This window comes from Shewanella sp. DNRA4 (genome assembly GCF_012843185.1).
Lineage (GTDB): Bacteria > Pseudomonadota > Gammaproteobacteria > Enterobacterales > Shewanellaceae > Shewanella > Shewanella xiamenensis.
Genome location: NZ_JABAIP010000012.1, coordinates 1 through 115,343, shown reverse-complemented (window position 1 = coordinate 115,343; position 115,343 = coordinate 1). Strand labels below are relative to the sequence as shown.

The following is a 115,343-nucleotide window of genomic DNA, read 5'->3' as shown; positions in this document are numbered from 1 at the left end:
TGCACCTAGTGCACATGGCGCATAGACATCCACGTCTTGGGCATAGATATCCTGTGGAGCAACAACGATGGCGCCAAAGTCGGTAGCCACTTTATCCAGTGATGCTTGGTGAATATCGGTAACAATCAGCTGTGCACCTTCTTCATGCAAATGTTTACACAGGTAGTAACCGACATGGCCAACACCTTGAACGGCGACCTTAAGGCCTTTTAAGCTGTCTAAATCGAGTTTATGTTTAACTGCAGCCTTGATCCCTAAATAGGTGCCTAATGCTGTAAATGGCGATGGATCGCCACTCTTGCCTTCAAGGCCTGCCATGTAAGGTGTTTCTTGATGGGCAATCATGATATCAGCGGTCGTGGTGCCCACGTCTTCAGCAGAATAGTAACGTCCACCGAGGCTATTGATAAAACGGCCAAAGGCACGGAAAAGGGCTTCGCGATCAGGACGCTTAGGATCGGCAATAATCACAGACTTACCACCGCCCATGGTTAAACCGGCGAGGGCATTTTTGTAAGTCATACCACGGGAGAGGCGTAATACGTCTGTCAGGGCTTCATCATCGGATTGATAATTCCACATCCGGCATCCACCCACAGCTGGACCTAAGTTGGTGTTATGGATGGCAACAATGGCTTTTAAGCCACTTTCTTTATCATGACAGAATACGACCTGTTCATGTTCATCAAAGGATACATGATTAAATACAGCCACGTGAAGTTCTCCGCTATACACAATAAAACGTCGATGGAACGACTTCCCATCGACAGCTCGTTATATTTATTGCAGAACCATAGCATTTAGCGATACTCTCAACCATGCATAATGACCGAATAAATAGATTATTTGTGGCAATCTAGCTTTCCACTTTACGTAAACGTAAGCTTAGAGATGCGAAACCAGTTTTAACTGATGATATTCTCAGACATTAGTATGATTCGCGTGCTGTCCCAAGAATGAGAGCCGCGCTATAACAATAAGATAGGACGGAAGTATGACTGAACAAGCTGTCGATCAAGCTCAACCAACAATCTCTCCTGAAGAAATGGAGAAATTGCGCCAAGAGTGGGTCAGAACACAATTCCAAAAAGCGAACCGTTTTTTAGCGGAAAAAGGGGTTATCCCCAGCAAGGTTTTAGCCGATGAGAGCCGTTATCTTGCACCTTATTTAGCGATTTGGAAGATGGAATCCAAACGTCCTACGACCAAAACCTATTGGGTGATGTCAGGCGATTTACCATCGGATTTTGTGGATGTCAAAGTGGCTAAAACGGCGCGTGATGCGGTTCGTCATTTCTCGATGATGTGGCAAATGCAGGCTGAAAATTTGATCCGTTCAGGCGCAACCAGACGTGATGCAACCCAGGCAAAATTTGCCCAGTTATTAGTCTCCCGTGCAGAGAGTTTATATCGTATGCACAATGATGAAAAACTGTGGAATAGCTAGATTTCCTTGTGTTGAGTCATAAAACCAAAGGCACTCGATTGAGTGCCTTTGTTGTTTAAGTCTGTCTCAAGCGTTGTGTTCTACGTTGAGCATACCGACGGTTTCATTCCATATTAAAGGATTACGCTTCTTCATCACTTAAATAGTATAAACCTTGATTAATCAGTTCCAGCAATAGCTGTTGTACTTCATCATGTTCGCATAACGCGAGAGCTGTTTCGCAATCAAAGCTGACATGATCGCTTAACTGTACAAGCACCGCTTCGGGTGTATTGGGCAAATCATAGATTTCGCCATTAATGAATAAGCGCGAGTAAACATCATTCTCTAGACGTAGTACTTTTAAACCGCCAATGCGATTTACACCAGCGCCTTGTTCAAAGGCATCTTGCAGATCGTCGATGCTATAGGCTTCTTCGCCTTCACAAATATCTAATTCAAATCGGTTTTGGCTTAGCAGTTTACCTAGCACAACCTGATAACTCGCAGGATCTTGGGCAAGCTGGCTTAACAGCGACATAATGCCGAGTTGATGATCTTGGCTAATAATGCCCGGATTTGCTGGCTCGGATGCGGAGGTAAAACGCTGTTGACCCAAATTTTTGTCGAGTAAATAGTCGGCCACTTCGCTGACTAATTCTTGCTGACTGGGTGCGCGGTAACCAATCGAATAGCTCAAGGCTAAGGTTAAGGTTTCACCGCAGTGCGGGAATCCTGGTGGAATATAAAGCATATCGCCTTTCTCTAACACCATATCAATAATGGGATCAAAGTCTTCAACCAGAGGTGAATTAGGATTACCGCCACGACGTTGTTGTGGGGTGTTGTCACCTACGGTCCAGCGGCGCTGACCTTCGCCTTGAATAATAAACACATCGTAGTTGTCGATATGGGGACCGACACCGCCACTTGGAGTGGCAAATGACACCATCAAATCATCGAATCGCCAATCGGGGAGAAAACGAAAGGCCTCAACGAGGGGTTGTGAGTCGGGATACCAATGGTTAACCGCTTGCACCAATAATTGCCAGTGGGTTTCACCGTAATTGTCGTAATTCTCAAAGGGGCCTTGGATCACTTCCCAGTTATCTTTTTGGGTAACGACGATGCGCGAAGTGATTTCTTCTTCGCAGGCTAGGCCGGCCAGCTCATCGGCACTGATTGGATCTTCAAAGTGAGGAAAAGCGCCTTTGATGACCACAGGTTTTTGTTGCCAGTAATCCTTGAGGAATTGGGCAATATCGAGATTGAGTTTATACATAGTGTCAAAAAAGGCGACTACATCCTTAACAATGTAACCGCCTCAATCCTTATTTAGGCTAGATAATAAGCTAAGCATGTCAGCTTAGCGTTAAACGAAGCGTTAGCCGTAAACTGAACTTTAGTTAAGTTCGTCAACGAATGCTTCTGCACGGCCAATATAGTTGGCTGGCGTCATCTTCTTCAGCTCAGCCTTCACGTCTTCTGGCAGGGCTAAACCGTCGATAAATTCGGCAAGTTGCTTAGCGTCGATGCGTTTACCGCGTGTCAATTCTTTTAACTTCTCGTATGGCTTTTCAATACCATAGCGACGCATAACGGTTTGTACGGGCTCGGCCAATACTTCCCAGTTTTGATCGAGCTCGGCACGTAAATGCTCTTCATTCACTTGTAACTTGCTGATGCCTTTTAAGGTCGCTTGGTAAGCGATCAGCGAGTGGGCGATACCCACACCTAAGTTACGCAGTACGGTGGAATCGGTTAAGTCACGTTGCCATCTTGAAACGGGTAGTTTTGCGGCTAAATGTTGCATCAACGCATTGGCAATACCTAAGTTACCCTCAGAGTTTTCAAAGTCGATAGGGTTGACCTTGTGTGGCATGGTTGATGAGCCAATTTCACCGGCAATGGTACGTTGCTTGAAGTGACCTAAGGCAATATAACCCCAAACGTCACGGTCGAAATCGAGCAGAATAGTGTTGAAACGCGCAATCGCATCAAAGAGCTCTGCAATGTAATCATGCGGTTCGATTTGAGTGGTGTATGCGTTCCAGTGCAGGCCAAGGCTTGTCACAAAACGTTCAGACAGTGCATGCCAGTTCACTTCTGGGTATGCAGATATGTGCGCGTTGTAGTTACCTACGGCGCCGTTAATTTTCCCCATAATTTCAACAGCCGCGATTTGCTTGATTTGGCGCTCTAAACGCACGGCTACGTTAGCCATTTCCTTGCCTAAGGTTGAAGGCGAGGCTGGCTGACCATGGGTACGTGACATCAAAGGTACTGAGCGGTATTCAACGGCTAGTTTTTTGATGGCGCTAAGCAGTTCATTGCAATAAGGCAGTACCACTTGCTCGCGGGCTTCAGTTAACATTAAGCCATGGCTTAAGTTGTTGATATCTTCAGAAGTACAGGCGAAGTGAACAAATTCACCGACAGCGGCGAGTTCCGCGTTGTCTGCGATTTTTTCTTTGATAAAGTATTCAACTGCTTTCACGTCGTGGTTGGTGGTGCTTTCAATGGCTTTCACGCGAAGCGCATCTTGCTCACTGAAATTGTCTTTAATGGCATCGAGAAGCGCGATCGCTGACTCGCTTAATGGCGGCACTTCGGTGATTTCTGGGCAATCGGCGAGTAACTTTAACCAGTTGATTTCAACTTGAACACGGTACTTAGTAAGACCGAACTCGCTGAAAATCCCTCGCAATGACGCTGTTTTACTACCGTAACGGCCGTCTACCGGAGAGATAGCAGTTAGTGCGGAAAGATCCATGTGAAGCTCCTTGATGAAAACTTATTTTATTATAGGGTAAGACTTTTCTTAGCCGTGTCTAAGATGGCTTTACGGGCAAAGACTAAGTGTCGACGTTTGCCGCCTAGTTGTCGCCATAACACTGCGCTGCGCATGGCTGCAAGCAGCAAGGCGCGGATTTTTTGTTGTACTATTGGACGTTGCAGACACACAGGATTGCCTGAGATCTGAATCTTAGGTCCAAGATTACTGATAATGTCGCTATAAATACTGGCCAGATTGGCAATGACTTGTTCGTCGGTGATCGCAAAATGATGTAGCTGACGATTCACTTGATTGATGCGTTCGGCAAGCATAGCTAACCCGGTGTTTGAACGGGTTAATTTACGTTCAAGGGCTAAAATTCCCACCAGATAGCGAGTTATTTCCACATCTTTTTGACTGCTATCCCCCAGTTGATTTAACACCAATTGGTAGCCTTTGTGCAGGCCAGCCTTATCTTGGTAGACATCGGCGGGGGTTTCGGGATTAGTCACTAAAATGGTGTGTAAACTGGCAGCTAGCTCATCGGTGTCGCTTTCACCATGACGGGCTAAATACTGAACTTGTGCAATGGCCTGCAGTATTCCTGCGAAGGCCATAGTACGATCATGGAGCTGTTCGTTCACGGTTTATCCTCTGATCAGTTGATCGATAATTCCGCCACCGAGGCACACTTCGCCATCGTAAAATACCGCTGATTGGCCAGGCGTCACGGCGGCAACGGGCTCGTCAAACACCACTTTGAGCGTATTGTCATCAAGATAGGTGAGGGTGCAGGGGATATCCTGCTGGCGATAACGGGTTTTCACCACAATTTGACAGCCATCGGCGGGACCTTTGCGGTCGACCCAGTGTAGTTGATTGACAAACATGCCATTGGACATCAAGCGCGGGTGGTGGCCACCTTGGCCAACAACAAGCACGTTACGTTTGAGATCTTTATCCACCACGTACCATGGGTCATCATTGCTATTTTTCATGCCACCAATCCCCAGACCTTTACGTTGGCCTAAGGTGTGGTACATCAAACCTTGGTGCTTGCCAATGACTTCGCCTTCGGCGGTTTCGATGTTGCCAGGTTGCGCTGGTAAGTAATTACCTAAGAATTCAGTGAATTTACGTTCACCGATAAAGCAAATGCCGGTGCTGTCTTTCTTATCATGGGTAATAAATCCCATCTGTTTGGCGATTTCTCGCACTTCGTGTTTTTCGAGTTCACCAACCGGAAACAGGCTGCGTGCCACTTGTTCATGGCTTAAGGTGTATAGGAAGTAGCTTTGATCTTTATTATTGTCGACCCCACGCAGCATTTGCGTTGTGCCATCGGCATTGTCGCGGCGGCGCACATAGTGACCCATGGCGATGTAGTCGGCATCGAGAATATCGTCGGCAAACTCTAAAAAGGCCTTAAATTTGATTTCTTTGTTGCACATGATATCGGGATTGGGGGTACGCCCCGCTTTGTATTCGGCAAGAAAATACTCAAATACATTGTCCCAATATTCGGCAGCAAAGTTGACCGTGTGGAGTTTGATCCCAAGCTTATCGCAAACGGCTTGAGCATCTTTTAAATCTTCGGCGGCCGCGCAATACTCGTCGTTGTCATCTTCTTCCCAGTTCTTCATGAAAAGGCCTTCAACCTGATAGCCTTGCTGCATAAGCAAATAGGCTGAAACGGATGAATCAACACCGCCGGACATGCCGACAATGACTTTTTTTCCTGTATGAGTGGGTTCGATTGATGTCATAGATCCTAAAAACCATTGAGTATATGTGTTAGCGAGTCGTGGCTTGAACCATCGTCATTCGCGCATGACTCACTTTTAAATCTGCGTTTATTAGCTGCGTAGTTAGGGCAGGCTTATCGGTGATTCGTTTAGCATCTGAGATACATCAGCCCAACATCATTAAGTACCAGATGCATGATGCTAAAATACCCCAAATTTTTAACCAAAAAGCGCAGTTAAATGCCTTATCGAATCGCGCATTTACGCGGGGGCGTATTCTATCACGCCTTGTTGCTTGGGGCTATCTTTGACATCCCTACAGACGCTGACTATTGAGTAATTCGAGCGAATGAATTTGCTCTTGTTGCAACTGTTTGCGGTAATCGTTGAGGCAATCGAGCACTAATGGACTGCGCAGTTGATGAGCTTTAGCTGCGATCTGCTCAAAGCTCAACCAATGGGCGGCATAAATATCCGCATCCTGTGGCTTAGGTGTGAGTAGCGTATCGACTTGCACCAAAAAGGTAAAACGCACAAATGCGAGGTCCTGATTGGCGCTAAATTGATAAATCCCGACCAATCCCTGTGGCTTGAGTTGAAGGCCTGTTTCCTCAAAGACTTCGCGCTCACAGGCTTGGATAAGACTTTCATTTGCTTCCAAGTGTCCTGCTGGTTGATTAAAACGCTGCTCACCATCAATCCACTCTTCCACTAATAGATACTTGTCTTCGGTCGGGGCATGGATAATACAAGCAACTGTTACATTGGGTTTATATCTTGCTTTTACTGTCACAGTGATTACCTTTGAGTGACTTGATTAGGATATTGGATTGCTTGTTGGCGCAAGACTATTCGGTCTTTTGAGCCACCAGTATGCATTTATGCTCACCTGTCGCTAAATCATCTAGACTCCATTGGCCTATTTTATAGCGAATAAGTCTTAAGGTCGGAAAACCAATATGGGCCGTCATCCGCCGAACTTGGCGATTGCGTCCTTCGTGGATTTGAATTTCCAGCCAAGTGGTTGGGATGTTTTTTCGCTCACGGATTGGTGGATTACGCGGCCACACATTCGGCGTCGCCATGATGCTGACCTTCGCGGGCAGTGTCATACCATCTTTTAATTCAACCCCTTGGCGCAGTTTGGTTAAATCTGCTTCCGTGGGTTCCCCCTCTACTTGCACCCAATAGGTTTTAAAGGTTTTCTTTTTTGGCTCAGTCAGTTTGGCTTGGAGTTGACCGTCATTGGTTAACAGCAACAGTCCCTCGCTGTCGCGATCTAATCGCCCAGCAGCATAAACGCCCGGAATAGGGATGAAATCTTTTAATGTTTTACGGCCTTGCTCATCGGTAAATTGGCACAGAACATCGAAGGGCTTGTTAAATAAGACGATGATAGGCGCAGCTTGAGGCTTGACGCGTGGGGCCGATGGGCGTTTTTGAAGCCGTGTTTTGGCACTATTCTGTTGTGACCCTGTATCGCGCAGCGAACTTACCTTGGCAGATTTGGCGAAGGAGCTTGGTTTATTTCCTTTACTGCGGTTATCTGCCCTATGCTGCGGGTGCGTGGTGGATGCGTTCTGGCCGCGAGTGCGAGGCGTTGCTTGAGATGTTAGCGGGTTATTTTTGTTCATGCTGTAACTAATTGTTGTTCATACCGTGGCGAATAGTCGCTTAAGACAGTCTAGTCATTTTACGTCGTCGCCGATGATATGCGACTGAACCTATCCGTTAGCAGACGTCAGAAAGAAGACGTGTTATTTATCTGCACACAGTGTACTTGGCATTCGCCGTTAGTGGAATTTGAATATTATTGTGAATGCTCTATGATGTCGGCCTGAAAATGTGATCTAAGCCTAAATGTTTGTTAGGTATTAATGAGTCGATTTACCCACGTTGGCGAACGCAAAGAGGATGTTGCAGCGGGTTTATAGGTTTTATAGGGGCGTTTACGATTGCCTCGATAGAGAATTCCTTCGTGCCAATGTTTGTTCGTCATGATATAAAATTATTATAAAAATACTAAATTTTACAATAATGTAGGATGTAACATGAAAGATAACTCACCAACAATTATTTATACCGAAACCGATGAAGCGCCAGCACTGGCAACGCTTTCTCTGTTACCTATCATCAAGACCTTTACCAATGCGGCGGGTGTGGCGGTTGAAACCCGTGACATTTCTTTATCAGGCCGTGTGATTGCTAACTTCCCAGAAAAACTGACTGACGCGCAAAAGATTGGCGATCACTTAGCTGAGCTTGGCGATCTAGCGAATCAACCAGAAGCTAATATCATCAAGCTGCCTAATATCAGTGCGTCAATCCCACAGTTAAAAGCCTGTATTTTAGAGCTGCAACAGAAAGGTTATGACATTCCAAACTATCCTGACGAGCCAAAAACTGACGAAGAAAAGTCAATTAAAGCGCGTTACGACAAGATCAAGGGCAGTGCGGTAAACCCAGTCCTGCGTGAAGGTAACTCTGATCGCCGCGCGCCGCTATCAGTGAAAAACTTCGCGAAAAAGAACCCACACTCTATGGGTAAATGGGTGAAAGACTCTAAGTCACACGTTGCTCATATGAGCGAAGGTGATTTTTACGGTAGCGAGCAGTCAGTGACTTTGGCTAACGCAGACACGGTTAACATCGTTCTGGCACAAAAAGACGGTCAAGAAGTCGTCCTTAAATCAGGTCTGAAACTGCTCGCGGGTGAAATCATCGATGCGTCAGTGATGAGCAAAAAAGCCTTAGTCAGCTTCTTTGAGCGTGAAATTGCCAATGCCAAGGCTGAAAACGTGTTGTTATCGCTGCACCTTAAAGCCACCATGATGAAAGTATCCGATCCCATCATGTTTGGCCATGCAGTGAAAGTGTTCTTCAAACCGGTATTTGATAAACATGCAGCATTATTTGCTGAATTAGGCGTTGATGTGAACAACGGTTTTGGCGATGTATATGCGAAAATCGCCAGCTTACCTGCCGATGTACGTAGCCAAATTGAAGCCGATATCGCGGCGGTCTACGCTGAGCGTCCTGCGCTGGCGATGGTGGATTCTGACAAAGGCATCACCAACTTACACGTCCCAAGCGACATTATTATCGATGCTTCTATGCCAGCGGCTATTCGTTCATCTGGCCAAATGTGGGGTCCAGATGGCAAGTTGCACGATACTAAAGCGCTGATCCCAGACCGTTGCTACGCAGGTGTGTATCAAGAAACTATCGCTTTCTGTAAAGAACACGGTGCATTCGATCCAAGCACTATGGGCAGTGTGCCAAACGTGGGCCTGATGGCGCAAAAAGCCGAAGAATATGGCAGCCACGATAAAACCTTCGAAATCCCAGCTGATGGCGTAGTTAACGTGATTGATGCCAGTGGCAAAGTGTTAATGAGCCACAACGTCGAAGCGGGCGATATTTGGAGAATGTGCCAAGTTAAAGACGCGCCTATCCGTGACTGGGTCAAACTTGCCGTTCGCCGCGCACGTTTAAGCAATACTCCTGCGGTATTCTGGTTAGATGCAAATCGTGCCCACGATGCACAATTGATTGTTAAAGTGAAGCAATATCTGCCTGAGCATGACACCAGCGGTTTAGACATCAGCATTATGTCACCAGAAGAAGCGACTCGTTTCTCATTAGTGCGCATCAAAGAAGGTAAAGATACTATTTCTGTTACTGGTAACGTACTGCGTGACTATTTGACTGACTTGTTCCCAATTTTGGAACTGGGTACCAGTGCTAAGATGCTATCTATCGTGCCATTAATGAATGGTGGCGGCCTGTTCGAAACGGGTGCGGGCGGTAGTGCGCCTAAACACGTACAACAGGTTGAAAAAGAAGGTCACTTACGTTGGGACTCTCTAGGTGAATTCCTAGCATTAGCGGCTTCGTTAGAGCATTTAAGCCAAACTGTGGGTAACCCTAAAGCGCAAGTACTGGCGGATACCTTAGATCAAGCTATTGGTCAGTTCTTAGATAGCAACAAGTCGCCATCAAGACGCGTTGGAGAGCTGGATAACCGTGGTAGCCATTTCTATCTGGCGATGTACTGGGCACAAGCATTAGCCGCTCAAACCAAAGACGAGCAGTTACAAGCTCACTTTATTCCATTAGCGCACGCTTTAAGCGCCAATGAGCAAGTGATTGTGGCTGAACTCAACAATGCGCAAGGTGCACCAGTGGATTTAGGCGGTTACTATCGTTTAGACGCCGCAAAAGCTGAAAAAGCCATGCGCCCAAGCGAGACACTGAACAAGCTATTACTTGCTTAACGATTTATCGTTAACTTAGCATTAATACTGAAAAGGCCTGCATTGCAGGCCTTTTTATTGCACTAAATTTAGGAGTAAGTTGTAAATTAACCAGAGCGAGTTAACGTTTAGAGATGAAAATGTATTCGCTCCGATACACCTATGCTTACAAAATGAGACATGACGTGTAGTTATTCTACTCAAAATAAAAAGGCAGGGATAATCCCTGCCTTTTAGATCATTGGCCTCACCAAACGTTATTTTGTTGGTGAAATGGCTGAAGCGTGCATTCCTTTTGGACCTTGTTCTACTTCAAATTGAACTGGTTGGCCTGCTTTTAGAGTTCTATAGCCTTCCATTTCAATGGTAGAATAGTGTGCAAAAACGTCCTCGCCACCTTGATCAGGGCAAATAAACCCGAATCCTTTGGCGTTGTTGAACCATTTAACAGTTCCGCTTGCCATACTTCCACTTCCTTCTGTTGTCTACTTACCAGTAAGATAGTAAAACCTGTATAGACGGGAGTGTTTCACCGTCTGAGCTACAGAATGTAAGGAGTAAAAGCGGAAGTCAAGCTAAAATTAACAAAGAGGTAACAACTGATTAATTTGAAGATAGCAATTGGAAGAGGACAACACGAGAGGCTAGTATTAAAAAATGGGTAAGACAGGAAACATAGAGCACGTTGAAGAACGTGTGGAATCTGAGTTAATGCCACCTTCGATGTATAAGGTGGTCCTTAATAATGACGATTACACGCCAATGGATTTTGTGATAGAAGTGCTACAAATCTTCTTTCGCAAGAATGAGCAGGAAGCCACAGATATCATGTTGACTATTCATCACCAGGGAAAGGGTATCTGCGGGATTTTCCCCTACGGCATTGCAGAAACTAAGGTGATACAAGTAAATCAATTTGCAAGACAAAACCAACATCCGTTACTGTGTTCGTTAGAGAAGGCTTAACAGCGCTTACTCTGTTGTCAGTTGTTAATTTTGGGGGTGCTTATGCTGAACAAAGATCTGGAAGTCACCTTAAATCTGGCGTTTCAGCAAGCCAGAGAGGCTCGTCACGAGTATATGACGGTTGAACATCTGTTATTGGCTCTGATAGACAACCCTGCGGCTCAAGACGCGCTAATCGCCTGTGGAGCGAATTTAGATAAACTTAGAGATGAAGTAGCAAGCTTTATTCAACAAACCACCCCAATCATTGCGGATATGGATGATGATAAAGAAACCCAACCAACGCTCGGGTTTCAGCGGGTACTGCAACGCGCCGTTTTCCATGTGCAGTCCTCGGGCCGCAATGAAGTCACTGGTGCTAATGTGCTGGTGGCCATTTTTAGTGAGCAGGAATCCCAAGCTGTTTATCTGCTGCGCCGCAGCGATATCAGCCGATTAGATGTGGTGAATTTTATTTCCCATGGTTTTCCAAAAAATGAGGACAGCGACGCTCATCAAGATCAAGATCGTAGCGAAGAGCAAGCCGAGGCTAGCGAGGAACGTAGCATGTTGTCGCAGTTTGCGACCAACTTAAACCAGCTTGCAAAACAAGGTGTGATTGATCCGCTTATCGGTCGTGATCAAGAAATCGAGCGCGCCATCCAAACCTTATGTCGTCGCCGTAAAAACAATCCACTATTGGTCGGTGAGGCGGGCGTAGGTAAAACCGCGATCGCAGAAGGTTTGGCCTATCGTATCGTTAATCATCAAGTGCCAGAGGTGATGGCGCAGGCGACAGTGTATTCCCTCGATTTAGGCTCTCTACTTGCGGGCACTAAATACCGTGGCGATTTTGAAAAACGCTTTAAAAATTTACTAAAAGAGCTCAGTGCGGACAAACACGCCATTTTATTTATCGATGAAATCCACACCATTATTGGTGCTGGTGCCGCATCAGGTGGGGTGATGGATGCCTCCAATTTGCTTAAGCCCTTATTATCGAGTGGCAATTTACGTTGTATGGGCTCAACCACTTTCCAAGAATACCAAAGTATTTTTGAGAAAGACCGCGCATTGGCTCGTCGTTTCCAAAAGGTCGATATCAACGAACCTTCCGTGGCTGAAACCACTAAAATTCTGATGGGATTAAAGTCCAAGTACGAAGAATACCACGGTGTGCGTTACACCCAAGCAGCAATCAATAGTGCGGCAGTGCTGTCGGCTAAACATATTAATGACAGACACTTGCCCGATAAAGCTATTGATGTGATCGATGAGGCGGGTGCGCGCATGGCTATGTTGCCACAGAGCAAACGTAAAAAAACCATCGGTCAGGCCGAGATTGAAACCATTGTGGCGAAGATTGCTCGGATCCCAGAAAAATCAGTCTCCGCCAGCGACAAAGATTTACTGCGTAACCTTGAGCGCAATCTCAAGATGGTGGTCTTTGGTCAAGACAAGGCGATTGAATCCTTAAGCTCGGCGATTCGATTATCGCGCAGTGGTTTAGGTACAGATAAAAAACCTGTTGGTAGCTTTTTGTTTGCAGGCCCAACTGGGGTAGGTAAGACAGAAGTGACCAATCAGTTAGCTAGTTGCCTAGGAATGAAGCTAGTGCGTTTCGATATGTCGGAGTACATGGAAAGCCATACGGTTTCTCGTTTGATTGGGGCTCCTCCTGGATACGTAGGATACGACCAAGGTGGTTTACTCACCGATGCTGTAATTAAAAATCCCCATTGCGTGGTGTTGCTCGATGAAATCGAAAAGGCTCACCCCGATGTCTACAACCTGTTACTGCAGGTGATGGATCATGGCACCTTAACCGATAACAACGGTCGCAAGGCGGATTTTAGGCATGTCACCTTAGTGATGACGACAAACGCAGGTGTTCAGGAAACGATCCGTAAGTCTATTGGCTTTACTCAGCAGGATCATACCCAAGATGCCTTATCGGAAATCAATCGAGTATTCTCGCCAGAGTTCCGTAACCGCTTAGATTCCATCATTTGGTTCAACCATTTAGATATGACTATCATAGCCAAGGTGGTTGATAAATTCTTGGTGGAATTACAAGCACAACTTGATGCGAAACATGTGTTACTTGAAGTCAGTGATGAGGCCAGAACCCTACTCGCCGAGAAAGGCTATGATAAGAGCATGGGCGCACGGCCAATGGCCCGCGTGGTGACAGAGCTTATTAAACGTCCATTAGCGGATGCTATTCTCTTCGGTGAACTGGAACATGGTGGTGTTGCTCATGTTGATGCCAAAGACGGTGAAATCGTGATCCACACCGAACGCCACGAGAAAAGTACCACTAAGGCTTAATCTCTCGCGAAAACCCAATAAAAATGGCTGCAATTGCAGCCATTTTTCTAATCTCACGCCAACAAAAAAACCCGGCCTCGCCGGGTTTTTCAACTAAAGGGGAATATTAGCGTGCGCGGAAGACAATACGACCTTTGGTCAGATCATAAGGGGTCAACTGAACTGTTACTTTGTCACCAGTCAGGATCCGGATGTAGTTTTTGCGCATTTTGCCTGAAATGTGGGCTATCACCACATGACCATTTTCAAGCTCTACGCGAAACATTGTGTTTGGCAAGGTTTCAAGGATAGTGCCTTGCATTTCAATGTTATCTTCTTTCGCCATTAATTATTTATCCCATTAGCCTTCGAATATAAAAAACGGGCGTATCATGCCGCAAATTCACCTTGCTGTAAAGGGGATGTGCCTAGCAAACTTGGGAATACTCCCAGCCTTGGGGGGTTAAAATCTGATAAGGGCGGTATAAGCGTTTGTAGGACATTTTCCGATTTGCATCAATTTGATACCCCAGATAAAGAAAATCTTTACCCTGCATTTTAGCCAATCTGCACTGGAGTAAGATCAATAATACGCCAAGGGAGCGGCGTTCTTCATCGGGGTCAAAATAGCTGTAAATGGCTGACAAACTATTGGGCAGAGTGTCTGTCACTGCTACAGCCACAAGTCTATTGCCATCATAGACTTCAATAAACGTGGGGGGCAGCCAATGACAGAATAAAAATTGTTCATATTGGGTTTTGCTTGGCGGAAACATTGGGCCATCGAAGTGGCGCTCACGGATGTATTTTTCATACAGGGCATATTGAGCCTCGGTATGTTCTGAGGTGATGCGCCAAGTTAAATCACGGTTATGGGCTAGGGTGCGCTTTTGCCGTTTAGACGGTGTAAATTCTTTAATTGGTAACCGAATCGGCTGACAGGCATTGCAACGGGGGCAACGGGGTTTATAAATGGCGCTGCCACTGCGGCGAAAACCTATGGCGAGTAGCCGCTCAAATAGTATTGGGTCGAGGGTTTCCTCCTGAATGACTAACAGTTGCTCCTGCTGACCATCGAGGTAACTGCAGGGGAAAATGTGGCTGATCCCAATGGCGATTGGGGTGTTACTCGCGTTAGAGTTCAAGTGTGACCTCACTTGGTATCCAAGCTGCAGGATTGACCGTGTTATCCCTAAACTGGGTTAAGAGTTGTATAAAGTTCGCACGTTTAACGGGTTTTGCCCCTAAGCTCTCAAGGTGGGGATTCATTACCTGTGCATCGACAAGTTTAAAGTTCATTTTGATTAAATGTTGTTGCAACACCGCCATGGCCGCCTTTGACGCATTGGTTTCGCGGTGGAACATGGATTCACCACAAAACACTTGGCCAATGGCGAGACCATAAAGCCCACCGATTAATCGCTCACCGTGCCAAACTTCGATTGAGTGGGCATGGCCATTATGGTGTAGCTCACGGTAGGCCATTTGAATTTCATGGGTTATCCAAGTGCCAGCTTGTTTACGCCGAGGTTGAGCACAACCCGCCATCACATCGGTAAAGGCATGATTGATGGTATAGCGCCAAGGCTGTTTTTTTAAATATTTACGTAAACTTGTGCTGATATTCACTTGGCCTGGAATAAAAATGGCGCGGGGATCGGGTGACCACCATAAAATAGGATCCTCGGCGTTAAACCAAGGGAAAATGCCGTGATAATAGGCGGTCAACAAACGCTCTGGGCGTAGGTCACCACCTATCGCCAATAAGCCGTTTGGATCGGTGAGGGCGAGTTCGGGTGAAGGAAAAGCTTCAAATTCGTGATTCAGAAAAGACAGTGAGTTCACAATTGCGTATGATTCAGTAATAGACCCTTATACTAAGTTAGCGGAAATTCGGATATGTGGAAACCTACACTAGCGAGCTTTATGTTTATTTGTGCTTTAGTGATTTCTCCGGTGCAAGCAGGTTACGATCGTAATCAGGCGGTGCCGGTCGAAAAAGTCCTCTATGGCGATATTAACTCGGTACGCAATATCACCGAAACCCAATTGATTGAAGACAGAAACCAAGGTTGGAAAACTTTCGGTGGCGCATTAGCGGGTGGGGTGATTGGTCATCAATTTGGTGGCGGCTCAGGCCAAGATATCGCGACAGTGTTGGGGGCGTTGATTGGCGCTGGGGTTGGCAATCGTTATGGCAGTGGCACCACGGTGCAATCGCTCAAGCTCGTGGAGCTGATGATCTCTCAGGAAGACGGCACGCAAGTCATGGTGATCCAAGATTATGATCCTGGCATGGTGTTCAATGCGGGGGATAGGGTACGTGTGGTGTACCTGCAAGGTGGGGTTCGCGTTGATTTAGCCATGTAACTAAGCCATGCAACTAACGCGAGGAAATTAAGCCTAACTGCCAAACATTAATAAAGAACGTTAAACGGTGATGGAATGACAAGGACAGAACTAACCCAATATTTAGCCGATTTTTTGCGGATATCGGCCTTTAAAGATTACGCCCCCAATGGTTTGCAGGTTGAAGGTAAAGCAGATATCCGCACCATAGTGACAGGTGTGACTGCTTGCCAAGCGTTAATCGATGAAGCGATTCGCCTCAAAGCCGATGCGATTTTGGTTCACCATGGTTTTTTCTGGAAGAGTGAGCCTGAGGTGATCACTGGCATGAAGCAGCGCCGAATCAAAGCCTTACTCGCCCACGATATCAATCTGTTTGGTTATCACTTGCCCTTAGATGCCCATCCAATGTTAGGTAATAATGCGGTCTTAGGCCGCAAACTGGGGATCATTGATGCTGAAGCAGTAGAAGATGTGGCACAGGGATTAGTGTGGCGTGGAAAGCTCGATTTGCCCGTCAGTGCCAGTGAATTTGCCGCGACCTTAGACGAAGTGCTTGGCAGAGCGCCGCTGCATATAGGCGAGAGTTCGGATGAAATCCAATATTTAGCTTGGTGTACGGGCGGTGCGCAGGATTATATCGATGTTGCCGCGAGTCTCGGTGTGGATGCGTTTATCAGTGGCGAAGTGTCAGAGCGTACCTTCCATAGCGCCGTGGAGCAGGGAATTCACTATTATGCGGCGGGTCACCATGCGACCGAGCGTTTTGGTATTGAGGCGCTGGGGCGTCATCTCGCTCGCGAATTTAATTTGGTGCACCATTTTGTAGATATCGCTAACCCTGTTTAACAATCTTGCTTTATCGACATCTGGTAAATGAAAGGCGAGCCATGCTCGCCTTTGTCTTATGTAAATCAACCTTAAGTTCAAATCAGTCCTAAGTTTAAATAAGCCCTAGGGTCGACAGGATAAAAATGCCTAAGGTGCAGGTGAGCAGCGAGCAAACGGTGGTTAAGGCGATAATATTGGCCGCAAGCGTGGCATTTCCCCCCATGGCCCGCGCCATCACATAACTTGCGGCTGCCGTGGGCGCGGCGCTCATCAAAAACACCAAGGCAAGTTCAACTCCGCGATAGCCAAGTATCAAGGCGCCTAGGGTGATAAACAGTGGCGCAAAGATAAGTTTTAAGGCGGTCGAGAACCAAGTGGAATACTTTTCATGTTTGAGTGAACCAATATCCAGCGAACCGCCAGTGCACAGTAGCGCTAATGGCAGGGTCATATTGGCAAAGTATTGGCCCGCGTCGAGCACCATTTTCGGTAATGGAATGGAGAGAAAATAGAACAGCATGCCAAGGATAATGGCAATGATCAGCGGATTTTTAGTGATGGTTTTCACCATTACACTAAATGCGCTGCGACTCGACTCTTCCCCCCGCGGGCTTAAACAAATCACGGCTTGAATATTGTAGAGCAGCGTCATGGACGCCACATAAACGGCCGCTAAAGCAACGCCTGATTCACCATAGGCATTAGAGACATAGGCTAAGCCGATAATGGCGGTATTGGCCCTAAATCCCCCTTGAATGATGACGCCTTGATCCTTCGGCTCGGGGAAAAATCGTTTTGTCGTGTAGGTTGAGAGGATAAAAAACAGTAAGTTGGCGAGTAAGCCATAACCGATTAATGGCGCACTGGCGGCAAGATCGTGATGCGAGCTGATGATGCTGAGAAACAACAGCGCCGGCAGGGTGACATTAAAAACCAGTTTAGAAGCGACATCAATAAAGTGTTCATCAATGACTTGGGTGCGTTTAAGCATCACGCCTAAGGCTAACATTAAACAGATGGGACCGGTTATTGAAGCAGAAAACAACAGCTGCTCAATGATATTGCCCATAACTTCTCCTCGAAAATTCCATAGTGCGTTGTCGCTGAATCAGTGCGGCTTAGCCATAGCCGCGATAGTGTCGCACTGTCAGTCACTTGTCGAGGCCACATCAACTTACGCTCCCTGATAAAGCGTAAAGGAATGTGTGTTTAATAAATAAGGCCGCATTAAATGCGGCCTTATGTCTACTTACCTGTAACTTGACGGGTGCGTAGTGTCGATTACTTCACCCGCATACCAGGCTGTGCACCTTCATGGGGTTCTAAAATCCACAAATCGCTGCCACCAGGGCCTGCTGCCAAGACCATGCCTTCTGACATGCCAAAACGCATCTTACGTGGTGCAAGGTTGGCAACCATCACAGTCAGCTTGCCTTCGAGATCCTCAGGCGAATAGGCTGATTTAATGCCTGCAAATACCTGACGGGTTTCGCCGCCGATATCAAGTTGCAGTTTTAACAGTTTGTCGGCTTCGGCTACATGCTCGGCTTTAACGATACGCGCAATACGCAGATCGATTTTAGCGAAATCGTCATAGTTGATGGTATCGCTAATGGGATCGGTTGCTAATGGCCCTTTTGGTGCTTCTGGCTCGCTCGTGGCTTGCAAGTTTTCCTTAGAGTCGGCCACCATAGCTTCAACTTTGTCTAACTCAACACGTTGCATCATGGCTTTAAATGGCGCAATTTCATGGCTCGCCATATCTTGGCCTAAGCCATCCCACGTTAGGGTTTGCTGGAAGAAGGCTTCAACGTCTTGCGCTAAGCGTGGTAACACAGGTTTTAAGTACGTCACCAAAATGCGGAACAGGTTCAGCGCGTTTGAACACACTTGGTGCGCGGCTTCCTGTTGATCATCTTGCTTCACTAGCTGCCAAGGCGCTGCATCGGCGACAAAACCGTTGGCGATGTCCGCGAGTGCCATGATTTCACGCATCGCTTTACCGTATTCACGGGTCTCATAAAACTCAGCGATTTGTTCTTGTTTGGCTAAAAACGCCTCAGTTAGCGTGGTATCCGCAATTTTCGCGAGCTTGCCATCGAAGCGCTTAGTGATAAAACCTGCGGTGCGCGAGGCTAAGTTCACTAGCTTACCGACTAGATCTGAATTCACTCGCTGGGCGAAATCTTCCAGATTTAAATCTAAATCGTCGATACGGCTACTGAGTTTGGCCGCGTAGTAGTAGCGTAAATATTCAGGATCTAAGTGATCTAAATAGGTGCGGGCTTTAATAAAGGTGCCCTTAGATTTAGACATCTTAGCGCCGTTAACCGTTACATAACCGTGGGCATAGACGCTGTTTGGCTGGCGATAGCCCGATCCATGGAGCATCGCAGGCCAGAACAGACTGTGGAAATAAACGATATCTTTACCGATAAAATGGTAAACCTCGGCTTTAGAATCCTTCGCCCAAAATTCGTCAAAGCTTAGCTCTGGGCGTTTGTCACACAGGTTTTTGAATGAGCCCATGTAGCCGATAGGCGCATCTAACCAAACGTAGAAGTATTTGCCCGGTGCATCTGGGATCTCAAAACCGAAGTAAGGTGCATCGCGGGTGATGTCCCATTGCTGCAGACCCTGTTCGAACCATTCGTCAAGTTTGTTGGCCATTTCGGTTTGCAGTGCGCCGGAGCGAGTCCACTCTTTGAGCATGTCTTCGAAGGCGGGTAAGTCGAAGAAGAAGTGCTCAGTGTCCTTCATCACTGGCGTGGCACCCGATACCGCTGATTTTGGATTGATAAGCTCAGTCGGGCTGTAAGTTGCGCCGCAGGCATCACAGTTGTCGCCGTATTGATCGGGCGATTTACACTTAGGGCAGGTGCCTTTTACGAAGCGATCGGGCAGGAACATCGACTTCTCAGGGTCAAATAGCTGAGAAATGCTCTTGCTTTTGATATAGCCATTAGCGCGCAGTTTTAAGTAAATATCGCTCGCCAGCACGCGGTTTTCGTCACTGTGGGTGCTGTGATAATTATCGAAGGCGATATTAAAATCGGCGAAATCCTGCTGATGCTCTTTGTTGACTTGAGCAATCATTTCTTCAGGCGCCATACCTAATTGCTGCGCCTTGAGCATAATCGGTGTACCGTGGGCGTCATCGGCACAAATATAGTGGCACTCATGTCCACGAAGTTTTTGATAACGCGACCAGATATCCGTCTGGATGTATTCCAGCATGTGACCTAAATGAATCGGTCCGTTCGCGTAGGGAAGTGCGCTGGTCACGAGAATTTTACGTTGTGAAGTTGCCATCTTGTCTCAAATATCGTGGTGGGCCAAAAATAATGGTAGAGATACTAACCGATTACAGGATGATTTTCATCAAAACCTGAGTCGATTGGGTTAAATCTGCGCTAATGTTTTTGTCATTATCTGGTACACTTGGGCAAATTTATTGGTGGGGGTAATGCTTTTGTCTTCAACTCAAACTGATTATCGTTTAAGTGACGATCTTCTCGGGCCAGTTCTGGCCATTCTCGATGCATATATCGACCCGTATTTAGCGAAGGGTTTAGTGAGCGCAGGATGCGTTAATAAATTGGCGATTGAAGGTAAGCGTTTGCAGCTTGGCTTAGTCTATCCATACCCTTGTATGACTCAATACCGCGATACCGTGATGGCGCTGACCAACAAACTCGCTGTGCTGGATGCCATCGATGAGGTTGAGTGTGAAATCGATTTTCAACCTAAGGTGTATTCGGCGATTGCTTCTATCGCACCGATTGCCAATGTGAAGCAAGTGATTGCTGTCGCGTCCGGCAAAGGCGGTGTGGGTAAATCAACCACGGCGGTCAACCTTGCTTTAGCACTGGCCGCTGAGGGCGCACAGGTTGGTATTTTAGATGCCGATATTTATGGTCCTTCCGTCCCATTAATGCTTGGGATCCCAAACTTCAGGCCCGTTTCCCTCGATGGTAAACACATGAGCGCCGCCAGTGCCCATGGTATTGCTGCTCAGTCGATTGGATTTATGTTAAGTGGTGATGAAGCCGCAGTATGGCGTGGTCCTATGGCGGCGGGCGCGCTTGCGCAGCTGCTCAATGAAACCCAGTGGCCAGAGCTAGACTATTTAGTCGTCGATATGCCACCGGGCACGGGTGATATTCAATTAACTCTGTCGCAAAAAGTGCCAGTAAGTGGCGCGGTGATTGTGACAACGCCGCAGGATATCGCTCTCGCCGACGCCAAGAAAGGCATCACCATGTTCCAGAAAGTGAATATCCCCGTCCTCGGCATTGTTGAGAATATGAGTTTCCATTTATGTCCAGAGTGTGGCCATAAAGAACATCCCTTTGGTACGCACGGTGGCAGTAAAATGGCTGAGCGTTATCAAGTTCCACTGTTAGGCGCCTTACCGCTGCACATCAATATCCGTGAAGCCATGGATGTGGGTGCGCCGACGGTTGTGGCCGAGCCTGACAGTGAAGTGGCGGCACTTTATCGGGAAATTGCCCGTAAAGTGGGCGCTGAATTGGCACTTAAACAGAGCCAGAAAACAGTTTCTATTAGCGTATCAGATGACGAGTAAGGTTTAAGGGTATGAATTCTCAGCAGTGTGTCATTATTGCAATTGCTGGCGCGTCAGCATCGGGCAAGAGTTTAATTGCCAAGACGATTTTTGACGAACTTCGCCGCGATTTAGGCACAGATCAGATTGGGGTAATTAACGAAGACGCGTACTACCGCGATCAGAGTCATTTATCCATGGATGAGCGTGTGTTAACTAACTACGACCATCCCAAGGCGTTAGACCATCAGCTGCTATGCACGCACTTGCAGTTGCTAAAGTCTGGCGAAGCTGTTGATATCCCTTGCTATAGCTATACCGAACATACGCGTATGGCCGAAACCGTTAAAATGACCCCCAAAAAAGTGATCATTTTAGAAGGCATTCTGCTGTTAACAGACCCTAAATTACGTGAATTGATGGATGCGAGCGTGTTTATGGATACGCCGCTGGATATTTGCTTCCTGCGCCGTTTAACCCGCGATGTGGCCGAGCGTGGCCGTACGATGGAGTCAGTGATTTCACAGTACAAGAAGACAGTGCGTCCTATGTTCCTGCAATTTATTGAACCTTCAAAACAATACGCTGATATTATCGTGCCTCGCGGCGGTAAAAACCGTATCGCGACCGATATTTTGAAGACTCGTATTCAACATTTACTGGCAAAATAACGACTAAAACTCAGGGAGTAAAAGGCAAGATGCGCTTAACCGATATCGAAATTGAACAGGCCCTTGATAACGGCACTATCGTTATAGAACCTCGCCCAAGCATAGATGCGATTTCTGGCGTCAGTGTGGATGTGCGCTTAGGTGGGCAATTTCGCGTCTTTAAGGATCATACTGCGCCTTTTATCGACCTCAGTGGTCCGAGTATTGAAGTGCAGGCGGCGCTCGATCGGGTGATGAGCGAAATCATCGAAATCCCAGACGGCGAAGCCTTCTTCCTACACCCCGGTGAATTGGCGCTCGCCGTGACCTATGAAAGCGTGACACTGCCTGCCGATATCGTCGGTTGGCTCGATGGCCGCTCTTCACTGGCGCGTTTAGGCTTGATGGTGCACGTCACTGCGCACCGGATTGATCCGGGTTGGCAGGGTAAAATCGTGCTCGAGTTTTACAACAGCGGTAAGTTGCCTTTAGCGCTGCGCCCACGGATGACCATTGGTGCGTTAAACTTTGAACGTTTAAGTGGCCCAGTGGCGCGTCCGTATAACAAGCGCAAAAATGCCAAGTATAAAGATCAACAGGATGCGGTTGCTAGCCGTATCAGTCAGGACTAATACCCTTGATTTGGGTTAATGGGGTTTCACAGGCAAGCATTGTTCCTATGGACAGGGGACTTGCCTATGGTGATGGCCTCTTTGCTACGATGCGAAGTAGCGAGTGTGGTATTTTGTTTTTTGAGCAGCATGAAGCCCGTCTTACGGCTGGCGCTGCAAGACTTGGGTTTGACTGGCAAATGAGTTCAGCCCTTGCTGAGCAGCTCAATACACTTGCTGCACAGTACCCGCATCACTGTATTAAATTGATGATCACACGCGGTGTTGGGGGCAGAGGCTATGCCCCGCCTGAGCAGGTAAACGTTACGGAGATCGTTTCTGTTCATCCCATTCCTGCCCATTATGCTGCGTGGCAACAACAGGGGATTCGTCTTAAAACCTCCGCAGTCCAATTAGGTCATCAACCCTTATTGGCGGGGATAAAACACCTTAATCGCCTCGAGCAAGTGTTAATCAAATCCCACCCCTTACCACAGGGTTTTGATGATTGGTTAGTGCTGGATTGTAATGGGCTGGTGATTGAATCTTCGATGGCGAATATCTTTTTTGTTAAAGGCCATCGAGTGATTACCCCATCTTTGGCGCGCTGCGGCGTTGCGGGTGTCATGCGCGAGCAAGTGATGTTAGCCTTACTTGCACGGCAGATGAATATTGATTGTTTGCCCTTTGGCGCCGAGCGTTTAGTGGAGTTTGACTCGGCATTTATCACTAACAGCATCTTAGGCGTGGTGGATGTACTGGCGATCGATTCGCACAGTTTCAAGCCTTCTCCTTTGACTGCCGATCTTAGACACACACTTTCACTCTCACTATGAAAAAACTCATTCTGATCGCAAGCTCTACCTTATTGGCCTTGCTGACCTTAGCTTGCTTGGCGGGTTATTGGGGTTACCGTACGATTATTGATTACAGCCAAACGCCATTAGCGTTAACCGAAGCCAAAGAATTAACCATTGCTCGTGGTACGAGTGTGCACCAGTTGGCGCAGCAGTTAGAAACCGATGGCGTTATCCAAGACAAATGGAAACTCAAATGGTTACTTAGATTGCGTCCAGAGCTGGGCAAGATCCGCACTGGTCTGTACGAGATGTCACCCTCGCAGACGCTTGCCGACTTACTTAACGACTTAGTCAATGGCAAGGTGAAAACCTTTAGCCTGACCTTAGTCGAAGGCAAAACCATTGCCGAGTGGGAACAACAACTGGCAAGTGCGCCCCATTTACAACTGACCCCAGAGGTTTTTAGTGCCGTATTAATGGAGCAGGGGGACGATTCGGCGTTGCCCGAAGGTAAATTCTTCCCCGATACTTACCATTACACCGCTGACAGTGATGCCAAGGTACTGCTGACCCAAAGTTATAAAATGATGGAGCAAGAACTCGCCAAAGCCTGGGCAGAGCGTGTGCCCGGTTTACCGCTTAAATCACCTTACCAAATGCTGATCTTGGCATCGATTGTCGAAAAAGAAACTGGTCAAGCCTTTGAGCGTGATCAAATCGCCGGCGTCTTTATTAATCGACTGAATCTAGGCATGAAGCTGCAAACCGACCCCACGGTGATTTATGGCATGGGAGACAGATTTAAAGGCAATATCACCCGTAAAGATTTAGTCGAAGAGACACCGTTTAATACCTATCGGATTTTCGGCTTACCGCCAACACCGATTGCGGCACCGAGCAAGGCCTCATTACAGGCAGTGTCGAAACCCGCCAAGGTCAGTTATTTGTATTTTGTGTCGCGTAACGATGGTACCCATGTATTTTCGACCACTTTGGAAGAACATAACCGCGCCGTCGATATTTATCAGAGAAAGAAAAAATGACCCAAGCATCCGCCAAATTCATCGTTGTTGAAGGACTGGAAGGCGCCGGTAAATCGAGTGCGATTGCCCTTATTCGCGATTTTATTGAAAAGCACACCGGGCTTGCGCCTGTTTGCACCCGCGAGCCAGGCGGCACGCCGCTGGCCGAGCGCATTCGTGATTTAGTGAAAATTGCCGACCCAAACGATCCTTTATGTGATGAGTCTGAATGTTTATTGATCTATGCCGCCAGAGCCCAGCTCGTCGCCAATGTCATCAAACCTGCATTGGCCCAAGGCAAGTGGGTGTTGGGGGATAGACACAATCTGTCATCTTTAGCGTACCAAGGCGGTGGACGTGGCTTAATGCCTTTAGTCGAAGCCGTAAGTAACGCAACGCTCAAAGGGTTTAAACCCGATTTAACCCTCTATCTTGACCTTGACCCTAAGCTTGGGCTGCAACGAGCAGCAAAGCGGGGCGAACTTGATAGAATTGAGCAGCAAGCCATCGACTTTTTTGAACGGGCGCGCGCAACTTACCTCAAGCTTGCCAGCGAAGATGAGCGAATTGTCGTTATCGACGCCAGCCAAACCATGGCCGAAGTCCATAAAGATATTCTGGCCGTGTTACAGGCGATGGCATGGTAACGCAAAGCGGATTTGATGTATTAACCCTGCCTTGGCTCGATGCGCCAAGGCAGGCGTTTTTAACCCAGTTGCAAACTCAAAAAGTCCCTCACGCGCAACTCGTGGGTATCGATTCTGCCTATGGCGGTGAACTTTTGAGTGTATTTATGGCGCGCGCCGCCATGTGTTCACAACCCACTCCCGCGGGCGGGTGCGGTTTTTGTAAGTCCTGCCAGTTATTTGATGCGGGTAATCATCCTGATTTTTATCAAATCGAGGCCGATGGCCATCAAATTAAAGTCGATCAAATTCGTGAGCTTTGTAGCCGCTTAAGTGCGACTGCCCAGCAAAGTGGCCGCCGTGTAGCCATTATCCACCATAGCGAGCGTTTAAACTCAGCCTCTGCCAATGCGCTACTCAAGACGCTCGAAGAGCCGGGTAAAGACACCTTACTACTATTACATTCCGATACGCCCGCACGTTTAATGGCTACGATCAGTAGTCGTTGTCAGCGGCTTCCCTTTGTGACGCCGTCTAAAATGTTGATCAAAAACTGGTTAATTCAGCAATGTCAGATCCAAGAGGATGTGACTTGGTGCTTGAGTGTGGTCGGCGGTCCATTAAAGTTGGCCGAAAGTTTGCTATCCGACGGTACGCAACCCAGTCGTTATCAAACCTTGTTAGGGTTTCGCAAAGATTGGGTGCAAAGTTTGTCGTCGGGCCATCTGTGTGCTAGTTTGTTAACGATAAGTGAACAACAAATCATTGATGCTCTTAAGGTTTTATACTTACTCCTGAGACAAGTTTTATTGAAGTACGGCGACCAAGATGCGTTTGTGCAAGCGCAAATAGGGAACTTGGCGGCGAAAATCATGGGAATGTGTCATAGCTTAAGTGCAATGCCGAGTGTCAATTATTTAGGCTTGTGTCAAAGTTATGTCTTAGAATATAAAGAAATAACAAATAAGTAACATGCCATGGTCGATCTTGTCGTCAATTTTGATACCTTACATCAGCTTTACCGCGCCTATATGCCGTTTATCAAACCGGCAGGGCTGTTTGTCGCCACCGGGGAAACCCATTACCTCGGTGAGACCTTAACCATCGCCTATCGTTTACCCGGCGCGACCACCTCAAACGAATTTCGTGGCGTCGTTGTGTGGATCAATCCTTTGGGAGCATCGGGTGGACGTCCTGCTGGGATTGGTATCAAGATAGTCTCAGAGCCCGACAGCCATAAACACCATATTGAAAAACTATTATCCCGTGAACTCGCCTCTGGTGACTTAACCTGCACGATGTAATGCATAGAGTGGTCGGCTAGGGTCGACACTGAGTATTAAGTGCTGAGTGAAGCCTTAGCGAAATTTGACCTCGATCCCATCGCTGAGTATCCTTGTGCTCCTTTTTGTTTATCTGCTTGGACATTGTTGTGCTTATTGATTCACATTGCCATCTCGATCGCCTGAAAGCGGCTCCCGATCAACCCACCCTAGAATTCATCCTCGCCAACGCTAAGGCGCGCGGTGTCGACTATATGCTTTGTGTCAATGTGCGCCAGCAGGGATTTGAGTCGATGCGCGACAAGGTTGCAGGTTTCGAGCAGGTGTTTTTATCTTCGGGCGTGCATCCGCTGGATGTGAAAGACGGCCTCGATGTGGAGCAAATTCGCCGTTTTGCAATGGACCCCAAAGTGGTGGCCATTGGTGAAACTGGGTTAGATTATTTTTATGCCGATGAAACTAAAGCCCTGCAACAGCAATGTTTTGAGCAACAAATTGCCTTGGCGGTTGAAGTTGATAAGCCGCTGATTGTGCATACCCGTGATGCCCGTGAAGACACCATCAACATGCTTAAAGCGGGGCAGGCGGATAAAGTCGGTGGCGTGTTGCATTGCTTTACCGAAAACTGGGAAATGGCCAAGGCGGCGATTGACTTAGGTTTTTATATTTCCGTCTCAGGCATTGTAACCTTTAAAAATGCCGGTGAGTTAAGAACCGTGATCCGCAAAGTGCCGAAAGAGCGTTTATTGGTGGAAACCGATTCGCCTTATCTTGCGCCTATTCCACACCGTGGACAGGAAAATCAACCCGCCTATGTGCGTGATGTGGCCGAGTTTGTGGCAGAGCTGCGCGGAGAGCGTTACGAAGATCTTGCGCAGTATACCAGTGAGAACTTCTTTAACTTGTTTAAGGATGCGGCGCGCTTGATTGGGCGTTGATTTAGGTTTGCCCCTCTCTTGTGAGCACAATTTTGCTCATATTCGTTAAAACGCAAGCCCATAAAAAAAGGCCCAAAACGATTCTAGCTGTTTGGGCCTAGGGGAATGGCTCGTTGAAGAGCCGTGCGCTACAAACGAAAGTGCCATACAGAGCACTTTACAATAGACTCAGTGTAGTTGAGTTTAGTATGAGTAACACTTTCTCTGCCCCGTTTTTTAGGTTATTTCTCGCTAAAAAATCACCTATTTATAACCATTATGCCTGCGGTGGTAGCAATAACACTTTATCTTTCACTAAGTCTCTGGGCAGGTTGTTTTTTAATTTATTGCCTAAGTGTTTCGCCATGCCTAAAGGCGCGCCGCCATAACAGACAATCACTTCACCCTGAGCTTTGCCAGCCGTATCGAGGGGAATATCTCGTCCCATCAAATACTCTTTTGCCTGCTCATCGCTCACTTCTACGACTTTAGCGCCGTTTTTTGCCCCCGCTTTAAGCGCTTTACCCGCTAGAGCAATAATCGCCTCATGGCGCACTTTAAAGCCATGTTTACTGTGATCGGCAAGCTTAACCCCAATCCGCTGAAAGCGCATTTTACCAATAAAGTCTTTAAATTCATGGGGAAATAGCCAAAACTCATCGTCGCGCACCATAATGAGATCATCGGGCAGTTCGATACCCAGATCATCGGTAAAATAGGCTTGAATGGCTTTGGCTTGTTTGGCACTCGCCTCCGTAAAAGGGAAATTCTTTTGCAATTTCGGCTCAGGCTGTAGGCGTGGTACCGAACGGGTTTTAGTCAACTTCGCGACAAAAAAGCCTTCGCTGTCGTAAATCTGTGGCCAAACGTGCAAAAAGCCTTCTGGCGTAGTGGCTTTGTCAGCACCATCAAATAATTGGCTTAAGGACTCAAATTGCACTGCATTGCCATAGGTTTGCTGCAAATATTCACATACACCTTGGTTTTCGTGCCGATTAAGGGTGCAGGTTGAATAAACCAAACTGCCACCCGGTTTTAAGGCCAAAAATGCGGATTCGATTAAGGCTTTTTGGGTTTCGCTAATCGCAAGAACCTCATCGAGCGACCAAGATTTTAACGCGTCCGCATCTTTACGGACCGTGCCTTCACCGCCACAAGGCGCATCAATTAATACCGCATCAAAACTTTCATACAGATACTCACCAAATACTCGGCCATCGAAGTGGGTTAGAGCGCAGTGACTCACGCCCATGCGCAGCACATTGGCATGGAGTACTTTGACGCGGCTAGCGGAATATTCATTGGCAACCAATAAGCCTTGATTATTCATTAACGCTGCCATTTGCGTGGTTTTAGATCCAGGCGCCGAGGCTAAATCTAAGACACATTGCCAATCTGCATTCGGGGTAAATAACGCTGTAGGGGGCAGCATGGAGCTGGCTTCTTGGATATAGAACAATCCCTGAATATGCTCCAGGGCGTTGCCGAGCTGGTCTTCTTCATCATAGCTTATCCAGAAACCATCCTCACACCAGGGAATAGGCTCGAAGGTCCAACCTTTCGGCTGCATCAAACGCTTAAAATCTTCGCTGCTGATCTTTAAGGTGTTGACGCGAATTGAGCGACGTAGTGGTCTTGAACAGGCCGCAATAAAGTCATCCATTGACAGATGGGCGGGCAATTCTTGGGCAATTGTACTGATAAAATTTTGATTTAATTGAACCATAACGGAATTTGGCTGTGTATCAACTGCGGCAAGTATATCATAATCCCTTAGTGGGGCTGGGATTTTATCCCTCTACTATCGTTGGTTCAGATTTGCGTTAAATAAACAAAGCGACACGAATAAACAGTTTGAATAACAATAAGGAAGGGGCAGAGTGCTAAATCGGGTGTGGTTAGTGTTTTTCCTCACATCGCTGTTGGCGATGGCAATACAGCTTTTTAATGGGCATATCGAGGTGCTCGCCAACGCGGTTGAGGCCTTGTTTGCCAGCGCTAAACTCGCCGCTGAAATCGCCTTAGGCTTAGTGGGTGTGTTGTCCCTGTGGATGGGATTAATGCGAATTGGTGAAAAAGCCGGTGTTGTTGGGGCGATTGCCTTTGTATTTGAGCCACTGCTGCGCCGCTTAATGCCCGAAGTGCCCAAGGGGCATCCCGCATTTGGCAGTATGACGATGAACTTAACGGCCAACATTTTTGGATTGGATAATGCCGCTACTCCATTAGGTTTAAAGGCAATGCAGGATTTGCAGAGTCTTAATCCGGTCAAAACCGTTGCCACTAACGCACAAATTCTATTTTTAGTCCTCAATACCTCCTCGGTGACGTTAGTGCCTGTCACGGTGTTTTTATACCGTGCTCAGCAGGGCGCGGCGGCTCCGGCAGACATTTTTTTACCCATACTCCTCGCAACCTCTGCCTCGACATTAGCAGGGCTTCTGATTGTCGCCTTTGTGCAGCGCCTTTCACTACTCAATGCCGTGGTACTCGGATATGGCGCAGTGCTGCTGTCGGCATTAGTTGCCAGTGGTTTTTATTTGATGACCTTAACGGCAGACGCGATTGGCACTGTGTCGACCGCCTTGGGCAACGGGGTATTGCTACTGTTAGTCTTCAGTTTTGTGCTGGTGGCGGGCGTGCGAAAAGTAGCTATTTATGATGAGTTTATCGAAGGTGCCAAAGCGGGGTTTAACCAATCGATCCAACTGATCCCGTATCTGTTAGCCATGCTGCTGGCGATTGGTTTACTTAGGGCATCGGGCGCGTTGGATTACCTGCTGCAACTGATTGCGAGTTGCGTGAGTCTTTTCGGGTTTGATACTCGCTTCGTCGATGCAATGCCAACTGCATTAATGAAGCCTTTTAGCGGTTCGGGCGCGCGCGCGATGATGCTCGAAACCATGGCGCACCACGGAGTGGACTCCTTTGCGGGGCGCTTGGCGGCGATTTTCCAAGGCAGCACTGAAACGACTTTCTATGTGCTGGCTGTTTACTTTGGTTCAGTGGGTATTCGTCATGGGCGCCATGCGCTCGCCTGTGGTCTAACGGCGGATTTTGCAGGGATCAGTGCGGCTATTGCTGTCTGTTATTGGTTCTATGGCTAAGTATGAGATGGCGAAAGGCGCAATGCATAGCGATGCAGACAGTCACTTTAGCGGATAACAATCAGGCACATTAGAGTTTATCTAATGCGCCTGATTGTTAAATGATACTAAGCTTGCTGGACTGATTATCACGCAAAAACACGGGTTATAACTTAATCAGTGCACCATTACTTGCAATCTTGAATTCTATATTTTCTTTGAAATCAACCACCTTTGCGGGAAGGTTTCCCCCACTATCAAGCACCAACTCCATTAATGTCGAAGAAATATAATAATTAAGATCTTCTTTCTTAAAGAAGGTTTTAGCGACTAACTTGGGCTCCCCTGAATCATGCCGGATTACCGCCAAATGAGAAGCTGAATGGCGCTTAAACCCGGGAGGAATATAGATACTTTCTTGCTCACAATACTCTTGAATTAATTTTGAGTACTTTCCTTTCATGACTCACCTAAAATTAAAACAGTTCTTTCACTAATATTCCGTAATACAGGCCCTGAATGAGGGCCTTAGCAAAATGGATTTGCTACTGGGCTGGAGCCCATTCCTGCCATTCGCTCTGGGCTTTGTGTTGCAACGGGATCACAGTGCCTTGGTTTAAGCTATTACCTGCTTGCGTCGTTTCCTTAGTAGCGACATTAATGCCGCCCGCTAATAGGGTTTCGAGCGAACCGGCTTCAATTTGCGCACCAGAGAAAATACCTACATCGACCTTGATACCTGAGGCGTCCCAGAACTGGCTGCTCTGATTCACTAAGTGACTGTACTGGGGCTCAATGTGCGCTTGCATGAGTACACTGTTACCTTGAGACGATAGGCTATAACCATCGATTTGGCCGATTTTAATGCCACGGAAGAAGATAGGCGTGCCGACTTTCATCGAGCCAAGGTTGCTATCTTCTAAGGTAAACTTAAGCGCATCTTCGGCCACGTTGGCGTAGCTGCTCTCAACCAATTTGGCCTGGAATTGACTCGCCTTTTGCTTGCTCTTGCCCGGTAACACGCCAATATATGGCCCAGTGATTAAGGTTTCAGGGGCTTTAATGCCTGCTAAGGAGATTTGCGCCTCGACCATATGATACTCAGTATCACTGCGGCTGAAATGCTCGGCATAGTCGCCATAGAGATAGGCGGTGGCTGTAAGGGTGGTTAAATCGGTATTGAGCTTAACTTGCGTCACTTCACCCACCTGATGACCTTGGTAACGAATGGCGGCTTTTGCAGCCAATTTTGCCGAGGCGGGTAAGGTGAGTTTGATTGCTTGAGCCTGCGCTAAGGCGAGCTGTTTACTTTCGTATAGTTTAAGTGCCGCATTAGGCTCAGTCGTTGAACTGTCCAATAAACCTAAGCTGATACTGCCCTTTAACGCGCCTTGTAGTGGAGCAACGGCGACATCAATACCCGCAAGACTGGCGCTGACATCCACGGCACTGTTACGCCAAAAGACTTTAGGTTTTTGCACTAAGGGTTGGAACTGCTTATCAATAGCGATCTTAATCGCAAAGTCTTCGGTTTTACTCTGCCAGTTGACCGACTCCACGCTACCAATTTGCATTTTTTTATAGTAAATCGGAGATCCTTGACTAACATCGGCGCCATCAGCACTGATGAGAGTAAAGTATAAACGCTGTTGACGGACAAAGAATTGCTTAGCTTCATCCATTGAGCTAAAGAGTGGCAAACGCGCATTTGCCGCCAGCGGGGTATTACTGGTACCAGGGATCAGACTCACCGCGCCTTTAGTTAATGTCGCTAGATCGCGTGCTTTGACCGATACACCATCAAGAGACGCATCGACGTTCAACGCTGATTCGGGAACAAAATAGCTATCACTGCGGATTAAGCTGGCAAATTCAGGTTGCAGCTCGAGTAGATATTCAACGGCCGACAGATCTTTGGTTAATTTCACCTCGAGCACCTGACCGATAGGTAATTGCTTGTAACGCACTTCGGCACCAGCGGTTAAGCCCATGTTTTCGGCCGAGGTTATTGTTGCCTTAAGTTTTTTCGCTTGTAGCACATCAGGAGCTGAGGATTGCAAGGCAAAACTACTTGGCAGTGCCGAATTAGCATGGGTGCCGGGTAAAAAGTTAATCACGCTTCCTGTGAGTAAACGCTCGGGGTTTTTGATCCCAGAGAGCGAAATATCGGCGCCCTCAAGCCAAAACTGGCCGTCCCGAGTTAATAGGTTGGCGTATTCAGGCTCAAATTTTGCCACCGCAGTTACACCTGCAGCGGTGAGTTGCTTGCTTTGAACTGCACCAATGGTGATGCCGCGATATACAATGCGAGTGCCTTTATCAATAGCATTGCCATCACTCATGGTCAGACTGACTTCAATCCCGCCAAGAGCGCTGGTTTCTGAATCATAGAGGGCAAAACTGTCGCCATTTTGTGCCGCAGGCGCTTTTTCATCGGAACTGAAACTCACACCACCCGCAAGGATAGAAGCAAGGCTTTCAGTGTTAACTTTAATGCCCGCTAAACTAGCATCGACTTTAACGCCTGACACATTCCAAAAGTGAGAGTTTTTCTTCACTAAACGTGCATATTGCTCTTGGATAAAGGCGCTGATAATCACTCTAGCGTTGCCGTCTAAACGATAGCTGACCACGCTGCCCACAGGGATTTGACGGAAGAACACTGGCGAGCCCACATCTAATGAGCCGAGTTTATCGGCCGTCAGTTCAATCATTACCCCTTCGGAGCCAATTTGCATTGGTGGCGGTTGGCGTTCTGCCTCAAACAAGGTGGCGGCATTGCCTTTGCCTGGTTGGATTGCAATATAGTTGCCTGAAAACAGCGCATCCAGACCTTCAACGCCTGTGATGCTGGCCTTTGGGGTAACTAACCAGAAGAGGGTTTCTTTATTTAAGAAAGGCTTAGCGCGATAGTCCATCATCACCTTCACGTTAACGCCTTTAAGATCATCATCAATACCGATATCTTTTACCTTACCAACGGTTAAGCCTTGGTATTTGACTAAGGTTTTGCCCACGTCGATCCCAGTGGCACTGGGAAAGTGGATTTGAATTTCAATGCCCGATTCTTTGATGCTCTTAATACCCAGCCATGCGCCAAGCGCGAGCGCCACAATCGGGAGCAGCCAAATCGGCGAAAAGAGCTTTTTCTTCACAACTTTTGGCGATTCAATTTGTGTCATCTTGAGGTTCCAGTCGATCCCAGAGTAAACGAGTGTCTAAAACTTTTGCGGCAAGTTGCGTCAGTAAAATCACCAATGCAAATGCCGTGGCCGCGGGTGCAGGCTTTGCATCGAGTAATTGCCCCATATTCACCAGGGCAACGGTCAGCGAGATCACAAATAAATCGAGCATCGACCAGCGGCCAATCCACTCAATAACATGAAATCCCACCATAAGTTTTTGCTTCGAAATTGGCAGGTTGAAACTGATAGCACACAGATAAGTGGCTAAGCCGATAATCTTTACCCAAGGCACTAAAATACTGGCAATAAACACAATAATGGCGATGGGTAACATATCCGATTGGACTAAATGAACAATTCCGGAAAAGATCGTATCGTGACGTACCTTTCCCTGATTGGTGAGCACCGTAATGGGATAGAGGTTGGCTGGAACCAATAAAATGGCGGCAGTAATAAGCAGCGCCCAACTTTTTTGTAAGCTGTTGTAATCGCGGACCTGTAATTCTGACTCACAACGACTACAGTGGCTATCCTCACTGCTATTGAGTTGCCTACAAACGCGGCACAAACACAGGCCTAAATCCTTTCCTTGCTGCTTCATATCAGTGATGTTCCTGCATAAGAAGACCCCACATATGCTCAATATCGTATTCACGCTGTAAAAACAGGGTGACTAAAAAAAGCATGGTGAAGCAAAAGGTACCCATTCCAAAATAAATATCTGAAAAATCAGACAATTGAAATGATGAGACGAGGAAGCTAATCACATAAATCTCAAGCATCGTCAGCTGCGAAAGGAACCCCTGAAATGTGAGTAATTGTTTGAGACTATGGCGCCAAAATGGGCTTGCAAGCCCCCATTTTATAATCAAAATTTGCGCAAGAATCGATAGGATCAATAAACCTGGGCCAACCACTGCGGCAGCAAGTACGGCTAATCCCACCACCCAATAACCTTGTTCGAAGACGGCAAAAGCGCCTTGAAATACCGTTGTTGTGCGAATACTGCCCAGAAAATGGATTTCTAGTACAGGAAAAAAGTTAGCAGGAAAATAGAACACCAACGCGGTAATGCACAGTGCCAACATGCCATTTACTGAACAGTATGGAGTGTCATAAAGTGCGGTGTTGCAACGCGGACACAACGCTCTGACCCCAGTTGGGAGGGCTCGTTTCCGAATGGCCAAGTCGCAGGAACGACAGAGGATTACAGAGTTTTCTGCTGTATTGTCATGCATATAAAAATATTATATTAGCCCCAAAGCCACTGAGATTGAGCAAATAATCCGAAAACAACAAATTATAAGGTGAGATATCAAATTGATTGACCCATCTCCACAACATAAAGCGCAGTCATAATATCAGAATAATCAGAACACTTGCATCACTAGTTCACTTTATGTCATTCTGGTTACTGTATATAAAAACAGTGCGAGGGCGGTCATGGCAGTTATTACACAGTTTGTCGTGGTAAGAGAAGGGGTAGAAAAGATGACATTCACATCGAAAAAGGAGGCTGATGCCTACGATAAGATGCTCGACATCGCTGATAACCTCATTCCATTTATTCAGAAAGCGGAACTTGGGATTGATGAAAGTCTAACCGAACAGCTCGCATTCTATTTTGCTAACAATAAAGATGAGCTAACAAACTTGCTTAAAGGCGTGGTTCAAGTTAATAGTACGCCAACAAAACCAAACACAGCCAAAAAAGCGTCTAAGAAGGACGATGCTGCTGAATAATTTTTAGGAAGCATATGAAACCGCAATTTTATGAATCACTGAACCGTCAAGCGTTAGCGTTACTCGAAGGCGAAGATGATTTAGTGGCTGCCATGGCTAACTTTTCAGCCCTGCTTAATGACAACCTAACCGAACTAAACTGGGTAGGTTTTTACGTTATGCGCGGCGAACAGTTAGTATTAGGCCCATTCCAAGGTAAAGTGGCTTGTACCCGCATTCCGATGGGTAAAGGCGTGTGTGGCACTGCAGCACTGGCTAATCAAACTCAACGGGTTGCCGATGTGCATCAATTCGATGGACATATCGCCTGCGATGCGGCCAGTAATTCCGAAATTGTTATCCCTGTTCGCGCCAATGGTCAGGTGATTGCTGTACTGGATATTGATAGCCCTATTTTTGACCGCTTTGACGAAGAAGACCAAAAGGGCTTGGAATTATTGGTAAAAAGCTTCGAAAACTGCCTATTTGCTTAATTTGCGTACAATAACGCATAATTCATAGTCGCAATCGGTGGCGTGCGCCTTATAATAGCGCATGCCCTGATAAGGTTTGTTTGGGCATGGCCCGAATAAACCTGAGAGGTTTAGCCGTAAAAAATGGTTAACTGATATTTTTTAACTTTAGTTAACTCGGCGAGAATGTTAATTTGTACTTTGGCTCAATTGTGAGCTTAACCAAGATAAACGACACGTAAGAAGCTGATTTATATCACCTCGAATTCGATGTCCCTTTTTAACTGTGGAAGTAATGATGGAATCAACAGATAAGTTGACCGACACCAACGCAATTTTGGCGTATTTGTATGAAACATTTCCTTTGTGCTTTATTGCTGAAGGTGAAACTAAGCCATTAAAAATCGGATTGTTTCAAGATTTGGCTGAAAGGTTGGCTGATGATTCTAAAGTCAGTAAAACTCAATTGCGCGTGGCGTTAAGACGCTACACTAGCAGTTGGCGTTACCTCAAATCGGTAAAAGCTGGTGCCCAGCGTGTGGATCTTGATGGTCAACCTTGTGGCGAGCTAGAGCAAGAACATATCGATCATGCTCAAGCCATGTTGAAAGAAAGCCAAGAAAAAGCCAAAGCTAAGCGTGCTGCTCAAGCTGCCAAAGTGGCTCCGGCTGGCAAAGCTCCAGCGAAAAAGGCCCCTAAGAAAGTAGCTGTTCCTGCCCGCAAGACTGAGCGTCCTGCCAAAGTGGCTCCTAAGGCTGAACCTGCTGTTAACTTAGTCCAAGCGCAATTGACCGATTTAGCTAAGAAACAGCGTGTCAATGTTAAGTTAGGTATGACGCCAGTAGCCGGCGTGATCACTGACATTAACAAAGAAGACATTCATGTTCAGCTTGATAGCGGCTTAACGATAAAAGTGAAAGCAGAACATATTCTGCTGTAATCATTTAATCTAACGGAGTAACTTGTTGATGCGAAAACTCATTTTGGCTACATCCATCGCCACTGTTTTTGTCGGATTCTCGGCTTGGGCTGTGCCTCCTACGATTCAAATCAGCGAGTTACCCACTCTCAAGCAGGAAGCGCAGCATAAAGTGGCCAGTAAACGAGTGACAGATTTATACACTCGTTCGCATTACCATCGATTTGCGCTCGATGACGCGTTTTCTGCGCAGATTTTTGACCGCTATTTACAGCAACTTGATTACCGTCGCAATGTGCTGACCCAAGCCGATGTCGACAGTTTTAAGCCTTATATCAATCAGTTTGACGATATGCTGAGTTCAGGTGAACTCGACCCCGCCTACAAAATGTTTGATTTGGTTCAAAAACGTCGCTACGAAGGCTTTGTGTACGCGCTTTCTCTGCTCGATAAAGAAATGGATTTTACCGTTCCTGGTGATGCCTACGAGTACGATAGGGAAGATGTCGCTTGGCCAAAAGATCAAGCTGAAATCAATGAGCTTTGGCGTCAGCGAGTGAAATACGATGCGTTGAATCTCAAGCTTACTGGCAAAAAATGGCCTGAAATTGTTGAGATTCTGCAAAAACGTTATAACAACGCCATCAAACGTCTGACTCAGACCAATAGTGAAGATGTGTTCCAAGCGGTGATGAATGCATTTTCTCGCAGCATTGAGCCGCACACTAGCTATTTATCCCCCCGTAATGCTGAGCGTTTCCAAATGGAAATGAACTTGAGCCTAGAGGGGATTGGCGCGCAGTTACAGCTCGAAGATGATTACACTGTGATTAAGAGTTTAATCGCAGGTGGTCCTGCCGCTGGCAGTGAAAAACTGTCACCAGAAGATAAGATTGTTGGTGTTGGCCAAGAGGGCGGCGAGATCGTTGATGTTATCGGCTGGCGTTTAGACGATGTCGTTGAGCTCATCAAAGGTCCTAAGGGCAGTAAAGTCGTTTTGCAGATTTTACCGAAGAAAGGTGGCTCAAATGCTAAGCCGTTTAACGTCACTTTAGTACGTGACAAGATTCGCTTAGAAGACCGTGCCGCGACTTCTAAAATCATCGAACCTAAAGACGGTGAATACGCCAATCGTAAAGTCGGAGTTATCCAAATTCCTGGATTCTATATGAATTTATCCCAGGATGTGGAAAAGGAACTCGTTAAACTCAACGAAGCAAAAGTCGAAGGTGTCGTTATCGATTTACGTGGTAATGGCGGCGGTGCATTAACCGAAGCCGTGTTACTGACCGGACTCTTTATTGACATGGGCCCTGTGGTGCAAATCCGTGACGCCGATGGCCGTGTGTCAGCTCACCGCGATAACGATGGCAAGACTGCCTACGCAGGTCCGTTAACCGTGATGGTTGACCGTTACAGCGCATCAGCTTCTGAGATTTTTGCAGCAGCATTGCAGGACTATGATCGTGCGCTGATTGTTGGTGAATCCAGTTTCGGTAAAGGCACAGTGCAACAGCATAAGAGCCTAGGTCGCATCTACGATATGTACGAGAAACCTATTGGGCATGTGCAATACACCATTCAGAAGTTTTATCGCATTAACGGTGGTAGTACACAACTCAAAGGTGTGACACCGAATATTGCGTATCCAAGTGCGTTAGAGCCTGGTGAGTATGGTGAAGCTGAAGAGAAGAATGCTTTGCCTTGGGACAAAGTCCCGATGGCGCAATACGGTACGCTAAATGATATCACCCCTGAACTGGTGGCGAGTTTAGAGAAAAAGCACCTTGCCCGTATTCAAAACAGTGTTGAGTTTAACTATATCAATCAAGATATTGCTGACTTTAAAAAGCATCACAAAGAGAAAACAGTCTCCTTAGTGGAAAGTGAGCGTATTGCATCACGTGAAGCTGATGAGAAGAAAGTGCTCGATAGAACCAATGAGCGTCGCGTAGCCAATGGTTTAGCGCCAGTTAAATCTATGGAAGATATTAAAGATGATGTTGCTGCGCCAGATGCATTTTTAGATGAAACGGCTTATATCACTCTAGATATGGTGGATGCGAAAAAGCTAGCTAACGCTGGCACTAAATAGGCGGAAGTTACGTCTGTTTACCTTACCTTAAAACGCGCTTATGGCGCGTTTTTCTTATTTAAATCAGTGTTAAAGGGAACGAAATGACACAAGTTCAAGCAAAATACCTTAAAGACTACCAAGCTCCCCAGTTCACGATTGAATCCATCGACTTAGATGTTAATCTTAACGGTAAAAATACCGTTGTTAAGGCTATTAGCAAGGTTAAACGTAGCTCTTCCCACGCTAATCCTTTAGTGCTTGATGGTGAAGGATTAACCTTAGTCAGCGTGGCGATTGATGGTCAACAGGTAGCGTATCAAGTTGGTGAAGGGCAGTTGACAATCGAAACGACCCTAAATGAGTTTGAGCTGACCATCATCACCCAACTGGATCCTGAAGCCAACTCAAGCCTCGAAGGGCTTTATATGTCTGACGGTGCCTATTGCACCCAGTGTGAAGCTGAAGGCTTTAGACGTATCACTTACTTCCTCGACCGTCCTGACGTATTGGCTAAATATACTGTGCGTATTGAAGCCGACAAGCTGGCGTTCCCGTTCCTGCTCAGTAACGGCAACTTGATTGACAAAGGTGATCTCGATGGCGGACGCCATTATGTACGTTGGCAGGACCCTTTCCCCAAGCCGGCCTATCTTTTTGCCCTCGTGGCAGGTGATTTTGATCTGTTACAGGATGAGTTTATTACCCGCAGTCAGCGCAAAGTGGTGCTACAGGTTTTTGTTGATAAAGGGAATTTACATAAGGCGCACCATGCGATGACATCCCTTAAAAAGTCTATGGCTTGGGATGAGTCCCGTTTTGACCTTGAATACGATTTAGATATCTACATGATCGTTGCCGTCGACTTTTTCAATATGGGGGCGATGGAAAATAAAGGCTTAAATATCTTTAATACCAAATATGTCCTCGCCGATACTTTGACTGCGACTGATGAGGATTACCATGGTATTGAATCCGTTGTCGGCCATGAATATTTCCATAACTGGACGGGCAACCGTGTCACTTGCCGTGATTGGTTCCAATTAAGTCTCAAAGAAGGCTTAACGGTTTTTCGCGACCAAGAGTTTAGTTCGGATTTAGGTTCGCGCGCGGTAAATCGAATTCACGCCATTAAAGTCATCAAAAACCAGCAGTTCGCTGAAGACTCAGGCCCAATGGCACATCCAATTCGTCCAGAGTCCGTGATTGAGATGAATAACTTTTATACGGTGACAGTGTATAACAAGGGCGCCGAAGTTATTCGCATGATGCACACTTTGCTTGGTGAAGCCCGTTTCCAAGCGGGGATGAAGTTATACTTTAAACGCCACGATGGCCAAGCTGTGACCTGCGATGATTTTGTTGCGGCGATGGAAGATGCCAGTGGTATCGATTTAACCCAATTCCGCCTCTGGTATAGCCAAGCAGGTACGCCGGTAGTAACCGCAAGCGACAGTTTCGATGCTGCATCAGGGCGTTATCAGTTAACACTTAAACAGACTCTTACAGGCTGCACCTCGCCGCTGCATATTCCTTTTAGTCTGGAGCTGTTGGACGATAAGGGACTATCACTGGTCAACCAAGTGATCAGTTTTACTGACGCCGAACAAGTATTTACTTTTGAAGGACTCCGCCATAAACCTGTGGCGTCATTGCTGCAAGATTTCTCTGCGCCAGTTAAATTGCACTATCCCTTCGAAGTTGACCAACTTGTTCATTTGATGCGTTTTGCTTCGAGTGAAGTGGCGCGTTGGGAGGCATCCGTTACTCTCGTTAGCCAAGCAATTTGGCAAAATGTTGAACATTTACAGCAACATCAGACGATGACCTTAGATGAAAGAGTGAAGGATAGTTTTAAAGGGGCTTTACTCGATGAGAAACTCGATCAGGCATTAATGGCTGAGATTTTAGCGATTCCATCGGCTTCCGCTTTGATTGAGCAAACTGATACTGTTGACCTTGATGCGTTAGCGCTCGCGCGTGAATTTGTGCTCACCGAGCTTGCTGCTTACTGCGAAGATGAATTAACGGCACTTTATCGCTCATTGGTTAATTTGGATTGCACTAAAGCCCGCGCCCTTAAAAACCAATGTCTAAATTGGCTTAGCCGAGTTAGCAATGATGCCGAAACCTTTGTGGTAGAGCAGTTTGCTAAGGCTTGTAATATGACGGATTCGCTCGGCGCATTAACGGCAGCCAATGTTGGCTCTTTAACTTGCCGTGACCAGTTAATGGCTCAATTTGAGACGCGCTGGCGTGATACGCCGCTAGTGATGGATAAATGGTTTATGTTACAGGCGACTCATGATAGCGATGATGTGATTGATACATTACGTCAATTACAACAACACGCGAGTTTTAGCATGAGTAATCCCAATCGGGTACGTTCGCTTATTGGTAGTTTTGCCGCTGGGAATATTTATCAATTCCACCGCGCCGATGGCAGAGGTTATGAGTTTTTAACTGAGTGCCTTATTAACTTAAATCAGCTTAACCCACAAGTTGCCGCCAGAATGGTGACACCGCTGATCCAATTCAGTAAATTCGATGAAACACGTCAGCGTAAGATTAAGGCCTGTTTAACGCGTTTATTAGACTTACCTGGACTCTCTAAGGATTTATTCGAAAAAGTGTCCAAAGCGTTAGCGAAGCCGTCATTAACCTGAGCTCGAGATAAGCAGAGCCGCTGAATAGGCTCTTTTCGAGCCTCTCTGCGTTGCTCTGTCTCACCATCGCTCGCTATGGCATACGACAGAGCGCCTTGATATGCGCACAAATCTGCGCATTCAGCCAGATAATAGATTTTTCGTTTCAAAATAATCATTTATAGCATTGATTTAGTTTATTAAATTTAGGTTTTTCGACACTCGTTACCCCGAGTTCAGGTTAATTAGAGGAGGAGGGCAGCATTTTGCTGCCCTTATCAATATGGAATTGTATTTTAAGTTAACCCTTAGCTATCAAGATTTTTTACCTTACTATCAAGGGCTGGCCGATAAAGTTGAAGTGCGTGAACGTCAAGGGCGGATCCTTTGGATTAGCGGGCGACATTTTAGGCGTTTTTTAACTGAAAATGGTATTCATGGGCAGTTTAAACTCGTGCTCGATGATAAAGGTCAATTTGTGTCATTGGAGCGGTTATAGAAACAAATTGTTGATTTTACCTTAGAGTAATTACTTTAAACGGTCGACTAATTACAATTAATAAAATATGATAATTTCTTTGTGATTATGTTAATGAAATTTATGAGTTTTTACCTTGTTTTGCTTCAGCATTCCAATCTTCTGCTTTACTAATTTAAATCCCATCTTTGTACTCGATGACATAAATGTGTCTACGTGCTTAATTCTTTAGAAAATTTTCTCTAACTGTGCCTTGCTCATAGGGATTAATTGCTGTAACAATGATGTTACCTGTGAGCTAACAAGATGTTGGTTGTAATTCCTAAAACAAAGAATCCAGCAGGGTACGGAGAGCTAAAATGAAAATTGTTAAAAAAAGTTTTAACAAGTCGGCGCTTGCTTTGGGGGTGGCGTCGGCATTGAGTTTGTTGATGATATCGAATGTTAATGCGGTTGCGTTCGATTGGGGGGAGGTACAAGGCACGTTTGACTCAACGTGGACCGCGGGTGCCAGTTGGCGTGTCGGTGAGCGCGATTGGGATGGACAAATTGGTAAAGTTAACCAGCCACAATTTGATTGGTCGAATTATACTGCGTTTGGCAATACTAAATACACATCTGCTGAGATTTGGGCACAGCCAGGTTCCTATTCAAGCAATAACGATTTAAGTAATTTGCTTTATTCTCAGGGTGATACTACTTCTGAGATCGTTAAAGGATTACATGAGCTGTCCCTGAAGTATGAGAACTATGGTCTGTTTGCTCGTGGCATGTATTTTTACGATCGTAAATTAAACGATGGTAACTATGACTTCAATGATCCGATAACAGGCAAAGAATTCGATCCTTGTGAGGATAATCGTGCTTCAGAAGTGCAATGTAAGGACATCCGTCTGTTAGATGCCTTTGTTTATGCGAATTTTGATTTAAATGACGGTGCCAACCCACTCTCTATCCGTTTAGGTAACCAAGTGGTTTCTTGGGGGGAAAGTACTCTTATCGCCCATGGTATTGGTGAGATTAACCCTGTTGATTTGAACATCCTTAATGCTCCCGGTGCAGAACTGAAAGAAGCCTTTAGACCTCAGGGGATGGTGTGGGCTTCTCTTGGGATCACAGAAAACTTATCGGTAGAAGCTTTCTATCAATATGATTGGGAACCTATTTGGGTGCCAACACCCGGTTCAATTTTTGCGACTAACGATTTTGCCGGCTTTGGTGGTTACAATCAAAACGCACAGTTAGGTTTTAACGCCAACCCTGATATCAACTTAGACTTTGTGATGCAGGAATATCAACGTCTAGCAGGGATGATTGCCAGTGGTCAGACAATTCCAACGCAACAGCTCGTCGCGATGGCATTAGCTTATCCAACTAAAGTCACTTTAGTGCAAGATGAACAAGAGCCAAGTAATGATGGCCAATATGGTGTCAAATTGGGGTATTACGCGCCTGAATTGGGTGATACCGAGTTTGGTTTCTATTTTATGAACTACCATAGCCGCCGTCCGCTGATCAGCGGTACAGCCGCCGATTTTAGCACCGGTGCTCTGTTATCTGACTTAGCGGTTCTGGGGCAAAATGCGGGTGATATCAACCGCGAATTACTGCTCAGTTTAAAGAGTTTCTCTAAAGCGCAAATTGTGTACCCTGAAGACATCAAGCTTTATGGCTTCAGTTTTAACACTTCACTAGGCGATACTTCAGTTGGTGCTGAAATTGCCCACCGTCAAGATGAACCGCTGCAAATTGATGACGTAGAATTACTGTTTGCAGGCATGCCTCAGCAGTTAGCAAATGCCGGTATTCGCCCCGATTTCGACGGTATTTCACAAATTGATGGAGTAAAGCCTGGTGATACCGTTGACGGCTTTATCCGCTTAGATACGACTCAGGCACAAGTCACTTTCACTCACCTATTTGGTCCTACATTGGGCCTAGATAACCTGACGATGTTAGCTGAAGTTGGCGGGGTGTGGATCCATGATATGCCTGGGTTTGATGAATTGCGCTTAAATGGTCCGGGAACGGCGCGTTCTGGCGGTAATCCTGATATGCCAGGCATTATTCAAGCGTTGCATAACGGCCCTGAAACTAACCCATTCCCAACCGATTTCGCATGGGGATATCGCCTTGTAGCTAAAGCTGAGTTCAACAACTTGTTTGCGGGTGTGAACATGTCTCCACGGATGATTTTCTCGCACGATGTTGATGGTATTACACCAGATCCTATGTTCCTCTTCACTGAGGGACGCAAGTCAGTCGCTTTGGGTCTGAACTTTGAATACCAAAACCGTTGGGGGGCCGATCTGTCCTACAACAACTTCTTTGGTGGTGTAGGTACAACCAACGCGATGGCAGATCGTGATTATATTTCATTCAATATCAAGTATTCGATCTAAAGGACTATAACAATGAAGAAACTGTCGATATTGGCAAGTGCGGTCATTATGGCACTTGTAGCACCAGCAGCGATGGCTAAAGTATCCGAAGTCGAGGCCGCAAAACTGGGTAACGAATTAACCCCATTAGGTGCTGAAAAGGCTGGAAATGCTGATGGTTCTATCCCCGCATGGGATGGTGGTATTACTAAGCCAGTAGCGGGTTACACTAAGGGGATGCATCATCCTGATCCTTTCCCTGAAGATAAGATTGAATTTACCATTACCAATGCAAACAAAGCGCAATATAAAGATTTTTTGACCCCAGGTCAGATGAAATTATTTGAGCTTTACCCTGATACTTACAAGATGAATGTGTACAAGACTCGTCGTAGTGCTTCCGTACCGCAATTTGTCTACGATGCGACCAAAGCCAATGCGACCCGTGCCGAATTGGTGGCGCAAGGTAATGGTATTTCGGGTGCATCGATTGGTATTCCATTCCCTATTCCGGCTAACGGTTTAGAAGCGATTTGGAACCATATTCTACGCTTCCGTGGTGTGGATGTTGAAACCTCACGTAGCCAAGCGGCACCGACAGCTGATGGTAGTTTCACCTTAGTGGAAACTGCCGAGGAAATCCGTTTCGAGTATTCTCGTCCTGAGATTACTTTAGATCAGTTAAAAGCGAGCAACACCTTGTTTTATTTTAAACAAGTAGTGACTCAACCTGCACGTTTAGCGGGTACTGCGCTGCTAGTTAAAGAAACCATGGATCAAGAAGCTTTACCGCGCCAAGCATGGACCTATAACACAGGTCAGCGCCGCGTGCGTAAGGCACCCAACGTTGCGTTTGATACTCCGGGTACCGTATCCGATGGTCTGCGCACCACTGACGATTTCGACATGTTCAACGGCTCACCCGTGCGCTACAACTGGGAGCTTGTGGGCAAGAAAGAAATCTATATTCCTTACAACGACTACAAATTGCATTCAGATAAGCTGAAATATGATCAGATTTTAAAACCCGGTCATATCAATCCTGAGTTCGTCCGTTGGGAAAAACACCGCGTGTGGGAAGTTAAGGCGACACTGAAAGACGGTATGCGCCATATCTATAAAACCCGCGTGATGTATCTTGATGAAGACTCTTGGCAGGTATCGATTGCCGATCTGTATGACAACCGTAATGAACTTTATCGTGTGGCGGTTGCTCATGGTTTGAACTATTACGAAGTACCTACCCAGTGGGATACCTTAGAAGTGTTCCATGATTTGCAGTCCCGTCGTTACTTAGCTATGGGCTTAGACAACCAGAGCGGTATGTATAATTTCGATGCCAAACTGAGTGAAGCGAACTTCACCCCAGATGCGCTGCGTCGCGAAGGTATTCGTTAATCAGCCACGGTAAAAGGGGCGCTAAGCGCCCCTCATTAGTTTAAGGAAGTTTGTATGTCGTTTCGCATCCTTCAATGTGTCGCTGCGATAAGTGTTGGTTGTTTATTTTCTTCCCCGTTGTTTTCTGCTGTGCCAGAGCGTTTTCCACAAATCCAGCCGTTGGCCGCATCTTCTTTAGTGCTCGATATTGCACACGCTGGGCAGCATTTGGTTGCCGTGGGTGAGCGTGGTCATGTGTTAGTGTTAAATGACAAATGGCAACAAGTTCCGACGCCAACTTCGGTCCAGTTAACAAAGGTTTTCTTTTTAACTGAAAAACTCGGTTGGGCTGTCGGTCACGATGCCACCATTTTGCACACTCAAGATGGCGGCCAAACTTGGTCGTTACAAATGCAGTCGACTGAAATTGAAAAGCCTTTCCTTGATGTGTTGTTTTTAAATGAACAAGAGGGCATAGCGATTGGTGCTTACGGGCTTTTTTATCGCACCCGTGATGGTGGCGCAAATTGGGCTGAGGAATTCCATGAAGAGTTACTGGCAGAAGAAGATGTGTCCTATTTAGCTGAGTTAAAAAATAGCGACCAAGACGCTTATCTGACCGAACGCGCTTCATTATTGCCACATTTTAATCGGATGATTGAGCTTAATGATGGCCGCTTATTATTAGTCGGAGAGCTTGGTTTAGTGGCGGTGTCGGCTGATAAAGGCCAAACCTTTACCCGCACAGGGTTTGATTACGATGGCTCTATGTTCAATGCTATCCAATTGCAGGATTCAGTCTACGTAATGGGGCTTAGGGGGCATGTGTTTAAGGCGGATTTGAGTCTTGGCCAATGGGATGAGATTGAGATGCCGGTTAAATCATCCATCAACGGCGCCATGGTTAGCTCGGACACTAGCCTTTATCTAGTCGGAAATGCTGGCGTGGTTATCCAGTTAAATAAGGATGACAGTTCGAGTATTGTCACTCGTCGCCAAGGGGAAAACTTAGTTTCAATTGCCAAAGATAACCAAGGGAATGTGTGGTTATCGGGTAGCCAAGGGCTACTCACTCTGAAGCCATAAATTATAAAACAACAATAACAGGGCCGATAAGATGTTAGAAAAACTGGTCAACGGATTTGAGTCATTTTTATTCCGCAACCGCGCTTGGGTGGTGAGCATTTTTATTCTGCTGACGTTTTTTTTGGGCTACCAGGCAAGCCAATTAAAAATGGATGCGGCATTCATTAAAAATATTCCGCTCAATCATAGCTATATGCAAACCTACCTCAAACACCAAAAAGATTTTGGTGGCGCCAATAGCATTATGGTGGCGGTGGAAGACACCAGCGGCAATATTTTTAACCCTAACTTTTTTGATACCCTTAAAAACGTTCACGATCAGCTATTTTTTATTCCCGGTGTTGACCGCTCGCAGGTGAAGTCCTTGTTTTCACCTTCGACTCGTTTTACTGAGGTTGTCGAAGATGGTTTTGCTGGCGGCCCTGTGATCCCCGCCGATTTTACGACCACTGAAGCGGGTTTGAATACGGTGCGCGATAACATCGAAAAAGCAGGCATTGTAGGACGTTTGATTGCCAATGATTACAGTGCGGCTATGGTGTCGGCCCAGTTGATGGACTTTGATCCACAAACGGGTAAATCCTTAGATACCATCGCCTTTGCCGCTCAGTTGGAGAAGGAGCTTCGCGGTAAGTATGAAACCGATAAGGTGAAAATCCATATCATTGGTTTTGCCAAGATGGCGGGGGACGTGGCCGATGGCGCCAAAGGCGTATTGCTGTTTTTTGTGATAGCCATTTTAGTTACGGCTGTAATGGTCTATCTGTTTTCTAAATCGATTATTCTGACAATATTCCCTCTCGTCTGTAGCTTAACTGCGGTGATCTGGCAGCTCGGTTTATTAACGGTAATTGGTTTCGGTCTCGATCCGATGTCGATTCTGGTGCCATTTCTGGTGTTTGCGATTGGTGTTAGTCACGGTGTACAGATTATTAACGCGGTAAGACGTCGGGTAATGGATGGACAAACGACCAAGGCGGCCTCGGCTTCGGCGTTTCGTAGCTTACTCGTCCCCGGTGGCGTAGCATTACTGTCTGATACAGTGGGTTTTATTACGTTACTCTCTATTGATATTGGTATTATTAGAGAGCTAGCGATTTCGGCATCCTTAGGTGTCGGTGTGATTATTTTCACTAACCTTATCCTGTTACCGCTGGTGATTTCCTTTACTGAGCTCAAAGTTGCGCCACAAGGTGGTGCGCCATCATCGGATGAAGTGCGTGCCGAGGCGATTTGGCGCTACCTAGCAAAATTTGCTACGCCTAAATATGCGATGGTAGTGATAGTGGCAACGATAGCCTTGTATTTTTTGGGGCTGCAGCAGGCAAACCAGATGAAAATTGGTGATCTACAAGGCGGCGCGCCTGCTCTGCACCAAGATTCACGTTATAACCTAGATACTTTCTTTATTACCGACCACTTCTCTATCACCACGGATGTAATGACTGTGATAGTTGAAGCTACTCCAGAAGCCTGTACCTATCACGATGTATTGACCCAGATTGATGAGTTTGAGTGGTTGGTACGTAATACTCCTGGCGTTGAGTCAACCGTTAGCTTGGCATCCGTGGCGAAAAAGGTAAACGCAGGTTTTAACGAAGGCAATCCAAGATGGGAAGTGTTGCCGCGTACAACGGCGAGTTTAGTGCAGGCGATTGGTCAAATTCCTACGACGTCAGGCTTGTTAAATGGTGATTGCTCGGTGATGCCAGTGTATTTATTTATGCAGGATCATAAAGCAGAAACCATTGAGACTGTGGTTGCCAAGGTGAAAGCGGTCGCGGCCAAAATGAATAATGATAAGCTGCAATTTAAGCTAGCCTCTGGCCCAGTGGGAGTGATGGCCGCAACCAATGAAGCCGTTGCTGAAGCCCAATTACCTATGATGATCTATGTGTATGGCGCAGTATTTGTACTTTGCCTTATCAGCTTTAAGTCATTTAAGGCAACAGTAGCGGTGATTATTCCACTTTATGTGGTCTCAACACTGGCGCAAGCGTTGATGACTCAGCTCAATATTGGCTTAGCTGTTAGTACCTTACCCGTTATCGCCCTTGGTGTAGGCATCGGGGTCGACTATGGTATCTATATCCTGTCGACCATGTCGTCCAAGTTGTCGAATGGGATGCCAGTTCAACAAGCCTACTATGAAGCCTTAGTCGAGCGGGGCAGTGCAGTGATATTCACCGGCTTAACCTTGGCGATTGGGGTAAGCACTTGGTTTTTCTCGGCGCTAAAGTTCCAAATGGATATGGGGATCCTGCTTACTTTCATGTTTGTGGTAAATATGTTGGGGGCAATAATTATCTTGCCAGCGTTGTCGGCAGTGTTTTGGCGACAAGCTAAGTAGTATCAATGAATGGGGAGTTTAACTCCCCATTTTCTTTTGCATAGATAGTCTGTTTTTACGATTGTTTGGTCATTTTGTGTGCTTTAATCGCGTGGCGACTGGATTTCAAGAGGATGTACCACTAAAATTTTCCTCGAAATACAGAGGATTTAGTAATAAACTTCGCGCGACGATCTAGATCACACTCGCTTTTCTCAGATTGTTAAGCCGAAGCATCCAAATAATGAAAAAAAGCGCTGCCATAGACGCTTAAGGAAACAGCAACATGGCCTTGAAAGATGCAATGCCTTCAGTACTACTTGAAAATGTAGTCAGTTTAATTCACGCTAAAGTCCCTAATTCACAAGCCAAGCAAGTTGAACAGTTCGCGACCTGCCTTTATGCCCACATGTCGAAAGACGACCTCAATGCGCGTAATGACAGCGATCTGTACGGTGCCGTTCTCAGTTTATGGAATGCACTGAATAAAACCCCGAAAGGGGAAACTCACCTCAGAGTATTCAACCCAAGTCAGTCTAAACACGGCTGGCAATCGACCCATTCGATCATTGAAGTCATCCAACCTGATATGCCATTCTTGGTTGATTCTGTTGGTATGGCATTGAATCGCATGGGTATTACGGCCCATATGATGTTACACACTCCGCTGGCGATTGAGCGTTCGGCGCAAGAAGTCACTAAAGTAACCTACTTGAAGCAAAGCCCTGACAGCACTGAGCAGGTGGCGGTTTTCCTGATTGAAATCGATCGTCAAAACAGTAGCGCGGATATCAAAGCCCTTGAGCGTGAAATCCAATCAGTGCTTGGCGATGTCGCCGCATCAGTTAATGACTGGGAAGCCATGTCAGCTAAGCTGAGTGAAACGATTAAAGACCTGCCTAAGCGTCCATTCCCCGGTGAGAAGCAAGAGTTAGAAGAAGCGATTAACTTCCTAACTTATCTTAATAATCATCATTTTACCTTACTGGGCTACCGTCAATACGATTTAAAACGTGTTGAAGGGGATGTTGAGTTGGTGCCGAATATGGCCTCGAGTTTAGGCTTAATGAACAAGCACCATAAGGCTCAACCAGAGCAAGGTTTGTTACTATCAAGCTTCTCTGATAGTGCGCGTAAAGAAGCCTTAGATCACAGTTTGTTGATCCTGACGAAGAGCAGCGCCAAGAGCCGTGTGCACCGTCCAGCCTATGTTGACTATATCGGTATCAAACGCTTCGACAAAAAAGGCAATGTGGTTGGTGAAGACAGATTCATCGGTTTATACGCTTCAAACGTGTATAACCGCAGCCCACGTGAGATCCCGCTGCTGAACGAAAAAGTTCAACGTGTATTAGATCGCTCAGGTTTAACGCCACGTTCTCACGATTACAAAGCCCTACTGAACATTCTCGAAAACTTACCGCGCGATGAGCTAATTCAAGCCAATGTGGAAGATTTAGCCCACACAGCGCACGGTGTGCTCGAGATGCAAGACAGGGATAAACTGAAGCTCTTTGTTCGTAAAGATGGTTTCGGGCGTTTCTTATCCTGTTTAGTGTATGTTTCTAAAGATCGTTACAATACTAAACTTCGCCAAGATACCCAGCGTATTCTGGCCCAGCATTTCAACAGTAAAGAAGATGTAGAGTTTACGACATATTTCTCCGAGTCGACCCTGGCCCGTACTCACTACATTGTCAAAGTTGATAACAATAATATGGATGTAGATGTGGCTGCCATAGAGAACAATTTAATTGAAGCGGCACGTTCTTGGGAAGATAAGTTAAATACTGCGCTAAATAACGCCTTAGGTGAAGAAGCCGGTACTCATCTGATGAAGCGTTACGCTAACGCCTTCGAACAAAGCTATAAAGAAGATGTATTGCCAAGCTCGGCCGTTGTGGATATGCAACAGCTTGAAGCGCTAGATGACGAACACAAGTTAGGCATGTTGTTCTATCAACCGCAGGAAGCTGCGCTGAACGACAACAAAGTGCGTTTAAAACTGTTTCATAAAGATGAACCAATCCATCTTTCTGACGTACTGCCAATGCTGGAAAACTTTGGTCTGCGCGTGATCAACGAGCGCCCTTATGAAGTGACGACCTCAGACGGTTCAACCTTCTGGATCTTAGACTTCTTAATGACGGTCAAAGTCGCCAATACTGACAACATCGCCGATAGCCAAGACAGATTCCAAACGGCACTGTCTCAAGTGTGGCAAAAGAAATTAGAAGATGACGGTTTTAACCGTATCATTCTGGCGTCAGGTTTAACGGGCCGTGAAGTATCTGTACTGCGTGCTTACGCTAAATACATGCGTCAAATCGATGCGACATTCAGCCAAGCCTATATTGAAGAAACCTTCGGTCGTTATCCACAAATCGCTGATTTGTTGGTAAAAATGTTTATCCGTAAGTTCAATCCAAAACTGAAAACCCGCACATTGGGCAAGTTTATGGAGCAGATCAACCTACGTTTAGACGAAGTATCGAGCTTAGATGATGACCGTATTATCCGTCGTTACCTCGATCTGATTAACGCTACGCTGCGGACAAACTTCTATCAATTAGATGCTAAGGGTGAACCGAAGAGCTATATCTCCTTCAAGTTTATGCCTTCGATGATCCCTGAAATGCCACGCCCACTACCGAAATTCGAAATTTTCGTTTATTCGCCACGGGTTGAAGGTGTGCATTTACGCGGTGGTAAAGTGGCTCGTGGTGGTTTGCGTTGGTCTGACCGTCGTGAAGACTTCCGTACCGAAGTGCTTGGCTTAGTGAAAGCACAGCAAGTGAAAAACACCGTTATTGTCCCTGTTGGGGCAAAAGGTGGTTTCGTTTGTAAGCAGCTGCCAACTGAAGGGGGCCGCGAGGCGTTCTTCACTGAAGGCCAAGAGTGCTACCGCATCTTTATTCGTGCACTGCTCGATATTACTGACAACATCGTTAACGGTGAAATCGTACATCCAGTAGATGTGGTGCGTCATGATGAGGATGATCCATATCTCGTTGTGGCTGCGGATAAAGGCACTGCGACCTTCTCTGATATCGCTAACGCTATTTCCCAAGAATACAATTTCTGGTTAGGTGATGCGTTCGCATCGGGTGGTAGTAATGGTTACGACCATAAGAAAATGGGCATCACGGCTAAAGGTGGCTGGGAATCTGTTAAGCGCCATTTCCGCGAAGTGGGTATCGATTGCCAAACTACCGACTTTACCTGTTTAGGTATCGGCGATATGGCGGGTGACGTATTTGGTAACGGTATGTTGTTGTCTAAGCACACAAAACTTGTGGCTGCATTCAACCATATGCATATCTTTATCGATCCAAATCCGGATGCTGCCGCCAGTTATGAAGAGCGTGCCCGTTTGTTCGCACTGCCACGTTCAAGCTGGGAAGACTACAACAGCAAACTGATCTCTAAAGGCGGCGGCATCTTCCTGCGTTCATCCAAGTCGATTCCATTATCTGCTGAAATGAAGCAAATGCTGGAAACTGAAAAGGCGTCGATGACACCAACCGAGTTGATGAAAGAGCTGCTGAAAATGCCAGTCGATCTGATTTGGAACGGTGGCATCGGTACTTACGTTAAGTCTTCCCGCGAAACCAATGCTGAAGTCGGCGACCGCGCTAACGATGCACTGCGCGTCAATGGTCGTGAACTGCGCGCCAAGATCGTGGGCGAGGGTGGTAACTTAGGTTGTACCCAATTAGGTCGTATTGAGTACGCGGCCAACGGCGGTCGTATCAACACTGACTTCGTGGATAACGTAGGTGGTGTAGATTGTTCTGACAACGAAGTAAACATCAAGATTCTGTTAAACGCGTTAGTGGCTGAGGGTGAATTGACACTCAAGCAACGTAACCGTTTACTGGAAGAGATGACCGAAGAAGTGGGTCAAATTGTTCTACAAGACTGTAAAGACCAAACTCGCACGATTTCGGTGACTCAAGTCCGTGGTGCAGAACAACTAAAAGAGCAAATTCGCTTTATCCAGTATCTGGAGAAAGAAGGCAAGTTAGACCGTGCGTTAGAATTCTTACCTTCGGAAGAAGAACTCGCAGAACGTCTAGCTAATGGCCGTGCATTAACGCGTCCAGAGCTATCAGTGCTGGTGGCTTACGCTAAGATGGTACTGAAAGAGCAGTTACTCACCCCTGAAATCACTGAAGATACATTGTTGAGCCAATTGTTGATTGCATACTTCCCGAAAAAACTTCAGGAACTGTACAGTCATAAAATGGTTACGCACCCATTGCGCGGTGAAATCATTGCTACATCGTTGGCCAACGAGTTGGTCAACGACATGGGGCTGAACTTTGTTCAACGTATGCAAGATGAGACAGGTGCCTCAGTTGCCGATGCGGCGATTTGTTACACTATGGCTCGCGAAGTCTTTGGTTTAGCTGAACTAACTAAATCAATCACTGACTTAAACGGTATTGTACCTGCTGTGGTTCAAGGTGAAATGTTGCACCAGTTACGTCGTAATATGCGTCGTGCATGCCGCTGGTTCCTGCGTCACCGTAACCGTAGTTGGAGCATTGAGCAAACTGTTGCCTTCTTCAAACCGGTATTTGAACAACTCAAAGCGAATGTTCATTCATACTTAGTCGAAGAAGAAGCGGCAGGTATCCAAGCTGAGATCAATGCTCTGATTAAAGAGAATGTGCCTCAGGATGTTGCCTCTACCGTTGCTAATATGAGCACACTGTTCTCTACGCTTGATATTGCGCAAATTGCGCAGACAGAAGAGAAGACAGTTGCGCTTGTTGCCGAGACTTATTTCAAACTCGGTGCCCGTGTTGAGCTGCACTGGTTCCTAGAACAGATCAGTGCGCAACCAGTTACTAACCATTGGCAAGCACTGGCCCGTGCAGCCTTTAGGGAAGAGCTGGATTGGCAGCAACGTGCGTTGACGTCAGTGGTTTTAAGAACGTGCAGTGCAACCTGTAACGCACAGAGCGTGATTTCCCAGTGGATTGATACTAATCAAGCCTTACTGGAAAGATGGTTCCATATGCTAGCTGACTTTAAAACGTCGCAAAGCCATGAGTTTGCTAAGTTCTCTGTCGCCCTACGTGAACTTAACCTTCTGATCCTTCACTGCGAAGGGCAAAAGTAAACTTTTATAACAATCAGAAGCCCTGGCGATCGCCGGGGCTTTTTTTAGGTCGAGGAAAGTACATGTTTTATAAAATCGCACAGAAAGTCATGTTTCAGATGGATCCTGAGCGAGCGCATAATTTAGCCATTGGTAGCCTGAGACTGACAGGTAATAGCCCTCTGAATGCTTTTTATGCTCAGCATATTGCTCCTGCGCCAGTGAGTTTTATGGGGCTGACGTTTCCAAATCCTGTGGGTTTAGCCGCAGGTATGGATAAAGATGGTGAGTCGATCGATGCTTTTCATGCGATGGGATTTGGTCATGTGGAAGTGGGAACTGTTACTCCAAGACCACAACCCGGTAATGATTTACCCCGTTTATTTAGATTAAAACCCGCCAAGGCGATTATCAATCGCATGGGCTTTAATAACAAAGGTGTCGATAATCTGGTCAAAAATTTGATCGCAAAGAAAACCGGTATCATGGTTGGGGTCAATATAGGTAAAAATAAAGACACGCCAGTAGAGCAGGGGAAAGACGATTATTTGATCTGCATGGATAAAGTTTATCCTTATGCCGCCTATATTGCGGTGAATATTTCATCACCCAATACGCCAGGATTACGATCGTTGCAATATGGCGATCTATTAGATGAATTATTAAGCGCATTAAAAACCAAGCAACTTGAGCTAGCTGAGAAGCATAAAAAATATGTACCAATAGCCCTTAAAATTGCTCCCGATTTAACCACAGAAGAAATTGAAAATATTGCTCAAGCATTAATTAAAAATCAGTTTGATGGTGCAATTGCGACCAATACAACCTTAACTCGTGACGGTGTTAGTGGACTTACCAATGCTAATGAAAGCGGTGGTTTAAGCGGTAAACCTTTAACAGAACTGTCAACAAAAGTGATTAAACAATTGGCGACTTCTTTACAGGGAAAACTCCCAATTATTGGTGTGGGCGGGATTAATAGTGCTGAAGATGCCTTAGCAAAATTTGATGCCGGTGCGACAATGGTTCAGATTTACTCTGGTTTTATTTATCAAGGTCCAAAGTTAATTAAAGAGATAGTTGAAGCTTATCGCTTAAAATAATGATCTTTAAATTTCACTAAGGATCTAAAACAAGATCTTTTATCATAACCGCGATCTAAAACGATCATCAGATCGCGGTTATGATCTCTAAATAGATCTTCTAAGTAATTGTTAATTAATTTGTATTTTATTATTTTTATTTTGATATTGCATAAAATATCTACTATGATGTGGCAGTGTTCAAATAGTAGGTAAACGTTATGTTATTATTGCCACAAAAGGATTGGCACTGGAAATATAACGATTCGTATGGTGTATTAGGCGTTTCGTTAGGTTCCGAGATAGAATTTCTGACGGCTTATAAAGCGAAATCATTAATTCCTGATGCCTTATCAAGCATGGAATTTAATATCGCGCACGCCAAATTCTATATGAGCTTACTCGACAAGTTGCCAAAAAACTTATCCCTAACCGATGCCGCAATAGTGCAAATTGCCCTTAATGCGACAGCGGCCCATTTTATGCTGACTCCCCAAATGCCTAAATCTTGGTTTTTTGATACCAGCGATGTATGCGTTTACAGTGATGTAGGTAAAGTCTTTGAGCTTAAATGCCAAAAACAACGTGCATTAGTGTTAGTCGTCGAAAACACCTTACAATCGGCGCTAGTGATGTTGCTATCGCCTGAATGTGTGTTATCCGGTGCTAAAACTATGGTGCAGTTCGAAACTATTAAAGTAATGCATAATCGTTTACACCCACTTCGCGCACAGCGGCATGTGGTTGCAGCTTAATCATTATGATTAGTTTGTGATGTTATTTATGTCGTTATCAAAGCCAAAGCCGCATTTCGATGCGGCTTGGTTGTTTCTAAGCCTCTAAAAAGCCAAACAAAAGCGCGATATGTGAAGTTAACGGCTTGTTTTTACAGCAGTGACTCGCTAAGGTAGCGGCAATATGCACGGGTTGTATGGGCCTGTGTGCAGTAAGGATACGGTAGGGAAACAGATGAAAACAAAATTTATAGCGCTTGTCGGCGCGCTGGCATCGATTAGCATCTTGCTTAGTGGTTGCAGTGCTTTTTTTAACGGTAACACCACCGAAAAAAACGTGGTTTCCAGCAGTCTGGTTGAATATCTCTATCCCGACGATAAACAGCGTGAGGCGCAGCAGCCCAGTATTCCCGTGTTACGTCTTCCCATCACGGTCGGCATCGCCTTTTTACCTTCCTCCCATTGGCAATCTGAAGCCCTCGATAGCAGCTCACAAATCGCCTTGCTGGATAAAGTGAAACAGTCTTTTGTGAAATACGACTTTATTGACCGTATCGAATTAATTCCCAGCACTTACCTTAAAAATGGCAAAGGTTTTAGCACCTTGCAGCAGGTTGCCCGCTTACACGATGTCGATGTGATGGCACTGGTGTCTTACGATCAACTGTTACAAAGCAGCGAGAATAAGGCTTCACTGCTGTATTGGACCATAGTCGGCATGTATATGGTGCCCGGCAATGAAAACGCGATCCAAACCTTTGTCGATACCGCAGTATTTGATATGCGCAGCCAAAAAATGTTGTTTAGGGCGCCCGGCATCAACCAACTGACCGACACGTCAACCGCGGTGAGCGTCACCAACGTGCTACGTGAAAAATCCACCGAAGGCTTTGAACTGGCGGTAAACGATATGATCACTAACTTAGACGCCGAATTAGCCCGCTTTAAAACCCGTGTGAAAGAAGAACATATTGCGACCATAGAACATAAACAAGGTTATAGCGGCGGTGGCAGTTTATCCCTATTAATCCTTTCGCTACTGGGTATATTTGCGCTTCGCCGTTTAACTATCTGCCGAGAATAGTTGAGTTGGGGTTATTTAGTGAGATAGGGAAGGTTAGTTAGGATGATATTTATGCCGTTAAGAGACTGCATTATTGATGCTAATCTTAACTAACCATTACACGGTTAATCCGGTTAAAGGCTTTTGCCCCAAGTAAGATAAGTTTGTCGTCAGGTGTGTAGGATGAATTGTCATTGTTTTCCCTGTGACAGGCCGCCATTTTATTTCACAAGAAGCATCCCTGAGGGCTCGACGGCGGCATCCATGCCGCCAACGGTCACAGTTGCAACAATGCCAATCTTAATGACCATTGAACTGTTCATCTGGCTAAAAGCTTTTGACCCATTATGTGTTTCGGGTCGTTAGCTCAACCGAAAATTCCCACACCTGCTACCATACATATTCTTATCTATTTGCCTATGTTTGGCCTTACCAGAAATCGACTAACAATGTATGGTATATGGGCTATCCAGTACACCTGACGACAAATTTGTCTTGAATTGAGGAATAAACTGTTAAGCCGCGAAACCATTCTATTGGACTATAAAGCAGGCTCAATGGCGATAAAAACTGCCTTACTGGCTAAAAATACTTATCCGATCTCGAGTCTTAAGCTGAATTTAAATGGCTAAACTTTCTTTGAGCTGGTTTATTCCGCATCACAGACTCGATTTCTGCCTGTGCGCTTTGCTCGCATCATAGCCTGATCGGCATTATTGAATAGAGTCTCCAAGAGTGCTTGTGCTTCATCGGGATGATTGATCTGAGGCAAGATCAAGGATGATATGCCGAAGCTTGCGGTGCAATGAATGGTGTGTCCATCAAGGTAAAGTGGCTGTGTATCAAATCCATGGCGAATAGACTCTGCAATTTGCCATGCTTGTTCATGTTGGGTGTTGGGTAAAATCAGCCCAAACTCTTCGCCGCCTAAACGAGCAAGAATATCATTTGTTCTCAGTTTAGTTTGCGTCAGCTGTGCGATATGGATAAGGGCAGCATCGCCTGTAGCATGTCCCCATTGATCATTGACGCGCTTAAAATGGTCAATATCAAACATAATAAACGCCAGCGCTTGGCCTGACTGATGTGCTATAGGGCGCCCAAAATGGAAAAAGGCGCGGCGATTGAAGAGTTTTGTGAGTTCGTCGGTATTTGCAAGGCGCTCTGCGATGAACTTAGCTTCGATTAATGCCTGTTCCATGTGTTTACGTTCAGTGATATCAGTGGCGATTTCTATCCGCACCAGACGGCCATCGGTCCAACGAATCGCTTGGTCTCGACACTGGTACCAACGCTTATTTTGAGTATTTTGAAACTCCCATACATGTACACCAGTGGCGTTGCCCTCGGGCCCAATTAGTTTGTGATTGGTGCAAAAAGCACAGGGACTATTTTGGCCTGCTTGGAGGAGTTGATAGCACTTTTTACCGGCGGGTTTGCCCCAAATGGCCGTTCCATAATCGTTTAAATACAGTAGCTCATAGCTGTGTAAATCAGAAACGTAGACCAGCGCATCTAGGCTGTTAAGGATGGTATGAATGGCGTCAAAGGCTTGATTCTGATCGCTTTTAATAAGAGTCATGGAATGAGATCAGCCAAATAAAAATATCATTTATGAGTCATATAGTTATTTTAGCATTTAATGGACTAACTGTCTGATATTAGTTTGGTAATGGTGTGATTAATGTGATCAAGTTGTTGGCTTTGCAACACGCTACTCGCAATGAAATTGTTAAAACAAAGAGCCCTAAGTGATTTAGGGCTTTGAGGTAAAATACTTTTTAGTGATTGTAAAGGCGCCTGCCTTCGCGCATCACTTGAATAAGCTCAGGTGCGCTCATCTTTTTGTGCAGTCTGTGCTCAAAGTTTTCATCGTAAATGCGGTATTTACCATGGCGGTCGATGACGGTGATTTCCGACTGTTGGTAAATGGCAAAAATGCGACTGTCACCGATGTAAATCCAGGTGTCTTGGCTCGGTTGCAACAGGCTACGGCCTGCACTGTAGTCTGTGGGGTTATTGGTGCAGCCTAAGACATGGGTCATTAAAGTGGGAACGATACCATAGTGGCTAGTGCGATAGTTAACTGTGCTAGCTCCTACATTTGGCCAGTGGATAACCAGTGGGACTCTAACGCTATCTGGTGACAAATTACGTAGTGCTTCGTCACTATTGCTGGTAAACATTTTGCCGTTGACGCCGGTGATCACTACTAAGGTATCGCTAGGTAATTGACTTACAATCGATTGAATTTGCTTATCAATAAAATTCAATGATTGGCGATATTGGTTAAATAATACCTTTTGCGCGGGTTGTAAATTCGCATCGGCTTTGACAGTTTCGATACCGAGGAAGCCTACCGGTGTATCAAAATTCTCGGGTGCTTTAAGGTTTACTAGGGCAAACCAAGGACGTTGTTGCACGCTTTGCCACTGTGTAAAGTGGCCAACACTAAGAACATCCGCCTCGGCACTGCCATTTGTTTCTTTGGCAATGACGGGGGTAAAGTCATTAAACATGGCCTGGGCGGAGCGTAAATTCAGATTGGTTTCTGGGATAAACAAGCCTAGTTCATAACCTGCCTGCTTAAAGCTGCGGGTGATGATTGGACTTGTAGTATTGAAGATGCGTGCATCGCCATAGCTGCCTTGTAAACCATAAAGTAGGGAGAACATGCCCGTCTTAAATTGATTGCCGCCACTGTAGTGGTGAGTAAAATGCTGATTCTGCTCGGTGTATTGATGCAAAAACGGCATGGTTTTGGCGTCCACCATATCGGCACGTAAGCTGTCGATGGTTAGCATTAATACGTTTGGTTTATTATCCGCTTGGCATTGCAGTGGCTGGATAGGATAGCTGAGCACATTAGTGGCATAATTCGCGTCATCATCGATTTGGGATGAACCGTCAATGCCATGGCTTTCCATAAAACTACGAGCCGTTGCGGGGTACGACAGCGGATACGTGTCATCGAAACGGGTGATTTCGGTGATATCAGCGGCATCGGCCCAAATATGGATCAAATGGCTGCTAACAAAGCATACTCCAACAAAGGCTATGACTTTATTGCCAAGATTGAGTTTTTGGATTTTTTCAATCCGTTTCCACAGGAAGTTCGCCGCCGTTAGCTCAATCACCAAAATGGCGATGGGCGTGACGATATAGGACGTACCGTGGAGTAGGGCGCTCAAATCAGCCCAGGCTAAATCAAAGGCGAAGGGACTCAAGTGCATGCCGTAATCGGCATAAACAATCGTGTCATACAATAAAATACACAGGCTTAAGGTCGCAATAACGGCCGCTAAGCCTCTGAGTATCTTGGAGTAAGGTAAGATTAACGTCAGTGGGAATAGGCAGATCAAGTAGGCGATAAAAGCAAGAAAACTGAACTGGCCAATGGTGCTGACGGCGAGATAGCCCCAGCCAAACCAGGTTTCGGGATAACCCACACTACTTAAATAGCGTGTGCCGACGATCATAGCCAATAGGCCATTAAAGAAGGCGAACCAATGTCCCCAGTTGATAAGTCGCGATACGCGATCGCGGCTCATTTGTTTTTTTCGCTCGACCATAGTGATCCGCTTATTCCTAAAAGGCGTTGTATCTTATGCTGTTTTAATCATTGTTACTCGACTAACTTAATTGGATTTCACCGATTGTGCGAGCGCTTTCGCAAATTGTTCTGCTACCGCTTGGCGAGATTCGCTTGGCACTTTGCGCTCGAGCAGGTGAGTGACACAGTTGCCTAGCGCCATCAGGCTTAAGTCAGTAGGAGCTTTGTGCTTTTCGAGTACCGCTAAAATCTCGGCGATTAATGATTCAACTTGTGTGTTTGAGTATTTCGATTGGATTGCCATAATCAAAAAATGTTTCACTTTGGAATGGATTAGCGGCATATAATAGCGGATTTATTCCAGCATCACTATCAGGGCTTATGAGTATTAACATCGAACAAGCAATTATTCACGAGATTTCCCAGGACAGTCAGGGTCAATTACGCTGCCGTTTACGTCCTCAACCTCTGCTGAACGGTCAGGCTGTCGAGATGATGCTCGAAGAGTTGCATCAGACTTATACCAGCAAATCCGGCAAAGGATTCGGTTATTTTGGTATTCACGGTGATGATGGTGAGGCTAATCCGGCGTTTGCCAATGCGCTAAAGGAATACCGTGCAGGGAATTTAGGTTTCGTCGAATTTACCGGCCAAGCCAGTAAGTTGTTGCAGGAAGAGTTGGCAAAATATGATTTTAGCCAAGGCGGATTCCTGTTGATGTCCTGCTACACCAACATGGCGAGTGATTATTTGTTTGTGGCGCTACTCAGTGCAAAATCGTCAATGACGGTACTCGATGATATGGAGCTGTCACAAAATAACCATTTGGATTTAAACAATATCCAGTTGGCTGCGCGAATCGATCTCACCGAATGGCAGGCTGATAAAGATTCTCGCAAGTACATCTCCTTTATCCGTGGGCGTGCAGGCCGTAAAGTGGCGGACTTCTTCCTCGACTTTATGGGCTGTGTCGAAGGGGTAAATACCAAGGCGCAAAACAAAACCTTGATGAACGCGGTGGAAGACTTTGTCGCCAGCAGCGATCTGACCAAAGAAGAACGTCAGCAATGTCGTAATAAAGTGTTTGAATATTGCTCCGAGCGGTTCGATGAAGGCGCCGATATTGAGATCAAAGATTTAGCGGATGAGCTTGCCGATCAAGGTATGGAGTCTTTCTATGACTTTGCCCGTGGTGGCAGTTATGAGCTGGATGAAGAATTCCCCGCCGATAAATCGACCTTAAGACAATTGAAGAAGTTTTCGGGTACCGGTGGCGGTGTCACCATTAGCTTCGATGGTGGCCATTTAGGTCAACGGGTGATTTACGATCCGATTTCCGACACAATTTTGATTAAAGGCGTGCCGGCAAACTTAAAAGATCAGCTAGATAGACGTCTTAAGGGCGAATAAGCCGCTTGGGATAATATCGCTTAAGCTTTAAGCGTCAGCTTTTTAAGCACCAAGTATTAAACAAAAAGGCCGAGGAGTTTATCCTCGGCCTTTGTTTTATGCTAAATGCTTCTTAGATTTAACCCTTATTTTGCTCCTGTCGCAAAAGGTACTGGGCGTGGAGTCTCTTTATTCGATGGGGGGAGGATCGGCAGGGTGATCTGTGGCTGTTCACCTGTGAGTGAATTTAAGAACGCCACCATTTCCTTGGTTTCCTTGTCGGTAAGCTTTTGCCCTAACTGAATATCTGCCATGGTATTTACTGCTTCTTCGAGCGTCCATACGCTGCCATCGTGGAAGTAGGGATAGGTGAGTTCGATATTGCGCAGTGTCGGTACCTTAAACACAAACTTATCCGCATCCTTACCCGTTACGCCTTTACGCCCTTCGGCGGGGTTATTGGTGTGGAATGGTTTGATTAAGCCCATCTTCATAAACATAGTGCCACCGACCGCAGGGCCGTTATGGCAACTGACGCAGCCTTTGTCCTTAAACAGTTGGTAACCCGCTTTGGCTTCGCTGCTTATCGCATCCTGTTTACCTAATAGATATTGATCGAATGGGCTATTTGGCGTGACTAAGGTTTTTTCGAAGGCGGCAATGGCATCGGTTAAGCGGTCAATATCGACTTTTTCATCGCCGTAAACCTTGGCAAAGCGGGCACGGTAAGCGGGCATTGAGGCAATGGTTTCGGTGGCGAGTTCATGGGTAAAGCCCATTTCTTTGGGGTTGGCAATTGGGCCCGCGGCTTGTTCTTTTAAGTCGCTGGCGCGGCCATCCCAGAATTGCGCCAGCATAAAGTCAGCATTTAGCACGGTCGGAGAGTTTATTGGGCCTTCTTGCCAATGGTGACCAATCGATGTGGGCAGGGCATCCACGCCGCCGGTGGAGAGGTTGTGGCAAGAGTTACAGGAAATAAAACCTGATTTAGACAGCCTTGGTTCAAAAAACAGCATTTTACCCAGCTCCACCTTTTCGGGTTCAGTGATTTTTGCTGGGGAAATGACTTCAATCGGTTCGGCGGCAACGGCGTAGCTACTCGCTACTATAGCTGTGAGGGTTATCGCGATAGCGGTAAGTTTTGTCATCTGGTTTTCTCCCTTATTAACCTTGTTAATTGTATGGTTTATGGGGCGATAGTAACGACTAAAATGGCTTAGGGATAACGCCTTGTTTCGATTGGGTCTATCGCTGTTGTGGATTAGATTTTTGTGAGCTAATTCGCTGTTTTTACTCGATTAACTCTGTAGGGTTTGCGGTGTTTCGTTTAGGGTTTTGCTTGTTAATCTGTAGCGTCTATTAGTGTGCGGCTGAAACTATCTGTCGGTCACGATATGGTCGATTAAACGGTTTGCGTTATTTCGTGTTTGTTACTCATTGCGATAGCAAACTATGGTGGGCTCAAGTTCGTTAACACATGTCTTAAGATAAAAAGTATCTAAGAAAGGATTCATTTGTCGCGGGGCGAAGCAGAATTGATTAGAATCCTTATTATTTGGGTAAGCTTGGTGTCTGTCCAAGTGAGCGTGCTCGGCCATCGCTAAGTGGCGCAATCCCTATTAAGGCGGACTGTTTTTCTGCCGAGGAGAGTCAATGCAACTGTTTGTAAAAGATTTAACCGTGATCGATTTTTCTTACCTGTGCCCAAAGCGTGGCATGGTGGGGGAAAGCTGGATTGTTGATGTGGTATTAGAAGGCGGTCTAGACGAGCAAAATATGGTGCTCGATTTTGCCAAGGTCAAACGTGCTATTAAACACACGATTGATGCGGTGGCCGATCATCGTTTATTGGTGCCTACCGCCTGCAGCGGCGTGCGTTGGCAGCAGCAGGGCGATCGGGTGTGGATGGATTTTGAAAGCGCGCTCGGTGAGATCCATTTAGCTTGTCCTTCCCAAGCCTTTGCACTCGTTCCATCGGAACAGATTGATATTCCAAGCGTCAATGCCTTCTTGCAAAAAGCCCTACGGGAAACTCTGCCTGATAATGTTGAAGGAATTAGCCTCACTTTAAGGCATGAGATCCTGAACGCGCCTTACTATCACTACAGCCATGGTTTGCGTAAACACGATGGTAATTGCCAGCGGATTGCCCATGGTCATCGCAGCCCAGTTCAAGTGTTTGAGAATGGAGTGTCCGCGCCGAAATGGGATGAGTATTGGGCCAAGCGTTGGCACGATATCTACCTCGGTAGCGAAGAGGATTTAGTCTCGGTGAAGACGTTAAACCTATCGCCACAAACGCGGATCAGCGATGACAGCCATTATGGTTTCCATTATCAAGCGCCTCAGGGGGATTTCCAACTGGCGATGCCCAAGGAATGTTGTGATTTGATCCCGCACGATACCACGGTCGAATTGCTGGCAGACTATATGGCAACCACTTTAGCCACGAAAGTGCCTTCAAGCCAGTTTACTGTGATTGCCTACGAAGGTGTGGGTAAAGGCGCCATAGTGACCAAAGGGAATTAACCCTGTCGATTTTTTAACGCCCTAATCTTTAGGGCGTTATTGTTTGAATAAGGATTTTTGAAAATATGCTAAACGCTGTACCTAATGCTCTATATAAGTTGTTAAAAACGTTGCCGAACATGCTATCGCGCACTTGTAAGGCGGCGTTATTGCCACTTTTGACCCTGTTTAGCTTATCGACTCAAGCACAAGTGAGTTTTGACGGTAAATTTGAACAGGGTGCGTTAATTCGTGGTAAAGCCCCAGCGGGTACGCAGGTAAGTCTTAATGGCGAGGCCGTTAAAGTGACGCCTGATGGTCATTTTGCCTTTGGTTTTGATAGGGACGCAGAGCTTATTCAACAGCTTACCTTAGTGTATCCCGATGGCTTAACTGAAGTTAAACCGTTAAATATCAAGAAGCGAGAGTACAATATTCAGAATGTAAAAGGGATCAGCAATAAGATTATGAAGCCCGATCCCGTGGCGCAGGAGCGAGCAGCAAAGGATACGGCGCAGGTCAAAGCGGCACGCGGGACTTTTAGTGAACAAACCGCGTTTTTACAATCGTTTATTTGGCCATTAACCGGCAGGATCTCTGGTGTATATGGTAGTCAGCGTATTTATAACGATGTGCCTGGCAACCCACATTTTGGTGTGGATGTCGCTGCGAAAACTGGCACTGTGGTGGTCGCACCCGCTGATGGGGTGATTAGCCTGTCGGTTCCCGATATGTTTTATTCAGGCGGGACTATGGTTATCGACCATGGCTATGGCGTGAGTTCAAGTTTTTTACACTTAAGCAAACTCTATGTGAATGCGGGCGAAACCGTTAAGCAAGGGCAAGCTGTGGCTGAAGTTGGGGCGACAGGACGAGCGAATGGTCCGCATTTAGATTGGCGATTGAATTGGTTCCAAATGCGCCTCGATCCGACAACCATTGTGCCACCGATGGCCACTGTGTTGGCGGCGGAAAAAGCACAGAAAGTGCAAAAAGTCGCGAAGTAACTCCCGCGTCTATTTCTTATTTCCACACAGGGCACCCAATCATTGGCGCCCTGTTTTTGTGTTTGAGCGCTTATTGCAATAAAGGATGATCTGTCGGCAGATGGCGGATGATCCACAGTACCAGTTTGTGCTTCATATTCGGGCCGTCTTCTTTATCTTTTGCTAAGGGTTGGATCAGATTATCGGTCACTAAAAGTCGATAAATACATTCCACTTTATCCTTGGGCGACACACCCTTGTCAAAGTCATCAAAACCGCGTTTTTTGGCGTAGCCGATCCCAATTTCGAGGGCGAGTTTGAGTAGCTGTGCCTCGTGCTTATGTGGCTTCATGTGCTGCATCCTTATGGGTATCACGGCAATGCGCATCGGCGACTTCCGTGGTCGATAACACAAAATCGAGAAAATCTAATGACTAACCAAAGTGTTAATAGTTTGAATCTAGGCTATTTCAACCGTTATTGCTGCTGATTTTTTCGCAAACTGCCTGTTTCATGCAATCCATTATATGTCATTGGAATTGCTGTCACATTCCTAATGTCAACGGTTTGCGCCTCGATTGATCTTATATCTCCGCCTGTTCGCTGGCGATAACCGCTTTAATGCTGTGCGGGTGGATTTTGATACAGATATCGGCTCGTTTAAAGGCGATGGTGGGGTTAGCTAAGCGTTCTTTATCGCCCTTAGGCGAGCTAAATTTCACTTTTATTGGCGCTTCGGTTAAGGATGCCGAATGCCCTTGGAGTAATTGCACAAGTGAGGGGCTCAAATGAGTCAGTTCTTGACCTAGACTGTCGCAGTCCTGTGCAGTGGATGGCAATACCAGCTCGATATGCTCCCAGCCTTCTTGAGGATAAACGGTATCACTAGGATAGGGGAGTTCGACACAGTCGATGCTAAAGTTGCCGAGTCTTAAGGGCTTATCCAGTTCAATGATCAGGATTGTGCGACCATTAATTTGATTATCCGAGATGATCTGCCCGCGGGCACTTAAGGCTTGCTTGAGTTCATCGGCAGCGGCGATACTGTTCACCCTCAGGGCGACATGATCGCAATGCAATGCTTTATCTGCTAAGCCCAATTGGTCTAGAAACGCTAATATCTTCGCCTCAAATTCAGGCCATGTCTGTTCTAATGCTTTGAAGCTCAATACATTAGCTTCTGTGTTTGCTGTTGACATCAAAAATCCTTAAAGCAGGTAACACAAATAAAAACGCCCATTTAACTGGGCGTATTCTGTGATGGCTTAGGGCCAAATCTCGATGGGTGTACCTTCATCAACGGCTTTCCACACTTCGTCCATCTCGGCGTTAGTAATGGCGATACAACCATCGGTCCAGTTGTATTGCTGTGCTTGCTCAGGAGGGAGAGGAGAGCGTGGGTTCTGGCCATGGATCATGATCATGCCACCGGGTCTGATCCCTAGCGCCTTGGCTCTTAGCTTATCTTCTTCATTCGGATAAGAAATATGGATGGACTTATAATAGGCGCTATCGGACTTTTTATAGTCCAGAATATAACGGCCCTGTGGTGTACGTTGGTCGCCTTCAGTCAACTTATGGCCTGTCGGCAAGTCACCCATAGCAATGCGGTATTGTTTCAGGACTTTGCCATCCCTTAATAAGGCCATATTGGATTCAGACTTAGTGATTACCACTAAATCGACTTTGCCAATACTCGATGAGGCGAGCACTTGGGGAGAAATCAGTGCGGCGAGAGTTATTGCCACAGTAATGGATTTGGAAAGTAGTGGTACGCGCATGTCTTCCTCTAAAATGACGCTGTTAACGCTTTTTTTGCGCATCATACCGCAAATTTTTGCCAATGTGAGTAGATAATTTTGAGCGAGTAGCAATTGCATGGCAGACTTTGGAAATTAGGATCAGATAACGCTATTTACCGCAAGGATGTTTTCCCCTATGTCAAACCATTCGCTTGAAAAACTGGACACTGAAAGCCCATTTAAACGTAAGTTACGCATCATTATTTTTGGTACCGATACACCCGCAGGCCGTTATTTTGATCTTGGTCTGATCATTTGTATTGTGCTGAGTGTGGCGTTGGTGTTTCTTGACACAGTGGAAGCGTTTCATCGGGATTATGGACACATTATTCGGGTGTTAGAGTGGGTGTTTACGCTGATTTTTACCGTTGAATACGGTTTGAGGCTTTATTGCGCGACCCATCCTGTACTGTATGCCCGCAGTTTTTATGGGTTAGTGGATTTATTATCGGTACTGCCTAGTTATCTCGCGCTCTTTATTCCTGGAGCTAATTTCACCTTAGTGATTCGTGTGCTGCGACTTTTTCGGATTTTTAGGGTGCTTAAATTACTGCGCTACTTAAGCGAGGGTAATTTGCTGCTTAAGGCGATGATGCAATCTAGCCGTAAAGTGTTCCTATTTTTCTTTTCGGTGAGTTTAATCATCATGGTATTAAGTGCCGTGATGTATGTCGTTGAGGGGCCTGAGAATGGCTTTAGCTCTATTCCTAAGTCAGTATATTGGACTATTGTGACCATCACGACGGTAGGATACGGAGATATCACGCCGAAAACCGAACTAGGCCAAGCGATTGCCGCATTTACCATGTTGCTGGGTTACTCCATTATTGCGATCCCTACGGGTATTTTAACCGCTGAAATTTCCCAAGAAGCGGGACGGCATAGGGATCTGCGTACTTGTAATCAATGCCATAAAATGGGTCATGATTTAGATGCAACCTACTGTAATCGCTGTGGTTGTGAGCTTGATAAGCTCGAGATACCCCAAGGGAAGGGGGATAAATAGCATAAGGCGTTTATCAGCTCATCCCTTAGAGCACTCAATGTCTCTGAGGGATGAAATGCTTTTATTCACTGGCGATGCTTGTTTAGCATGCCACTTTTTACTTCTTACGGTTTCTCTTGGCGCTGCTCAAGGCTTGAAACAAAACGCAACTGCATCCCTAGGGCTGCCATTTGTTTTTGCTCTCGCTGCAAGTCTTTCATAAACAAGCTTATTTTACGCTTGTGGCTAGGAAGCACTAGCATGAGGCCATCTGGTACCACTTGGATTTTCTCAAGCACTAGGGCTTTGGCAATTCGGCCTAAATGCACTAACACTGCCAAGCGCAGTAGACAGGCGAGACGAATGAGGGTGAGTTTGTGGCTAGGCTCTAATTCGGCCAGTAGCAATTCATTGGGTTTCTTACGGTGGTTGGCGATCAGTCTGGCTAAATCCTGTTGCAGCGCCTCACTAAAACCCGGTAAATCACTGTTACTAATGATATAAGCACCGTGTTTATGTAATGCCTTGGAGTTGATGTGTAACCCAATTTCATGCAGGGTCGCAGCGTAGGAGAGTAAGCGTGCATGGGGTCTTAATCCCCATTCATCGGCGACTTGCTCAAACAGCGCCATGGCGGTGTCACGCACTTTAGCCGCATGGGGCATATCCACATGGTAAAGCTGGGCAATACTGTCAACGGTGCGGTGGCGAATGTCTTGATATTGGCCAATTTTGGCTAATTCGTAGAGCACGCCTTCGCGCAGGGCGCCTGGACTAAACTCCAATTGCTCAATGGGTAAGCGTCTAAAAAAGCTGATTAAAATCGCAAGGCCAGCAGGCACTAGCGGCGTGCGTTTATCATCGATATTAGCAAAGTGCACTTGGCTGATGTGTCCGCACTTAATCAGTTTCAGCTTTAATTGTTTGAGGCGTGCGAGGGTGACGACTTCATCACCATGTTCTTCTTGGATTGCTTCGCAAATAGCTTTTACGGTGCCAGAGCTGCCGAGCACTAAGTCCCAATCGCCGCTGAAATATTCCTTCGACAGTGAAGCAAATTGTTTGTCGGCAGCGCTTTGCGCCCCGCGAAACGACGCTGGAGTAATTTGGCCATCGATAAAAAAGCGTTCATTAAAACTCACGCAGCCACATCGTAGGCTCGATAAATGGGTAGGGGTATTTTTTTGCCCGAGCACCACTTCGGTAGAGCCGCCACCGATATCGATAATGATATTACGTTTCCCAAGTACTTGGCTTTGGGCAATGCCGTTATAAATGAGCCGCGCTTCTTCATGGCCAGAAATCACCTCCACTGGGTAGGGCATAATACGCAGCGCTGCCTCAATAAACTGCTCACGGTTTTTAGCCACTCTTAAGGTGTGGGTGGCGACTAAGCGTACCTGTGCTTGGTCGAGGTTTGAAAAACGCTGATTAAAGTCCCGTAGGCAATTTAGGCCGCGTTCGATAGCATCAGCACTGAGAATATTTTGCGCATTGAGGCCTGTCGCTAACTGAACTTGCTGTTTTTCTTTGTGTAATATCTGCAAACTGCCGTCTTGCTCTCGGGCGATAACCAAGTGAAAACTGTTTGAGCCCATGTCGATGGCGACAAAGTGTCGCGGCTGTGAATGTGTGGCAACCAATCGGATTATCCTTAGGCAATCGAGACTAAAATAAAGCCAGCGTTAGCTGGCTTTGGCCTGTAATGCGGGATCGAGAGTCAGCGCTTGTGCTTGCTCTACTTCAAGCTTTGCAGCTTCCCGTTGGGCGTTTAATTCTTGCTGTAACCGCTTTTCATAATTAATCAGATATTGATAAATGGCAATTTGAGAACGCACTTTACGTTTATTACCGCGATTACGATAAGGATTACTCTGTTCCTTATTGATAATGCGAGCCTTAGTATTATCGTTGAATTGTAACGATAAAATATCCATCACCATTTGTTTTAGACGCGGATCATAGATTGGTACGCTCACTTCAACACGGTTATCAATATTGCGGCTCATCCAATCGGCGGAGCAAATAAACAACTTATTTTCACCACCCGCGTGAAATAGCATCACCCGAGAGTGCTCCAAAAAGCGGTCGACAATACTGTAGACTTCGATGTTATCGCTGATCCCCGGAATTTGCGGTATCAGCGAGCAAATTCCGCGGATCAATAATTTGACTTTGACGCCCGCAGCTGATGCTTCATAGAGCTTTTGTACTAGAGACTCATCGAGTAAGTTATTCAATTTTAAAGTAATCGCCGCCTTAATATGGCTTTGGGCGTTAACAATCTCTTTATCAATCAAATGGGTGAGCTTTTGTCGCGCATCATAGGGTGACACAATCAAATGCTGGAAGTTATCACGGCGGTAGGGATGTTCAATTAAGTCGAACACTTGCTCCACTTCGCGGGCGATTTCCTGATTGGCGGTAAAGAGGGACAAATCGGTATAGACCCGTGCCGTGCCTTCGTTAAAGTTGCCTGAGCCGACATGGCAGTAAAGCTTCATTTCGCCTTGCTCTTCACGGCCAATTAAGCACAACTTAGAGTGTACTTTTAAGCTGGTGATCCCATGGTGGACCTTTACGCCGGCTTCGGCGAGTACTCGCGTCCATTCAATGTTGGATTGCTCGTCAAATCTAGCCCGTAGTTCTATTACCGCAGTGACTTGTTTACCATTTTTGACTGCATCGATAAGTGACTGCATCACATGGGATTTTTTCGCTACCCGGTACAGATTGATGCGAATAAACCGTACCGCAGGATCGTAGGCGGCTTGACGTACCATTTCCGTAAAGTGGGAGAACTTATGGTACGGATAATTAAGCATAATATCGCCCATTTTGATCGCATCGAAACTGTTGGCACTGCGGCCAAAGCCCGAGCTATTCAGCGCGGGCAGTTTCTCGTTTTCGAGGTAATCACGGCTGGGGTTGGGAAAGCCAATAAAGTCTTTGAAACTGTGGTAACGCCCGCCTGGGATCAAACATTCAGTAGAGCTGATATTTAAATTTTCCTTCAGCATTTCAAGCATATGTTCGGGCATTTCTTTGTCGTATACCAAACGCACAGGTTCAGCCGTCAGGCGCTTTTTCAGACCCTTGGTCATTTTTTCTAGCTGAGTTTGTTCTAGCTCATCGGTAATATCAAAATCCGCATCGCGGGTGAGCTTCATCGAATAAACTTCAATCGCATCGTATTCAAAAAACGGCCCAAACAACTCATCCACACAGTGGCGGATAATATTATCCAGCAGGATCAGGTATTTTTTGGCTTTAGATTTCTCAGCAGGTAACTCGATAAAACGCGGGACATTTTTGGTGGGTACCTCTACGAGAGCATATTGTCTGCGCAACTTAGTGTATAAGCATACGCAAAGGTAAGTTGCATCATCGTTGATATGTTTTACGAGGTCGCGATTGTTATTGACGATAAGCGGCGCGATATGGCGTTTAAAATGATCGCGAAAATGCTTTTTAAGCCAGTTACTATGGAAGTCGCTTAATTGTTTTTCATTAATTAACAATATATTACGGCGAACTAATTCGCGCATCAGCTCGGCATAGATACTGTCGAAACGCTCCTGCAGTGCCATCACTTTGGATTGAATTTTTGCCATTAAGTGACGACTATTACTACGCCCTTCCTGTAGGGAAGACAGTAATATAGAGCGCCTGACTGCTGCGACCCGCACCCGGAAAAACTCATCCATATTATTGGAGAATATACCCAAAAAGCGCACGCGCTCAACAATCGGCACATTGGGGTCGCAGGCCTCTTGCAGCACTCGCTCATTAAATGACAACCAAGAGAGTTCTTTATCAATCGACAGTTTATCGGTATTCGGGGACACTGCACAGCTCCTTTAAGCAAGCGTCATGGCGCAGTATACAATAGCATTCATACATCGGAGTGCAATCAGATTTACTGCTACAAATGAAGGGATTTAAAGGCAAATTCCCCTTCGGGCGAAAGTCATTAGTCTATAAAGATACGAACGGAATATGTCAGATTGATGACCATTGTGACAAAAATGTGACTTTAACTTAACGCTGGCTAGTCATGAGTTTACAAGGTAAAGGGTAGGATATGCGCTAGGCTTTCTTTGGGATTGAGGCAAACTGTGTTAACGTGCTCGGCTTTTTATTGTGGTATGACTTAGAGGTAAGCGGATGTTTGTTGGATTTGATTATGGCAGTGCCAACTGTGCCGTTGGGATCATGCAGGGAGATGAAGTATCACTCTTACCAATATCCACCGATTCAACTTATTTACCGTCAACGCTATATGCGATGGACCGAGAGTTAATTGCCGAAGCCGTTTATCGCGCTCTTCCCACAGAATTAAAAGCCGATTATGCCCAAAAACGCGCCGCGCAATTAAGCCGCGCCCGTATGGTACGTCATGAATTAGATCTCGATGCCGAGACGCCAGCGGTGTTTGTGGGTGAGCAGGCCGTGGCCGCGTATCTTGAAATGCCGGAAGAAGGTTTTTATGTCCGTTCGCCAAAATCCTTTTTAGGTGCAACTGGCCTTAGACCCGAGCAAGTTGCCCTGTTTGAAGACATAGTCACTTTAATGATGCAGCATATTAAAATGCGCGCCGAAGCCGTACTCGCCGAAAAGGGCGTAACATCCGCAGGCGAAGCCAGCATTACCCATGCAGTGATTGGTCGCCCAGTGAACTTTCAGGGCATTGGTGGTGAAGAGAGTAACCGCCAAGCCGAGGCCATTTTAACCTTAGCGGCGAAACGGGCGGGGTTTGTCGATGTGGCATTTCTGTTTGAGCCGCTTGCCGCGGGTATGGACTATGAAGCCAGCCTCAAATCCGATCAAACCGTACTGGTAGTCGACGTCGGTGGCGGTACCACCGACTGTTCTGTAGTAAAAATGGGGCCTAAGCATCAGTCGAATTTCGACCGCAGTGCCGATTGTCTTGGCCACAGCGGCCAGCGTATTGGTGGTAACGATCTGGATATCGCATTGGCGATGAATGCCTTTATGCCGCACTTTGGTTTAGGTTCGCTTATGGGGAATGGTAAACCTATGCCAAGTAATCCCTTTTGGAATGCGGTTGCCGTTAACGATATCAGTGCCCAGCGTGAGTTTACCACCTTAAGCACTCGCAAGTTGATAGATGAACTGATCAAAGAAGCTGAGCAGCCACATTTATTAAAAAGATTGCTCAAAGTGCAGCAACAACAGTTAAGCTACCAAATTGTACGTTTAGCCGAGCGAGCTAAAATAGCCTTGTCTGAGGCTCAAACAACTGAAAGTTCACTGGAATTTATTGAGGCCAAGCTCAATGTTGAAGTGAGTCGCGATTGTTTTGAAAATGCCATTGAACCGTCATTGACTAAGATAGAAGCCTTAATGCACCAAGCATTGACTCAGGCGGCCAAGAGTCTTGCTGGCAATGGATTAGCACCTGAAGAACTGGCTGTCGAGGCTGGAATCTATGAGTGCCAACCCGATGTGATTTATGTGACGGGCGGTACCGCACGAAGCCCAGCAATTTACGCTAAAATCACTAGCCTTTACCCCAATACGCCTGTGGTGGTTGGGGATCACTTTGGTTCGGTGACGGCTGGTTTAACGCGTTGGGCACAAAAGTGTTTTGCTCAATAGGATGATGAATAAGGATAAACAGATGAAGAAAGTTAATCAGGCTTTAATGTCTTTGCTGGCCGTGACGTTGGCGGGGACACTGCTCACGGGCTGCGGCGATGACGTAGGTAAAGTGAGCCTCGGTTTATTTACCACGAAAGACGTGATTATCGATGCCAAGCAAGACCCGAAAATCCCCGGCGTGACCTGCCATATTAGCCGTATCGAAGCGAATCTTGATTTTGCCGATCCCTCCGATATGGGCATTAGTTGCCGTCAAACGGGGCCGATTTCCGCCGCCGATATCGCCAAAATCGATAAGAGCAAACACGGCGAAGTAGTATTTACCGAATCCTTAAGCATCTTATTTAAAACCTTAAAAGTGCGCCGAATTTACGATGCGCCCAATCAAACGCTATTGTATTTGTCTTATTCAACCAAAGAGACTAATGGCAGCCACAAACATGCCTTATCGACCGTGCCTTTATACGGCTCTCAGGCGTGGGTTGACCCCGCAATAAGTGCGGCGCAGCCAAAATAGTAAAAGTGGGTAAAACCGAAGTCAAAATAAGGTGGGGTTAAACGAAGGCGGGGCAAAATGAAGGCGAGATAATTCCCGCCTTGATTGTTTAACATATAAGTTGTTTAAGCCTTATTTGGCCTTGGCAGCGAGTACAGCATTAAAGCGCTCGAAGCCCGCGCTAAGATCGGCAATTAAATCATCGGGATCTTCTAGCCCAATATGCACACGGATCAATGGTTTGCTTGCATCCCATTGAGTCGCACTGCGGATTTTTTCAATTCCGAAAATCCCTAGGATCAGACTCTCATAACCGCCCCAAGAAAAGCCCATTTTAAAATGCTGCATATTTTCAACAAGTGCGGTGACCGCCTCCTGATCCCCTTGCTTTAATACAAAGGAAAACAAACCATTTGATGCGCTAAAGTCGCGTTTAAAGAACGCATGTCCTGGGCAGGTATCAAAGGCGGGGTGACGTAAATGGTCAACCTCGGGGCGAGTTTTCAACCAGTTAGCCACTTTAAGGGCATTTTTTTCATGCTGCGCCATGCGCACGCCTAGGGTGCGTAATCCGCGTGTGGCGAGATACACATCGTCGGGGGAGGTGGTTTGCCCCAATAAATAACTGCGCTCACGCAGCTGCGGCCAGTGCTTTTCGTTGGCGGTCGCGGTGCCAATCATCACATCAGAGTGACCGACGATATATTTAGTCGCGGCTTGAATCGACACATCGACACCCATCACGAAGGGTTTGCTATTGATTGGCGAGGCCCAAGTGTTGTCGAGAATAGTCACTAATCCGTGTTCATGGGCGATACGGCACAGGGTTGGGACGTCCTGCACTTCCATGGTGATGGAGCCGGGAGACTCTAAAAACAGCACCTTAGTGTTGGGGCGGATAAGCGCGCGAATACCTTCACCAATCAGGGGATCGTAATAGGTAGTCTCAATATTAAAGCCAGCCAGAATATGGCTGCAAAGATCGCGGGTCGGCTCATAAACACTGTCGACCATCAGCAGGTGATCGCCCGCCTGTAAAAAGGATAATAAAGCCGCGCTAATCGCTGCCGCACCCGAGGGATACAGCGCCGTACCTACGCCACCTTCGAGCTCACTGATCGCCGCTTGAAACGCAAAGTGGGTCGGGGTGCCTCGGCGGCCGTAAAACATTTCGCCATTGGTTTTGTTTTTGGCGGCGTGACGCATGTCTTCCATGGTGTCGAAGACGATAGTCGATGCGCGAAATACGGGCGGATTAATCACACCCTTGGTCCATTTTTTATCTCGACCGACGCTGACGATTTGGGTGGCTAGCTGATGTTTATCTGTCATAGGGCTTACCTTGGCAAGTCAGTTTTTATGTTGTTATCCATTGTGATGGCCGTCATCTTAGCATCTGCCCGTGAAAATGGCAGGAGGCAAACAGATGAGTTTGCCTCAAGTTGTAAGTCTTTGTATTAGCTAAGCGGCAGGGTGACCAGAATATCGACCCCATCGTTTTCGCTGCGATTACGGGCCAAAATTTTCCCTTGGTGGAATTCGGTCACAAGCCGCGCAATATATAAACCTAAGCCAAGGTGAGGTTTATCTTGGGCTTGATTGGCCCGCACCGAGACCATGGAATCGAAGATCTGCTCCGACATATCCACTGGCAACTGTGGTCCTAAGTTACTGATAAGCAGAGTAGCCTGTTTGCCAACTTGGGTGAGAATCACTTCAATTGCACTGCCTTGATGACAAAACTCGATGGCGTTAGCGATAAGTTTGTCCATCAATTGGGCGATGTATTCGGGCACGCCCTGCATCATCAAAGGTTGCTCGGGCACTTTGACGCTAAATTGCTGCTCAGGGTAGGTCATTTGATAGCCTTGCATACAACCGCTCACCACTTGGGATAGCGGGAACTTAGTCACATCGGCCTGAGTTAAGCTCTGCTCGAGGCGCGTTGCCTCACTCATATTGTTCAAAATCATGCTTAAACGGCTTACCCCTTCTTGGGCGCGGTCGACATATTTTTGGGTGTCTTTATCTAAGGTTTGCAGATTTAAGTGTTCTAAAGAGGAGCGCACCACAGCAACAGGAGTACGTAGCTCATGGGATAAGCGTGACGACATGTTCTCCAAATAATGAGTGTATTGGCCTAAACGGCCGACAATGCTGGCAAAACTGCGGGATAAATCGCCAATCTCGTCCCGCGCCTTAGAGGGTTTTAAATGGTTCCGCACCCGGCCTTGGCTGTCGATGGCATTCTCGGCTTCATCGCGCAGTTTGCGGATACGATTCGAAATACTTGAGGCGAAGAAAAACAGCGCTAAGGTGCCCATGCTCATAATGGTCAGGATCACGTTAAACAGTTTTTCCAGTGCGCGGTTACGCAGGGTGCGAATACCGTGGGTGGTTTCTTCGGCCACCACGGCGCCCATCACATTGTTATCAATCCAAATCGGGCTGGCGGCTGCAAGCACCACAGCCTTATTGTCTGGCGTCAGTCGCCAGGTCGAGCTTTGTTGTCCCGCAAGGGCTTTTTGAATATGGCTACCGTTGAGTTCAGTCGAGTCTTGTAGGGAATCGATAAAATCCTTCGGCGGTTTAGTGAGGATTTTATAGTAGAGCGGGTGCAGGTAGTCGCGCTGAAAACGCTGCCATAGTGAATTGCTGTTTTCATCATCGAGGGTGCGCGTCCACACACTGTTGCTGTCACGGATATCGCCAGACTTCGCGAGCACACGGCCGTGTTTATCGACCACCCAAATCCGTGAACTATAGTGGCTCATCCCTTTGATAATATTCTCAATTTCGGGTGATGGCACCAACACTGTGCCCAGCTTGTCGACGGTATCTAAGGCCGAGGTGCCAACCACTGCGGTCACATCGCGGTATTTGCTGTCATTCACATCGGCAATGGCAAATCCCAGTTTGCTGCCCACCATATCTAAGGGGATACGCAGCTCGATATTGTAGCCCACATCCGTGGTCGCCCATTGCCCTTGAATACGGACTTCGGGTGTCACTGGCACGGTTTGTTTAGGATTTGCGGGCAGCTCGAAGGCACTGATCCAACCGGGCTGGGTCGTAGCCACGATATAACGCTTAAATTTATTGTCGGGGGCAAGGGTTGCAATCGACAGGTGATCGTTTCTATCGACGCTTAAGGCATTTTTACCCCGAAACACCACATTGGGATCGACCACCTGAAAAAAGGCATACAGATAACCATCGTACTGACCCACCATATGGGTAAAACTTAAGGTGAGCGGCGTGCTGGGATCGGCACGCATGATGAGATTCGCCTCACCGTACTGGATAAATCTGTGCTGATATTCCTGCCATTCATTGAGTTTGCCATCGAGCAGAATCGCGCCCGCTAAGGGGTAAGCATAGAGATCGCGACTCTTTTCAACCTGCTTTAAAAAGCTCGCCTGACCGTCGAACAGCTTGGGGCGCTCGTGCAGTGCGGTCGCTAAGGCTTGGGTGGTGCCCTCTAAGGTCCGTTCCTGACCGTGGCGCAGGTATTTTTCCATCTCCCACACATATTGGTACCCCAGCCAAGGTAGGCAGAGTAAAAACAGGCTAAGGCCAATGACTTTAGTGCGAAGACCTAAGGGAAAACGTGTCATAGAATGCTGGCTAATCTGCTATTTGACATGGTTTAGGCTAGGCTGTCCCAGCGATAGCCCATACCATAAACGGTATCAATACAATCAAATTCGGGCGCGGCGGCCATAAACTTCTTACGGATGCGCTTCACATGGGAGGTGATAGTGCTGTCATCGACAAAAATCTTCGCCTCCTGCATCAGCTCATGGCGGCTTCGGACGTGCCCCGGGTGTTTGGCAAGGGCGTGCACCATCCAAAACTCGGTGACTGTGAGTTCTATCGGGATCTGGTTCCAAGAAACCAGCATTCGATTGGCATCGATGGTGAGCGGTCCGCGCTCCAGTAAATTCTCCTGCGATGTTTGGCTGGTGGCTAACTCAGAGCGGCGAAACAGTGCGGCTAAACGCGCCGTCAAATGGGGGAAGCTCACTTCTTTGCTCAGGTAATCATCGGCGCCTAAACGCAGGCCGCACACAGTATCAAAATCGCTATCCCGCGCGGTTAAGAAGATGATCGGCAGAGTGTTTGACATGGCGCGTAGGGACTGACACAGCATAAAACCGCCGTCAATCTCATTGCCAAGGCCGATATCGATAATGGCTAAATCCGGCAGACGGGTATTAAACGCCAGCATGGCCGATGGCCTGTCGGCATAGGTTTGCACACTGTAACCGTGTTGCTGCAACACATCCTTGTAATTTTCGCGAATGGCCGCTTCATCTTCCACAATGGCGATACGTTTCATTTAGCCATCTTCCTATTGACTGCTGGGGATAAGTTTTCGTGACTATACAGGAATTTATTTCTGAGAAAAGCTCCCGAATGCAATTGCCATTTTGTTGCCACAATTGATAGTCGCATTGCCATTTTCCATCCCCGCTTATGCCATGGCGCTTGTGTTTAATAAGCTCATTCCGTTTTACCCGCCGCGCTAATGACTTAGGCGGGTAAGCGCAGCACAAATCAAAAGGAATGAGATGATGAAAAAGACGCTGATTAATATCTTGGTACTGAGTGTATTCGCCACGCCCATCGCTAGCGTATCGGCCAGGGTATCCCTGCAAAATCAACCCGTGCTCTCAGAACCACAGACTGAGATACTTGAGCAAGATGAGGATGATGGCGAAGCGCTGATAGGTCTTGGCGGCGGAGCGTTACTTGGCGCCATAGTAGGCGGTCCCGTTGGCGCCATTATCGGTGGATTTACTGGCACCTTAATCGGTCAATCGGTTTCCGATACCGACACGGTTAAAACCCAGCAACAGCATATTGCCTTGCAGCGCCAACAACTGGCGAGCTTATCGGCCAAACAACAGGCCAGCGAGCAACGCGCCGCCGAATATGCCTTAACCCAAAAGCAACTCGATGAACTGCTCGCCGAGCAACAACAACTGTTAAGTGAGTTGGCGCTGGGCATGAATGTGCAGTTCCGTACGGGTTCGTCGGAGCTTGAAAGCCATTTTTTGCCCCAATTAGACAATGTCGCCAAGGTGATGAAGCGCTCGAGCGAGTCCAATCTCGAGCTGAAAGGTTATGCCGATCGTCGCGGTGATCTGGCCTACAACCAAGCGCTCTCGGAGCAACGTTTGTTAGAAGTGCGGGGATACTTGATTAAGCAAGGCGTAGCCCCCGAGCGGATCACCACCCAAGCCTTCGGCGCCAGAATGCCCCTCAATGATCAGCAAGATAGTGAATCCGATGTATTTGATCGCCGAGTCACTCTGACCATGCAGCCTAACCAAGGGCTGATGGCGAGCCGCGTGACCGAATAATTCAACAATATCAATCGTATTCAACCAAGATCAGGAGCCTTTGTGATGATCACAGGGAAAAGGGTAAAAGAAGTTTGTCAAACACTGGCGATGCTAGTGATCGGCGCCTCCATTTGTTGGGGGCTACCATTTGCGGTGTTAGCCTCACCGGACAGTGTGGGCACCTTATCGGCGCCGCAAAATATTGCCGCGACCTTCGATGAACACACGGCGAGCACATTGCCAGCTTTCAGTTTCGATGACGTCACCCAAGGGATGTTGGTGTATCAAACCGCCAGCGGCCGTTTAATGCCGTCATTACCCGTGGACACGCAGGTGTCGATGCAAGTTTCTGGGTTAACCAATAGGGTGAGCGTAAAGCAGGTTTTCAGTAATCAAACGGGATTTGTCCTCAATGGCCGCTATCTTTTTCCTTTACCCAATGAGGCGGCGGTGGACTCACTGCGTTTGCACATTGGTGAGCGGATCATCGAAGGTGAAATTCACCCAAAACAGGAAGCAAAACAGATTTTTGAGCAGGCAAAAGCCGAAGGGAAACGCGCCAGTCTAGTCAGCCAAGAACGGCCCAATATGTTTACGACCGAAGTCGCCAACCTCGCTCCCGATGAGGAGTTGGTGGTCGAAATCAGCTATCAAGAAACCATTCATTATGAAGATGGTCTCTTTAGCCTACGTTTTCCGCTGGTGGTGGCGCCGCGCTATATTCCAGGCCTAACACTCGGAGGGAACCAGAGTGAGCGTGTGACCAGCAGCCAAGTCTTCGATGCCGACCGGATTATCGCCCCGATCCGCGATGCCAATAGCGAGGCGGATCCCGTACTCAAGGCCGATATTAAGGTCAAGCTTGGTGACGACGTGGAAAAATCAGCCGTGGTGAGTCCGTATCATCCCATTACGATAGCGGAAAAACAGGGCCAACTGACGGCGGCATTGGCTAATCGTGTGCCCGCCAATCGTGACTTTGTGCTGCAATGGCGTCTTAAGCAGGGCACGAGTCCCGTGGCTTGGGTATTCAACCAAGCGGGCAAAACCCATACGGCACAGGACAAGAATGCGAGTGCGGATACAGGTCCAACTGGTAATAGTAGCAATACAGATAACTACAGCTTAGTGATGGTTCTGCCGCCCAAAGTCGAGGCCAGTGAACAACTGAACTTGCCCCGTGAGCTTATTTTAGTGATTGATACTTCGGGGTCGATGGCGGGAGATTCCATTATTCAGGCGAAAAATGCCCTGCGTTATGCGCTGCGCGGTTTAAGGCCACAGGACAGTTTTAACATAATCGAATTTAACTCCGATGTGTCTTTATTATCGTCCACACCGCTGCCCGCGACAGCGACTAATCTGGACAAGGCGCGTCAGTTTGTGAATCGTTTGCAGGCCGATGGCGGCACCGAAATGGCGCTGGCTTTAAATGCCGCGCTGCCAAGACAGGCGTTTAACACAGCGTCGGCTGAGGATAAGTCGTTAAGACAAGTGATCTTTATGACCGATGGCTCCGTCGGCAATGAGTCGGCGTTATTTGAGTTAATCCGCAATCAAATTGGCGACAACCGTCTTTTCACCGTAGGCATTGGCTCGGCGCCGAACTCGCATTTTATGCAGCGTGCGGCTGAACTTGGGCGTGGCACTTTTACTTACATTGGTGATGTGGATGAAGTGGAGCAAAAGATCAGCCAATTGCTGGCCAAAATCCAGTATCCGGTACTCACCGATTTACAGGTGCGCTTTGACGATGGATCTGTGCCTGACTACTGGCCAGCGCCAAGCCCCGATCTTTACCGCGGTGAGCCGGTATTGATCAGCCTAAAGCGCCACCCACGTGAGCCTCAGGAACTGGTGATCTCCGGTCGTCAGGGCCATAAAAACTGGCAACAGTCGTTATCTTTGCAAGCCAATGACGCAAGCCATTCTGCAACTGATGCTGCGCAGCCCGCGGCGGGACTCGATTTACTCTGGGCGCGCAAACAGATTGCGGCCTTAGAGCTGAGTAAAAACGGCGCTAACGATGACAAGGTCAAACAACAGGTCACGGCGTTGTCGCTGAACTATCACTTAGTCAGCCCTTATACCAGCTTAGTCGCGGTGGATTTAACCCCCATCACCAGCAATGCCATGAGCCGCGATGCGGTGGTGCGCCAGCATTTACCCTTGGGTTGGCAGCCAATGGGCGTCCTGCCACAAACATCGACCTCGAGCCGTTTCGACATGCTCTTAGGGGGCAGCGTGTTACTGCTTGCCTTGATGTTGGCACTGTCGATTCGTCGCCAGCAGCGGCAGCAACGCGCGCTGTCATTAGCGCTACACACTTGAGTCATGTCCGTGAGTATGCGCGTGACTCAACAGATACAAATAGGGTTGCTGGTGGGATTGGTATTAATCGGCATCACGTTGTTTGGAAAAGGATTCTATATGCAAGCGAAAGCACACTTTGCCCAATATTTGATTGAACAAGCTTGGGCTAAAACCTTAATCGATGGTCAATCCCATAAACCTTGGTCCTGGGCCGATACCTATCCCGTGGCTAAGCTCTCCATCGAGCAGGCTAAAAGACCGAATCACTTCGATGGTCCGGCATCCAACGACAGCTTATATGTGCTGGCGGGCGCATCTGGCCGTAATTTGGCCTTCGGGCCTGCCTTAGTACTATCGAGTGCACCCGCTGGCGCGCAAGGCAACACAGTGATTGCCGGGCACAGGGATACGCATTTTGCGATGTTAAATGGTATTAGTGTTGGACGCCGCTTAGCGCTGCAAACCGCGACGGGCAAGGAAATTGTTTATCAAGTAGTGGCGACTGAGGTGGTGCACGAATCGCAAACTGACTTAATGGCGGCAACTGACGATAATCGTTTAACGCTCATCACTTGCTATCCCTTCGATGCGTTGCAAGGTGGGGCGGAACTGCGATTTGTAGTGCAAGCAGTGCCGATTACCTCACCGACGAATGCTCCGCAACTATTTGATCAAAGTAAAGATATGGTCGAAATACCGCAAAAGGTAGCTTAATAATCGCTAAAGCAGGCTGAGTAGTCACTCGGCCTGCTTATCGTTTGATGAGTTATCGCTACCATAGAATTAGCGTGGCATTAGCTGTTGATCGGCATGACTCGATTACGGCCTAGACGTTTGGCTTCGTAAAGCAATTTATCTGTTTTTTCAATCAGCTGTTCAACAGATTGCTTTTCTTGCCATTGGGCAACGCCAAATGATGCAGTAATATTATCGACTCGCTGGTCTTTGCGCCTATCTTTAAGGCTTAGTTTTTCAAGCCCGCGGCGCATCGCTTCGGCCAGTTGCCTGGTAATTCGTAATTGGCTCTTGGGCACTAAAATGGCAAATTCTTCACCGCCAAAGCGGTACAACTTACAGCCATCTCGGCAGGCTTCCTGTAAGCGTTTCGCGACCGCTTTTAATACTTGATCGCCCAACTGGTGGCCATAGTTGTCATTGAACGCTTTAAAATGATCGATATCAACTAAGATTAGGCAGGTTCCTTCCGCTGCTTGCGCTAGCATTCCGGCGATATCGGCATCAAAGGCGCGGCGGTTTAAACAGCCTGTCAGCGCGTCATAAAGCATATCTTTTTCTGTTTTCTCAAGCTTTTGCTTCAGTGCATCAATCTCTGTCTGGGCTTTTTGCAATTGAGCGGTAAAAAACTCGGTACTCGAGCGAATATTGTCGGATTCTTTGACTAAATTACGTACTAAATCGAGCACTTGATCAACACTGAGCGTACCTTCTTCGATACCATTCAGTTTGGCAAAGTTATTATGGATACAGGTTTGAAACTCAGTCGCATCCAGATTGGTATCCTTAATCGACTGCGATAACTCAGTGGCCATGGCCTCAAGGTTAAGCCGCATATCTCGCACATTCAGTTCTATGGGGTCTGCCACATATTGACGATATAACAGCTCACTACTCACGGGAGGGCAGGTATTGTAATGGGCGATAACCGTATCGAGCTGTGCATTTAATGCCGGATTTTGTTCCCCCACGTAGGTATACCAAAGAGCGTAATTAATGGGAGTCGTGGGGATTTGATGCTTGAGCATTAAGGGAACCGCTTTTTTAAGATTTAAGGCTGCGGTTTGTAATAAATCTCGTGACATGGATTAATCCCAATAAATATAAATCGATAAACTATGTGCACCACATAGGGGTAAGTATTTTGCTCGTCAAATCCCGTTACAACTCAAGCCAAAAGCGGGGTGAATAAACCTGCCAAAAGGCAAAGGGGATATGTTAGAGTTTATCGCTAAAACTAAATAATGATAATAACTTGGGAGAAACTCTTGAAAAATTTCATCCTTACGAGTGCCTTAAGCGCCTTACTGTCCTTGCCCGCTGTTGCCGCCCAGTCGTTGAGTGACAGCATGGATTTGAACCAATATCGTACTGATGTAAAAACCTTAGCCAGTGACGCCTTCGGCGGCCGAGCGCCCTTATCCGAAGGCGAGCAACTCACCATTCAATATCTTGAGAAAGCCTTCAAAGAAATGGGGCTTAAGCCTGGATTTGGCGATAGTTACTTGCAGGCTGTGCCACTGGCGAAAATTACCGCCGATCAAAATATGCAGCTCGATATGGGAGGGCTTAAGTTTGCCAATGGCAGCGAGTTTACCGCCAGAACCCAGAGAATTAGCGATAAAGTCAACCTCAGTAATAGCGATGTGGTGTTTGTCGGTTATGGTATTAATGCGCCTGAATATGGTTGGAATGACTATCAGGGACTCGATGTAAAAGGTAAAACCGTGATAGTGCTGGTCAATGACCCTGGTTTTGCAACTCAAGATCCCAAGGTCTTTAAAGGCAATGCCATGACCTACTATGGCCGCTGGACTTACAAATACGAAGAAGCTGCTCGCCAAGGTGCTGAAGCTGTTTTTATTGTGCATGAAACTGAACCCGCAGCCTATGGCTGGGGTGTCGTGCAAAACTCTAACACAGGTACCAAGTTTACCCTCATCGATGCAAACAATAATCAAGGGCAGGTTGGCGTGATGGGTTGGGTGCAACATGATGTCGCCAAAAAGATTTTTGCTAAGGCTGGTATGGACTTTGATACCTTAAAACAACAAGCCGCCAAGCCAAACTTTAAGGCCATTCCCTTAAAGCTAAAGGCGAATGTTAGTTTAAATAATACGATTGAACGCGCCGAATCCCACAATGTGGCGGCACTATTACCAGGAAAAAGCCGCCCTGATGAGGTGGTGATGATGCATGCCCATTGGGATCATTTAGGTACAGTGATAGAAGACGGTAAACCGGAAATCATTAATGGTGCGGTCGATAATGCCAGTGGTGTGGCAGGTGTGTTAGCTCTTGCGCGTTACTTTGCCAAACAAGCAAAAACGGCGCCGCTTGAGCGCTCGATTCTGTTTAGTGCCTTTACCGCCGAAGAAACAGGGCTGATCGGTGCTCAGCATTTTGCTCAGCATCCCAGTGTACCGACCAAAAACATTGTCGCTTTTTTAAATATTGACGGCATGAATATGAACCAAGGGGTAGATTATATTCTGCGCTATGGTGAGGGAGTGTCTGAGTTAGAAGGTTATTTAGATAAGGCCGCCAAGGCACAGGGACGGGTTGTCAAGGCTGATCCTAGACCGCAAAATGGTTTGATGTTTAGATCGGACCACTTCGCTCTGGCCCAGCAAGGCGTGCCCGGCTTGTTATTTATGAGCCTTGGGGATACGGATCCTGACTACATTGCCCATAAATACCATAAAGGAGCCGATGATTATGATCCAAACTGGTCGCTCGAAGGGGTGAAGCAGGATTTAGATCTGATGGCGAGCATGCTAACGACCTTAGCTAATGGTAAAGATTGGCCACATTGGTTAGAGGCGTCGGATTTTAAGACTAAGCGTGAGCAGGATGGCCGTAAAAAGTAATTCCGATTAAGGTAAAAAGGACGCTGCGGCGTCCTTTTTTATGTTTATTCAATTAATTAACCTGAGCTCGGGATAAGTAGAGCCGCTGAATAGGCATCTTTTCGGGCCTCTCTGCGTTGCTCTGTCTCACCATAGCGCGCTATGGCATACGACAGAGCGCCTTGATATGCGCAAAAATCTGCGCATTCAGTTAGAAAAAAGATTTTTCTTTTCAAAAGAATCATTTATAGCATTGATTTAGTTTATTAAATTTAGATTTTTTCGACACTCGTTATCCCGAGTTCAGGTTAACTAGAAGGTGTAGCTAACAGAAAGCATGGGGCCGATAAAACTGTAGTAAATATTGTAATCGGCAATTTGAGTCTCTTTATTTGGGGACTTTTGTGCGATATCGACGTCAACTTTGTAGTAGTTATAGGCAACACTCATACGCCAATTGGGAGTAATTTGCGCATCTATGCCTAATTTAATATCAACCAACTCGCCTTTGACATCATTGAGGTTGATATAGAAATACTGGGCGTGAGTGGTTAAATCCCATCCAGAAATAAATTCGTAATTAGCATAGACGCCAAAGTCCGGCAGTGGTGCAGTGATATTCTCATCGACAATTTGCGGTATTGCCTGGCTCGCACAGACATTATTCAGTAACTCAGAGGCTTTACAGACGCCGATAATGCCTTCAAATCCTGTCTTAATAAACATTGTGTGTAAACCAAGAGACAAACCAACATCATAGTTACTGCCTTGAATTGCATCAAAACCGTAACCGACACGCAGAATATCGATATTTAGGGTGGAGCTGAGTTTTCCGCCTGCTTTAATATCGTAAATTGTATCGTTAATTTCAATTTGGAAGGGTTTGGAAAGGGCTTGGGTTTCGGCTGTGCGGTGTAGTTGTTTCCAGTCGAGGTAAAGATGATGGCGTTCGTTGAAGTGATAATTTAGCTCAACAAAGGGCAAAAATTCGTTTTCGGCCAGTTGCAGATCGGACTCATAGTTTAAGGTGAAGTTACTCGCGGTATTCGGGTTAGTCACTTCCATATTGGTATCTGACTGCGAATAAAATCCCCCTAGCTCCAAGCTGAATTCGCCCGCCAGCACAGGAGTGCAAGTGAGAAGGGCGATCACTAAGGGGGTTAGACGAGTGGAAATCAACGCTACTCCAGTATTCTTCTTATTATATCCAGCGAAAACATCAGACTTAAGTGCCATAAGTTATGACCATTTGGAGTGTATCAGTAAATCTTTAAATGTGAATAAAATGTTTTGAAAAGTGTGGATTTTCGTGATTTAAAACAAAAGTTGTATGGTAAATCGCTTTGGTATCGCAGGCTTGAGGGAGGGATCACAGTAATTTACATCTTGGTGATTAGGGCGTGTTGAGGTTTCTGCTGCGTTATCGTCCGTTTATGTAGAATAACTACACTGTACGGACTTTGCCTTGCATAAAAGCCAGCTACATTGCTGCAAAAATAACCCTGAAACGTCAACACGCCCTAGTGAAGGGAATATGTCGTAAAGCCTAAAAAAACGGCCCAGTAGAGACTGAGCCGCCGATAAGAGCTTAACGAGACCGCATCAATTGTTATGCGTGTTAGCGGCCGATGTTGGCTCGCTGCTTTTTTCGTCCTTGTTAAACATGCCTAAACGGATGCGGATAAAGTGCAAAATTTGCGCAGCAATATCCACATTTAAGCACGATTCTAATCCTTCAAACCCAGGTGATGAGTTGGCTTCGCAGATTTTGTAATGGCCGTTATCGAACAATAAATCGATACCTGCCACATCTAAATCGAGAATATTGGCGGTTTGCGTCGCGAGCCATTCGATTTCAGGAGTGATTTCAAAGGGCCTCGCCGAGCCACCCGCACTGACATTAGCTTTAAAGCTATCTTCTTGCCCACGTCGCTCGTAGCAGCCTGCAACGCGTCCGCCAATAGTAAAGACTCGCAAGTCGCGGCCATGACTATTGGCGATGAACTCTTGCAAAATAATGTTGGCGTTTTTATTAGTCGCTTCAATTAGTTGCATTAAGTCATCAAACTCACGGGCTTTGTGTGATAAGAATACACCACTGCCTTGAGAGCCTGAGAGCGTTTTAATCACTACGGGAAAACCTAAATGTCGCTCAACCAGATCAATATCAACCGGGAATTTGACCAACATGGTTTTTGGTGTCGGTAAATTCTTCTCGGCCAACAGTTGCTGGGAGAAGAGCTTATCTTTAACAATCTCAATGGCTTTTGAAGGATTTAAACAATACACCCCTAAGCGTTCTAAATGGCGAATGATTGCCAACGCAAAGTAGGTGGTGCCAGAACCCATGCGCGGAATGATAAAATCCGGCAATTCAACGGGTTGTCCATTTAACAAAATACTTTTGTTATCTTCTCTCGTCACGGTGAGATCAAACTCATCCGGCGCATAAACGGCTAATTCAATATTGTCGGCCTTAGCTGCCGCCAACAGACGTTCGATTTCATACCATTCAGGTTTTAGCTGAGTCGCGGTTTCTTTATATAAAATCCAACCACGCATTTAATCGCAAACCTTCATTTTCATGCTTTGTCCTCGGGTTCAGCTTCATCCTGAACATCATCTTCAATTTCAACATCCACATCTACATCGAATGCCGCTTCTGGCTCAACCTCAGGTTTGGTTGCTGGTAAATGAACCGTACCAACCACTGCATAAAAGGGCTTACCCCGGGCGAGTTTGCGGTACTTTAACCAGATCTGCTCTAACAAGCTACTCGGAGGGATGTTTCCTTTGATGACTTCGACAAATTGTGCTTCGTCGGCGGTCACTGGGAGTGTTTTGCCTTCAGCAAGGTTTTTCATGGCATGACCATGTAATTCGAGCAGTTCGGCTTCTTTACTAGTGAAGTCGCCACTGCGCTTAAAACCTTTGGGGAAATTAGTATCGTCGTAAAAGCGTTTGTGAGATACAAAACTGGCAGCTGAGCCGTTCAGCGTCTCAGAACCCCTGTTAGCGTTTGAAAAAGACTGTTCAGACATGGCTGTTACCTTCTAGATTTTGGTATACAAAGATTTGCAAGTGGAGTATTGGCTAGTATTATTGATTTATAAATCAAAAAAATTTGCCTATGTTGGTCAAGAATTTTTATGGATACCGATTTACTAAAGACCTTTCTGGAAGTCTCTCGTACCCGCCATTTTGGTAAGGCGGCGGAAAACCTCTACCTTACCCGTAGTGCGGTAAGTTTTAGAGTTAAACAGCTTGAGAGCATTCTTGGTGTTGCCTTGTTTGAGCGCCAACGAAATAATATTCAGCCGACCCCTGCTGGGGAACGGATGTTGGGCCATGCGGAAGCGGTATTGACAGCATGGGAGCGCGCCAAGCAGGATGTTTCGCTTAGTCAGTTACAATCGACTCAATTAGCGATTGGCGCGGGCCCCAATATTTGGGATGCCTATTTACAGCGGTATTTACAGCATCTGCATGTGGGACTTCCTGGGGTTGCATTGCGGACCGAGGTTTTGCCACTCACCGTAATGACACGGCAATTGATGGATAGGACTCTCGATCTGGCGATCTCTTTTGATCCACCCAAACTTGACCAATTTGAATTAATCCAATTAGGCCAAATCAATTTGCTGCTGGTATCTAAATCCCGGGATGTGTCCGTTAATGAGGTGCAAGCTGGACAATATGTCAAAGTCGATTGGGGGACGGCCTTTAATATTATTCATGCGCAGGAATATGCGGCTTTACCTGTGCCAACTTTACATACCAGTTCGGCTCGTATCGCCTTAGATTTTATCTTAAATAACGGCGGCTGCGCATTTTTACCCGAGCATTTGGTGCAGCCTTTGCTTCAAAGAGGCGAACTGAATTTGGTCGCGGGGGCGAGTGCGATTTCACGCAGTGTGTATGTCGCCTATTGGGCTGAAAATGACAGACTAGAGCAAATTAAGCAGGCGATAAGTTTTTTAGCGGATAAGCTCGTAATTGAAGATAACTAAATTTGTTGAGTTGGATAAAAAACGCCTTTGGGATAATTCCTAAAGGCGTTTTTTATCAGCGAATTTAATGACCTAAATCAGTGTTAATGCGCACAAAGGATTATATCAAGCGCGGTAATAACACCACGAGCCAAGTGATCCCGCAGAGCGCTAAACTCATGAACACCGCAGCAGAGGCGATATCCTTTGCTTGACCACTCAGGGGATGGATCTCACTGCCAACACGGTCAACAACTGCTTCAATAGCAGAATTTAATAGCTCTACAATTAACACGATAAACAGCGTTAAGATCAACATTAAGCGTTCCATGGTGCTGATATCGACCAATAGAGCGATGGGGAGCATCACCACCGCAAGCATCAATTCTTGTCTAAACGCAGCTTCATGGACCCACGCCGCTTTTAAGCCCTTCATTGAAAATCCCGTCGCTCTAAAGATGCGTTTTATACCGTGGTTATTTGCTGGTTTCATAATTATTCCATCGACTTGGGCGGTTGTTCGTGAGCATTTTCGTTCAAACCGAATACGACTGGTGTGCCGGCTTTTGAACGAGCTTAAAAAAGAGGCCGCAGTATAGCCCGATAATTTATGTGTATAAATAGTTAACTATACAAATTGCTCGCTCTGATAGGGGGATCATATTGCGGCCGGATTAGCGGCAGTCAAGGCTAAATACTAAGCTTGCAGTGGGATGACTTATAGAGAGACAAAGGAATGACTCTGAAAATTCGCGTACTTTTTTTAAGAAATGCACTTGCCAAGTGTTTTGGGCTTCTCATTGGTCTTTGCAGCTTATTTATTGCGGTTAGCTATGCAAGTCCTGCACCGAATATTCAATTAGCAACCGAATATGCACTCGACGATCATACTCAAATCGGCGCGTTTCTGGTCAGTGAAAAACTTGATGGTGTGCGTGGTTACTGGGATGGGCAACGTTTGTTTACTCGTCAGGGGAATCCCATTCTGGCCCCAAGTTGGTTTACCGCCGAGTTTCCCACTATCGCAATGGAAGGTGAGTTATGGCTCGGGCGAGGGCAGTTTGAGGCGATTTCAGGATTAATACGTCAAACATCGCCAAAGGATACGGACTGGCAAAAGGTACGCTTTATGGTATTTGATTTACCGACAACCAAGGGGAGCTTTGAAGACCGTTATCTGCAAATGCAAACTCTTATCGTGGGAAAATCGGCTTATCTTCAAGTTATTGAGCAATTTAGTGTCGACAGTGTCGAGGCCCTCTATGACACTTTAAATACCTTAGTTGCCCTTGGCGCTGAAGGATTAATTTTACATCGACGCACTGCGGTATATACGCCGGGACGTAATCCTAATGTAATGAAGTTAAAGCCCTATTTAGATGCTGAAGCGACGGTGATTGGTTATGTTGCTGGCAAAGGGCAATTTGCTGGGAAAATGGGTGCCTTAAGAGTGCAAACACCAGAGGGGCGAATTTTTAGTATTGGCACAGGTTTTAACCTTGCAGAGCGTCAGCATCCCCCAGCTATCGGTACACTTATCACTTACAAGTATCTAGGGTTAACGGTGAATGGCTTGCCGCGATTTGCTAGTTATTTACGGATCAGGACAGACATTGTGCCTGAGGATAAAGAAGTTAAAGAATAAGTTGCGAAATTGTTGAATATTGATAAAAATCGAACGCTATCAATAAGGGTTTTGCCGAGTATCATACTGATTATTAATAGGCAATAACACCAAGGAGTAGGTTTTGGTTGATATTCAATTTAGTGAACATTCTTTGAAGCAACGCTTGGCTAAAATCTTAACGGTTCCCAAATGGACTAAGCAGCCCATTGTCACCGCTAAAGCGTTTTTGCAAAGTTTAACCATTGCCCAGCGCTGTTATCTATTAGCATTAATTGCATTATTGCTATTTCAGTCAGATATTTGGCTGGCCGCTATTATCACTGCGGTTGCGTTAATCATTGAGTTTTGGCCAAAATTTGCAATGGCGTGGCATTCCTTGGCTGGAAAAGCCATTTTCCTACTCTTTTATGCTGTTATTGCCAACTTTGCCTTGGCCGCCAGTGGTAGTGTGGTTAATGAAATCACAGGTGTTTCAGCTTCACATTTGTCTTACACCCACAACTTTGCCATTTTGCTGTATTTACCCATTTGGTTCGTGTGTATTTCTATTCTCGCGTTACTGCTTCTGCAAATTGTGATCCCTTGTTATTTATTGTTCCATATCGGTTTACGGATTTTAGGGTTAGAGACCAACCAACAGGACAATAAAAAACGCTTTGTGGTAACAACGGCATTTTTACGTATGGTGTTATCTGTGGTGTTATTAATGAATCTTGTTGCCATCTCCGATGGTGAAACTTTATTAGAGAACGTTGCGAACAAAATACAAAAAAATGAAAAAGTGAGTCTTGCAAACACTGTTGTTGAAGTCAAAATAACCGAAAAAGCCCAGACTGAAGCAGAGAAAGCGGCTAATGATCTCACCATGCAATCTGCTGATGGCACTATCGAATCCTTAAGAACTTTTGGGCACACATACTACAAGGGGATCCGAGAATTAATCGCGTTATTTGCCTATAAGTTTGAGGCCGATGGCCGTAGTCGTTGTGAAAAATTAGCCAATTCTGTGGTGGTTGAGTTAAACGATTACGAAATACTGGAAATCACCGAGTCTGCTAACGAGAAATACGGTTATCATTTTGAAGTGAAAAAATGTATTTCTCCCGCCTTTGGGCAAATCGCATCACCCCCTAAATAGCACTGCCAGAGGATGCTAAGTTGTTAGAAGATAAAGCGTTAAAAGCAAAAAATATAAGACGAATTTTAATGGTCTGTATGGGGAATATCTGCTTTAAGTTTAACTTATTGTAATTATTAGATAAAAACCTCTCTCCAAAATCACTCCAAAATTCCTCTCCAAAACGCAGTGTGTTTTCTGGTGTTAAATCACTAGCTCTATCCACATCTGGCCACGTATATCATGATATGCAGCAGTGGTTCGCGGGTCTTTGTGACCAAGTAAGATTTGAGTGTCGATTCCCTGACCTCTATAGAGTCTTTCTGAAAGTGATCGCAATTCGTGAAAGGTCGTTGTCGATGGACCAAGCTCGTCTCGGCATTCAGAAAAGCGCTTGGTAATGGTATCAACAAACACTTGCCCACCTATGGTTGCACCTCTAATACCGTGTTGATGGTGGATCAGGTATTTAGATACACAGCGGCTACGGCACGATAAAACAACGTTGCCAATGCTCAAATCTAACGCCTCAAGTTTAAGTCCCAACGGCAGCTTGAGCATCGTTGAGGTCTTCTGCTGAAACACATGCAACCATTCGCCTTCAACGTAGGAGTAGGGCGGCTTCGAACTGTTTCCTGTTTTCCAATTTTGATACAGTTTTTCCCAATCGTTGCCCTTTTTAAATTGCATGTTAGCGATATCAACGCGGCGCTGCCCAGTCACCAATGCGAGCAGAATGGTATTTTTAACCCACGGCTCTTTGGTTTCGGCAACCGTGAGGATTTGTTTCACGGTTTCTAGTTCAAGCCGATCCCGAACAACGTTTACCCGTGGGGATTTTGTTGCTGATGCGGGATTTAATCCTCCGGTGATTTCTCCCGCTTGAGCGGCTTCTTTGAAAATATCAATAAGTACTGATCTCACCGCCTGCGCAGTTCTTTCTTTTCCTTGCGCTCTTAAAGACTGCATCAGCTCGTAACAGTCTTTGGTTGATATGTCTTTGAGGGGAATATTGCCCATCGCTTTTATAGCAATCGTCGCCTGAGACTTACGGGTTTTAAACGTGTTGAGTCTGATCTCGCCGTTATTTAATCTATCGCCCTGGATAGCAATGTATTTTTCAACCCACTTTTTAAAGGCAATGCCATGTTGTGCCACACGTTCCGGCCTAGCGTTATAGTTATCGATAAACGCACTTGCAAGTTGTTGAGCAATTAACAGATTTAATGCGCTTGCTCGTTCTTTTGCGATGGTTCTATCTTTACCTAGCCCTCTAAAGGCACCATTGCGGGGATCTCGGTACTGGTAATAAACTTCACCATTGCGAGCGTCTTGCCGGCAATAAAGGTTTTCTACACCTAGGTCGAACTTACGTGGTCTAGCCGCCATTGAGGATTCTCCTGATAACAGGGTCGCTTATATCACTGACCACAACCTGAGTCGGGTCTACGTAAATCGCATTGGATTTAACCGCCCAGCGTCTACCGAGCTTAATTGGTCTTGGGACAATGGACCCTGACTTTGCCCAAGCCTGCAAAGTCGCTTTTGATACAGAGAAGGCGATATGCATTTTCGCCCAATCTTCAAGGGTAATATATTGCTCGATCATATCGGACTCCTGATTAAGTCAGCGCCCGCATTGTTGCAGTGTTCATCATCGTGCCTTACTTGCTTTAAACAGCCTTCATCCTCATCTTCTTGCCATTCACCAGAGTCGATTAATGCTTTGGTGCATTGACTGCAAATCTGATGGGTACGGCCGCAATGTTCGACAAAGGTTGGTCTATGCGCTTCACAGAAATAACCCTCGCAGCTGATCTCATCTTCGCCATGCATACCGCCACACGCATAGGCAAGGCCGCGGTCGATTTGTTTGTGGCAACCCGGATGATCACAGGTTGCTTCGAAGGCATAACCAATGGGTCTGCCGTTACTATCCTCACCACAATTTGACCAGCTCATTGCTTACCATCCTCAATGTAACGATGAAAATCATCCTCGCCACACGTTGCAAACTCCTTTTCGCAATGCGCCCATGAACAGACAAATTCGTTTTCGCATAGATCTGATGCGTACATCGTATTTTCACCGCCACAGTGTGGACATGAAACTATTAGCCCTGCGGGCTTTGCCATCTTCTTCATCGTTTACCACCACTTGTAATGCTTTTTTCATGACCACAAAGTTTTAGAAGCTCATTCGCATCAGTTATTGCACTATCGATTCCTAGGCATTGTGGATAGTCATTACTTAATACAAATAGGTTGGGCAGTGCTTGTGTAGATATGAAAGTTTTGAGCTTATCCACCTGCATCGCCAGTTGGCCGCGCTCAGCTGTTAGAGTGTCAATTTCTTGCGCTGCCTCAGCCGCAAGATTCTTTTCACCACGACGATATAAGTCGTCTTGATCTGTAGCGAACTGCTTTAGCCGTTCTGATAGTGAAAGCATGCTTCATGCCCCTTCCTTATCCTTCGGTGCGAAGAACAGTGCGACGGGGCCATCCTCGGTGTCGTGAATACTCAGCAAGAATGAGCCGGCCTTGTCGCAAACGGGTTGCCAATCGCTGATATCGGTGTCGCCCTCGTCAAAGTAGCGTTCGATGAGGTTTTCAGGGGCATCGAGTTCAAACCAAATCGCCACAAACTCGCCACCTTGGCGTGCAGCCCATGCTTCACACTCTGCGCGGGTCACGCCTTCGTCCCATTCGGGCATGTCTGGATGGGTCCAATAACCTTCTTCACGTTCAACTGTTGCTGCTTGTATCGGCTTCATGCTGCTTCTCCTTGGCGCAGGGCTTGATATGTTTGCCATGCGGGCAAATCAGTGTTTGATACTCGCCAATCAAGCTCGCCAGCCTTGTCATAGGCCACTGAGCCGCCATATTGAGCACCTTCAAAAGTAAATGTCGCAGTGCAATACAGTTGTGGATATGCACCGTTAAACGCCGTGAAGGTCAAATCAGGGCGCAGTGATAACAGTCGTTGCTTAAAGGCTTCGGCCTTAGCATTGTGCTGCGCAATGTCAGCTTGTTTTTGTGAATGGCACGCCGCGTTGCAATAAAACGCCTCGCCGATGCAGATTACCGCTTCAATGTCCGTCGCATTGCCTTCATCGTCTTCGGCTTTAATTGGGTTGTCGCAGTGGTAACAGGTAAAACACCAACCATCCGCCAGTAACACTTGATAAGGCACGTTGCCTTGCTCAGCGTATTGGTCATATTCAGGGCAGCGAGTCACTGACATATCATCTTCAAAGGTCAGATTGAGTTCGCCTGCACCTATGCGACGAGCGGCGGCAGCATGTTGATGAAACACTATGCACGCGGCGCCCTCGCAATGTTCTTGTACTTGAAACGCTTTTATCTTGGGTGCGTTCATGCTGCTTCTCCTTTTATCCTGAGTTTTGATTCTGCGTTGAGTGCGAATACTTCGGCGTCGGCTTGGCCGAAGTCGCTGCACTCTATGGCGTTAAATGACTTACAAATGCCCCAGCCGTGGTAATTGTTGGGGGAGTACTTCACTTCGATTTGTTGCTGATCGCACATCAAGGTGGAGTAGGGCTTAGATAATGTGACCACACCCGCTTTAGTGCTGAACGTATTCATGCCGCCTCCTTACTGGCCAGTTTTTCGCATGCATGCGGATTAACCCAAATGCACTCGGTACGCATCCCAGTTCCATTAGCTGCTGAGCAGCGTGCTTGTTTCTTGTGTAACGACCAACCCACTAAGGTGTCGTTATACAGTTCGGTTTCGTAACCGCTTAAGACCACCATGCCTTTCACATTCAGCAGTTGAGCTAGTAAGGTTTGGTGTTCTTCAAAAGACATTTCATGCTGATACACGTTTTTGTTATTGCGTAACCACTGCGTTTCTTTGACGTATGGCGGATCAACATAAAACAGCGTGTTCACCGAATCGTGCGAGCGTATGCACTCTGTTGCCTCGCGGTTTTCAATGTTGACCGCTTGCAGGCGTTCACAAACGTAAGCCAGCAGGGGCGGATATTTTGCCCACATATGCGCGCAAGTATTCGGGGCCCGTTTAGCCTCAGACCGAAAACCCGTCGGATGAAATGTCGCCGCGCCAGAACCAAAGCCCATTGCTGAACTAACCACAGTCCGTCTTGCTCGTTCGATAACGCAGTCGGTAAACTCGTACGACAGTAAAAATTCATCACGCGAATAGGGCGTTAAATGGCAAAGCTCGATCAGTTGCGCGGATAACTCACGGTTTCGTAGCACTTGAAACAAGTTAAAAATGTCTTGATCAAGGTCGTTGTACACTTCGCCGTGTGAGCGCGCCTTTTGTAGCAAAATCGAGGCGGCACCGCTGAACGGCTCCACATAGCAATGGTGCTCAGGAAAGAAAGACATAATCCATTTCGCTAAGCGGTACTTACCGCCGTGATAGCGCAGCACTGGGTTGGTTAGCTTATTCATGCCGCCTCCTTGTTTTGGTTGTCGCTTGTTTGGCTGACTTGCGAATGGCAGGGTAGGCGCATTGAGTGATATCGGTACGAATACACTATGGTGCGGTTAATGCCTTTGGCTAGGTTGATTAGGTCGTTGCCTAATGCTTGCCAGTACAGGCAATCGAGCGCGCCCAGTGCCAACGTAATTTGTACCTTGTCGCCACTCGCGGCCTTTAATCGCAGGTTCGCTTTATGGCTACGGTAATGGTTTAACAGGTGGCGAAACGCCGCGACTTGCTTCATCTAGGCCACCTTTTCTGTTTGCGGAGTTGTTTGCAGCTTGGCCCAGTAGATGGCTTTAATGGCTTCAACCGTGGCGGCGATTTGTTCTAGCTTCTTTTGCCCGCGCATAAAGTTCGATACTTCAATACCGTGGCGCGCAGCTGCGCGTTCGGCGGGTAGGGCACTGGTGTAATGTAGCGTTAATGCGGCAATGACCTCGGGCGAACTAATGCGCGTAAGTGAGAGCAGCAACTCAATGCGCCGTTTGGATTCAAAGCCAGGGAGTAAGTAGTTCATGCTGCACCGCCTGTGGTGCTGATCACCTTAAACTCAATCACCCAGACGAAAGGATTTGATAATCTGTTGCCGTATATCTTGTCCCATGCAAATAGAAAGTTATGTTTAGCATTAAACTTCCACCCCATATCTGGTACAGCTGGGTAGTCAAAACCTTCAGCTTTAGCATCTTGTTCGCTAATTTCATTCAACCGTTCAACACGAACATCGGTTATTTCTAGGATGATGCGAGCAGCAGAACGTGGCATGTGAATAGATGGTTTCCATTTTTGCTCGCCACAATCATGCGTTGCTTTGAATAACACAGCCCCATTGCTTGGGCATCCGCACGGATACTCACTGCAACCACATTCATCAGATGAATTGAATCGCCTCCAAGTCTCGCGCACCCATAGCTGATCGCCGATAGCGCCAAAAGGAGATATAAACCCTTGGTCTTCATCACTGACACCAAAAACATCATTTTTGGCAGGCTGATAAAATCCTTTCTTATCAATTACTGTTGGTGTGTACCATTCCGCTTTTGCAGAGAACGGATGCCATTCTTTATGAGGCTGCGGTTGCATTGGTCTGCGCGTTTGGGTTTTACGGCCATCAAGAATGGCGCGCACCATTTCAGTGTTGAAGATTATCGGGCGCTGTTTCATCCTGCTTTCCTTCTCTCGTTTGGTCGCTATCCGTTGTTAAGCGGCGATTTCGCCGTTGTATACTTCCCAAGCGATGATTTCTTTCTTGGTTTTGGGGTTCACTTTGCCTGTGGGCTTGCGATAGCGAATATGCAGGTCGCGGCATTTATCTTGGCGTTGTGCGAGCGCGATAAACTGGCTGCACAATGCAGGGGTAGAGAGCGAATGCGACAGCTTTTGTGGGCGCATTTTTTCGTACTTCGCTTCGGCCATTTCAGTTAGCTTGGCTTGGTACTCTGTTGGGCTAAGTTCGCGGCGGTTAGGGTAGGTGCCTTCGTGTAGGCTGCACTTTTTCGCCGCTTCTTTTCTCGCTAGAGTCATGGATACGCCGTATACAAAGAACATGGTTTCTCTCCCTCGGTTGCCGCTACAGATGCCGATAGTTGCTAATGCGCTGCCTGTGGGGCGGGCATAAGCTGATGCACATTGTTTGGGGCTTGGTCGTTGCGCCAAACGGTGATGCTGCCGTGTAAACCCTGCTTGGGTTCGGTAAAGCGCAGGCTAAAGCTGTTGCCGAGTTCGCCGGCATGGCCAAAAAACTGTTTGTGGAAGGCAGGGCTAGGGTGGTTGTAAGCAAAATGCTTTACCAGCTCGGCGCAGCGGGCTTGCACCCGTAGGCAATCCATTGGGTTTTGATGGCCTTTGGTGACGGCCATCAAGCAAGCAAAACGAATCGCTACCAGTAAACGAAACTCGTCACGCTGTTTTGCTGAGGTTTGAACTTTCGCTAGTATCATTTCCATATCCTCGGTTGTGTGTACATAAACAAGTTAAGATAACTTGACTTTTTGGTCAAGAGGATAAGTTTTAAAAACTTGACTTTATGTTTGGTTTTTTGAGATGGTGATGTTTAGAACAAGGCGTATTATTATCTTATATATTGAAATTTTTAGAGTTTTTACTATAAGTCGGATTGGGGTATTCAATAATGAACTGTGTCATCATGTTTCAGATGACATTCACTTATTGTGACCTTCGTCATGGTGATTTAGTTAGTAAGGTGATGCCCCTTAAAACTACAAAGGTTAGACTAATGTCTATTTGTGGGATTAATGCAGATGATAGTGTAGTAATGCTTTAGTGCTACTAAGCATACTTAAACAAGTCAATGTAAAGTATTGATTGCTATGAGTTGCATTGATGTTGTACATTGATTCAACTTGTTTTTATGCATGGATAAGAATCAATAATCACCAAGGTGGTAGATATGTTTAAATACTCGCGATTGAGTTATGTAATTTGGGAAGCATCTTTATGCTCTACAATCGTATAAACTTAATTGATAAAATTTCAGATGTTCTTTCTCACATTGTCGTAAAAACTAAGCTAAAACAAAAGCTGAATGATTTATCACTAAATGTGCATTCAGAGGACTTTTTTTTAGAGGTTTTTAACTATGTTTTCAGTGCAAATTATGTAAATACGAACATTGGAAATAGTAATGAAGCTTATATCGATCTAGTTGACCATAAATTAAAAAAATTTATCCAGGTCACAACTAACACTGATGCGGGAAAAATCAAAAACTCTTTCAAAATACTGAATGAAGATAAATATAAAGATTATTCAGTTTATATATACTATCTAATCGACAAGCCTGCTACATCAAAAAAAGTAGTTGAATTAATTAAAGAAAAGTATGGTATTGAAAATTTAAAAGAATATCAGCTTGATATGGGGGACTTACTAAAGTCAATCACAGCGTTACCTGAAAGTAAAATTAAAATACTTTATGAAAGATACTTCAGAGATGTCGATGAAACTTATACTGACGAAATTGTATTGCAAAATGTGATTGAACTTTTGATTAAAGATTTTAAGCAGAAAAGAATACCACATGATGCTGATTTTGTAACAACGGAATTGGATGATAAAATGCAACTTAATCGTTTAACAGTAAGAGTTAAACGTGAAATTATTCAAGGTTTAGATTATTCAGATCTTATAAGTGAATTAGAGCCTGCGATCTTAAATGACCTAACAGAACTAACTATACAGCAATGCTATAGGCCACTTCTAATTAACACTCTTCGTGGGTTTAACTGCTCATTGAGTATTCTAAATAATATGAGTGTTTTAGAATTACATGACTATAGTAAGTCTTATAATGTTGATTATAGTTATTTGATCAATAATTTAAAGCAGTCACTTAATTCAAGAATTCATAATGATAGTGCGGACCTAAATAGTGATGCAGCTATCTTGAGCATAATTTCTTTTTATTTTGAGTTATGTGAAGTGGGTGTTAAATCATGATCCTTCCAACAAAAGTAGTTAAGCCAATAGATTCATTATATTGCATTTCTGCTTATGTTGTTGATTTGCTTGATAAATATGGGGCTATGGATTTTGATGAATTACTTGATAAGTTAAATGTTATTTATCCAAAAAAAGTTAGTTTAGAACGGCTCCAACAATGTCTTGACTTTCTTTTTATTATTGGGAAATTGGAGTTAGAAGATGAAACTTTTAAAATTATATTCAGATAACCCAGGTTTTAAAAGTATAATATTTAAACCTGGCCTAAATATAGTTGCAGGTTTACAATCTAGTGCTCTCTCTACAGATTCATACAATGGAATAGGTAAAAGTAGTTCGCTTCATCTTGTACATTTAATGTTTGGTGGTAAGTTCGATGACAAAATTCCCAGTGACAGGAAGCTAAAAAAGTTTTTATCTTCATATGGTAATTTTTATTTAAATTTCAGTGTTGGTACTAGTTTTTATACTGTCAGGAAAAATTTTGCTGTAAATGATTACTTTATAAACGATGAAAAGGTGAGTAAAACTGCTTACCCTAAAAAGCTAAATGAAATATTTAATCTAGTGAATCGTATTGATTTTAATTTCAAGCCTTTATTTAATATTTTCGCAAGACGTTATTTACCTGAAAGAAGTTATTATGCAGGTGCATTAACGCAGCAAGGCCAACCGCCTCATGATTACTATCAAATGTTGTATAATTTAACATTGCTAGGGGTTGAAACAAAATTAATTAAAAAAAATAAAGTGATATCTGATAATATTTCTAAGCTCAAAAAGATTGAGCAAGAGTTGAATAAGCAAAAGTTAACAATTAATGAGGGTGATTATTTAGATTTAAAAGATGAATTAATACAACTTGAGGATGCGAAAAGTAATTTTATTATTGCTCAAAATTATGATGAGTTAAAACGACAAGCAGATATTTTAACATTTGAAATGAATGCACTGCGTAATACAATTTATTACAATGAGCGGGAAATATCAAAAAAATCACGTTTGCTAAAAGCTAGCGACCATGAAGTTGTTGATATTTCTAGAGTAGCAGAGATATATGCTGAAGCTAAATTCCATTTCAGGGAAAAAGTTGAAATACAATTAAGGCAAGCCGAAGAATTTCATCTTAATTTACAAAAGGCACGAAAAACTAGACTACAAGAACAAATAGTTTTATTGGGTGATGATATTGCTTTACAAAAGCAACTCCTTTTATCAGTCGAAAATAGAAGGGACCATTTACTAAAAGATCTTGATTCAAAAGGCGCACTTGAGGAATATAACTCAATTGTAGAACGTATTCGTACACTTGAGTCAGATATTGCAGAACTGACAAGTTATCAAACGCTTTTAGCAAAATTTGATAAGGATAAGGCAAATCTAGAGGTAGATAAGGCGACAGTAAGAGCTGATTCAGTCAAACAAATTGAAGATAGTAAGTCGTATATTGACCAAGTTGAAGGTATATTTCGGCAATTTGTTAAGAGGTTTTACCGTGGTCATGGTGGTTCACTTAAAATAACTAATTCGAAAGACGCTCAGTATTTATTTAATATTGATGTACACATACCAAAGGATGGTTCTCAAGGCATTAATGAGGTTAAAATTTTTTGCTATGACATGTTACTGTTTAGTTTAAATCCTGACTTACTAGGTTTTGTTGCTCATGATAGCTGTATTTTCTCAGGAGTAGATCCTCGTCAAGTGGCTCAAATGTTTAAAGTAGTTCTCGAAATGGTTAACGTCCATGATCTTCAATATTTTGTGAATATTAATAAGGATACATATGAGGTTCTGCTTTATGAGGTTGTCGAAGAAGGAGCAGAGTCGATTTTGACTCGTGAAGAAAGAAATATAATTAAAGCTAGTAAAGTCCTAGAGCTTTATGATGCAGATCCTAAAAATACATTATTTGGTTTTACTTTTGGTTAGTTTTATAAGTATACATTTTGGACACAGCTCTAGCACTAAGTTAATAAGTGCTAGAGTTTTTAAATTTCAGACAAGTCTTCTAGTTCATTAAATTAAAACTGAGTACCAAAATACTTTACCGATGATCTTTATTTGTTTTAGCTGCTCATGGCTGATATGTTCATCTGGCCATTCTTCTAGGTTGTAACTGCGTAGACGAATACCTCCACCAGGTAACTTGTAAAGCATTTTTACGCGCAGCATACCATCATGATTAATGGCGTACATTTTTCCATCAATAATCTCAGTGTGTGAGGTATCTACACCTACGGTTGAGCCATTTGGTAACACTGGTTCCATACTGTTGCCATTCACTTTGACACACACTGCATCGGTCGCGCTAACGCCTTGTCGCTTTAAAGTGGATTTTGCAAAGCGCAGTTTCGGACCTGTATATTCACGTATATCTGTTATACCTGCACCGGCAGCTAGCTCTACTTCCATGTAAAACGGTACCTCTACCTCATCATCACCTAATGGGCTTTCTCTGCCCCAGGTTTCAAAACCACCGATAAACTCGGCGTTTGATTCAGGCTTACTTTGCTTTTCTCCACCATACAAAAGCCATTCTGATGAGCAGTTCAACGATTTTGCCAAGGCGTAAAGATTTTCGCCCTTGGGTGAGGTTGTACCTGCTTCCCAAAGCGAAATAGTGGCTTTAGTTACACCAATCATTTTGCCAAGCGCGGGTTGAGTCAATCCCAGTGCTTTGCGTCTTTCTTTGATTCGTTCATTCATCATAGTAAAGCTATCTTAACTTGATTGGGGTCAAGTTACCTTTTCTTTGATTGACAAAATGGTATAGTTTTCTTAACTTATCTCAAGGTCACAATTTGGAGTTCGTTGATGAAAACAAAAGATGCAATCTCCCACTTTGGTAACAAATCAAAACTTGCTAAGGCGCTGAAGATTTCAAAATCAGCAATTGCCCAGTGGGGTTCTGATGTACCCGAGCTCCGCGCTTATCAAATTGAGCGCCTTACCCACGGTGCACTCAAGGTTAACCCCGTTGTTGTTTTAGATAACCCTAAGCCTTCGAGTGCGGCTTAGGTTCACTTTAGGCTTAAGGAGGAAAGGGAGCATGAAAACCAGTTCACATAAACGCGATAGCCGGTTGAGTTTGTTAATGAGGACCATCCATCGGGTGCTTGAGCTACCGAAGATGAGCCGCTTTAACTTGGCAATGGATTTTGTGGCGGCGGTTGAGCGCCTTGGGCTTACCGAAGTATTGGCCGCCGAGGGCATTAGCTTTGCGCGCACTGATGATGTGCATAACAACGCGCGGGTAAATGCGCAAAAGCTGTTCCGTTGGCTTGGGCAGTATGAGGGGCAGCATCCGCAGGTTGATCGCTTGTACCATATTGAGCAGGCATTAGTGGCGGCGTTGCCTGAGCATTTGCGGGTGCAGTATCTCAACGATGTGTTTGGCTGCACAGGGGTAACAGTGATTGCCGATCGTATGAGTGATGGCCACGTGTTGCATGTTGCCGATATGGCGGCGCAACTGACTAAAGAGAACGCCGAGGCGCAAATTGCGGTGATTCATTTAGTGGCTAACCCAAGTAAAGACGAACTTCTGCTGGCTTATAAAGAACTTAAGGAGTCGGCCGCGGTTACACAGGGAAGCATGACGGCACTTGAGTTGGCTTATCCGTTTTTGGTGGGCAAGCGGGCAACCGATTTACCCAAGTGTGCGTTACGCCAAAGCGAGAAGTTGGCCGAAGGCAGTAACGAGTAAGCCTGTTGAAGTTTGGCGACTAAGCACGGGCTTAATATCGATAGAGAGCACTTATTGAACGGTGACGGAGGGTTTATGGAAGACACCGAAGAATGGGTAATAAAAATATCGGGCGAACGGTATTTTTTCACCCGAATGGTAAACAACACGGCGGTTGAGCGTTATGCGCCTGTCTCGCAAGCGATGGCTGGTATTTATGCTGTGGCTATTGTGCAAGGTTTTCAACCACCACGTTGTTTGCACTATCGCGATAAACCAGCTGGCGCTGGTGTGCTTGGCGCAGCGGTGGGCGTTAGCGGGAATGAGCAAGCCTGTTGAAGTTTGGCGACTAAGCGCGGGCTTAATATCGATAGAGAGGGAGGAGATATGCGATTAAAAATGCTTGGTTTTATAGCGAAACTATTAGGGATTCAGTTCAAGATTAATGGGCTTCCTTATGGTGCTGCTAAACGTGGTGTGCTGAATTCGTCCGGCTTGATTAATAGCGCTTCGCCGATGTGCAACGTTGAAGTACGCCGCGATATTGCGACGCTTTATGGTTTTAGCACCTTGGATAATTTTAGTCGTGCGCAGGTTGGCCGCATTGTTGAGCTGCTGCGAACGCAACCCGAGTTAGCGGCGTTAGATAGCGCCTGCTTAGTGGAAATCGCCAACAACGTGGTGAAGCGGGTGATTTTAGGTGATGAAGCCAGCTTGATGTTACCGCAAGTGTGTGTTGATTGGTTTTTGGGTTACTTACAGATGGAAGAAATGCGTGCCGAGCGTTCGATTGCGGTAACACGGATTGACCCTGTTAATCAGGCAAAGCATATCCATCGGCGCGATATTTATTGCCAGTTACGCACGAATTTGGCGAGGGAGGTTTATGCGCGGAACAGTTGATATTCGGCAGTTGCACGGTTGCAGCCAGTAGCTTGAATGTAGACGTGGTGTTCGGTCTTTTCAGTTGTATTGAAAATGAGATTACCGCCTTCTTGTTCAAGATTGCCGAAGAGGACGTGGCTTATCTCAAAGTCGGATACGTCATCCACTTCGAGGATGCTGATATCACCATATTCAACTTTTACTGCGATACGACTGGTGTGTGGGCATATGCCAATTACGGTTCCGTGTAAGGGTTTGGGCATTTAAACATCCTGTTTAATGAAGTTGAAATAAGAAAGCCCGCTGAAGTTTGGCGACTAAGCGCGGGCTTAATACCTATAGAGAGGCGATTACATGTTACGTATACATGGGTATTTCGTCAATTTTTTGCTGGCCGTCGTTCAGTTGGGCGGTGTGCTATGAGCATGGAATTGATGGTTAAGGCGATGAAGGCCAAGGTGGGTAATCCGCTGCGTAAGCTGGTGTTGATTAAGCTGGCTGATAATGCGAATGACCAAGGCGAGTGCTGGCCGAGTTATCAGCACATTGCTGAGCAGTGTGAAATTGGCAAAAGCACAGTACGAAAACACATTGCGGAACTGGCCGAAGCTGGGCTGCTGACGATTGAGTCGCGCAAGGGCCCAAAGGGTAATCAATCCAATATTTACACGCTTACCCTATGCTATCTGGTAGCACCCCCTGTGCTACCAGATAGCATAGGTATGCCACCAGATAGCACACCCCCTGTGCCACCAGATAGCACCGGAATCAGTCACTCTTTTGAACCAGTCAATGAATCTTTAAAAGACTCTTGTCCTGCGAGTTGTTCTAAGTCGGTTTTCAATGCGTTTTTTAAAGCGTATCCGCTCCATCGAAAGGGCGGGACGGATGCGGCTGCGTGGAAGGCGTGGAAGTCGGAAAAGTTAACCGATGACGATTGTGTGTTGGCAGTGACTTGGCTGAAAAACGCTATGGAGGTTGACCCGAGTTGGGGCTTTAGCGCGAATGGCCAGTTTGTGCTTGGTATTACCAAGTTTATCCGCGAACGCCATTGGCTAACGCCGTTGCCGAGGGCCGTTGCGACTACGGTGCAAGATTGGTCTCACAGTGTGTTTAACCCAGAGGACCCGCTGATATGAAATCTATTCAATCGATTATTCGTGAAAAACCTTTGGTGGTTGGTTCGGCGGGTTTCCAATCTGCGACGCCTTCGGCGATGGATATGGTGATTGTGGATAGCGTGTTCAGCAAGCTTAGGGTGTTGTTTCCGGTTGGGGCGCCACGGCTTGAAGATGAGCCGATGCATAAGGCCGAGTGGCTTAAAACCTTGGCAGTGCAGGGAATACGCAGCCGTGAGCAGGTGCAGCTAGGCATTAACCGCGCTCGGCGTGAGCAGGGTGATAGGCAGTTTTGGCCGACGCCGCGCCAGTTTTCGCTTTGGTGCCAACCTACTGCCTGTGATTTGGGTTTACCTGCTGTTGACGCGGCTTACGCCGAGGCTAAGCGCCATTATCACCGACCTGATCGCCATGAGTGGAGCCATGATGTTGTGCGGTTGGCAACACGCGAAACGGGCAGTTGGTTGTTTGCGACGGGGATGGAGGTGGATGTGCGCGCCACTTTTGAGCGCAATTACAAGGTGCTTTGTCGGCGGTTTGCGAGTGGTGAGTCGTTTGAGGGGGAGATCCCCAAGGCTTTACCTGCTGCGGTGAGTGTGCCGGTAAGGGCGGATGAGGCGAAGTCGATTATTTCTAATCTGCGTAAGCATTTGGGACTTAAGGGGGCGAATGATGAACAGTAATTCTAACCACTCGGCTAAGCCACAGACTCGGCCATTAACTCAGCGTGAGCGCTTAATACGCATCATTACCGGGAAACGATTTTGGACCCTGTTTGAAATCCAGCAAGAGAGCTTTAACCGCTTTGGGATTCGCGACAGTGAGACGGCGTTAAGTGCGCGGTTTCGAGATATGCCAATTAAGCAGCGGGTTAAACGAATACGTTCTGGTACCCATCATACCTTTGAATATCGGTTGGAGCGGTAAATGACGAAAGTGACGACAGCCTCGGGCGTGGAGCTGGGCAAGTTGAACGATGCGGCACTGCGTCGTTGGTTACGATCAGGGATAACGCGGGACTTTCGGGACACGCAGTTTCCGGCTGTGCGTTTACGGGCCACGGCTGACCGAAGCAAAGCCTCGGTGTTTTTGGTGCTGAATGAGGGCGGTAAGACGGTTTGGCAAAAGCAAGGCGTGTGGCCAGTGATGTGTCTAAAGACCTTTTTGGCGGAGCTGCCCAGTGTGTTGGCTAAACGTAGCGTGGGCCAAGCTGTGGTGAGTAGCGAGTTTACTACGGTGGCGCAATTGTTAATGTGGTTTGTAAGCCATGTAGAAGGTAATCGCACCTTAAGTGATAGTTGGCGCAGTAACTGTAAGTCGTTGGTGAGTAAACATTTGCACGGCTGTTTTGCGGAGTTACCGCTTAATGAGCTGAACTTTATTGCGGTGGATGGCTATTTAATCAAACCGATGTTGGCGCAGGGGTATTCGGCTAATTACATCAAAGCGGCGGTGAAAGTGTTGAAACGGGCGTTATCCGTTGCGGCGGATTTGCGGCTGTTAGACTGCAATAGCTTGGCGGGGTATCGGTTGGAAATGAGTTTGAAGATGCCGCCTTTGGCGGGCACGCAATTAAGTGAGTCAGACGTTGGATCGTTATTCAATGCGCTACGTGATGCAGCAAGACCAGTGGCGATGTTGTTTATATTGATGCTGATGTTTGGTACTCGCATTGGAGAAACCCGGTTAGCCCGTTGGGACCACTTTGCTGGAGAGTATTGGTTTATACCGGCGCGGAATGCCAAGAACCGCCAAGAGCACCGTTTGCCAATGACGCCGACGGCTAAGCAGTTAATTGAACATTACGCCCAGTGGCAAAACAGGCATTTGGGGAAGCGGGCGTTTTTGTTCCCAGGGGATGTGGGGCCGGTAAGTATTCGCACTGCGCAATATTGGAGTGAGTCGATTCGGTTTAAGGCGTTTACCTCGCATGCACTTCGCAAATTGTGTCGCACCATTATTGCGGATATGGGGGTAGATACCATGGTGGGTGAGCGGATTTTGAACCACACCTTGCCGTTACTGCTCCGCACTTATGTTAACAGCACCTTAGATAAGGGCATGTTAATGGCGTTGGATGCTTACCATGCACATTTAATCTCGTTGGGGTTTGATGATGTGGTACCTGAGATTATGCGTGATTCACCCCATGAGCCGATGTTAGCGGGGTGGTTATGATGTTGGGTGTTGTGAGGTTAGATGAAGATTTGAGCTTAAGGCTGTGGCTTTCGACAAGGGGGATTTATGGCTAATCGTGCCGCGGATTTACTGAAAGTAGGACGCCGTTTACGGGGCATGACCCAAGATGAAGTGGCTGGTATTTATGGCATTAGCCTTAGCACCTATCAACGTTGGGAAAATGGTCGCACGAATGTGCCTTATGACGACGTGACATCGATATGTGTTGATGTATTTAAGCTTACGATTGAGAAGATAAGTGAGGCGGCTAATGCGGGGGGGTAACGGAGAAGGGCCAACATTGGTGATGAATATGAAGGCGTTGCGGTTAGGGTTATATCGCTGGGGCCGTTATTGGGGGTACCAAGAGTTAGGCAAGGGATTTTCTAACCGCAGTGCTTGCGACCGCTTAGGCGAAGCCTTGGGCGTGACTAACTTAAAGCATGAGTTAAACGTGCCTGCCCACGTCGCGCACTATGACCACCTCGTTGAGCAGTTATCCATAAACTGCAAACGTGCCATCCGCACCCATTACCTGTGTAAAGAGCAGTGGGCCTTAATGGGATTTGACAGCAAAAAGTCTTATATTTTTTGGCTCAGAAAAGCCGAAATGGCACTGCTAGATAGGATGAATTAGGTGCGTACATTATATATGCCTGGCGATATAAGGTAGGCCTATTACACATAGTCGATCCTCAGAAATCCTAGATAGAGGTGACAGGTCGCCTATGTGGCTTTTATGTTCCCAATTTTTGATTACTTAGTCGATTTTTGTTAAGCTTTTGATTTAAAACATTTAAATTTTATGTATTGCAATTTAGTACCTAGTAACTCACTGCTATGACAGCTTAAATTAGAGAATCTGCAACTTGTTTTGGATTTGTTTAATGTGTTACTTCCTCGCTAGCTTCCTCACGTTTTACACACTAATTTGTCGCAACTATAATATATTTTAAGTATTATCAGTCCCAATTGATACATATGTTGCCATGTTGGTGGCGAGCTTTTTCTTGTTGCTGTATGCCGTGCTTGTATTTCCATTTGATACGTTTGCATTTTAAGGTGCTTCGTATCGTTTAAATCATTCAAGGATTGAAATTTTGAGTAGTACCGTAATGGATTCTGGTCTTCATTCACTTGTCGCGATTGCGCGATTTCATCAGTTACCAGCAGAACCGGAACAACTTTTTCATGAGTTTGGTTTACCGGGTGAATGTTTCACTGATACGGAAATATTGTTAGCTGCGAAAGCGCTGACGTTAAAAGCAAAACATTTGACGTTATCCATTGCCGAATTAAAAAATGGCGTTTTACCTGCGATTGCAAAAGACAAACAAGGTCACTACTTCATCATTGCGAGATTATCTTCGGATTACCTTGTTGAGAGTGAAAATTTGACTGATGAGTCGCAACATGGTGGTGAACAAAAATCAAAAAAACAGAGCATTTTGATCCACGACCTTCGCCAAAGTGCACCAGAGACAATATCTGTAGATGATTTAAAAACTCGTTGGTCAGGTGAACTTATCGCCTTAGTTCGGCGACAAGGTTTCGGCGAGAGTTTACAGCAGAAATTTGATATTTCTTGGTTTATTCCCTCTTTAGTAAAATATAGAAAGCTTTTTAGTGAAGTGTTAATTGCTTCATTATTCTTACAAATATTTGCCTTGGTTATCCCTCTTTTTTTTCAAGTGGTGATGGATAAAGTATTAGTTCATCGGGGATTCACTACTCTTGATGTATTAGCTGTTGGCTTTTTTGTCGTGGTTGTATTTGAGGCGATATTAGGCGGTATTAGAAATTATACTTTTAGCCATACTACTAACCGTGTGGATGTAGAGCTTGGTTCGCGATTGTTTCATCACTTATTAAGTCTACCACTATCGTATTTCGAGTCTCGACAGGTTGGTCAAAATGTCGCGAGAGTTCGAGAGCTGGATACCATCCGTAACTTCATTACCGGAACTGCGCTCACTTTAGTTATAGACCTCCTGTTTGTTTTCGTGTTTCTAGCGGTGATGTGGTATTACAGCCCAACATTAACTTGTATCGTGTTAGGAAGTATTCCATTTTATGTGCTGTTATCGATATTTATTACCCCAATTCTACGCCGCCGCCTTGATGAAAAGTTTAAGCATGGTGCAGCAAATACGGCATTTTTAACTGAATCTATTACTGGTATTGGTACCGTTAAGTCGATGGCTGTAGAGCCACAGATGCGAAGAAAATTAGAAGATCATCTTTCAAGTTATGTTCATGCCTCATTTCGTAGTCAAAACCTAGGCAACATAGCAGGTCAAATCGCAGGACTCATTAATAAGCTTGTTACCTTAGGTATTATCTGGGTGGGTGCGCATTTAGTTATTGATGGGCAAATAACAGTGGGCCAGTTAGTTGCATTTAATATGCTTGCAGGTCGTGTGAGTGGACCTATTTTAAAACTGGTTCAACTTTGGCAAGACTTCCAGCAGGCAGGGATCTCGATTGAGCGTTTAGGCGATATTCTTAATACGCCTAAAGAGCCTGGCTTCAACCCCAATCGTTCGCGTTTACCCTCGCTACAAGGCGCTATTACTTTAGACCATGTTCGTTTCAGATACCGAGCCGATGGTCCAGTCATTCTGAACGAGATTAATCTCCAAACTCGCCCAGGTGAAGTGGTTGGTATCGTTGGGCGTTCAGGCTCAGGTAAAAGTACCATCACTAAATTAATACAAAGACTTTATATACCTGAATCAGGTCGCGTACTTGTAGATGGTGTTGATTTATCAATGATCGATACCGCATGGCTCCGTAAGCAAATTGGCGTTGTACTGCAAGAGAATTTTTTGTTTAACCGAACGATCCGAGAAAACATTGCATTGACTGACCCGTCAATTTCAATGGAACGTGTTGTGGCAGCAGCGAAAATGGCGGGTGCGCATGAGTTTATCGTGGAGTTACCTGAGGGATATGACAACATTGTGGGTGAGCAGGGCAGTAATTTGTCCGGAGGACAGAGACAAAGACTGGCGATTGCCCGCGCGCTGATAGGTAATCCTCGGATTTTGATTTTTGATGAGGCGACCAGTGCCTTAGATTATGAGTCAGAGCGTTTAGTGCAAGACAATATGGCGCGGATTTGTAAAGGTCGAACGGTATTTATTATTGCCCACCGACTAACCACTGTGCGCCAATGTGATCGCATTATCGTGATGGATAAGGGGCGGATTGTTGAGCAAGGCGATCATCAAGGTTTGATTACGTTAAATGGCTATTATGCCAAATTATACAGCTATCAAAGTCACACACCTAATTTACATCCAGTGGAACCCGAAGCAACGTCTATGCCTAAGGGCCGAGTCGCCTCTAATGGTGAGGGAGCCATGCTGGAGCCTTCAGGGTTACAGCATGCCGAGGATAGATCATGAATGCTTGGGCAATTTTCAAAGATGCATGGAAAAATCGAGACAAGTTAGGTGATGGAAATAATAGTCGTGACTTAGCCGCATTTTTGCCAGCGGCACTCGAAATACAAGAAACCCCACCCAATCCATTAGCACGTAAGTTGGCTTGGAGTCTGCTAATTTTGCTAGTAATAGGGATTACTTGGGCCTGTTTAGGTGAAGTTAATATTGTAGCCTCTGCGGAAGGGAAAATTATCCCGAGTTCTAAAGTAAAACAAATTCAGCCGTTAGAAAAAGCAGTTGTGAAAAATATCTTGGTCCATGAAGGCCAATATGTTCAACAAGGTGAGCCATTAATTGAATTAGATAGCACATTGACGTCAGCAGATGCGAAGCGTCTAACGAGCGAGCTACATTCTGCAAGACTGAGTTTAGCAGGAAGCCAAGCTTTGTTAGCTATGTTAACTAGAGACATTAATTTAAATAATACAGAAATATCCTCTTTAATTTTTCCTGAGGTGGAGAACGCATCACAGATCGAGATAGATCTACATAAGCGCTTAATATGGCAACAATGGCTGCAATATCTGGCTCAGTGGCGGATGCTCCAGAGTAATTTATTACAAACACAAGCAGAACAAGCTGCCAGTGGAGAGGTAATTTCGAAGCTAGAGCAAATCCTACCCATTATTACGAAGCGAGCTAGTACTATGAAGCAATTGCATCGTCAAAATTATGCTTCTGAAAATGATTTTTTGTCACTGGAGCAGGAGCGTATTCAGTATACCCATGACTTAGCTGCTGAGCGTCAGAGACTTAAGCAACTCGAAGCGTCTGAATCGGAAGTACGACAACAATTTAATACGTTAAAAGCCCAAACATCGGTCACTGAACTGACCAAAATTCAGCAAATTCAACAGCAAATTACCTCATTAAGAGAAGAGTTAGCCAAAGCCATTGATAGAAATCAAAAACAAATCCTCTATGCCCCTGTTTCTGGGCAAATTCAAGAGTTAATAATCGGTACTATTGGTGGCGTTGTGACTGAGGCGCAGCAATTGATGTTAATCGTACCTGATGAGGTGCAACTTGAAGTTGAAGTATTTTTGGATAATCAGGATATAGGTTTTGTACGTGAATACATGCCAGCAGAAATCAAAATTCATACCTTTCCCTTCACTAAATATGGCGTGATCGATGGAGATGTTTTGTCCGTTTCGAATGATGCTACGCTTGATGAGAAGCGGGGGTTGATCTACGGTATGCGCCTAAAAATGAAACAGAGTACCATTATGGTTGATGGTAAAGAGATTAAGCTGATGCCGGGTATGGCTGTTACGGCTGAAGTGCAAACGGGTAAGCGACGTATTATAGAGTTTTTTATGGCTCCTTTGCTTAGATATAAGCAAGAGAGCATTAGAGAGAGATAGTTAATTATTTACTTAATAAGGATGTTTTAAATGAACTTTGTAGCCCCTCAAATAAGCAACACTGGTGTTAACTGGAGCAGTCCTGAAGGAGAGTCTTTTAGGTTAACTACTGACGGCATGGTTGAGATAACAAAAGCTGACGGAAGTATAGTTCGGGGGAAACCAGATGCTGATGGCAATTTTATAGTTGATCATGGAGGAAGTACTTCTGAAACGATTAAAGGGGGGCCTAATGTCGTAATACCTTTAGTGGGAGGAATGAAAGTAAGTGTAAATACTAATACTGGAGAATATTCATATACAGCTTACGCAAGTGCTCCTACCAGTAGATTTATTGGTCCTGGTATAGAGGTAATGATTAATGGGAATTTTAAAACTGGTATCAATTCTATCCAGTTGAGTGCGAATATAGCGGCAAACCTTGGTGTCTTAAATGGTAAAATTGCAATAGGACTTAGTGTTGATAAAAATGGGGAAATATCAACATTAGGGAGTTTGAGTTTAAGTGCTTTTATAAGTTCTCAAGACCTACTTAGTTTTAAAGATAAGTTGGAAATAAATCCTAATAATTGGTTAGAAAATGATGGGATTTTTGGTGATGGATTGTTAGGTAATGCATATCAACTTTTAGCTAGTAGGCAGATGTATCTTGATGGAATGATTAGTGGCGCTATACCAGAGGGCATTTCTCACCAAGAGTGGTTAGATAGAATCAATGCCGCTGCAGAATTAAAAATCGACCCAAATATTCAAATAGATGCAAATGCAATCGAACAGTCGATCGTTCGTCGTGACCCACTCGTATTTGACCTTGATGGCGATGGAATAGAAACAGTTTCTTCTGATGCTGGGATTATATTTGATCATGATGGAGACGGTATAAAACACGGTACTGGCTGGGTTGGTGCGAATGATGGTTTATTAGCATTGGACATTAACGGTAATGGAATTATTGATTCTGGCAAGGAGTTATTTGGTGATAATACAGTACTTAGTAATGGTGAGAAAGCACGAGATGGGTTTGCAGCATTACGAGATTTAGATATTAATGGTGATGGTGTAATTGATAATAATGATGTTATTTATGAAAAACTTAAAATTTGGCAGGATATTAACCAAGACGGCATTAGTCAAGCGTCAGAAATTAAAAGCCTAGCAGAATTAAACATAAAATCTATTGCTCTTAATGATACTTCACAACTAAATAAAACTCAAAATGGCAACGTTATTTCTCATGTATCCAATTATTTTGATACTGAAGGTAAATCGCATGTTTTGGGAACATTAGATTTTTCATTTAACGGATTCTATCGAGAATTTAATCCTATAGAAATAAGTGAATCTGCTAAAGGAGTTGTCGATTTCAAGGGCTCTGGTGGTGTTAGGGATCTTCGCGAGGCTGCGACGAAAAACTCCTCTTTATTGGATGTATATAACAAATTCTCTTCTGCTGAAAGTAGAGATGAGCAAGAAGTTTTAATAGACGAATTAATTATGGAATGGGCTAGTTCTGAAGATAACTTTAACCTTTCACATATGCATTCGACTATTGAGGCTGTGCTCGAAATAGGACATGGGTATACAAATAATGGCAATGATGGTAGTGCTATATTCTTAAATTCTTCACAATATTATCAAAGACACTCTGAACTTATTGTAAGTAATTTAGGTGAGTTAGCAATTGAGTCAAGTAACGAGTTTAAAAAGGATTATTTTTCGAAAGCTGGCCAAATAGTAATCGAAAATATGCCTGTTGACAGTTACGAAAGAATGCTTTTTATTCTTGAATTATTTAATGGTAGAAATATTAGAGCTGGACAAGGGACACTTCTCCCACAGGTTAGTAGTCAAGCTCATGATCAAATTAGAAATGCATATGAAAATTTAAAGGAGAACATATTCAGCTCATTAGTTTTCTCTACGAGGCTATCTCATATCTCAGATGCAATCTTAGTAAGATTTGATTCAAATAAAATTAGTTATGACATGAGCCTGTGGCAGGCTGAATTAATTAAATTAATAGAAAGCGAACCTGTTTCAGGTATAAAAGATGTACTTAGTGCGTTAGATTATTACCAGCCATACATTAGTCAAAGCACATGGAGCAAAGGGGCTTTTATATCACTATTGTTGAGTGATATTTTGCCTGAAATAGTGCCTGATAATAATATTTCTGATTTATTTCCTAGTGAGTTTGTTCAGGAGTTAATCGAATCGCAAGAAACCATTATTTTAAAAACGAATACACAAGTTGCAGTTGGTAGTGATAGTTCGGATACGATAAAGGCTGCCGCAGGCACTAATTCAGATCTTATTATTTTAGGTATGGATGGTGACGATATTTTGTATGGTAGTAACGGGAACGATCATTTAGAAGGTGGGCGAGGTGATGATCTTCTATATGCAGGCCTTGGTGCTGATTCATTATTCGGAAATGAAGGCAATGACACCTTGTCTGGCCATTACGCGAGTAACAATCTGCTGGATGGTGGTGAGGGGGACGACACGCTGAAGTTGAACTCGTTAGTGAGTAATGCA

Annotated in this window: 109 protein-coding genes (1 of these 109 running past the window's edge); 59 read left to right on the top strand and 50 right to left on the bottom strand. The window is 45.8% G+C overall.

Going from position 1 to position 115,343, the window contains the following annotated elements; genetic code table 11:
* Window positions 1-714 carry the 5' portion of a Glu/Leu/Phe/Val dehydrogenase dimerization domain-containing protein gene (locus HG547_RS14300; RefSeq protein WP_047538898.1) on the bottom strand. The gene continues 321 nt to the left of window position 1, outside the view, so the window shows 714 of its 1,035 coding nt (coding positions 1-714); its start codon is at window positions 712-714; the stop codon falls past the left edge of the window.
* 280 nt (window positions 715-994) lie between these two features.
* On the opposite strand from HG547_RS14300, the gene HG547_RS14295 reads away from it, so the two are divergent.
* The gene (locus tag HG547_RS14295) at window positions 995-1,447 is read left to right on the top strand and encodes a DUF4826 family protein (RefSeq protein WP_037419348.1); all 453 of its coding nucleotides are present in this window, start codon (window positions 995-997) and stop codon (window positions 1,445-1,447) included.
* 121 nt (window positions 1,448-1,568) lie between these two features.
* Here the strand turns inward: HG547_RS14295 and HG547_RS14290 are convergent, their stop codons facing one another.
* From HG547_RS14290 to HG547_RS14265, 6 genes are all read right to left on the bottom strand, one after another.
* Window positions 1,569-2,708 carry a cupin domain-containing protein gene (locus HG547_RS14290; RefSeq protein WP_088585486.1) on the bottom strand — a complete coding sequence of 380 codons (1,140 nt, stop codon included), beginning with the start codon at window positions 2,706-2,708 and terminating at the stop codon, window positions 1,569-1,571.
* A gap of 120 nt (window positions 2,709-2,828) precedes the next feature.
* Window positions 2,829-4,199, bottom strand: a complete 1,371-nt coding sequence (gene purB, locus HG547_RS14285; RefSeq protein ID WP_037426522.1) for an adenylosuccinate lyase — start codon at window positions 4,197-4,199, stop codon at window positions 2,829-2,831.
* Between the two features lie 29 nt (window positions 4,200-4,228).
* Window positions 4,229-4,846 carry a high frequency lysogenization protein HflD gene (gene hflD / locus HG547_RS14280; RefSeq protein WP_037419340.1) on the bottom strand — a complete coding sequence of 206 codons (618 nt, stop codon included), beginning with the start codon at window positions 4,844-4,846 and terminating at the stop codon, window positions 4,229-4,231.
* A 3-nt stretch (window positions 4,847-4,849) separates the two neighbouring features.
* Window positions 4,850-5,968 carry a tRNA 2-thiouridine(34) synthase MnmA gene (mnmA, locus tag HG547_RS14275; RefSeq protein WP_169548195.1) on the bottom strand — a complete coding sequence of 373 codons (1,119 nt, stop codon included), beginning with the start codon at window positions 5,966-5,968 and terminating at the stop codon, window positions 4,850-4,852.
* 295 nt (window positions 5,969-6,263) lie between these two features.
* Window positions 6,264-6,740, bottom strand: coding sequence for an NUDIX hydrolase (locus HG547_RS14270; protein ID WP_169548194.1), 477 nt, complete (start codon window positions 6,738-6,740; stop codon window positions 6,264-6,266).
* Window positions 6,741-6,795: 55 nt separating this feature from the next.
* The gene (locus HG547_RS14265; RefSeq protein WP_169548193.1) at window positions 6,796-7,581 is read right to left on the bottom strand and encodes an rRNA large subunit pseudouridine synthase E; all 786 of its coding nucleotides are present in this window, start codon (window positions 7,579-7,581) and stop codon (window positions 6,796-6,798) included.
* Between the two features lie 417 nt (window positions 7,582-7,998).
* On the opposite strand from HG547_RS14265, the gene HG547_RS14260 reads away from it, so the two are divergent.
* Window positions 7,999-10,224, top strand: coding sequence for an NADP-dependent isocitrate dehydrogenase (locus HG547_RS14260; protein WP_169548192.1), 2,226 nt, complete (start codon window positions 7,999-8,001; stop codon window positions 10,222-10,224).
* Between the two features lie 236 nt (window positions 10,225-10,460).
* Here HG547_RS14260 and cspD read toward each other — a convergent pair whose 3' ends face one another.
* On the bottom strand, window positions 10,461-10,667 hold the full coding sequence (cspD, locus tag HG547_RS14255; RefSeq protein WP_011072576.1) for a cold shock domain-containing protein CspD: 207 nt from the start codon (window positions 10,665-10,667) through the stop codon (window positions 10,461-10,463).
* A 193-nt stretch (window positions 10,668-10,860) separates the two neighbouring features.
* Between cspD and clpS the strand changes: the two genes are divergently transcribed.
* Together clpS and clpA are read left to right on the top strand one after the other, a co-directional pair.
* Window positions 10,861-11,169 carry an ATP-dependent Clp protease adapter ClpS gene (gene clpS, locus HG547_RS14250; RefSeq protein ID WP_086903584.1) on the top strand — a complete coding sequence of 103 codons (309 nt, stop codon included), beginning with the start codon at window positions 10,861-10,863 and terminating at the stop codon, window positions 11,167-11,169.
* 42 nt (window positions 11,170-11,211) lie between these two features.
* A complete protein-coding gene (clpA, locus tag HG547_RS14245; RefSeq protein WP_169548191.1) occupies window positions 11,212-13,479 on the top strand; it encodes an ATP-dependent Clp protease ATP-binding subunit ClpA in 2,268 nt (755 codons plus the stop codon).
* A 106-nt stretch (window positions 13,480-13,585) separates the two neighbouring features.
* Here the strand turns inward: clpA and infA are convergent, their stop codons facing one another.
* The 3 genes from infA to aat all read right to left on the bottom strand — a co-directional run bounded on the left by infA (window position 13,586) and on the right by aat (window position 15,303).
* Complete coding sequence (gene infA, locus HG547_RS14240; protein ID WP_006081934.1) at window positions 13,586-13,804, bottom strand: translation initiation factor IF-1; 219 nt, start codon at window positions 13,802-13,804, stop codon at window positions 13,586-13,588.
* A gap of 82 nt (window positions 13,805-13,886) precedes the next feature.
* A complete protein-coding gene (locus HG547_RS14235; protein WP_169548190.1) occupies window positions 13,887-14,603 on the bottom strand; it encodes an arginyltransferase in 717 nt (238 codons plus the stop codon).
* Complete coding sequence (gene aat / locus HG547_RS14230; RefSeq protein WP_169548189.1) at window positions 14,593-15,303, bottom strand: leucyl/phenylalanyl-tRNA--protein transferase; 711 nt, start codon at window positions 15,301-15,303, stop codon at window positions 14,593-14,595. The genes HG547_RS14235 and aat overlap by 11 nt, the downstream gene beginning before the upstream one ends.
* Before the next feature lie 54 nt (window positions 15,304-15,357).
* On the opposite strand from aat, the gene HG547_RS14225 reads away from it, so the two are divergent.
* A complete protein-coding gene (locus tag HG547_RS14225) occupies window positions 15,358-15,828 on the top strand; it encodes a glycine zipper 2TM domain-containing protein (RefSeq protein WP_169548188.1) in 471 nt (156 codons plus the stop codon).
* Window positions 15,829-15,903: 75 nt separating this feature from the next.
* The gene (locus HG547_RS14220) at window positions 15,904-16,656 is read left to right on the top strand and encodes a Nif3-like dinuclear metal center hexameric protein (RefSeq protein WP_037426500.1); all 753 of its coding nucleotides are present in this window, start codon (window positions 15,904-15,906) and stop codon (window positions 16,654-16,656) included.
* Window positions 16,657-16,750: 94 nt separating this feature from the next.
* Here the strand turns inward: HG547_RS14220 and HG547_RS14215 are convergent, their stop codons facing one another.
* Together HG547_RS14215 and metG are read right to left on the bottom strand one after the other, a co-directional pair.
* Window positions 16,751-17,707: an AEC family transporter gene (locus tag HG547_RS14215; RefSeq protein WP_169548187.1), complete on the bottom strand. Its 957-nt coding sequence runs from the start codon at window positions 17,705-17,707 to the stop codon at window positions 16,751-16,753.
* Between the two features lie 212 nt (window positions 17,708-17,919).
* Entirely contained in the window at window positions 17,920-19,950 is a 2,031-nt protein-coding gene (gene metG, locus HG547_RS14210; RefSeq protein WP_169548186.1) for a methionine--tRNA ligase, read from the bottom strand.
* Window positions 19,951-20,110: 160 nt separating this feature from the next.
* Between metG and apbC the strand changes: the two genes are divergently transcribed.
* The 9 genes from apbC (at window position 20,111) to HG547_RS14165 (ending at window position 27,135) form a co-directional block, all read left to right on the top strand.
* Window positions 20,111-21,226, top strand: a complete 1,116-nt coding sequence (gene apbC, locus HG547_RS14205; RefSeq protein ID WP_037419322.1) for an iron-sulfur cluster carrier protein ApbC — start codon at window positions 20,111-20,113, stop codon at window positions 21,224-21,226.
* Window positions 21,227-21,237: 11 nt separating this feature from the next.
* Window positions 21,238-21,876 carry a uridine kinase gene (gene udk, locus HG547_RS14200; RefSeq protein WP_011072566.1) on the top strand — a complete coding sequence of 213 codons (639 nt, stop codon included), beginning with the start codon at window positions 21,238-21,240 and terminating at the stop codon, window positions 21,874-21,876.
* A 29-nt stretch (window positions 21,877-21,905) separates the two neighbouring features.
* A complete protein-coding gene (gene dcd / locus HG547_RS14195) occupies window positions 21,906-22,487 on the top strand; it encodes a dCTP deaminase (RefSeq protein WP_037419254.1) in 582 nt (193 codons plus the stop codon).
* A 5-nt stretch (window positions 22,488-22,492) separates the two neighbouring features.
* Complete coding sequence (gene pabC, locus HG547_RS14190) at window positions 22,493-23,302, top strand: aminodeoxychorismate lyase (RefSeq protein ID WP_169548185.1); 810 nt, start codon at window positions 22,493-22,495, stop codon at window positions 23,300-23,302.
* Window positions 23,299-24,309, top strand: a complete 1,011-nt coding sequence (gene mltG, locus HG547_RS14185) for an endolytic transglycosylase MltG (protein WP_088585491.1) — start codon at window positions 23,299-23,301, stop codon at window positions 24,307-24,309. Before pabC ends, mltG begins: the two co-directional genes overlap by 4 nt.
* Window positions 24,306-24,935 carry a dTMP kinase gene (gene tmk / locus HG547_RS14180; protein WP_037419259.1) on the top strand — a complete coding sequence of 210 codons (630 nt, stop codon included), beginning with the start codon at window positions 24,306-24,308 and terminating at the stop codon, window positions 24,933-24,935. The genes mltG and tmk overlap by 4 nt, the downstream gene beginning before the upstream one ends.
* The gene (gene holB, locus HG547_RS14175; RefSeq protein WP_169548184.1) at window positions 24,929-25,885 is read left to right on the top strand and encodes a DNA polymerase III subunit delta'; all 957 of its coding nucleotides are present in this window, start codon (window positions 24,929-24,931) and stop codon (window positions 25,883-25,885) included. Before tmk ends, holB begins: the two co-directional genes overlap by 7 nt.
* 6 nt (window positions 25,886-25,891) lie before the next feature.
* Window positions 25,892-26,218 carry a PilZ domain-containing protein gene (locus HG547_RS14170; protein ID WP_037419265.1) on the top strand — a complete coding sequence of 109 codons (327 nt, stop codon included), beginning with the start codon at window positions 25,892-25,894 and terminating at the stop codon, window positions 26,216-26,218.
* 128 nt (window positions 26,219-26,346) lie between these two features.
* Window positions 26,347-27,135, top strand: a complete 789-nt coding sequence (locus HG547_RS14165; protein WP_169548183.1) for a TatD family hydrolase — start codon at window positions 26,347-26,349, stop codon at window positions 27,133-27,135.
* Window positions 27,136-27,391: 256 nt separating this feature from the next.
* Here HG547_RS14165 and rsmF read toward each other — a convergent pair whose 3' ends face one another.
* The gene (gene rsmF / locus HG547_RS14160) at window positions 27,392-28,840 is read right to left on the bottom strand and encodes a 16S rRNA (cytosine(1407)-C(5))-methyltransferase RsmF (protein WP_169548182.1); all 1,449 of its coding nucleotides are present in this window, start codon (window positions 28,838-28,840) and stop codon (window positions 27,392-27,394) included.
* 154 nt (window positions 28,841-28,994) lie between these two features.
* Between rsmF and HG547_RS14155 the strand changes: the two genes are divergently transcribed.
* Window positions 28,995-30,221 (top strand): spore maturation protein, encoded by a 1,227-nt coding sequence (locus tag HG547_RS14155; protein WP_144375065.1) that lies wholly within the window; start codon window positions 28,995-28,997, stop codon window positions 30,219-30,221.
* A 145-nt stretch (window positions 30,222-30,366) separates the two neighbouring features.
* On the opposite strand, the gene HG547_RS14150 is transcribed toward HG547_RS14155, so the two are convergent.
* The 4 genes from HG547_RS14150 to HG547_RS14135 all read right to left on the bottom strand — a co-directional run bounded on the left by HG547_RS14150 (window position 30,367) and on the right by HG547_RS14135 (window position 34,623).
* Window positions 30,367-30,663, bottom strand: coding sequence for a hypothetical protein (locus HG547_RS14150; protein WP_041416814.1), 297 nt, complete (start codon window positions 30,661-30,663; stop codon window positions 30,367-30,369).
* 82 nt (window positions 30,664-30,745) lie between these two features.
* Window positions 30,746-33,382 (bottom strand): MlaD family protein, encoded by a 2,637-nt coding sequence (locus tag HG547_RS14145; protein WP_169548181.1) that lies wholly within the window; start codon window positions 33,380-33,382, stop codon window positions 30,746-30,748.
* The gene (locus HG547_RS14140; protein ID WP_037419279.1) at window positions 33,369-33,986 is read right to left on the bottom strand and encodes a paraquat-inducible protein A; all 618 of its coding nucleotides are present in this window, start codon (window positions 33,984-33,986) and stop codon (window positions 33,369-33,371) included. The genes HG547_RS14145 and HG547_RS14140 overlap by 14 nt, the downstream gene beginning before the upstream one ends.
* Window position 33,987: 1 nt before the next feature.
* On the bottom strand, window positions 33,988-34,623 hold the full coding sequence (locus HG547_RS14135; RefSeq protein ID WP_037419282.1) for a paraquat-inducible protein A: 636 nt from the start codon (window positions 34,621-34,623) through the stop codon (window positions 33,988-33,990).
* A gap of 205 nt (window positions 34,624-34,828) precedes the next feature.
* Between HG547_RS14135 and HG547_RS14130 the strand changes: the two genes are divergently transcribed.
* From HG547_RS14130 to rhlP, 14 genes are all read left to right on the top strand, one after another.
* Complete coding sequence (locus HG547_RS14130) at window positions 34,829-35,128, top strand: YebG family protein (protein ID WP_037419285.1); 300 nt, start codon at window positions 34,829-34,831, stop codon at window positions 35,126-35,128.
* Window positions 35,129-35,142: 14 nt separating this feature from the next.
* The gene (locus HG547_RS14125; RefSeq protein WP_037419288.1) at window positions 35,143-35,601 is read left to right on the top strand and encodes a GAF domain-containing protein; all 459 of its coding nucleotides are present in this window, start codon (window positions 35,143-35,145) and stop codon (window positions 35,599-35,601) included.
* Window positions 35,602-35,878: 277 nt separating this feature from the next.
* Entirely contained in the window at window positions 35,879-36,520 is a 642-nt protein-coding gene (gene proQ, locus HG547_RS14120) for an RNA chaperone ProQ (RefSeq protein WP_086023985.1), read from the top strand.
* 28 nt (window positions 36,521-36,548) lie between these two features.
* Complete coding sequence (prc, locus tag HG547_RS14115) at window positions 36,549-38,594, top strand: carboxy terminal-processing peptidase (protein ID WP_047533982.1); 2,046 nt, start codon at window positions 36,549-36,551, stop codon at window positions 38,592-38,594.
* Window positions 38,595-38,677: 83 nt separating this feature from the next.
* Window positions 38,678-41,239 (top strand): aminopeptidase N, encoded by a 2,562-nt coding sequence (gene pepN, locus HG547_RS14110; RefSeq protein WP_169548180.1) that lies wholly within the window; start codon window positions 38,678-38,680, stop codon window positions 41,237-41,239.
* Between the two features lie 262 nt (window positions 41,240-41,501).
* Window positions 41,502-41,717 carry a DUF2835 domain-containing protein gene (locus tag HG547_RS14105; protein ID WP_037419300.1) on the top strand — a complete coding sequence of 72 codons (216 nt, stop codon included), beginning with the start codon at window positions 41,502-41,504 and terminating at the stop codon, window positions 41,715-41,717.
* A 338-nt stretch (window positions 41,718-42,055) separates the two neighbouring features.
* Window positions 42,056-44,098: a DUF1302 domain-containing protein gene (locus HG547_RS14100; RefSeq protein ID WP_037426466.1), complete on the top strand. Its 2,043-nt coding sequence runs from the start codon at window positions 42,056-42,058 to the stop codon at window positions 44,096-44,098.
* Between the two features lie 12 nt (window positions 44,099-44,110).
* On the top strand, window positions 44,111-45,475 hold the full coding sequence (locus HG547_RS14095; RefSeq protein WP_037419306.1) for a DUF1329 domain-containing protein: 1,365 nt from the start codon (window positions 44,111-44,113) through the stop codon (window positions 45,473-45,475).
* Between the two features lie 54 nt (window positions 45,476-45,529).
* Window positions 45,530-46,540, top strand: a complete 1,011-nt coding sequence (locus HG547_RS14090; protein WP_069455110.1) for a YCF48-related protein — start codon at window positions 45,530-45,532, stop codon at window positions 46,538-46,540.
* A 31-nt stretch (window positions 46,541-46,571) separates the two neighbouring features.
* The gene (locus HG547_RS14085) at window positions 46,572-48,890 is read left to right on the top strand and encodes an MMPL family transporter (RefSeq protein WP_169548179.1); all 2,319 of its coding nucleotides are present in this window, start codon (window positions 46,572-46,574) and stop codon (window positions 48,888-48,890) included.
* A 265-nt stretch (window positions 48,891-49,155) separates the two neighbouring features.
* The gene (locus tag HG547_RS14080; protein WP_037419313.1) at window positions 49,156-54,000 is read left to right on the top strand and encodes an NAD-glutamate dehydrogenase; all 4,845 of its coding nucleotides are present in this window, start codon (window positions 49,156-49,158) and stop codon (window positions 53,998-54,000) included.
* A gap of 62 nt (window positions 54,001-54,062) precedes the next feature.
* Window positions 54,063-55,082 carry a quinone-dependent dihydroorotate dehydrogenase gene (gene pyrD / locus HG547_RS14075; protein WP_169548178.1) on the top strand — a complete coding sequence of 340 codons (1,020 nt, stop codon included), beginning with the start codon at window positions 54,063-54,065 and terminating at the stop codon, window positions 55,080-55,082.
* Window positions 55,083-55,282: 200 nt separating this feature from the next.
* Window positions 55,283-55,816, top strand: coding sequence for a cell division protein ZapC (locus HG547_RS14070; protein WP_037419319.1), 534 nt, complete (start codon window positions 55,283-55,285; stop codon window positions 55,814-55,816).
* 214 nt (window positions 55,817-56,030) lie between these two features.
* Window positions 56,031-56,879, top strand: coding sequence for a rhombotarget lipoprotein (gene rhlP / locus HG547_RS14065; RefSeq protein ID WP_169548177.1), 849 nt, complete (start codon window positions 56,031-56,033; stop codon window positions 56,877-56,879).
* Window positions 56,880-57,507: 628 nt separating this feature from the next.
* On the opposite strand, the gene HG547_RS14060 is transcribed toward rhlP, so the two are convergent.
* The 3 genes from HG547_RS14060 to HG547_RS14050 all read right to left on the bottom strand — a co-directional run bounded on the left by HG547_RS14060 (window position 57,508) and on the right by HG547_RS14050 (window position 60,715).
* A complete protein-coding gene (locus HG547_RS14060) occupies window positions 57,508-58,440 on the bottom strand; it encodes a GGDEF domain-containing protein (protein WP_169548176.1) in 933 nt (310 codons plus the stop codon).
* Window positions 58,441-58,639: 199 nt separating this feature from the next.
* Entirely contained in the window at window positions 58,640-60,430 is a 1,791-nt protein-coding gene (locus tag HG547_RS14055; RefSeq protein WP_169548175.1) for a DUF3413 domain-containing protein, read from the bottom strand.
* Window positions 60,431-60,496: 66 nt separating this feature from the next.
* Window positions 60,497-60,715: a YejL family protein gene (locus HG547_RS14050; protein ID WP_109285825.1), complete on the bottom strand. Its 219-nt coding sequence runs from the start codon at window positions 60,713-60,715 to the stop codon at window positions 60,497-60,499.
* 77 nt (window positions 60,716-60,792) lie between these two features.
* Between HG547_RS14050 and yejK the strand changes: the two genes are divergently transcribed.
* Window positions 60,793-61,821 (top strand): nucleoid-associated protein YejK, encoded by a 1,029-nt coding sequence (gene yejK / locus HG547_RS14045; protein WP_169548173.1) that lies wholly within the window; start codon window positions 60,793-60,795, stop codon window positions 61,819-61,821.
* A 125-nt stretch (window positions 61,822-61,946) separates the two neighbouring features.
* Here the strand turns inward: yejK and ccpA are convergent, their stop codons facing one another.
* Window positions 61,947-62,948 carry a diheme cytochrome c5 peroxidase CcpA gene (gene ccpA / locus HG547_RS14040; protein WP_037418098.1) on the bottom strand — a complete coding sequence of 334 codons (1,002 nt, stop codon included), beginning with the start codon at window positions 62,946-62,948 and terminating at the stop codon, window positions 61,947-61,949.
* Window positions 62,949-63,453: 505 nt separating this feature from the next.
* On the opposite strand from ccpA, the gene HG547_RS14035 reads away from it, so the two are divergent.
* Both HG547_RS14035 and HG547_RS14030 read left to right on the top strand, forming a co-directional pair.
* A complete protein-coding gene (locus tag HG547_RS14035; RefSeq protein ID WP_037426454.1) occupies window positions 63,454-64,329 on the top strand; it encodes a 6-carboxytetrahydropterin synthase in 876 nt (291 codons plus the stop codon).
* 65 nt (window positions 64,330-64,394) lie between these two features.
* Entirely contained in the window at window positions 64,395-65,315 is a 921-nt protein-coding gene (locus HG547_RS14030; protein WP_169548172.1) for a M23 family metallopeptidase, read from the top strand.
* A 70-nt stretch (window positions 65,316-65,385) separates the two neighbouring features.
* Here HG547_RS14030 and HG547_RS14025 read toward each other — a convergent pair whose 3' ends face one another.
* The 3 genes from HG547_RS14025 to HG547_RS14015 form a co-directional block, all read right to left on the bottom strand.
* The gene (locus tag HG547_RS14025; RefSeq protein ID WP_011626406.1) at window positions 65,386-65,646 is read right to left on the bottom strand and encodes a DUF5062 family protein; all 261 of its coding nucleotides are present in this window, start codon (window positions 65,644-65,646) and stop codon (window positions 65,386-65,388) included.
* A 232-nt stretch (window positions 65,647-65,878) separates the two neighbouring features.
* Window positions 65,879-66,493: a VOC family protein gene (locus HG547_RS14020; RefSeq protein ID WP_169548171.1), complete on the bottom strand. Its 615-nt coding sequence runs from the start codon at window positions 66,491-66,493 to the stop codon at window positions 65,879-65,881.
* 66 nt (window positions 66,494-66,559) lie between these two features.
* Window positions 66,560-67,075 carry a L,D-transpeptidase family protein gene (locus HG547_RS14015; protein ID WP_080612373.1) on the bottom strand — a complete coding sequence of 172 codons (516 nt, stop codon included), beginning with the start codon at window positions 67,073-67,075 and terminating at the stop codon, window positions 66,560-66,562.
* A gap of 157 nt (window positions 67,076-67,232) precedes the next feature.
* Here HG547_RS14015 and HG547_RS14010 point away from each other — a divergent pair, with 157 nt between their 5' ends.
* Window positions 67,233-68,102 carry an ion transporter gene (locus HG547_RS14010; RefSeq protein ID WP_037418109.1) on the top strand — a complete coding sequence of 290 codons (870 nt, stop codon included), beginning with the start codon at window positions 67,233-67,235 and terminating at the stop codon, window positions 68,100-68,102.
* 104 nt (window positions 68,103-68,206) lie between these two features.
* Here the strand turns inward: HG547_RS14010 and ppx are convergent, their stop codons facing one another.
* Together ppx and ppk1 are read right to left on the bottom strand one after the other, a co-directional pair.
* Window positions 68,207-69,724, bottom strand: a complete 1,518-nt coding sequence (ppx, locus tag HG547_RS14005) for an exopolyphosphatase (RefSeq protein ID WP_169548170.1) — start codon at window positions 69,722-69,724, stop codon at window positions 68,207-68,209.
* A gap of 42 nt (window positions 69,725-69,766) precedes the next feature.
* The gene (gene ppk1, locus HG547_RS14000; protein ID WP_169548169.1) at window positions 69,767-71,929 is read right to left on the bottom strand and encodes a polyphosphate kinase 1; all 2,163 of its coding nucleotides are present in this window, start codon (window positions 71,927-71,929) and stop codon (window positions 69,767-69,769) included.
* Window positions 71,930-72,248: 319 nt separating this feature from the next.
* Here ppk1 and yegD point away from each other — a divergent pair, with 319 nt between their 5' ends.
* Window positions 72,249-73,703: a molecular chaperone gene (yegD, locus tag HG547_RS13995; protein WP_169548168.1), complete on the top strand. Its 1,455-nt coding sequence runs from the start codon at window positions 72,249-72,251 to the stop codon at window positions 73,701-73,703.
* A 22-nt stretch (window positions 73,704-73,725) separates the two neighbouring features.
* Window positions 73,726-74,223, top strand: coding sequence for a CreA family protein (locus HG547_RS13990; RefSeq protein WP_086024101.1), 498 nt, complete (start codon window positions 73,726-73,728; stop codon window positions 74,221-74,223).
* Between the two features lie 111 nt (window positions 74,224-74,334).
* Here HG547_RS13990 and HG547_RS13985 read toward each other — a convergent pair whose 3' ends face one another.
* From HG547_RS13985 to pdsR, 3 genes are all read right to left on the bottom strand, one after another.
* Entirely contained in the window at window positions 74,335-75,534 is a 1,200-nt protein-coding gene (locus HG547_RS13985; protein WP_169548167.1) for a cystathionine beta-lyase, read from the bottom strand.
* A 125-nt stretch (window positions 75,535-75,659) separates the two neighbouring features.
* Window positions 75,660-77,819: a proteobacterial dedicated sortase system histidine kinase gene (gene pdsS, locus HG547_RS13980; protein ID WP_169548166.1), complete on the bottom strand. Its 2,160-nt coding sequence runs from the start codon at window positions 77,817-77,819 to the stop codon at window positions 75,660-75,662.
* Between the two features lie 32 nt (window positions 77,820-77,851).
* Window positions 77,852-78,544 (bottom strand): proteobacterial dedicated sortase system response regulator, encoded by a 693-nt coding sequence (gene pdsR / locus HG547_RS13975; RefSeq protein WP_037418159.1) that lies wholly within the window; start codon window positions 78,542-78,544, stop codon window positions 77,852-77,854.
* A 232-nt stretch (window positions 78,545-78,776) separates the two neighbouring features.
* Between pdsR and pdsO the strand changes: the two genes are divergently transcribed.
* From pdsO to HG547_RS13960, 3 genes are read left to right on the top strand one after another with little or no spacing between them, the layout of a single operon-like run.
* Window positions 78,777-79,571, top strand: coding sequence for a sortase-associated OmpA-like protein PdsO (gene pdsO / locus HG547_RS13970; protein WP_169548165.1), 795 nt, complete (start codon window positions 78,777-78,779; stop codon window positions 79,569-79,571).
* Window positions 79,572-79,616: 45 nt separating this feature from the next.
* On the top strand, window positions 79,617-81,884 hold the full coding sequence (locus tag HG547_RS13965) for a marine proteobacterial sortase target protein (protein ID WP_169548164.1): 2,268 nt from the start codon (window positions 79,617-79,619) through the stop codon (window positions 81,882-81,884).
* A gap of 3 nt (window positions 81,885-81,887) precedes the next feature.
* A complete protein-coding gene (locus tag HG547_RS13960) occupies window positions 81,888-82,580 on the top strand; it encodes a class GN sortase (protein WP_248278751.1) in 693 nt (230 codons plus the stop codon).
* Window positions 82,581-82,660: 80 nt separating this feature from the next.
* Here HG547_RS13960 and HG547_RS13955 read toward each other — a convergent pair whose 3' ends face one another.
* Window positions 82,661-83,686: a GGDEF domain-containing protein gene (locus tag HG547_RS13955; RefSeq protein WP_169548163.1), complete on the bottom strand. Its 1,026-nt coding sequence runs from the start codon at window positions 83,684-83,686 to the stop codon at window positions 82,661-82,663.
* A gap of 159 nt (window positions 83,687-83,845) precedes the next feature.
* Between HG547_RS13955 and HG547_RS13950 the strand changes: the two genes are divergently transcribed.
* A complete protein-coding gene (locus HG547_RS13950; RefSeq protein ID WP_169548162.1) occupies window positions 83,846-85,471 on the top strand; it encodes a M28 family metallopeptidase in 1,626 nt (541 codons plus the stop codon).
* Window positions 85,472-85,762: 291 nt separating this feature from the next.
* Here HG547_RS13950 and HG547_RS13945 read toward each other — a convergent pair whose 3' ends face one another.
* The 3 genes from HG547_RS13945 to HG547_RS13935 form a co-directional block, all read right to left on the bottom strand.
* Entirely contained in the window at window positions 85,763-86,626 is an 864-nt protein-coding gene (locus HG547_RS13945; RefSeq protein ID WP_037418173.1) for a hypothetical protein, read from the bottom strand.
* Between the two features lie 426 nt (window positions 86,627-87,052).
* Window positions 87,053-88,012, bottom strand: a complete 960-nt coding sequence (locus tag HG547_RS13940; RefSeq protein WP_037418145.1) for a RimK family alpha-L-glutamate ligase — start codon at window positions 88,010-88,012, stop codon at window positions 87,053-87,055.
* Window positions 88,013-88,032: 20 nt separating this feature from the next.
* The gene (locus HG547_RS13935) at window positions 88,033-88,491 is read right to left on the bottom strand and encodes a DUF413 domain-containing protein (RefSeq protein ID WP_037418142.1); all 459 of its coding nucleotides are present in this window, start codon (window positions 88,489-88,491) and stop codon (window positions 88,033-88,035) included.
* A gap of 108 nt (window positions 88,492-88,599) precedes the next feature.
* On the opposite strand from HG547_RS13935, the gene hdfR reads away from it, so the two are divergent.
* A complete protein-coding gene (hdfR, locus tag HG547_RS13930; RefSeq protein WP_037418139.1) occupies window positions 88,600-89,460 on the top strand; it encodes an HTH-type transcriptional regulator HdfR in 861 nt (286 codons plus the stop codon).
* A gap of 100 nt (window positions 89,461-89,560) precedes the next feature.
* Here hdfR and HG547_RS13925 read toward each other — a convergent pair whose 3' ends face one another.
* Window positions 89,561-89,932, bottom strand: coding sequence for a diacylglycerol kinase (locus tag HG547_RS13925; RefSeq protein ID WP_037430715.1), 372 nt, complete (start codon window positions 89,930-89,932; stop codon window positions 89,561-89,563).
* Window positions 89,933-90,175: 243 nt separating this feature from the next.
* On the opposite strand from HG547_RS13925, the gene HG547_RS13920 reads away from it, so the two are divergent.
* On the top strand, window positions 90,176-91,084 hold the full coding sequence (locus tag HG547_RS13920) for a DNA ligase (protein ID WP_169548161.1): 909 nt from the start codon (window positions 90,176-90,178) through the stop codon (window positions 91,082-91,084).
* 103 nt (window positions 91,085-91,187) lie between these two features.
* Entirely contained in the window at window positions 91,188-92,204 is a 1,017-nt protein-coding gene (locus HG547_RS13915) for a hypothetical protein (protein WP_169548160.1), read from the top strand.
* A gap of 183 nt (window positions 92,205-92,387) precedes the next feature.
* Here HG547_RS13915 and HG547_RS13910 read toward each other — a convergent pair whose 3' ends face one another.
* From HG547_RS13910 to HG547_RS13850, 13 genes are all read right to left on the bottom strand, one after another.
* Window positions 92,388-93,572, bottom strand: coding sequence for a phage integrase Arm DNA-binding domain-containing protein (locus HG547_RS13910; protein WP_169548159.1), 1,185 nt, complete (start codon window positions 93,570-93,572; stop codon window positions 92,388-92,390).
* Window positions 93,562-93,792 (bottom strand): excisionase, encoded by a 231-nt coding sequence (locus HG547_RS13905; protein ID WP_012088952.1) that lies wholly within the window; start codon window positions 93,790-93,792, stop codon window positions 93,562-93,564. Before HG547_RS13905 ends, HG547_RS13910 begins: the two co-directional genes overlap by 11 nt.
* Entirely contained in the window at window positions 93,789-94,145 is a 357-nt protein-coding gene (locus HG547_RS13900; protein WP_169548158.1) for a hypothetical protein, read from the bottom strand. The genes HG547_RS13905 and HG547_RS13900 overlap by 4 nt, the downstream gene beginning before the upstream one ends.
* A gap of 178 nt (window positions 94,146-94,323) precedes the next feature.
* A complete protein-coding gene (locus HG547_RS13895) occupies window positions 94,324-94,632 on the bottom strand; it encodes a hypothetical protein (protein WP_169548157.1) in 309 nt (102 codons plus the stop codon).
* 3 nt (window positions 94,633-94,635) lie between these two features.
* A complete protein-coding gene (locus HG547_RS13890; RefSeq protein WP_169548156.1) occupies window positions 94,636-94,956 on the bottom strand; it encodes a hypothetical protein in 321 nt (106 codons plus the stop codon).
* Entirely contained in the window at window positions 94,953-95,561 is a 609-nt protein-coding gene (locus HG547_RS13885) for a hypothetical protein (RefSeq protein ID WP_169548155.1), read from the bottom strand. The genes HG547_RS13890 and HG547_RS13885 overlap by 4 nt, the downstream gene beginning before the upstream one ends.
* Window positions 95,558-95,788: a hypothetical protein gene (locus tag HG547_RS13880; protein WP_169548154.1), complete on the bottom strand. Its 231-nt coding sequence runs from the start codon at window positions 95,786-95,788 to the stop codon at window positions 95,558-95,560. The genes HG547_RS13885 and HG547_RS13880 overlap by 4 nt, the downstream gene beginning before the upstream one ends.
* Complete coding sequence (locus HG547_RS13875; protein WP_169548153.1) at window positions 95,785-96,624, bottom strand: DNA adenine methylase; 840 nt, start codon at window positions 96,622-96,624, stop codon at window positions 95,785-95,787. The genes HG547_RS13880 and HG547_RS13875 overlap by 4 nt, the downstream gene beginning before the upstream one ends.
* Complete coding sequence (locus HG547_RS13870; protein WP_169548152.1) at window positions 96,621-96,899, bottom strand: hypothetical protein; 279 nt, start codon at window positions 96,897-96,899, stop codon at window positions 96,621-96,623. The genes HG547_RS13875 and HG547_RS13870 overlap by 4 nt, the downstream gene beginning before the upstream one ends.
* Window positions 96,900-97,175 carry a hypothetical protein gene (locus tag HG547_RS13865; protein ID WP_169548151.1) on the bottom strand — a complete coding sequence of 92 codons (276 nt, stop codon included), beginning with the start codon at window positions 97,173-97,175 and terminating at the stop codon, window positions 96,900-96,902.
* Entirely contained in the window at window positions 97,172-97,822 is a 651-nt protein-coding gene (locus HG547_RS13860) for a hypothetical protein (RefSeq protein ID WP_169548150.1), read from the bottom strand. The genes HG547_RS13865 and HG547_RS13860 overlap by 4 nt, the downstream gene beginning before the upstream one ends.
* A 36-nt stretch (window positions 97,823-97,858) precedes the next feature.
* Window positions 97,859-98,206, bottom strand: coding sequence for a hypothetical protein (locus tag HG547_RS13855; RefSeq protein ID WP_169548149.1), 348 nt, complete (start codon window positions 98,204-98,206; stop codon window positions 97,859-97,861).
* Between the two features lie 41 nt (window positions 98,207-98,247).
* A complete protein-coding gene (locus HG547_RS13850) occupies window positions 98,248-98,598 on the bottom strand; it encodes a hypothetical protein (protein ID WP_169548148.1) in 351 nt (116 codons plus the stop codon).
* A gap of 517 nt (window positions 98,599-99,115) precedes the next feature.
* Here HG547_RS13850 and HG547_RS13845 point away from each other — a divergent pair.
* Genes HG547_RS13845 through HG547_RS13835 form a run of 3 tightly spaced genes read left to right on the top strand, consistent with a single transcriptional unit; the run spans window position 99,116 to window position 102,052 of the window.
* Window positions 99,116-100,117 carry an SMEK domain-containing protein gene (locus HG547_RS13845; RefSeq protein ID WP_169548147.1) on the top strand — a complete coding sequence of 334 codons (1,002 nt, stop codon included), beginning with the start codon at window positions 99,116-99,118 and terminating at the stop codon, window positions 100,115-100,117.
* Window positions 100,114-100,350: an ABC-three component system middle component 6 gene (locus HG547_RS13840; protein WP_169548146.1), complete on the top strand. Its 237-nt coding sequence runs from the start codon at window positions 100,114-100,116 to the stop codon at window positions 100,348-100,350. Before HG547_RS13845 ends, HG547_RS13840 begins: the two co-directional genes overlap by 4 nt.
* Complete coding sequence (locus tag HG547_RS13835; RefSeq protein ID WP_169548145.1) at window positions 100,322-102,052, top strand: DUF2326 domain-containing protein; 1,731 nt, start codon at window positions 100,322-100,324, stop codon at window positions 102,050-102,052. The genes HG547_RS13840 and HG547_RS13835 overlap by 29 nt, the downstream gene beginning before the upstream one ends.
* Before the next feature lie 87 nt (window positions 102,053-102,139).
* Here the strand turns inward: HG547_RS13835 and HG547_RS13830 are convergent, their stop codons facing one another.
* The gene (locus tag HG547_RS13830; RefSeq protein ID WP_169548144.1) at window positions 102,140-102,832 is read right to left on the bottom strand and encodes a helix-turn-helix transcriptional regulator; all 693 of its coding nucleotides are present in this window, start codon (window positions 102,830-102,832) and stop codon (window positions 102,140-102,142) included.
* A 105-nt stretch (window positions 102,833-102,937) separates the two neighbouring features.
* Here HG547_RS13830 and HG547_RS13825 point away from each other — a divergent pair, with 105 nt between their 5' ends.
* The 4 genes from HG547_RS13825 (at window position 102,938) to HG547_RS13810 (ending at window position 104,711) form a co-directional block, all read left to right on the top strand.
* Window positions 102,938-103,141 carry a Cro/CI family transcriptional regulator gene (locus HG547_RS13825; protein ID WP_169548143.1) on the top strand — a complete coding sequence of 68 codons (204 nt, stop codon included), beginning with the start codon at window positions 102,938-102,940 and terminating at the stop codon, window positions 103,139-103,141.
* Window positions 103,142-103,172: 31 nt separating this feature from the next.
* On the top strand, window positions 103,173-103,829 hold the full coding sequence (locus tag HG547_RS13820) for a hypothetical protein (protein ID WP_169548142.1): 657 nt from the start codon (window positions 103,173-103,175) through the stop codon (window positions 103,827-103,829).
* Between the two features lie 75 nt (window positions 103,830-103,904).
* Entirely contained in the window at window positions 103,905-104,147 is a 243-nt protein-coding gene (locus HG547_RS13815; RefSeq protein WP_169548141.1) for a hypothetical protein, read from the top strand.
* Between the two features lie 48 nt (window positions 104,148-104,195).
* The gene (locus HG547_RS13810) at window positions 104,196-104,711 is read left to right on the top strand and encodes a hypothetical protein (RefSeq protein WP_248278750.1); all 516 of its coding nucleotides are present in this window, start codon (window positions 104,196-104,198) and stop codon (window positions 104,709-104,711) included.
* Here HG547_RS13810 and HG547_RS13805 read toward each other — a convergent pair.
* Window positions 104,693-104,956, bottom strand: coding sequence for a hypothetical protein (locus tag HG547_RS13805; RefSeq protein ID WP_169548140.1), 264 nt, complete (start codon window positions 104,954-104,956; stop codon window positions 104,693-104,695). The genes HG547_RS13810 and HG547_RS13805 overlap by 19 nt on opposite strands.
* A gap of 156 nt (window positions 104,957-105,112) precedes the next feature.
* Here HG547_RS13805 and HG547_RS13800 point away from each other — a divergent pair, with 156 nt between their 5' ends.
* From HG547_RS13800 to HG547_RS13760, 9 genes are all read left to right on the top strand, one after another.
* On the top strand, window positions 105,113-105,832 hold the full coding sequence (locus HG547_RS13800; protein ID WP_169548139.1) for a helix-turn-helix domain-containing protein: 720 nt from the start codon (window positions 105,113-105,115) through the stop codon (window positions 105,830-105,832).
* Complete coding sequence (locus HG547_RS13795) at window positions 105,829-106,494, top strand: replication protein P (RefSeq protein WP_169548138.1); 666 nt, start codon at window positions 105,829-105,831, stop codon at window positions 106,492-106,494. The genes HG547_RS13800 and HG547_RS13795 overlap by 4 nt, the downstream gene beginning before the upstream one ends.
* The gene (locus HG547_RS13790) at window positions 106,481-106,738 is read left to right on the top strand and encodes a hypothetical protein (RefSeq protein WP_248278749.1); all 258 of its coding nucleotides are present in this window, start codon (window positions 106,481-106,483) and stop codon (window positions 106,736-106,738) included. The genes HG547_RS13795 and HG547_RS13790 overlap by 14 nt, the downstream gene beginning before the upstream one ends.
* On the top strand, window positions 106,739-107,989 hold the full coding sequence (locus tag HG547_RS13785) for a tyrosine-type recombinase/integrase (RefSeq protein WP_169548137.1): 1,251 nt from the start codon (window positions 106,739-106,741) through the stop codon (window positions 107,987-107,989).
* Between the two features lie 66 nt (window positions 107,990-108,055).
* Window positions 108,056-108,274, top strand: coding sequence for a helix-turn-helix transcriptional regulator (locus tag HG547_RS13780; protein WP_169548136.1), 219 nt, complete (start codon window positions 108,056-108,058; stop codon window positions 108,272-108,274).
* Entirely contained in the window at window positions 108,261-108,626 is a 366-nt protein-coding gene (locus HG547_RS13775) for a hypothetical protein (protein WP_248278748.1), read from the top strand. Before HG547_RS13780 ends, HG547_RS13775 begins: the two co-directional genes overlap by 14 nt.
* A 463-nt stretch (window positions 108,627-109,089) precedes the next feature.
* Window positions 109,090-111,399 carry a type I secretion system permease/ATPase gene (locus tag HG547_RS13770; RefSeq protein WP_282433145.1) on the top strand — a complete coding sequence of 770 codons (2,310 nt, stop codon included), beginning with the start codon at window positions 109,090-109,092 and terminating at the stop codon, window positions 111,397-111,399.
* Complete coding sequence (locus HG547_RS13765) at window positions 111,396-112,805, top strand: HlyD family type I secretion periplasmic adaptor subunit (RefSeq protein WP_169548135.1); 1,410 nt, start codon at window positions 111,396-111,398, stop codon at window positions 112,803-112,805. Before HG547_RS13770 ends, HG547_RS13765 begins: the two co-directional genes overlap by 4 nt.
* Before the next feature lie 30 nt (window positions 112,806-112,835).
* Window positions 112,836-115,343 (top strand): calcium-binding protein (locus HG547_RS13760; RefSeq protein ID WP_282433144.1); only part of this gene is annotated, 2,508 nt, incomplete at its 3' end.

What these genes read in the sequence shown, in the direction of transcription:
- HG547_RS14295 (WP_037419348.1), top strand. Translation starts at nt 995, where the DNA reads ATGACTGAACAAGCTGTCGATCAAGCTCAACCAACAATCTCTCCTGAA.
- HG547_RS14290 (WP_088585486.1), bottom strand. Translation starts at nt 2,708, where the DNA reads ATGTATAAACTCAATCTCGATATTGCCCAATTCCTCAAGGATTACTGG.
- purB (WP_037426522.1), bottom strand. Translation starts at nt 4,199, where the DNA reads ATGGATCTTTCCGCACTAACTGCTATCTCTCCGGTAGACGGCCGTTAC.
- mnmA (WP_169548195.1), bottom strand. Translation starts at nt 5,968, where the DNA reads ATGACATCAATCGAACCCACTCATACAGGAAAAAAAGTCATTGTCGGC.
- HG547_RS14265 (WP_169548193.1), bottom strand. Translation starts at nt 7,581, where the DNA reads ATGAACAAAAATAACCCGCTAACATCTCAAGCAACGCCTCGCACTCGC.
- HG547_RS14260 (WP_169548192.1), top strand. Translation starts at nt 7,999, where the DNA reads ATGAAAGATAACTCACCAACAATTATTTATACCGAAACCGATGAAGCG.
- cspD (WP_011072576.1), bottom strand. Translation starts at nt 10,667, where the DNA reads ATGGCAAGCGGAACTGTTAAATGGTTCAACAACGCCAAAGGATTCGGG.
- clpS (WP_086903584.1), top strand. Translation starts at nt 10,861, where the DNA reads ATGGGTAAGACAGGAAACATAGAGCACGTTGAAGAACGTGTGGAATCT.
- clpA (WP_169548191.1), top strand. Translation starts at nt 11,212, where the DNA reads ATGCTGAACAAAGATCTGGAAGTCACCTTAAATCTGGCGTTTCAGCAA.
- infA (WP_006081934.1), bottom strand. Translation starts at nt 13,804, where the DNA reads ATGGCGAAAGAAGATAACATTGAAATGCAAGGCACTATCCTTGAAACC.
- HG547_RS14225 (WP_169548188.1), top strand. Translation starts at nt 15,358, where the DNA reads ATGTGGAAACCTACACTAGCGAGCTTTATGTTTATTTGTGCTTTAGTG.
- HG547_RS14220 (WP_037426500.1), top strand. Translation starts at nt 15,904, where the DNA reads ATGACAAGGACAGAACTAACCCAATATTTAGCCGATTTTTTGCGGATA.
- HG547_RS14215 (WP_169548187.1), bottom strand. Translation starts at nt 17,707, where the DNA reads ATGGGCAATATCATTGAGCAGCTGTTGTTTTCTGCTTCAATAACCGGT.
- metG (WP_169548186.1), bottom strand. Translation starts at nt 19,950, where the DNA reads ATGGCAACTTCACAACGTAAAATTCTCGTGACCAGCGCACTTCCCTAC.
- udk (WP_011072566.1), top strand. Translation starts at nt 21,238, where the DNA reads ATGAATTCTCAGCAGTGTGTCATTATTGCAATTGCTGGCGCGTCAGCA.
- dcd (WP_037419254.1), top strand. Translation starts at nt 21,906, where the DNA reads ATGCGCTTAACCGATATCGAAATTGAACAGGCCCTTGATAACGGCACT.
- mltG (WP_088585491.1), top strand. Translation starts at nt 23,299, where the DNA reads ATGAAAAAACTCATTCTGATCGCAAGCTCTACCTTATTGGCCTTGCTG.
- tmk (WP_037419259.1), top strand. Translation starts at nt 24,306, where the DNA reads ATGACCCAAGCATCCGCCAAATTCATCGTTGTTGAAGGACTGGAAGGC.
- holB (WP_169548184.1), top strand. Translation starts at nt 24,929, where the DNA reads ATGGTAACGCAAAGCGGATTTGATGTATTAACCCTGCCTTGGCTCGAT.
- HG547_RS14170 (WP_037419265.1), top strand. Translation starts at nt 25,892, where the DNA reads ATGGTCGATCTTGTCGTCAATTTTGATACCTTACATCAGCTTTACCGC.
- rsmF (WP_169548182.1), bottom strand. Translation starts at nt 28,840, where the DNA reads ATGGTTCAATTAAATCAAAATTTTATCAGTACAATTGCCCAAGAATTG.
- HG547_RS14150 (WP_041416814.1), bottom strand. Translation starts at nt 30,663, where the DNA reads ATGAAAGGAAAGTACTCAAAATTAATTCAAGAGTATTGTGAGCAAGAA.
- HG547_RS14145 (WP_169548181.1), bottom strand. Translation starts at nt 33,382, where the DNA reads ATGACACAAATTGAATCGCCAAAAGTTGTGAAGAAAAAGCTCTTTTCG.
- HG547_RS14140 (WP_037419279.1), bottom strand. Translation starts at nt 33,986, where the DNA reads ATGAAGCAGCAAGGAAAGGATTTAGGCCTGTGTTTGTGCCGCGTTTGT.
- HG547_RS14135 (WP_037419282.1), bottom strand. Translation starts at nt 34,623, where the DNA reads ATGCATGACAATACAGCAGAAAACTCTGTAATCCTCTGTCGTTCCTGC.
- HG547_RS14130 (WP_037419285.1), top strand. Translation starts at nt 34,829, where the DNA reads ATGGCAGTTATTACACAGTTTGTCGTGGTAAGAGAAGGGGTAGAAAAG.
- HG547_RS14125 (WP_037419288.1), top strand. Translation starts at nt 35,143, where the DNA reads ATGAAACCGCAATTTTATGAATCACTGAACCGTCAAGCGTTAGCGTTA.
- proQ (WP_086023985.1), top strand. Translation starts at nt 35,879, where the DNA reads ATGGAATCAACAGATAAGTTGACCGACACCAACGCAATTTTGGCGTAT.
- prc (WP_047533982.1), top strand. Translation starts at nt 36,549, where the DNA reads ATGCGAAAACTCATTTTGGCTACATCCATCGCCACTGTTTTTGTCGGA.
- pepN (WP_169548180.1), top strand. Translation starts at nt 38,678, where the DNA reads ATGACACAAGTTCAAGCAAAATACCTTAAAGACTACCAAGCTCCCCAG.
- HG547_RS14105 (WP_037419300.1), top strand. Translation starts at nt 41,502, where the DNA reads ATGGAATTGTATTTTAAGTTAACCCTTAGCTATCAAGATTTTTTACCT.
- HG547_RS14100 (WP_037426466.1), top strand. Translation starts at nt 42,056, where the DNA reads ATGAAAATTGTTAAAAAAAGTTTTAACAAGTCGGCGCTTGCTTTGGGG.
- HG547_RS14095 (WP_037419306.1), top strand. Translation starts at nt 44,111, where the DNA reads ATGAAGAAACTGTCGATATTGGCAAGTGCGGTCATTATGGCACTTGTA.
- HG547_RS14090 (WP_069455110.1), top strand. Translation starts at nt 45,530, where the DNA reads ATGTCGTTTCGCATCCTTCAATGTGTCGCTGCGATAAGTGTTGGTTGT.
- HG547_RS14085 (WP_169548179.1), top strand. Translation starts at nt 46,572, where the DNA reads ATGTTAGAAAAACTGGTCAACGGATTTGAGTCATTTTTATTCCGCAAC.
- HG547_RS14080 (WP_037419313.1), top strand. Translation starts at nt 49,156, where the DNA reads ATGGCCTTGAAAGATGCAATGCCTTCAGTACTACTTGAAAATGTAGTC.
- pyrD (WP_169548178.1), top strand. Translation starts at nt 54,063, where the DNA reads ATGTTTTATAAAATCGCACAGAAAGTCATGTTTCAGATGGATCCTGAG.
- HG547_RS14070 (WP_037419319.1), top strand. Translation starts at nt 55,283, where the DNA reads ATGTTATTATTGCCACAAAAGGATTGGCACTGGAAATATAACGATTCG.
- rhlP (WP_169548177.1), top strand. Translation starts at nt 56,031, where the DNA reads ATGAAAACAAAATTTATAGCGCTTGTCGGCGCGCTGGCATCGATTAGC.
- HG547_RS14060 (WP_169548176.1), bottom strand. Translation starts at nt 58,440, where the DNA reads ATGACTCTTATTAAAAGCGATCAGAATCAAGCCTTTGACGCCATTCAT.
- HG547_RS14055 (WP_169548175.1), bottom strand. Translation starts at nt 60,430, where the DNA reads ATGGTCGAGCGAAAAAAACAAATGAGCCGCGATCGCGTATCGCGACTT.
- HG547_RS14050 (WP_109285825.1), bottom strand. Translation starts at nt 60,715, where the DNA reads ATGGCAATCCAATCGAAATACTCAAACACACAAGTTGAATCATTAATC.
- yejK (WP_169548173.1), top strand. Translation starts at nt 60,793, where the DNA reads ATGAGTATTAACATCGAACAAGCAATTATTCACGAGATTTCCCAGGAC.
- ccpA (WP_037418098.1), bottom strand. Translation starts at nt 62,948, where the DNA reads ATGACAAAACTTACCGCTATCGCGATAACCCTCACAGCTATAGTAGCG.
- HG547_RS14035 (WP_037426454.1), top strand. Translation starts at nt 63,454, where the DNA reads ATGCAACTGTTTGTAAAAGATTTAACCGTGATCGATTTTTCTTACCTG.
- HG547_RS14030 (WP_169548172.1), top strand. Translation starts at nt 64,395, where the DNA reads ATGCTAAACGCTGTACCTAATGCTCTATATAAGTTGTTAAAAACGTTG.
- HG547_RS14025 (WP_011626406.1), bottom strand. Translation starts at nt 65,646, where the DNA reads ATGAAGCCACATAAGCACGAGGCACAGCTACTCAAACTCGCCCTCGAA.
- HG547_RS14020 (WP_169548171.1), bottom strand. Translation starts at nt 66,493, where the DNA reads ATGTCAACAGCAAACACAGAAGCTAATGTATTGAGCTTCAAAGCATTA.
- HG547_RS14015 (WP_080612373.1), bottom strand. Translation starts at nt 67,075, where the DNA reads ATGCGCGTACCACTACTTTCCAAATCCATTACTGTGGCAATAACTCTC.
- HG547_RS14010 (WP_037418109.1), top strand. Translation starts at nt 67,233, where the DNA reads ATGTCAAACCATTCGCTTGAAAAACTGGACACTGAAAGCCCATTTAAA.
- yegD (WP_169548168.1), top strand. Translation starts at nt 72,249, where the DNA reads ATGTTTGTTGGATTTGATTATGGCAGTGCCAACTGTGCCGTTGGGATC.
- HG547_RS13990 (WP_086024101.1), top strand. Translation starts at nt 73,726, where the DNA reads ATGAAGAAAGTTAATCAGGCTTTAATGTCTTTGCTGGCCGTGACGTTG.
- HG547_RS13985 (WP_169548167.1), bottom strand. Translation starts at nt 75,534, where the DNA reads ATGACAGATAAACATCAGCTAGCCACCCAAATCGTCAGCGTCGGTCGA.
- pdsS (WP_169548166.1), bottom strand. Translation starts at nt 77,819, where the DNA reads ATGACACGTTTTCCCTTAGGTCTTCGCACTAAAGTCATTGGCCTTAGC.
- pdsR (WP_037418159.1), bottom strand. Translation starts at nt 78,544, where the DNA reads ATGAAACGTATCGCCATTGTGGAAGATGAAGCGGCCATTCGCGAAAAT.
- pdsO (WP_169548165.1), top strand. Translation starts at nt 78,777, where the DNA reads ATGATGAAAAAGACGCTGATTAATATCTTGGTACTGAGTGTATTCGCC.
- HG547_RS13965 (WP_169548164.1), top strand. Translation starts at nt 79,617, where the DNA reads ATGATCACAGGGAAAAGGGTAAAAGAAGTTTGTCAAACACTGGCGATG.
- HG547_RS13960 (WP_248278751.1), top strand. Translation starts at nt 81,888, where the DNA reads ATGTCCGTGAGTATGCGCGTGACTCAACAGATACAAATAGGGTTGCTG.
- HG547_RS13955 (WP_169548163.1), bottom strand. Translation starts at nt 83,686, where the DNA reads ATGTCACGAGATTTATTACAAACCGCAGCCTTAAATCTTAAAAAAGCG.
- HG547_RS13950 (WP_169548162.1), top strand. Translation starts at nt 83,846, where the DNA reads ATGATAATAACTTGGGAGAAACTCTTGAAAAATTTCATCCTTACGAGT.
- HG547_RS13940 (WP_037418145.1), bottom strand. Translation starts at nt 88,012, where the DNA reads ATGCGTGGTTGGATTTTATATAAAGAAACCGCGACTCAGCTAAAACCT.
- HG547_RS13935 (WP_037418142.1), bottom strand. Translation starts at nt 88,491, where the DNA reads ATGTCTGAACAGTCTTTTTCAAACGCTAACAGGGGTTCTGAGACGCTG.
- hdfR (WP_037418139.1), top strand. Translation starts at nt 88,600, where the DNA reads ATGGATACCGATTTACTAAAGACCTTTCTGGAAGTCTCTCGTACCCGC.
- HG547_RS13925 (WP_037430715.1), bottom strand. Translation starts at nt 89,932, where the DNA reads ATGAAACCAGCAAATAACCACGGTATAAAACGCATCTTTAGAGCGACG.
- HG547_RS13920 (WP_169548161.1), top strand. Translation starts at nt 90,176, where the DNA reads ATGACTCTGAAAATTCGCGTACTTTTTTTAAGAAATGCACTTGCCAAG.
- HG547_RS13910 (WP_169548159.1), bottom strand. Translation starts at nt 93,572, where the DNA reads ATGGCGGCTAGACCACGTAAGTTCGACCTAGGTGTAGAAAACCTTTAT.
- HG547_RS13905 (WP_012088952.1), bottom strand. Translation starts at nt 93,792, where the DNA reads ATGATCGAGCAATATATTACCCTTGAAGATTGGGCGAAAATGCATATC.
- HG547_RS13900 (WP_169548158.1), bottom strand. Translation starts at nt 94,145, where the DNA reads ATGAGCTGGTCAAATTGTGGTGAGGATAGTAACGGCAGACCCATTGGT.
- HG547_RS13895 (WP_169548157.1), bottom strand. Translation starts at nt 94,632, where the DNA reads ATGCTTTCACTATCAGAACGGCTAAAGCAGTTCGCTACAGATCAAGAC.
- HG547_RS13890 (WP_169548156.1), bottom strand. Translation starts at nt 94,956, where the DNA reads ATGAAGCCGATACAAGCAGCAACAGTTGAACGTGAAGAAGGTTATTGG.
- HG547_RS13885 (WP_169548155.1), bottom strand. Translation starts at nt 95,561, where the DNA reads ATGAACGCACCCAAGATAAAAGCGTTTCAAGTACAAGAACATTGCGAG.
- HG547_RS13880 (WP_169548154.1), bottom strand. Translation starts at nt 95,788, where the DNA reads ATGAATACGTTCAGCACTAAAGCGGGTGTGGTCACATTATCTAAGCCC.
- HG547_RS13875 (WP_169548153.1), bottom strand. Translation starts at nt 96,624, where the DNA reads ATGAATAAGCTAACCAACCCAGTGCTGCGCTATCACGGCGGTAAGTAC.
- HG547_RS13870 (WP_169548152.1), bottom strand. Translation starts at nt 96,899, where the DNA reads ATGAAGCAAGTCGCGGCGTTTCGCCACCTGTTAAACCATTACCGTAGC.
- HG547_RS13865 (WP_169548151.1), bottom strand. Translation starts at nt 97,175, where the DNA reads ATGAACTACTTACTCCCTGGCTTTGAATCCAAACGGCGCATTGAGTTG.
- HG547_RS13860 (WP_169548150.1), bottom strand. Translation starts at nt 97,822, where the DNA reads ATGAAACAGCGCCCGATAATCTTCAACACTGAAATGGTGCGCGCCATT.
- HG547_RS13855 (WP_169548149.1), bottom strand. Translation starts at nt 98,206, where the DNA reads ATGTTCTTTGTATACGGCGTATCCATGACTCTAGCGAGAAAAGAAGCG.
- HG547_RS13850 (WP_169548148.1), bottom strand. Translation starts at nt 98,598, where the DNA reads ATGATACTAGCGAAAGTTCAAACCTCAGCAAAACAGCGTGACGAGTTT.
- HG547_RS13845 (WP_169548147.1), top strand. Translation starts at nt 99,116, where the DNA reads ATGCTCTACAATCGTATAAACTTAATTGATAAAATTTCAGATGTTCTT.
- HG547_RS13840 (WP_169548146.1), top strand. Translation starts at nt 100,114, where the DNA reads ATGATCCTTCCAACAAAAGTAGTTAAGCCAATAGATTCATTATATTGC.
- HG547_RS13835 (WP_169548145.1), top strand. Translation starts at nt 100,322, where the DNA reads ATGAAACTTTTAAAATTATATTCAGATAACCCAGGTTTTAAAAGTATA.
- HG547_RS13830 (WP_169548144.1), bottom strand. Translation starts at nt 102,832, where the DNA reads ATGATGAATGAACGAATCAAAGAAAGACGCAAAGCACTGGGATTGACT.
- HG547_RS13825 (WP_169548143.1), top strand. Translation starts at nt 102,938, where the DNA reads ATGAAAACAAAAGATGCAATCTCCCACTTTGGTAACAAATCAAAACTT.
- HG547_RS13820 (WP_169548142.1), top strand. Translation starts at nt 103,173, where the DNA reads ATGAAAACCAGTTCACATAAACGCGATAGCCGGTTGAGTTTGTTAATG.
- HG547_RS13815 (WP_169548141.1), top strand. Translation starts at nt 103,905, where the DNA reads ATGGAAGACACCGAAGAATGGGTAATAAAAATATCGGGCGAACGGTAT.
- HG547_RS13810 (WP_248278750.1), top strand. Translation starts at nt 104,196, where the DNA reads ATGCGATTAAAAATGCTTGGTTTTATAGCGAAACTATTAGGGATTCAG.
- HG547_RS13805 (WP_169548140.1), bottom strand. Translation starts at nt 104,956, where the DNA reads ATGCCCAAACCCTTACACGGAACCGTAATTGGCATATGCCCACACACC.
- HG547_RS13800 (WP_169548139.1), top strand. Translation starts at nt 105,113, where the DNA reads ATGAGCATGGAATTGATGGTTAAGGCGATGAAGGCCAAGGTGGGTAAT.
- HG547_RS13795 (WP_169548138.1), top strand. Translation starts at nt 105,829, where the DNA reads ATGAAATCTATTCAATCGATTATTCGTGAAAAACCTTTGGTGGTTGGT.
- HG547_RS13790 (WP_248278749.1), top strand. Translation starts at nt 106,481, where the DNA reads ATGATGAACAGTAATTCTAACCACTCGGCTAAGCCACAGACTCGGCCA.
- HG547_RS13785 (WP_169548137.1), top strand. Translation starts at nt 106,739, where the DNA reads ATGACGAAAGTGACGACAGCCTCGGGCGTGGAGCTGGGCAAGTTGAAC.
- HG547_RS13780 (WP_169548136.1), top strand. Translation starts at nt 108,056, where the DNA reads ATGGCTAATCGTGCCGCGGATTTACTGAAAGTAGGACGCCGTTTACGG.
- HG547_RS13775 (WP_248278748.1), top strand. Translation starts at nt 108,261, where the DNA reads ATGCGGGGGGGTAACGGAGAAGGGCCAACATTGGTGATGAATATGAAG.
- HG547_RS13765 (WP_169548135.1), top strand. Translation starts at nt 111,396, where the DNA reads ATGAATGCTTGGGCAATTTTCAAAGATGCATGGAAAAATCGAGACAAG.